The organism is Xanthomonas albilineans, assembly GCF_002939705.1.
In the GTDB taxonomy this organism is placed as follows: Bacteria; Pseudomonadota; Gammaproteobacteria; order Xanthomonadales; family Xanthomonadaceae; genus Xanthomonas_A; species Xanthomonas_A albilineans.
The window spans coordinates 1-85,774 of record NZ_MDCB01000015.1 but is presented as its reverse complement, the minus strand read 5'-3'; the positions used below and the strand labels follow the sequence as shown (position 1 = coordinate 85,774).

General features: G+C 61.7%; 62 protein-coding genes, 4 tRNA genes and 7 pseudogenes. 45 read left to right on the top strand and 28 right to left on the bottom strand.

Features of this window, described 5'->3' with window-relative positions; genetic code table 11:
* Positions 1–193, bottom strand: a 193-nt coding sequence (locus XalbCFBP2523_RS16860) for a hypothetical protein (RefSeq protein ID WP_211286565.1), incomplete at its 3' end; no start/stop codon positions are given.
* Between XalbCFBP2523_RS16860 and XalbCFBP2523_RS17210 the strand changes: the two genes are divergently transcribed.
* Positions 182–661 carry a hypothetical protein gene (locus tag XalbCFBP2523_RS17210; protein WP_249027731.1) on the top strand — a complete coding sequence of 160 codons (480 nt, stop codon included), beginning with the start codon at positions 182–184 and terminating at the stop codon, positions 659–661. The genes XalbCFBP2523_RS16860 and XalbCFBP2523_RS17210 overlap by 12 nt on opposite strands.
* Positions 662–977: 316 nt before the next feature.
* Positions 978–2,066: pseudogene (locus XalbCFBP2523_RS13220) on the top strand (IS3 family transposase).
* A gap of 160 nt (positions 2,067–2,226) precedes the next feature.
* Here the strand turns inward: XalbCFBP2523_RS13220 and XalbCFBP2523_RS13215 are convergent.
* The 3 genes and pseudogenes from XalbCFBP2523_RS13215 to XalbCFBP2523_RS13205 form a co-directional block, all read right to left on the bottom strand.
* Positions 2,227–3,468 carry a hypothetical protein gene (locus XalbCFBP2523_RS13215; protein WP_146084087.1) on the bottom strand — a complete coding sequence of 414 codons (1,242 nt, stop codon included), beginning with the start codon at positions 3,466–3,468 and terminating at the stop codon, positions 2,227–2,229.
* 70 nt (positions 3,469–3,538) lie between these two features.
* Complete coding sequence (locus XalbCFBP2523_RS16595) at positions 3,539–7,558, bottom strand: helix-turn-helix domain-containing protein (protein ID WP_045765791.1); 4,020 nt, start codon at positions 7,556–7,558, stop codon at positions 3,539–3,541.
* Between the two features lie 70 nt (positions 7,559–7,628).
* A pseudogene (locus XalbCFBP2523_RS13205) lies at positions 7,629–8,099 on the bottom strand (IS3 family transposase); the annotation flags it as partial.
* Positions 8,100–8,723: 624 nt separating this feature from the next.
* Between XalbCFBP2523_RS13205 and XalbCFBP2523_RS13200 the strand changes: the two are divergent.
* Positions 8,724–9,176, top strand: a complete 453-nt coding sequence (locus XalbCFBP2523_RS13200; protein ID WP_249027730.1) for a hypothetical protein — start codon at positions 8,724–8,726, stop codon at positions 9,174–9,176.
* Here the strand turns inward: XalbCFBP2523_RS13200 and XalbCFBP2523_RS13195 are convergent.
* Positions 9,160–10,701 (bottom strand): MASE1 domain-containing protein, encoded by a 1,542-nt coding sequence (locus XalbCFBP2523_RS13195; RefSeq protein ID WP_230599065.1) that lies wholly within the window; start codon positions 10,699–10,701, stop codon positions 9,160–9,162. The genes XalbCFBP2523_RS13200 and XalbCFBP2523_RS13195 overlap by 17 nt on opposite strands.
* Before the next feature lie 692 nt (positions 10,702–11,393).
* Here XalbCFBP2523_RS13195 and XalbCFBP2523_RS13190 point away from each other — a divergent pair.
* The 7 genes from XalbCFBP2523_RS13190 to XalbCFBP2523_RS13165 all read left to right on the top strand — a co-directional run bounded on the left by XalbCFBP2523_RS13190 (position 11,394) and on the right by XalbCFBP2523_RS13165 (position 18,100).
* Positions 11,394–12,551, top strand: coding sequence for a beta-barrel domain-containing protein (locus XalbCFBP2523_RS13190; RefSeq protein WP_146084086.1), 1,158 nt, complete (start codon positions 11,394–11,396; stop codon positions 12,549–12,551).
* On the top strand, positions 12,544–14,730 hold the full coding sequence (locus tag XalbCFBP2523_RS13185) for a peptidase domain-containing ABC transporter (protein WP_230599064.1): 2,187 nt from the start codon (positions 12,544–12,546) through the stop codon (positions 14,728–14,730). Before XalbCFBP2523_RS13190 ends, XalbCFBP2523_RS13185 begins: the two co-directional genes overlap by 8 nt.
* A gap of 68 nt (positions 14,731–14,798) precedes the next feature.
* Complete coding sequence (locus XalbCFBP2523_RS13180; protein ID WP_045765789.1) at positions 14,799–15,002, top strand: hypothetical protein; 204 nt, start codon at positions 14,799–14,801, stop codon at positions 15,000–15,002.
* A gap of 80 nt (positions 15,003–15,082) precedes the next feature.
* Positions 15,083–16,219 carry an MvdC/MvdD family ATP grasp protein gene (locus tag XalbCFBP2523_RS13175; RefSeq protein ID WP_146084085.1) on the top strand — a complete coding sequence of 379 codons (1,137 nt, stop codon included), beginning with the start codon at positions 15,083–15,085 and terminating at the stop codon, positions 16,217–16,219.
* Entirely contained in the window at positions 16,200–17,312 is a 1,113-nt protein-coding gene (locus XalbCFBP2523_RS13170) for a DUF6624 domain-containing protein (protein ID WP_146084084.1), read from the top strand. Before XalbCFBP2523_RS13175 ends, XalbCFBP2523_RS13170 begins: the two co-directional genes overlap by 20 nt.
* A gap of 83 nt (positions 17,313–17,395) precedes the next feature.
* Positions 17,396–17,731 carry a response regulator gene (locus XalbCFBP2523_RS17205; protein WP_230599063.1) on the top strand — a complete coding sequence of 112 codons (336 nt, stop codon included), beginning with the start codon at positions 17,396–17,398 and terminating at the stop codon, positions 17,729–17,731.
* A gap of 21 nt (positions 17,732–17,752) precedes the next feature.
* Entirely contained in the window at positions 17,753–18,100 is a 348-nt protein-coding gene (locus XalbCFBP2523_RS13165) for a LuxR C-terminal-related transcriptional regulator (protein WP_329955175.1), read from the top strand.
* Here XalbCFBP2523_RS13165 and XalbCFBP2523_RS17200 read toward each other — a convergent pair.
* The 3 genes and pseudogenes from XalbCFBP2523_RS17200 to XalbCFBP2523_RS13155 form a co-directional block, all read right to left on the bottom strand.
* Positions 18,060–18,185, bottom strand: a pseudogene (locus XalbCFBP2523_RS17200) (IS5-like element ISCARN85 family transposase); the annotation flags it as partial. The gene XalbCFBP2523_RS13165 and the pseudogene XalbCFBP2523_RS17200 overlap by 41 nt on opposite strands.
* Before the next feature lie 97 nt (positions 18,186–18,282).
* Positions 18,283–18,567, bottom strand: a pseudogene (locus XalbCFBP2523_RS13160) (type IV secretion system protein); the annotation flags it as partial.
* A gap of 822 nt (positions 18,568–19,389) precedes the next feature.
* Positions 19,390–19,812, bottom strand: coding sequence for a hypothetical protein (locus XalbCFBP2523_RS13155; RefSeq protein WP_146084083.1), 423 nt, complete (start codon positions 19,810–19,812; stop codon positions 19,390–19,392).
* Between the two features lie 579 nt (positions 19,813–20,391).
* On the opposite strand from XalbCFBP2523_RS13155, the gene XalbCFBP2523_RS13150 reads away from it, so the two are divergent.
* Positions 20,392–21,039 carry a response regulator gene (locus tag XalbCFBP2523_RS13150; RefSeq protein WP_012916119.1) on the top strand — a complete coding sequence of 216 codons (648 nt, stop codon included), beginning with the start codon at positions 20,392–20,394 and terminating at the stop codon, positions 21,037–21,039.
* Between the two features lie 327 nt (positions 21,040–21,366).
* On the opposite strand, the gene XalbCFBP2523_RS13145 is transcribed toward XalbCFBP2523_RS13150, so the two are convergent.
* Positions 21,367–24,708 carry a ribonuclease E/G gene (locus XalbCFBP2523_RS13145; protein ID WP_170064237.1) on the bottom strand — a complete coding sequence of 1,114 codons (3,342 nt, stop codon included), beginning with the start codon at positions 24,706–24,708 and terminating at the stop codon, positions 21,367–21,369.
* A 402-nt stretch (positions 24,709–25,110) separates the two neighbouring features.
* Between XalbCFBP2523_RS13145 and XalbCFBP2523_RS13140 the strand changes: the two genes are divergently transcribed.
* Positions 25,111–26,103, top strand: a complete 993-nt coding sequence (locus XalbCFBP2523_RS13140) for an RluA family pseudouridine synthase (RefSeq protein ID WP_012916117.1) — start codon at positions 25,111–25,113, stop codon at positions 26,101–26,103.
* A 44-nt stretch (positions 26,104–26,147) separates the two neighbouring features.
* On the opposite strand, the gene XalbCFBP2523_RS13135 is transcribed toward XalbCFBP2523_RS13140, so the two are convergent.
* The 3 genes from XalbCFBP2523_RS13135 to XalbCFBP2523_RS13125 form a co-directional block, all read right to left on the bottom strand.
* A complete protein-coding gene (locus XalbCFBP2523_RS13135; RefSeq protein WP_045765783.1) occupies positions 26,148–28,013 on the bottom strand; it encodes a DUF3300 domain-containing protein in 1,866 nt (621 codons plus the stop codon).
* A 271-nt stretch (positions 28,014–28,284) separates the two neighbouring features.
* Complete coding sequence (locus XalbCFBP2523_RS13130) at positions 28,285–28,677, bottom strand: energy transducer TonB (protein ID WP_230599062.1); 393 nt, start codon at positions 28,675–28,677, stop codon at positions 28,285–28,287.
* Positions 28,678–28,721: 44 nt separating this feature from the next.
* A complete protein-coding gene (locus XalbCFBP2523_RS13125) occupies positions 28,722–29,063 on the bottom strand; it encodes a 4a-hydroxytetrahydrobiopterin dehydratase (RefSeq protein WP_012916114.1) in 342 nt (113 codons plus the stop codon).
* 91 nt (positions 29,064–29,154) lie between these two features.
* Here XalbCFBP2523_RS13125 and XalbCFBP2523_RS13120 point away from each other — a divergent pair, with 91 nt between their 5' ends.
* Positions 29,155–29,751 (top strand): NfuA family Fe-S biogenesis protein, encoded by a 597-nt coding sequence (locus XalbCFBP2523_RS13120; protein ID WP_045765781.1) that lies wholly within the window; start codon positions 29,155–29,157, stop codon positions 29,749–29,751.
* Positions 29,752–29,764: 13 nt separating this feature from the next.
* Positions 29,765–31,441: a hypothetical protein gene (locus XalbCFBP2523_RS13115; protein WP_045766716.1), complete on the top strand. Its 1,677-nt coding sequence runs from the start codon at positions 29,765–29,767 to the stop codon at positions 31,439–31,441.
* Between the two features lie 34 nt (positions 31,442–31,475).
* On the opposite strand, the gene XalbCFBP2523_RS13110 is transcribed toward XalbCFBP2523_RS13115, so the two are convergent.
* The 7 genes from XalbCFBP2523_RS13110 to ykgO all read right to left on the bottom strand — a co-directional run bounded on the left by XalbCFBP2523_RS13110 (position 31,476) and on the right by ykgO (position 36,972).
* On the bottom strand, positions 31,476–31,937 hold the full coding sequence (locus XalbCFBP2523_RS13110; protein WP_045765780.1) for a c-type cytochrome: 462 nt from the start codon (positions 31,935–31,937) through the stop codon (positions 31,476–31,478).
* An 8-nt stretch (positions 31,938–31,945) separates the two neighbouring features.
* Positions 31,946–32,317, bottom strand: a complete 372-nt coding sequence (locus XalbCFBP2523_RS13105) for a c-type cytochrome (protein WP_045765779.1) — start codon at positions 32,315–32,317, stop codon at positions 31,946–31,948.
* Positions 32,318–32,652: 335 nt separating this feature from the next.
* Positions 32,653–33,888 carry a TraB/GumN family protein gene (locus XalbCFBP2523_RS13100; protein WP_045765778.1) on the bottom strand — a complete coding sequence of 412 codons (1,236 nt, stop codon included), beginning with the start codon at positions 33,886–33,888 and terminating at the stop codon, positions 32,653–32,655.
* 144 nt (positions 33,889–34,032) lie between these two features.
* A complete protein-coding gene (locus XalbCFBP2523_RS13095) occupies positions 34,033–34,917 on the bottom strand; it encodes a carbon-nitrogen hydrolase (protein WP_045765777.1) in 885 nt (294 codons plus the stop codon).
* 247 nt (positions 34,918–35,164) lie between these two features.
* Positions 35,165–36,202 carry an agmatine deiminase family protein gene (locus XalbCFBP2523_RS13090; RefSeq protein ID WP_045765776.1) on the bottom strand — a complete coding sequence of 346 codons (1,038 nt, stop codon included), beginning with the start codon at positions 36,200–36,202 and terminating at the stop codon, positions 35,165–35,167.
* A gap of 190 nt (positions 36,203–36,392) precedes the next feature.
* On the bottom strand, positions 36,393–36,722 hold the full coding sequence (locus XalbCFBP2523_RS13085; RefSeq protein ID WP_012916106.1) for a hypothetical protein: 330 nt from the start codon (positions 36,720–36,722) through the stop codon (positions 36,393–36,395).
* 124 nt (positions 36,723–36,846) lie between these two features.
* Positions 36,847–36,972, bottom strand: a complete 126-nt coding sequence (gene ykgO / locus XalbCFBP2523_RS13080) for a type B 50S ribosomal protein L36 (RefSeq protein WP_003468676.1) — start codon at positions 36,970–36,972, stop codon at positions 36,847–36,849.
* 172 nt (positions 36,973–37,144) lie between these two features.
* Between ykgO and cmk the strand changes: the two genes are divergently transcribed.
* From cmk to galU, 8 genes are all read left to right on the top strand, one after another.
* Positions 37,145–37,816 carry a (d)CMP kinase gene (gene cmk, locus XalbCFBP2523_RS13075; RefSeq protein ID WP_012916105.1) on the top strand — a complete coding sequence of 224 codons (672 nt, stop codon included), beginning with the start codon at positions 37,145–37,147 and terminating at the stop codon, positions 37,814–37,816.
* Between the two features lie 235 nt (positions 37,817–38,051).
* The gene (gene rpsA, locus XalbCFBP2523_RS13070) at positions 38,052–39,731 is read left to right on the top strand and encodes a 30S ribosomal protein S1 (protein ID WP_012916104.1); all 1,680 of its coding nucleotides are present in this window, start codon (positions 38,052–38,054) and stop codon (positions 39,729–39,731) included.
* 78 nt (positions 39,732–39,809) lie between these two features.
* Positions 39,810–40,115: an integration host factor subunit beta gene (locus tag XalbCFBP2523_RS13065; RefSeq protein ID WP_012916103.1), complete on the top strand. Its 306-nt coding sequence runs from the start codon at positions 39,810–39,812 to the stop codon at positions 40,113–40,115.
* Between the two features lie 73 nt (positions 40,116–40,188).
* Complete coding sequence (locus XalbCFBP2523_RS13060; protein ID WP_045765775.1) at positions 40,189–40,476, top strand: LapA family protein; 288 nt, start codon at positions 40,189–40,191, stop codon at positions 40,474–40,476.
* Between the two features lie 6 nt (positions 40,477–40,482).
* Complete coding sequence (lapB, locus tag XalbCFBP2523_RS13055) at positions 40,483–41,661, top strand: lipopolysaccharide assembly protein LapB (RefSeq protein WP_012916101.1); 1,179 nt, start codon at positions 40,483–40,485, stop codon at positions 41,659–41,661.
* The gene (locus XalbCFBP2523_RS13050; RefSeq protein WP_045765774.1) at positions 41,662–42,633 is read left to right on the top strand and encodes an MraY family glycosyltransferase; all 972 of its coding nucleotides are present in this window, start codon (positions 41,662–41,664) and stop codon (positions 42,631–42,633) included.
* Positions 42,634–42,653: 20 nt separating this feature from the next.
* Positions 42,654–44,564, top strand: a complete 1,911-nt coding sequence (locus XalbCFBP2523_RS13045; protein WP_012916099.1) for a polysaccharide biosynthesis protein — start codon at positions 42,654–42,656, stop codon at positions 44,562–44,564.
* Positions 44,564–45,445: a UTP--glucose-1-phosphate uridylyltransferase GalU gene (gene galU / locus XalbCFBP2523_RS13040; protein WP_012916098.1), complete on the top strand. Its 882-nt coding sequence runs from the start codon at positions 44,564–44,566 to the stop codon at positions 45,443–45,445. The genes XalbCFBP2523_RS13045 and galU overlap by 1 nt, the downstream gene beginning before the upstream one ends.
* A gap of 249 nt (positions 45,446–45,694) precedes the next feature.
* Here galU and XalbCFBP2523_RS13030 read toward each other — a convergent pair whose 3' ends face one another.
* Genes XalbCFBP2523_RS13030 through XalbCFBP2523_RS13020 form a run of 3 tightly spaced genes read right to left on the bottom strand, consistent with a single transcriptional unit; the run spans position 45,695 to position 50,014 of the window.
* Positions 45,695–46,900: an acetyl-CoA C-acyltransferase gene (locus XalbCFBP2523_RS13030; protein WP_045765772.1), complete on the bottom strand. Its 1,206-nt coding sequence runs from the start codon at positions 46,898–46,900 to the stop codon at positions 45,695–45,697.
* A gap of 58 nt (positions 46,901–46,958) precedes the next feature.
* Positions 46,959–49,346, bottom strand: coding sequence for a 3-hydroxyacyl-CoA dehydrogenase/enoyl-CoA hydratase family protein (locus XalbCFBP2523_RS13025; protein ID WP_045765771.1), 2,388 nt, complete (start codon positions 49,344–49,346; stop codon positions 46,959–46,961).
* A 35-nt stretch (positions 49,347–49,381) separates the two neighbouring features.
* Entirely contained in the window at positions 49,382–50,014 is a 633-nt protein-coding gene (locus XalbCFBP2523_RS13020; RefSeq protein WP_012916095.1) for a TetR/AcrR family transcriptional regulator, read from the bottom strand.
* Positions 50,015–50,231: 217 nt separating this feature from the next.
* Between XalbCFBP2523_RS13020 and ndk the strand changes: the two genes are divergently transcribed.
* The 10 genes from ndk (at position 50,232) to moeB (ending at position 60,039) form a co-directional block, all read left to right on the top strand.
* Positions 50,232–50,657 carry a nucleoside-diphosphate kinase gene (ndk, locus tag XalbCFBP2523_RS13015; RefSeq protein ID WP_012916094.1) on the top strand — a complete coding sequence of 142 codons (426 nt, stop codon included), beginning with the start codon at positions 50,232–50,234 and terminating at the stop codon, positions 50,655–50,657.
* 13 nt (positions 50,658–50,670) lie between these two features.
* The gene (gene rlmN, locus XalbCFBP2523_RS13010) at positions 50,671–51,876 is read left to right on the top strand and encodes a dual-specificity RNA methyltransferase RlmN (protein ID WP_045758043.1); all 1,206 of its coding nucleotides are present in this window, start codon (positions 50,671–50,673) and stop codon (positions 51,874–51,876) included.
* Complete coding sequence (gene pilW, locus XalbCFBP2523_RS13005) at positions 51,863–52,681, top strand: type IV pilus biogenesis/stability protein PilW (RefSeq protein ID WP_012916092.1); 819 nt, start codon at positions 51,863–51,865, stop codon at positions 52,679–52,681. Before rlmN ends, pilW begins: the two co-directional genes overlap by 14 nt.
* The gene (locus tag XalbCFBP2523_RS13000) at positions 52,678–53,547 is read left to right on the top strand and encodes a helix-turn-helix domain-containing protein (RefSeq protein WP_045765770.1); all 870 of its coding nucleotides are present in this window, start codon (positions 52,678–52,680) and stop codon (positions 53,545–53,547) included. Before pilW ends, XalbCFBP2523_RS13000 begins: the two co-directional genes overlap by 4 nt.
* 65 nt (positions 53,548–53,612) lie before the next feature.
* Entirely contained in the window at positions 53,613–54,251 is a 639-nt protein-coding gene (locus XalbCFBP2523_RS12995) for a YfgM family protein (RefSeq protein ID WP_012916090.1), read from the top strand.
* Positions 54,251–55,609, top strand: a complete 1,359-nt coding sequence (gene bamB / locus XalbCFBP2523_RS12990) for an outer membrane protein assembly factor BamB (protein ID WP_045756871.1) — start codon at positions 54,251–54,253, stop codon at positions 55,607–55,609. Before XalbCFBP2523_RS12995 ends, bamB begins: the two co-directional genes overlap by 1 nt.
* 18 nt (positions 55,610–55,627) lie before the next feature.
* Positions 55,628–57,025 carry a ribosome biogenesis GTPase Der gene (gene der, locus XalbCFBP2523_RS12985; RefSeq protein ID WP_012916088.1) on the top strand — a complete coding sequence of 466 codons (1,398 nt, stop codon included), beginning with the start codon at positions 55,628–55,630 and terminating at the stop codon, positions 57,023–57,025.
* A gap of 7 nt (positions 57,026–57,032) precedes the next feature.
* Positions 57,033–57,638 carry a molybdenum cofactor guanylyltransferase gene (gene mobA, locus XalbCFBP2523_RS12980; protein WP_045765769.1) on the top strand — a complete coding sequence of 202 codons (606 nt, stop codon included), beginning with the start codon at positions 57,033–57,035 and terminating at the stop codon, positions 57,636–57,638.
* Positions 57,635–58,852: a molybdopterin molybdotransferase MoeA gene (locus tag XalbCFBP2523_RS12975; protein ID WP_045765768.1), complete on the top strand. Its 1,218-nt coding sequence runs from the start codon at positions 57,635–57,637 to the stop codon at positions 58,850–58,852. Before mobA ends, XalbCFBP2523_RS12975 begins: the two co-directional genes overlap by 4 nt.
* Positions 58,853–58,902: 50 nt before the next feature.
* On the top strand, positions 58,903–60,039 hold the full coding sequence (gene moeB / locus XalbCFBP2523_RS12970; RefSeq protein WP_045765767.1) for a molybdopterin-synthase adenylyltransferase MoeB: 1,137 nt from the start codon (positions 58,903–58,905) through the stop codon (positions 60,037–60,039).
* Positions 60,040–60,090: 51 nt separating this feature from the next.
* Here moeB and XalbCFBP2523_RS12965 read toward each other — a convergent pair whose 3' ends face one another.
* Positions 60,091–60,387 carry a DUF1244 domain-containing protein gene (locus XalbCFBP2523_RS12965; protein WP_012916084.1) on the bottom strand — a complete coding sequence of 99 codons (297 nt, stop codon included), beginning with the start codon at positions 60,385–60,387 and terminating at the stop codon, positions 60,091–60,093.
* Between the two features lie 51 nt (positions 60,388–60,438).
* Between XalbCFBP2523_RS12965 and folD the strand changes: the two genes are divergently transcribed.
* From folD to XalbCFBP2523_RS12930, 7 genes are all read left to right on the top strand, one after another.
* The gene (gene folD, locus XalbCFBP2523_RS12960) at positions 60,439–61,329 is read left to right on the top strand and encodes a bifunctional methylenetetrahydrofolate dehydrogenase/methenyltetrahydrofolate cyclohydrolase FolD (RefSeq protein WP_012916083.1); all 891 of its coding nucleotides are present in this window, start codon (positions 60,439–60,441) and stop codon (positions 61,327–61,329) included.
* Positions 61,330–61,459: 130 nt separating this feature from the next.
* Positions 61,460–62,917: an IMP dehydrogenase gene (gene guaB, locus XalbCFBP2523_RS12955; RefSeq protein WP_012916082.1), complete on the top strand. Its 1,458-nt coding sequence runs from the start codon at positions 61,460–61,462 to the stop codon at positions 62,915–62,917.
* Positions 62,918–63,064: 147 nt separating this feature from the next.
* Entirely contained in the window at positions 63,065–64,630 is a 1,566-nt protein-coding gene (guaA, locus tag XalbCFBP2523_RS12950; protein ID WP_045765766.1) for a glutamine-hydrolyzing GMP synthase, read from the top strand.
* 240 nt (positions 64,631–64,870) lie between these two features.
* Positions 64,871–64,946, top strand: a tRNA-Ala gene (locus XalbCFBP2523_RS12945).
* 44 nt (positions 64,947–64,990) lie between these two features.
* Positions 64,991–65,066 (top strand) — tRNA-Glu (locus XalbCFBP2523_RS12940).
* A gap of 104 nt (positions 65,067–65,170) precedes the next feature.
* Positions 65,171–65,246 (top strand) — tRNA-Ala (locus tag XalbCFBP2523_RS12935).
* Positions 65,247–65,290: 44 nt separating this feature from the next.
* A tRNA-Glu gene (locus XalbCFBP2523_RS12930) sits at positions 65,291–65,366 on the top strand.
* A gap of 253 nt (positions 65,367–65,619) precedes the next feature.
* On the opposite strand, the gene XalbCFBP2523_RS12925 is transcribed toward XalbCFBP2523_RS12930, so the two are convergent.
* From XalbCFBP2523_RS12925 to XalbCFBP2523_RS12910, 4 genes are read right to left on the bottom strand one after another with little or no spacing between them, the layout of a single operon-like run.
* Positions 65,620–68,706, bottom strand: coding sequence for an efflux RND transporter permease subunit (locus XalbCFBP2523_RS12925; RefSeq protein ID WP_045765765.1), 3,087 nt, complete (start codon positions 68,704–68,706; stop codon positions 65,620–65,622).
* Positions 68,703–69,821: an efflux RND transporter periplasmic adaptor subunit gene (locus tag XalbCFBP2523_RS12920; RefSeq protein WP_045765764.1), complete on the bottom strand. Its 1,119-nt coding sequence runs from the start codon at positions 69,819–69,821 to the stop codon at positions 68,703–68,705. The genes XalbCFBP2523_RS12925 and XalbCFBP2523_RS12920 overlap by 4 nt, the downstream gene beginning before the upstream one ends.
* Before the next feature lie 23 nt (positions 69,822–69,844).
* Entirely contained in the window at positions 69,845–70,672 is an 828-nt protein-coding gene (locus XalbCFBP2523_RS12915) for a MipA/OmpV family protein (protein WP_045765763.1), read from the bottom strand.
* 31 nt (positions 70,673–70,703) lie between these two features.
* Positions 70,704–72,173 (bottom strand): efflux transporter outer membrane subunit, encoded by a 1,470-nt coding sequence (locus XalbCFBP2523_RS12910; RefSeq protein ID WP_045765762.1) that lies wholly within the window; start codon positions 72,171–72,173, stop codon positions 70,704–70,706.
* A 98-nt stretch (positions 72,174–72,271) separates the two neighbouring features.
* On the opposite strand from XalbCFBP2523_RS12910, the gene XalbCFBP2523_RS12905 reads away from it, so the two are divergent.
* On the top strand, positions 72,272–72,961 hold the full coding sequence (locus XalbCFBP2523_RS12905; RefSeq protein WP_045765761.1) for a response regulator: 690 nt from the start codon (positions 72,272–72,274) through the stop codon (positions 72,959–72,961).
* Complete coding sequence (locus tag XalbCFBP2523_RS12900) at positions 72,958–74,145, top strand: sensor histidine kinase (RefSeq protein ID WP_045765760.1); 1,188 nt, start codon at positions 72,958–72,960, stop codon at positions 74,143–74,145. The genes XalbCFBP2523_RS12905 and XalbCFBP2523_RS12900 overlap by 4 nt, the downstream gene beginning before the upstream one ends.
* A gap of 147 nt (positions 74,146–74,292) precedes the next feature.
* Here XalbCFBP2523_RS12900 and XalbCFBP2523_RS17435 read toward each other — a convergent pair.
* Positions 74,293–74,452: pseudogene (locus tag XalbCFBP2523_RS17435) on the bottom strand (Tn3 family transposase); the annotation flags it as partial.
* An 85-nt stretch (positions 74,453–74,537) separates the two neighbouring features.
* Here XalbCFBP2523_RS17435 and XalbCFBP2523_RS17430 point away from each other — a divergent pair.
* The 4 genes and pseudogenes from XalbCFBP2523_RS17430 to XalbCFBP2523_RS12880 form a co-directional block, all read left to right on the top strand.
* Positions 74,538–74,675: pseudogene (locus XalbCFBP2523_RS17430) on the top strand (IS1595 family transposase); the annotation flags it as partial.
* 229 nt (positions 74,676–74,904) lie between these two features.
* Positions 74,905–75,702 carry an IS5/IS1182 family transposase gene (locus XalbCFBP2523_RS12890; protein WP_045765759.1) on the top strand — a complete coding sequence of 266 codons (798 nt, stop codon included), beginning with the start codon at positions 74,905–74,907 and terminating at the stop codon, positions 75,700–75,702.
* Positions 75,703–76,076: 374 nt separating this feature from the next.
* Positions 76,077–79,351, top strand: a pseudogene (locus XalbCFBP2523_RS17425) (non-ribosomal peptide synthetase); the annotation flags it as partial.
* A gap of 1 nt (position 79,352) precedes the next feature.
* A partial coding sequence (locus XalbCFBP2523_RS12880; protein WP_211286564.1) for a non-ribosomal peptide synthetase occupies positions 79,353–85,774 on the top strand: 6,422 nt, incomplete at both ends.

The window sequence follows — 85,774 nt, the reverse complement described above, 5'->3', positions numbered from 1 at the left end:
GCAACGTCAGGCGGATGCGCAGCAGATGATCCAACAGCAAATGGCGCAGTCCCGACAGGGGCCATCGCAAGGACGTTAACTGAAATTGACAACAGGAATCAGCTGCATGCACGACAATGAAAAAATCGCGTTGACTGTCCAGATGACGGCGATAGTCGAGCGGTTCGAGGCACGCTGCGACATGATCGAACATCGTCTAGGCGCCTTGGCGGAGCAGGTGCCATCGCAGGTCCAGGAGCAGATGGCGCGCTGGTTGCAGAGCGCTTCGGGTCAACTGGAAAGCGTCACCCGCGCCGGACTGGAGCCGCCCCTGGCCGAGGCGCGAGGCAGTGTGCAGGGGATTGCCACGGCGGCGGATCAGACGGTGCGTGCATTGCAACTCACCCGGCGCGACATGATCTCCATCGTGCGTTGGGTGTGGATCGGGGTCGGCGTTTCGTTGCTGTGTGCGCTCGTCGCTTTGGTGGGAACGTATAAAATGCTTTACGGCGACTACGCGACCCGTTATGACGCACTGAGGGCGCAGTTGAATTACATGGAGGCGATCAACCGCTCGGACATCGTGCCCTGCGGCGATGGCCGGTTATGCGTCAATATCGATGAAAAGGCGCCAAAGCTCGGTGACAAGAAGCAGTATCGGCTGGTGAGGCCGAGACCATAGCAATGACACTCTCATGGCCTACTGCTGCTCCACCCAGAGGATTTGAGTCGCCGACGGCGCAACGACTGGCGGTGGCCTTCGGCCGCGAACGAGCCCCGCTTAAGGTGGGGTTGGTGCTGTTTCGGCATACCGATGGCGATGCGCCGCACATTGACGATGACGAGCCGAACTGACCGGCGTCTCGAGTTTTGTGTCCTGGTCTAATGTTGGTGGACACCTCGATAGGGGATGATCATCCCCAACGAGGACGTAGCACGCCATGACATCGCTTCGCCGTAGAACCTTCGATGCCGCCTTCAAACTGTAGGTGGTGCAGATGATCCGCACCCAACATCTGAGCGTTGGCCAGGTGTGCCGCGATCTGGACTTTGTCGATAGCGCCGTGCGCCGCTGGCTGGCCCAGTACGACGCCGAGCAGGCCGGCCAGGCCGGCATTGGCAAGGCGCTCACGCCCGATCAGCAACGCATCGGCGAGCTGGAGCGGGAGTGCCAACGCCTGCGCGAGGACGTCTGGCTCCTAAAAAAAGCATCGGCCTTCTTCGCCCGGGAACTAAAGTGATCCAACAGGTGATCGATCAGTGGCAGAAGAAGGCCGACACCGCCCGCCTGTGCCGGTTGCTGGGCGTGAGTCGCTCGGGCGTCTATGCCGCCGGCCGGCGACGGCGAGCGCCGCGCGCGTGCTCGCTTACAACGCCTCTGCAGGCTGCGTTTCAGGCCAGTGGCGGCAACTACGGAAGCCGTCGGCTCTGTGCGGCCTTGCAGGCTCAGGGAATGGCTGTGGGGCGTTACCGGGTCCGTCGCCTGATGAAACAACTGGGCCTGAAAGCGCGCTGGAAACGCAAATTCGTGCACACCACCGACAGCCGGCATGACCTGCCGGTGGCAGCCAACCTGTTGGATCGGCGCTTCAACCCCGGTGCTCCCGATCAAGCCTGGGTGGCCGACATCACCTACATCCGCACCGAACGCGGCTGGCTGTATCTGGCTGCCGTGTTGGATTTGTACTCGCGCAAGATCGTCGGCTGGGCGATGGCCCCGGCCATGCCCGCCGAGTTGGTCTGCACGGCGTTGCAAATGGCTATCGCTCTGCGCCAGCCAAAGCCCGGCATGATCGTGCATACCGATCGGCGGTAGCCAGTACGCCAGCCAGGCCCACCGCGATCTGCTGGCCAAGCACAAGCGCGTGGCCAGCATGAGCCGCAAAGGCAACTGCTGGGACAACGCGGTGATGGAGCGGTTCTTCCTGAATCTGAAAATGGAACGGGTCTGGCAGTGCCGTTATGCCAATCACAACGAGGCCATCGCCGACATCACCCACTACATCGTCGGCCTCTACAACACCCACCGGTTGCACTCGACCCTCGGCTACCGTTCACCAGCCGACTACGAGAAAGCCACGACCTGAAATCACCTATCGCGGTGTCCAACAAAACTTGACCACGACATTCTTCGCTGAAACGCTTCTTCATGTCCAATCTCCTGATGGCTGAGAATTGGACTCCAAACCTTGGCGCTACTCAAAATTGGGGGACGTCGCTTCATAGGACTGCATTGCGCTGCAGTTTTCACAATTTTCCATCCAGCCTCAGTAGATCCCGAACTTCTGGAAAGTTACTGACTTCACTCTTTGCCAAGTAAGCTCCTGTAGCGGAGTCGATGACGCCGTTCAACCGTGTGGGGGCAGCATCGCAACGCATGGCGATGGCGGCGACGTGGCGGTGCTCGTCGAACGTCCTGGCCAGCAAGCCGAGGAAAACGTCCGACTCGCTGAAGATCGATGGATCGTCGATTGTCTCCCACTCGAATACCAATACCGCGCCGCGCGCTCCGCTGCATTGACCGGCCGCCTTACTGAATTTCCTGTCCCAGAGATACTCCGCCAGGTCCATGCCATTGCGGCGCGGTCCCATCATCTGTAGGTCGATTGGGTCAACGGCGACTTGGCCGACCGCCCTTGCCTGGGAATACAGGCGCGCATCGTCCCGCTGACGATCCCTCAGCATGGCTTGCCATTCAACCGCGTTGGTCCCGCTTCCGTCGGCAGGGAACACTTCGCCCTCAAGACGCAGTCCTCCAGGCAACTCGACGTTCACCTCGCCGGGATCGCCGATGCTGGCCAAGCTTGCAGCCCACGCCCCGGCATCGTCCAAAGAGCTTCTTTGGAAGTCGTCGGGCACGTGGAGCAGCAAACTGCCGCGCAAGTGGGTCCCCGCCACGCGGTCAATGATCCGGTGTGCCAGATGATCGGCCTCTGCAAGCCCCAGGAGCTCGACGATCATGTGGGACTGTCGCTTGCACTCCACTTCGCACTCAAGCCCGTCCATGCGTGCGATGAACTCCGGGCCAGTCTGGTCGACGGGAAGCCAGGCGATCTCCGCATCGTAGGCGCGCGCGAAATGTGTTGCCGTCTTCCATTCCAGGAGTAGTGGCTTTAGCTGGCCGTTGAGGTCGATCAGCTTCTCGCGATGGTGTCGTTCGACAGTATCTAGGAGCGTCGAGGCCACGACGTGGCAGTGTGCCGCCACGTTCGTCAGATCGCCAAGCTGGCCATCAATCATGCGCAACGGTCGTTGGCGGTGACGGGTGGCCTTCTCGTACTCCTCAAAGGCCTCGATGAGCGGCTGGTTGTACCGCAGTCTGGCGACGACGATGCCGTTCTTCGTACGCGCCGTTGAGCGGTACTCGGCGGTTTGCTGAACCAATCTGTCATGACCGATGAATCGGCGGAGTTCCTCGATCAGCTCTCCTGCCTGGTGCGGGTAGACATCGCGGGTAGGAAAACGGCCGGGGCGTCGAAAGGTTAGCATCTGGGCGGTTCGCTCGGAGGGACGGGGTAGGGCGGAGGTGCACCGCCCGATGGTGTCGGAAAAGTGCTGGCTACTCATCCATCTCGGCCATCATCCGACCTTGTTCTTCCTGCATCTCGATCGACTGGATCGCGTGCCGATGCAGGTCGGAATACAGTTCGTACGCGGGATCCTGGCGAGTCAAGCCCAACAGGACCTCGGCGGCCCTGTCTCGCAGCTTGATGTCTTGCGGGAAGGGTTCGCCGGGAGTACCCGATCGTGAGCCGCTGACTGCGGCGCCATACAAGGCGTCGCCCAGTTTTCGCAGAACGTCAGCCCCGTGGTTCCTTGCCAACCGCAACATCCAGACGACGAACTCAAGCTGCTCGAAGACGAAAGACTGAGGTGTCTGGCGAGCGAGGCTCGTCGCGACGGCGAAGCCTTCACGCCCGGTGCTTGAGATCCATTGCCGGAGGAACTCGACGAAGTCCGAACTGTCGACGGTGCAGAGCGTCCTGACGAGGTCGCCGAACCAAGGCAGCACGCTTTCTCCCGCCTGTTCCTGGACCAGTGCCCAGTCGAATAGGCGACGGACCCACTGAAACGCGTCCGGCTGCTTCATCAGGCCCCAGTCGCCGCGCAAGCCTGAAGACCGGGGAACCGGGTTGTAGGACCAATCGCCGCGTTCCTGGGCGATCACCATCCTGGAGACCAGAAAGTCGACGACCAAGCCGGGATGATGGTGGAGCGATTTCTTGATGAATTCCTGGACCCAGTGGCAGTGGTCGTCGATTCGCGGCAGCGGAAGCAACTTCTGCAAGATCGTCTTGACGTTTGATTCGCCGATGCTGTCGAACGGGATATGCTTGTCTCCGGCGATCCACATCAGGTAGTCGTGGGCGAGCCGCTGGGAGTCGCCGAAATCCGCGGAAATCGTGAGCTCAATCGCGAGGTCGGCGTCGGTCTGTGCGACCTGGTGCACGATGTGGGGAGCCCACCTTCGCACCTCGGGCTGGGCGGAGGATATAACGCTATGTAGTACGCGCAGATCCAGCGGCCTGTACGGCGGTTGGGGTTTGTAGCCGGCGTAAGCCTCGGCGACGACGGGCAGAAGCCGAGCGTCTCCCGTGTCGACGGCATTTTCCACGATTCTCAGCGCCAGTTCGTGCTGGTCGCGCAACAGCCTACCCAAGGCCTTGCCGGCATATCGGCTCGAGGCAGTCGATTCCCCCTGAATCACCGGTTGCAACAGCTCCCTGGCGTACTCGGCGGAATGGAAGATGATGTGGTCAATCAATGCATGCGGCGCCGATTCGCTGTCCTGGAGCACGGCCGGGAGAAGCCTTTCCATGAGTCGATATGCTTCTCCGGGATCACCGGCAGCCGACAAGATTTCCTGCGCGAACGTGTCGAGTTCCTCCGTGTATCGTTCGAAACGCCCGCTTCCGATCTGGTCGGACAAGTATTCCAATCCACCCACGAGCAAGCGAGTCGCGCGAAGCGCGAGCGTCGTGTCTAGGCGGGACACGATTTGGCTTGCGAGCCTTTTCAGTTTTCCTGTTCCGTACTTGGAGTACCAGCCGGTCGAAACGGCGAGTTTGACGAGCACGACGGGCGCCACCTCAACGCGATCCAATTCCGCGTTGATGGCCTTGAACGTCTCGGCGAACTCGACCTTCCACGCCGCCGCCATGCTCTTCGGGACCGTGGCGCCCAGGAGACCGCAGGGCGCTCTCAGCGCGCTTCCAAGCGCCCTCGCTGCGGCAAGGGCACGGCAGGGATCCGTGTGCGACAGCAGGGCAATGCAGGCATCGATGATCTTCTTTCGGATCGACGCCACGTCGGGCTGCTGGACGATGAAGGGAGTCAGCATCACTGCCCGGTGCGTCGCCGATGAGGAATGGCCCTCCGTCTCAAGTGCGCCGCACAGGATTTCCAGCGGGTTGTGGATGCCCGTCCAACTATCGTCGTAGGGGATCAACGACAGGCCGAACTCGACGACCTGGTCCATGAAGTCGAACGGCTTGTAGAGTTCGGGCGACGCCAGTTTCGTCAGTACCCGGATGCCGTGCGATGGTTCCTGGTTCAGCGGCTTGTCGTCGTCGCGGCCAAGATCCCACAGTATTTGGCAGGCTTCCGGGAGATGCTCGTGGCTGTAAGCGATATGCCGCAGGATGTCGGCGAGCATTTTGTCCACGTGCCCTTCCCGCAGCATTCTGCGGACGAAGGACAGCGCCTGGCGGGGCTGGTAGTAGGCCGCTGCCGCGGCCGCCCGGATGTGCGGGTTGACGTACTTGTCCTGGTACTTGAGTCGGGACCAAAGTTCGTCCAGCAATCGGCTGTTGCGGGTATCGCCATTGGATTTTCGCCAGTCTAGGCGTCCGAAGTTGACGAGGATGTGCTCCGCATAGGCGTCTGGCGCTGCATCGAAGACAGCTGCCGCGAATCCGGTGGATTGACCGGTCGCCGAAATGCAGCGTTCCTCGACGATGAAATCCCCCAGGAGATCGGGAACGATCCGGCTGCTGGGTCCGCGCTTGTACAGCACGCCGGCTTCGCGCAGTCGCTTGAGAATCCTGGCGGCCTCATGGGTGGTGATGCAGGCGACCGCGGCGGTGGCGGCGTGCAGCTTCGGGTCGTCCTCCTTGATCGGCTGGAGAAGGGCGATCGCGGCGAGGGCCAGATTAACCGCCTCGGCATCCAGCTTTGAGCTGATGCCTTCGACGGTGCTCGCGACAAGACGACGGAGGAGCTCGGTGCGGAAGGTGTCCTCGTCGATCAGAAATTCCGGAAGCGATTTGTCGTTTGCGAGAATCTGGGCTGCGATCACCGTGGCCAGCGGGCAATCGCGCGTGTAGGAGGCCAAGCGGGATGAAAACTCCACTGGCGCGCCGAAATGCTCCAGCGCCTGCTTGGCCAATTGCTCGCTGTCGGCTTTCGGAAGCGTCTGCAGTTCGATCCTGGAAATCTCGGCAAGACCCAAAGCGCGTGTCTGCTGCAGGACGTGCTGGACGCCGTAGGTCCTGATCACAAGGATCAGGCGGCTACTGTTCCCCGGATTGGCGATGTAGTCCGCAAGGAGCGCGAGGTCTTCACGGTCATGCGCGTCGTCACAGACCAGCAGCTTGGGCTTGGAGCCGAGTGCTTCCAGATCCTTCATCTTGAGCGGTTCGCGGCTCAGGAAGTAGATCGACGGACGCGTGTGGTCGGCAGCCAGGTGATCGGCGAAGGCTTTCAGGAGGCGGGATTTCCCGGTGCCGCCGTTGCCGACGAGCATCACCACCGAGGGCGTGGCGCTGGTTGCGAACGTGACGAGGGCACCGAGTTCTTTCTGGCGGCCCTGCAACGTCCATCCATGCGAGAAGCCACGCGCGGGTTCCGTCTGTCCGGCAAAGAATTGCTCCGGCGTCTGCCAGGGCGAAAGCTCGGGCTCTCCGAGCAACGCCATTCGCTGGCCGACGAAGAACGTGTCCACGAGCTGGATTTGCTCGCGCTTGGCAAGCGCGAGCCTGGCCTGGCGGCTGATGTCTTCCCGATCCCAGAGCTGCCAGCCGGCATGCTTCTTGATTTCTTCCCGCGCTTGCGGGCTGGCGGAACTGCTTAACAGGATGACTTTCCTGTCGGCGGGCGTCGTCTGGGCCGCGACGGCGGCAGCTACCTTCTTGGGGCCAAACGAAGCATGCCGCTTGCACTGATACGTGGTTCGCGTGCCATCGGCGTGGACGACGTCGATGTCGATCCCGAGCTGAGTGTGTCCTTGGGTGCCGTAGGGGTGGACCTGCGCATCGTCGCCGTGAAGCAGCGTGACAAACTCTGTGCAGAACCGCTCGAACGTCTCCGGCGGGAGTGCGTCCACGGGCCACGGACGATCCAGGCTGAGTTGAGGGGGCGAGGGTGCCGCATAGCCTGCCGCGAGCCTCAAGGCGTCGGCATCGATGCCGAGCGCTGCGGCGATCTCGGGGACCTGCTCTGCGCGCGGCCGTGAGAGGCCGCGTTCCCAACGGCTGACGGTCTGCTGCTTCACGCTCAGTTCCGCGGCGAATTCAGCTTGCTGCGCGTAGCCGGCCGCCAACCTAGCCTGAGCGAGGAATGTACCGAGATTGGGGTCCATCTTCGTTTGAACCGTACCGGGAAGTTGGGAGGCTGTTCGGTTTGAGTCACGCCGCTTCGGCGTAACGGGCTTATTGTCGATAGTAAGCCTCTTCGGCTTCTGCTGGGGGGATGTTCCTGATCGACCTCAGCAAGCGTTTGTGGTTGTACCAGTCCACCCAATCGAGCGTGGCCAGCTCCACGTCCTGGGGATTGCGCCACGAGCGCCGGTGGATCACCTCGGTCTTGTATAACCCGTTGATCGTCTCGGCCAGCGCGTTGTCATAACTGTCGCCCACGCTGCCCACCGATGGCTCGATCCCGGCATCGGCCAGCCGCTCTGTATCGCGGATTGAGACGTATTGCATGCCGCGGTCGGAATGGTGAATCAGGCCACCTTCAGCGGGCCGCCGAGCGTGCAACGCCTGCTCCAGCGCGTCCAGCACAAAGTCCGTATGCGCCGTCTGCGACACCTGCCAGCCCACGATCCGCCGTGCGTACACGTCGATCACGAAGGCCACGTACACGAACCCAGCCCAGGTCGAGACGTACGTGAAGTCGCTGCCTCAGCATTGCTCATGCGTTCGAGTCTATGCCAATGTTTTTGGAGAACAGGTTGAAGTTGGGGGGCCGACTGCACCACCATTTACCCAGAACCCAACCGCTCTCGGTTGGTTTTTTTATGCCCGGAACCCCGGTGTTGGCGGGGCTTCCCGCATTGGCCTCTTGAGTATGCACATGCCGCAGATGCCGTTTTCGGTGCCCATCCAACCGTTTTTCTCTCTCCGTTCTCTACTGACCTCTTGAACATATCAAGAGGCAGCGTCGTGTGTTGATGCGGGTTTACGCGCCATTGGTTCGCTTCTTCGCATGCTATAGCAGAGGCGACTGAGAATGCGATGCAGTGGGGACAAAACCGTCATTTAGAGTCGCTAACAAAACTACCGCGTCGCCGCCGGACGGGCGCAGGCAGTGCCGAAATCCTCATGTGCCGCATGTAAACTGCGGTTGCTGCGCGCTGTCCGCGCCCGCCCGACTTTTAGTCGCTCTTAATGGTTACGCCGGTAGAAACGCCCGCAGTGGTCGTGCCGCTACTCACCGATTCGTTCCTTCGGTCTTGGTCCCAGCGTTTGTCGCCCGATTTTCCGTGCAGAAAACGTACCTTGGACGTGCCTGGAATGCAGGCGATGCTTCCCCAGAATGGGGAGAGGAATAACAAGATGCAAATGAAGGCGAAGTGCTTGGCATGGGTGGTGATCGCCGCAGGATGTGCCCTGTCCTTCCAGGCGTCGGCGCAGACGTGCTGCCCCGGGGGCGGACACGGCATATCGGCAGCGAACGGCCTGGGTGAGAGCACCCCGCAGGCCGTCACTCTGGCGCCGAACTCGGACTTGCGCATTTTCGAGGTACAACGCGACGGCGTCCGCTACTTGCAGGTCAAAGATGCCGGCGGCCGAGTCCGTGCTGCGGTTGGCCGAATCGGGGCAAAGTTGTGGGTACTCCCGATGGGCAGCGATGTTGCGCGGGTGTCGGTATCGTCGTCGGCGTCCGCCAGCGAGGTTTATCTGACCACTGACTTCGTGATCCGGCGTCGGTCGGGTGTCCACGGTGACGAGTGGGAGATCACGGCGCGAGATTGATTCCTGTACCCACGCGCTCTGAGACCAGGAAGCTCAGGCACAACGCATGGCGGCGCCGGCAAGTGCCGCCATGCGTTTGGAGCCGCGCAGCCAGTTCCTGGTCCGGCGCGCCTGGCCGCCGCCGGGTGGACGCCAGCATGGAGGCATCCGCTGTGATGCGGATAGCGACGCCTTGCACACCGCCTGCTCTCCAAACCCGCGCGTGGATCAGATGGCTCTGCGCCGTGGGCAGGATCTCGATGGCATTGAGCACACATCGGTAGGCTACAAGCTGCAGGCCGAGTGACAATGCCCTCGGATCGCCGCGCATCCGGCTTCCTAATGCCGTGCTGCTGCACAGATTGATGAAGGTCACGGAGCGTAGCGTTTCGTACAGTCCGTGCGTTTCAATGCCCAGCGGATAGAGCGCCGTGACGTACTCGTGGAGGAGCTGGGCCTGGATGACGCCCGTGCGCGTCATCTCCATGGCCGCGGCGTAATGCCCTCGGGATCGCAGGTACTCGATGACACCCTTGCGCATCCGGTTCATCCGGAAACTGACATCGCTGTAGTCCACGACCCGTTGGCGCAAGGTGCGCTCCGCGCACAAAAAGCCTGTCTGCGCGAACTGCAGTGCCTGCTCGCGCACGCGTCCGAACTCGCGCATGTGGCGATACGCGGAGGAAATACGCGATCCGAAGGCGAACAGGCAGGTAGCCGTCGCGGCAAGCAGGATCTGCACTACGAAGGCTTGGGCATCGTGGACGCCTGGTTCGACGACCTTCGGCATCGAGAGGGCGACAGCGACGTTCGCTAGCACCACGCCCAGCGCTGCACCACGCCAGCCATGGCGCAGCGTCAGCACGATCGCCGGCAGTACGAGCAACACCATGACCAATTGCCGCAGAAGCGGATCGCCAACGAAGGCAACCGCCCCCGAGAGCGCCGTGCCTGCGGCAATGGAGATGACACCGTCGCGCTGGAAGCAGGCGGAAGACTTCGGCATCTCGTCCCGACGCACCCACAGCAGCGCCGGCAACACGAACATCAGCGTGCCGAGATAGTCGCCCAGCCAGTACCGCACGAGGATGTCGAGCGGCGCTGCTTCGGCAGGACCGCCCAGAACGGCATTGATCGCCAGGTTGCACAAAGTGCTCCACAGCGCGGTCGCCAAAGCCAAGGGCAGCAGCAAAAGATCGCTGCGCGCCAGATGGGGCATCTGCAGGCGGGCAAATGTGGGCAGCAGCGATATCGCCGGCATCAGCAGGAAGGGGCTCAGGTAGGCCCAGCGCGCGCTCACTCCCCATGCATCGATATTCGGCACGCGCAGCACCATCAAGGCCGCGGCATCGCCGGCCAACAGCCATGGCCACCGCCGTGCAGGCAGGAACAGGAGGCCCGCGACGCGCAGCCCGGCTGGGAGATACCACTGGTCGGTTGAGCATCGCCATGCCGCCAGGAACACGGCGCAGTAGGCCACGCTCAGCAAGGCTCCCTTGGCAATGTCTTTTCCTGCGGCCATTTGACCGTCCGTGGCGATTTTCATGACTCTACAAGTGCAGCCCGTCACCACGGTAGACAGTTTCCTGTCCGCACCAGCCGGAGGAGATTTTGTCCGTGATGACCGGCGCGCGTAGTTGGCGGGGACCCAGCGGGAGAAAGGAGCCAGGGGCGTTGTGGCAATCGGTTGGTGCAACCAAATCGACAAATGCAACACGACAGTTGGTTGCGGCGTGGTGACCGAGGATCGATTAATTCGAGTTTCGAGGATGACACGGCTAGTAACAGCGCTGTGGCATCCACGCCACGGCAAAAGCCCGGTCCGCGCAATGCAACACGCCTACATCCGCGACGGCGTCGAGGTCGCCTCCACAACAAACCTGCTCAGGCGGTTTTTCCGAGTTCCTCCTCTTCGTCCTCGCGACGTTGGCGCCTTTCCTCTGCGAGTTTCAAATACAACGGCGTGTAGTACACGCGTATCGGGGGTGAGGGGACGTCGTCCGAGCAGTTCTTGGCCCTAATAATTTTCCCAATAGGAACGGCAGTAGCAGCCTGACATCATTGTCTGCAGATAGCTCTTCTGACGCATTGAGTGCTAACAGGTATCGCGAGGACGACGGTGTGAACTCTAGTTTGTTCCGCAAAGAGGTCTATGAGAACAGGCGTAGCCAGCTGGTCGGTTCTATATCCTTACGGGTTCCACGGATTGGATGGGTTTTCGTGGTCTTTAGTGCGTGCGTGGTTCTCGCGATCACGCTGCTGCTCGTCCTGGGCCATTATACCCGCCGTGAGCCGGTGAGCGGGACGTTGGTGCCGACCCACGGGCTGCTCACGGTGTCCGTTCCCTCGGCAGGTTCCATCACGCGTATCTTCGTGCGCGAGGGTGATCGCGTCAGAGCGGGTCAGCCGCTGCTGGAGGTGTCGGAAACGCAAAGCAGCGCATTGAAGGGTGACGTCGGGGTTGCGGTATCCGAGCAGTTGTCTTTCAAGCGCCAGCGGCTGCTGGATGATCTCACTGGCCAGGACCGTTTGGCAGGCATGCAGCGCAAGGATATCCGGCAGCGCATTGCGCTGCTTCAGGCGCAGATCCGGCAGGTGGATGACCAGATCACAGTGCAGGTCCAGCGGGCGAAGGCCGCCATGGCCCTCTACGAGCAATGGTCGAAGTATCAGGACTCGGGCGTCGTCAGCAAACAGCAGATATTGACCCAGCACGACCAGGCGCTTGAGCACCAGGCGCAGCTTATGGAGCTGCGTCGCCAGGGATTCCAGTTGCACCAGCAAATGAGCGAGCTGCAGGCACAGGCGGATCAGTTGCCGGACATCGTCGCCGGTCGTAACAACGAGACGGAGCGAGAGCTGTCCGATGTCGCCCAGTTGATCGCGAAGAACGCCGCCCAGCATGCGGGGCTTTTGAAATCTCCGGTTGACGGCATCGTGACCAGTGCTCCTATCTATGCAGGTCAGTCCGTGGTGGCCGATCAGCCGATGGTTGCCGTGCTGCCTGCTGCATCGACATTGCAGGCGGAGCTTTGGATACCGACGCAGGCCGTCGGCTTCATCCGGGCAGGAGAGCAGGTCGTCATCCGCTACCGTGCCTATCCCTATCAGAAGTTCGGCCAATACTTCGGTCGTGTGCAACAGGTGTCGCGCAGTTCGTTGTCGCCGTCCGAGGTCAATAAGGCAACCGGCAAGGACATCAAGGAGGCGAGCTACAGGGTGCTGGTTCGTCTGGAGAATCAGCACGTGCAGGTCTACGGAAGACCCGAGACTTTGCGGCCTGGCATGACCCTCGACGCGGACATCTTGCTCGACCGCCGCCGGCTGTTCGAGTGGCTTTTCGATCCAATTTACAGCCTCAATCGGCGCTTGATCGAGGGTCGCGAGCATGGCTGAAGAAGCATGGGTCAACACGCCATGGAGCTGGATGGACTGGCGCGCAGCAAGCCGTCTTCCCATGGTGATGCAGACGGAAGCCGCAGAGTGCGCGCTGGCGTGTCTGACGATGGTTGCGGGCTACCACGGCCATCACGCCGATCTTGCCGGCATGCGGCGGCGCTTCAGTACCTCGCTCAAGGGCGCGACGCTGTCCCGCGTGATTCATATCGCCCATTCGCTGGGCTTGGCGACGCGGGCGCTGCGTGCGGACATGCAGTATCTGCGTGATGCGGTCACTCCGTGCATCCTGCATTGGAATCTCAACCACTTCGTTGTGCTGAGCAAGGTGACGTCCAAGGGTGTGGAGATTCACGACCCAGCGCGCGGCAAGTTGCGTATGGGAATGGCAGAGGCAGGGAAACACTTCACCGGCATCCTGTTGGAGCTGATTCCAGGCGAGGACTTTGAGACGACGAAGCGCAAGGAGCCCGTGCCGCTACGACTTCTTACGGGTCGCGTCTCAGGCTGGAAGAGTGCGCTCGCTCAGGTCTTGGGTCTCGCCCTGGGCATCGAGGTGCTGGCTCTCACTCTTCCATTCCAGATGCAATGGGTACTGGACCAAGTGCTCGTGGGTTCCGATCACAATCTGCTCCTGGTGATGACTCTGGGTTTCATGCTGGTTATCGCGATCCAAGCCGGTCTGACGCTGGCGCGGGCATTGCTGCTGAGCTGGCTCGGCGCGTCCTTGAGCGCGCAGTGGACTAGCAACCTTTTCAGTCACCTCATGAAGTTGCCACTGGAGTATTTCGAGAAGCGCCACATAGGCGACGTCGTGTCCCGGTTCTCATCGATCCACTCCATCCAGGCCACCCTCACGGGCAGCTTTGTCGAAGCACTGCTGGACGGTGCGATGGGAATACTCGCGCTGGTGATTCTGTGTGTTTACAGCTTGCCGCTCACCGGCTTCGTCTTGGGAGTGTTCGCCGTCTACGTTCTGCTTCGCTGTGCGATGTACCGAACCCTCTGGCGCACGACCGAGGAGCAACTGGTGTATGGGGCGAAGCAGCAGACCGTGCTGATGGAGTCCGTCCGCGGGGTACAGGCCATCAAGCTTGCCAACAAGCAGGCCGACCGCAGCGCGCGTCTCGCAAATGCCACCCTAGAGATGGTGGGTTGCGACGTGGTGGTTCAACGCATTGCACTGTTGTTCGGTGTGGTGAACCAATGCCTTTTCGGCCTACTGCGTGCATCGCTGATCGCGCTCGGTGCACATCTGACGATGCAAGGGCGATTCAGCGCGGGAATGGTCGTAGCGTTTGTCGCATACGCCGACCAGTTTTCCGCAAAGATGGGCGGCTTGGTCGATAAGCTGGTCGAACTGAGGATGCTGCGCCTCCATGGCGAGCGGATCGCGGACATTGCCCTGGCGTTGCCGGAGCGGAGCACGGCTACAGCACGGAGTGGGGGAAGGATCGTCCGGCCGAACCTGTCGATCAGGGGAGTCTGTTTCCGCTATGCCGAGGGTGAGCCCCTGGTGCTGAACGAGGTAGAGCTGGAAGTCGAGGCCGGGGCTTCGCTGTGCATCGTCGGTGCCAGCGGCTGCGGTAAGAGCACCCTGGCAAAGGTGATGCTCGGGCTACTGGAGCCGAGCAGCGGACGGGTTGAGATCAATGGCGTGGACATTCGCCACCACGGATTGAATGCGTACCGCAATTTGATCGGGACCGTGATGCAAGACGACGCTCTTTTCGCGGGGTCGATAGCCGACAACATCTCTTTCTTCGAGGAGGCGGCGCACCTCGAAGACATCGTTGCCGCAGCCCGCCTGGCCCAGATCGACGAGGAAATCGAAGCCATGCCGATGGGCTACGAGTCGTTCGTGGGCGACATGGGGTCGTCGCTGTCCGGTGGCCAGAAGCAGAGAATCCTGCTCGCGAGAGCGCTCTACAAGAAGCCGCAGATTCTCGTTCTGGACGAGGCCACAAGCCATCTGGACATGGACTGCGAACGCCGGATCAACAGCGAGATCGCGCGTTTGGACATCACCAAAATCATCATCGCGCACAGGCCCGACACAATCGCCAGCGCGGATCGGGTGGTGGTCCTGCGTGGGGGCTGCGTCATCAGCGACCGCCTGGGCGAAGGCGGATTAAAGCTGGAGGCGGTACGTCACCGACCCACAGAGATTTCAGGGTGAGCCATCCTGGATGCCGACGGCAGCGCGGCCTTCGCTGCCACCATAGTTTGTTACTACGGAGCAGAAAAATGCAGAACGACGACAACAGCAAGCGGGTGATGGGCTACGTGCATGCGCGCGAACTGAGCAACCAAGAGATCTCGCAGGTCTCCGGTGGCGACGACGATGATGGCGGCGACAAGCAGAAGAAGAACGGCACCAAGATCACCGTGGGTACAGGTGGCAGTGGCGGGGGCAGCAATGGCACTGGCAGCCAACGCAGTGATCGATGATACATCGCTGACAGCATGATTGTCGGAGGGTCCAGTCTGCTGGGCCCTCCCTATAAGAGTAATGGCACATGGACATGGATATGAGCAAAGAAAGCGGCATCAATCTCCTCATCATCTCCTACGCAGATGACTCTCATGCGCTGGCTGTTGCGGCATCAATGGAGATGTGTGGGCACAATTGTGTCATTTGGAGCGAACCCAAATTGGCCGGCGAACGCGTGGGCAGCATTGAGCTTGGAGAGCACGAGATCAGGTGGAGTGTGTGCGGTAGGAGTTATGGGCCATCGGACTTCGACGTGGTTTGGTTGCGTCGCATCGGCAACATCGCCCTGCCAGAATGGATGCATGCCGATGACCGAAAGTTTGCCGCTGTGGACAACGCTGAATTTTTCGGGTTCTTCTGGTCACCATTGTCGTCCTCTGCCAGATGGATTCATTCGCCGGCTTCTCGCTTGAATGGTGAAAGCAAAATTCAGCAACTGCAGCACGCCTCTGGCTTGGGCTTCAAGATTCCCCCTACGTTGATCAGCAATGATCCCGATGAAATCGGGCAATTCATCGAGGCTTGCAAGGCAAAGGGCCAGGGGACTATCTTCAAGACCTTCGGGTCTATGACATGGTTCGAGAAGGGCCGTGTGCTGGAGAACTACACATCGGAGATCGTCGTTGGAGATATGATCGACATGGACGTCGTTCGCGCCGTCCCGGCCATCTACCAGTCCCACGTTAGAAAGAAGTATGAGGTGCGCTCCACCTTTCTTGGGGGGCGGGAGTATTCGGTTCGAATTGACTCTCAATCGACAGATGTCGGCGCTATCGACTGGCGCGCCATCAACGACTTGCAGGGTGTCTTGAGCCCAACCAAGCTACCCGCAGCAATCCACGATAAATGTGTCGCTCTTTTGGATGAGATGTCACTGGACATGGGGTGTTTTGACTTCATCGTGGATTGCGCAGGCGATTTCGTATTTGTCGAAGTGAATCAGCAAGGGCAATTTCTCTGGATTGAAGACTACCTGCCTGAGATGAGGGCGTTGGCTGGATTCTGCGAATTTGTCATCGGTCTGATGCCGGGCCAACCACGGCCCGGAGCCATTGACTTCAACAGTTTGGAGTTGCAGCTTATCTGCGACTCCAGCCGGTACAAACAACTGGCCCGGCAGCTTGCCGCGTCCGGAGCAGTCGATACGAAACATCTTGACAAGCACCTTGGGTGAGGCCGTGATGCGTAGACTGGTAAGAGTTTGGATCTGTTTGTTTCTAGGCGTCCTGGCGGCGTCCGCGCACGCTACAGGGATCGCTCAGCCGGATGTGCGGGAAAAACTTCTGGCCTTCCAAACCAAAGCGCGCGGTGGGCCTTTCAGGCCAGAAGATCTGCACGAAGTGGCAAAGGTGCTGGATGGCGGAGTGCCGACCGAAGGCCAAGTCGGATGCGAAGGGGTTAATGCCCTCGGGCCCATCGTTCTGGCGTCGCGTGGCGACAGTAAGTTACAGAGAATGCTCATGGACGCGCTGTACGAGCGTGTTGGTGATGACGTCGATCCACGGGGGTACGCATCGCTGGCCGACCGCGTGTCGCTCTCGCGCGGTAAAAAGCAGACGTATGGTGCGTTCCCCGAATTCAAGAATGGAGTGCTCAGATTGCCGCAGGGCTTGAATGCGATGGCCGTGAACCAGGAACGTGATGATCTGGGACTGGCTCCGATTGCGCTGGATCTTCGTGCCGCCAACGACCTGATCGCTGTCGGAATACCCTACGGCCAGGTGATCGGTGCGACCGCCTTGTGCCAGCGACCGCCACCCATCACGCATGCCGATCTGAGGCGGTCTTTGGATGAGCGGTACGCGAGAGACCAGAAGTTAAGAGAGGTGTGGGATCAGGCAGGAACAGGCGCAAATTCCGTGGAAGCGAAGGCCGCTGATGCGGACGACGCCAAGAACGCGGTGTTTGTGACACAGGTGCTCAAGGAGCATGGCTTCCCTGACGCGCAGATGGTCGGTCGCAAGGGGGTCATGGAGTTCTTCATCCTTGTGCAGCACTCCCACAGCCCTGAGTTGATCCGGGACGCACTCGCAAAGGCACGCCCGCTGATGCTACGTGGCGAGATGGTGCGCCATGACTACGCGCTGATGATCGATCGGCTGCGCATGTACCAAGGAAAGGATCAGATCTACGGCTCCCAGTTCAGCGAGGACGGTGGAAAGGTCGAGCCGTATCCGATTCAGGACAAGGCATCGCTGGATCAGAGGCGAGAGGTCATGGAGATGGAGCCGTTCGATTCCTACATGCGATCCATGCAAAGTAAGTGAAATGGGGCGTGCCGTGCGGAGCAGCAAAACTGCCGCAGGCCAGCGCGGATGGGAATGTTGGTTGAGCGATGGAACACGCAGTGATGGACTGGACGATCAATGGTGGACCTGCGGGCCACAAGGGAACAAGCCAAGTGGATGCGAGGCACCGCAAGTATTTCATCGCCGACGATCATCCGTCGACGACATTCGCTGTTTTGCAACTGCTTTCCACGGTCTTTGCCGTGCCGGACTCGCACTGCATCATCTTCCATGAGAGTGCGGTGTTGCTGGATGCCTGCGCGAATCATCCCGGCGATGAGACCCTGCTGGTGGTGCTTGACCTGGTGATGCCCGGCAAGCTCAAGCGGGCGCGTTTGGTGCATGCGGTAATGGCGGCAGATCCGACAGCACAGGTGCTTGTCTACACCGCAGAGTAAAGCGCATTTCTAGCGAATGCGGTGTTCCAAGTCGGCGCTTTGGGGTATGTGGCAAAGACGAGTGCTGCAACGGAACTCGCGCATGCCATCGAGGCGGTTGGCTCGGGTTGTCGCTATCTGGACAGCCGAATCGATCTGGACAGTATCAAGGCGCATCCTTGGACGTCGTTGACGGACGCCGAAAAATCGATCCTGCTCGCGTTCAGTCGTGGCGAGAAGGCTGCGGAGATTGGAGAGCGCACCGGGCGCAGTTACAGCACTGTGATGACACACAAGTACAGCGGATTGGCCAAGCTCGGGTTGCGTGATGGCAGCGACCTCCTCTCGTACCTCTACGCGCACGGTCTGCATTTTGAACTGGAAACGTGATGGCTGTTCGAGCATTTGCGGCAGCCATATGAATCTTGGTATTCCATTCGCAGTGGGACTTACCTGTAGTCTGTGGGCCGTTTTTTATGTGAGAGTTCCATCTGAGTTGCCCCCTTGAAGTTCGTCCAACTTCAGGGGGCAATTCACTTAAATCCTACTGATGCTCAGGGCGGGAGTACGTCGATGCCCAGGATCACCGACACCTTGCCGGCCTTGATCATGGTCGCCATGGCCGATTCGCGTAATTGTCCGCTGGCGATCCGATAGCCCAGCAACAGCACCCAGAAGGTGGTGGCGGTTAGCGCGATGACGCTTACCCATTGCATGGCGCGGGCCATCACTTCCATGCCGAAGGTGTCGATCTGGTTGCTGAGGTAGGTATTGATCAGCCGGAAGAAGACGTAATCCCCCAGGCTGGTGTCCGCCAAGGGGTGTAACCAGTTCATCGATACATCGAACATGCTCATGGCCTTGCGCCTTTATTTGAGAGTGATAAACGAAATCTAGTGAATGGGCGATCAGTGGGTCAGGGACGATGCCAGTGAGGCGTTGGCACGACCCGAACCAGATGCAGCGCGCGTGGCAGATGCCTGGCGCAATGGACGCGTCAGGCACGTAGATTGCCCACACATACATGCGCCCACGGCCGACGGGGGCTGGGGGCGTCCTGAAGATGATTCGGAGATGGGGTGCCTGCTCAAGCCATGGTCCTTATGCGCAGGTGATGCCGACGTGCAAGCCGTTATCCTATTGGATACGACATTGTGCCGGAGCTGTCAAACGCACGCCCATCTGGGGATGCCGCACGCGCTCCCAGCACTGGATCAACGTACCCACCGCCATGCTGACGCTGCTGGCCAATCAGCCGACACGGTTTGGACGTGCTGAGGCCGCCATTCAAAATCCGGAGGGAGGTTGCTCGATCAGCAGCCAGGGGCAGCGAGGTCCAGACCTTGCGCGGCTACCGACCGACCCTGCTGTACCGACTGGATATAGCCTTAGCAGACAATCCGCCGCAATCGCGCGCGCGAGGGATTCGTATTTGATTATTTTGGACATAAAAAATGCCCGGAGTCCGCCGTAATCGAGTGTGCTTATGACTCAGGTGCGCTGGCGCATCGCCAGAATAAGCAAGTACCTTCTGCCCCCACGATCTGTGGTGCTATGCACTACCGCGATGGCTAGTCATGCTAGGCACGATCCGAGTCGTGTAAAGTCGATGCCGTTTTCATGGAGGACGTAGCAAAGGCTAACGGACCCCGGAGGGGAAGGCCCGAGCGCTGGCGAACCTAAGCCAGAATCATGGCGATGGGCAGGTGCGTGGATGCGCCAGCGCCATCCACCTGGGGGCAATATTGGGGGCATCTTTTACTGTTTCCGCGCAGAAGCCTTGAAAATACAATGTTTTCGTTGCCCACCTTCGCACCAAAAATCATTGCAACAAAGTCCATGGCATCCCGCTTGGCGTCGTCTTTGTAGGGCGGTGTCTCTGTAAATGAAACTTTGGCATATCCTGCGGTTCCGGTCACGTCGATCCGAAAATCCCCCGCACCCAGTGCGCCGTTCGCCATAGTCGACAGTGGGGATATGTTTGGGCGATAGGCAAATGTTTTCGGTACTGCATGTGGCGATGTGGCCCGAGCCAAGCGATTGGCCGCTTCTTCAGCGCGGATGCTGGGTTGTTCGCATGGGACGTTCGATGCTTTGCTCATTGGAAGTTCTCCAATAGCAGCGACTGCGAATCGATGTTCCACCAAATGGTGTGCCGGTCGGACATTCATGGCTACTCAGTAGCCGCTCTGCGCGTCACGCCTTTCGAATGCTACCTGATTGGAGTGGATCATCACGTCAGGGGCCTGCCTGTGCCGGCAGACATTCACCACTAGCGCCCGCAGCACCAGAAGTGCGCGTGTCGGAAAAGTACGGCTGGTGATACCGCTCGTTTTTAGCGGAACGTTGTCGGGAATCCCCGCCGGAGAGTATCCGGAAATTCTGACTTGAGATCAGGGTCCTCCTGATAATATTTCCTCTTTACGACAGCCATACTAGGTTCACCTAACGTAGGGACCGTCGCGTTTTCCCCGGAAAACGAGTAGGCAGGTCACTCGCCCCTGCGGGCCGAGCCTTGAGTAAGCTCGGCAAGGTACCTTTGATGACAAGATGATGTCTTTTCGCGGCGCATGGATAAATGTGCTGCGCGTCTGTTTTTTTGTCTACAAATGTGTATTGCTCTGAATAATTCACCCGGATAGTCTGCCACCGCGGCATTCGCTGCGATGGAGTTACATGATATGACCATCAGGATTTTTCTGGTCGATGATCACACTCTTGTTCGGACGGGAATGCGCCTGATTCTTTCGAATCAGGCCGACATGAAGATCGTTGGTGAGGCCGAAAGTGGAGAGGCGGCGATCCCGCAGATCCGTCAGTTGAAGCCTCACATCGTACTGTGTGATATGCATATGCCGGGCGTCAGCGGGCTCGAAGTCACCGAACGCATCGTTAAGGGTGACTACGGCACCAAGGTCATCATTGTCTCGGTGCTGGAGGACGGTCCATTGCCCAGGCGCCTGTTGGAAGCTGGTGCATACGGTTACGTTGGTAAGGCCAGCGATGCGCAGGAACTGCTGCGTGCAGTGCGCGATGTGGCGATGGGTAAGCGTTATCTCGGTGCGAACATCGCGCAGAATCTGGCACTGGCGAACCTTGAAGGTGGTGGTTCGCCGTTCGATGCACTGTCCCCACGTGAACTTGAAGTTGCTCTGCTTTTGACTCGTGGCTTGCGTCAGGAGGACATCGCAAAACGCCTGAGTCTCAGTGCCAAGACAGTGAATACGCACAAGGCGCGCTTGTTCGAGAAAGTCGGTATCCAAGACAATATCGCATTGGCACGTTTAGCCGCGCAGTACGGATTATTGGACCCGACGCATCCGCTATAGTGTGGGTGTATGGTTCCAATATAGATCGGAAGTGGCCTGCGTCCGTTTTCTCTTTCGCCATCTTCCGTGTATAGCCATGTTGTCTGGAGCCCGTGCAGGCGGCTTGCATGTTCTCCATCAGCGTCTTGGCCGGTCTGCGTGTGCGGCATGTGTACGATGCTCGTTGGCATCGACAGCAGTTCGCCCTGCTGTCGACATGGCGAGATGATGAACGCAAGTCAGTTCCGCGGCGCCAGCGTCAGCACGACAAGATGTTGCCTGTTTTGCACTGGGAGAGGGGAGAACAAAAAAGCGGCCCGAAGGTCGCTTTTTTGTGTTGGGGTGGGATCAGCTGCGATCCTGCTGCTCCTTGTTTTCGTCATCTTCGCCTTCTGTTTTGCGGGTGGGCTGGACGACAACAGGCGTGGTACCAGCAACCGGCGTCGACGTCGTGCCGACGTTGTGCCTAGGGACCGTTTCATGCGTGTTGGGCTTGAGTACGTCTAACAGCGTCGTTTGCACTGGGGCGTAGGTCGGCTTGACAGGCGCGGGGTCATCGTGACGCTGCGAGGCATTAGTGGCGGTTTCACGCGTTGCCGCGCTTGCCGGCGCAGTCATGCCGAACGGATCCGCGCCTCTCATCGGCGTCGCCACGACGCCGGCTGCTGGAGCTGGCGTGTCTGCCGCTTTGGGCTGCTCTATCATCTTGACTGGCGCCGTAGGCGCAGCGTCTGATGCGGTGGTGGGCGCGATTGCGGGCAGCTGCTCGGCTGCGCTTTCCATACGCATGGTAGGCGTGGTCTTGTCGACGATGAGCGTTGCCGATGCCGCGTCGGTATGGGCGCCAGACGCGTCGCTTGCCGCGTGGTCAGCAGTGCCCATTGCGGTTGTTAGTTGTGCTATTCCCTCGGCGGTTTCGTGGGTTGGAGGGGGAGCGGCCACTATTGCCTGAGTGAGTGTGACGCCCTGGGGTGGGGCGTTGTCCACGAAAGCTGATGACGCCGTGGCGGTCTGGTGTGTGGCTGCCTGCGTGTCGATGGCAGGCCGTTCGCGCCGGGGCTGCGGCTCGCGCTTTTCCTGCGGCGCAGGGGTTTCCTTGAAGGGTGACTGCGGCTTGACGTTGGTGCTATCGACGGTTACGTCGTCGTCGAAGTCGAATTCCGGCTGACTCCGGTTCGGTGCCGGTGTAGTCTCGCCATCGTTGTCTGCAGCATTCAAATCGATATCGTCTAGACCAGCAACCTCGCCCTCGCCGATAACGCCTGTTTCACCGTTGCCGCGTCGACGGCGGCGTCCGCCGCGGCGTCCGCGTCGGCGGCGGCCACCGGCCTCGCCGTTCACGTCGTCCCCATCGCTGTTCTCGCTTGCCAGCACGGACTGCCCGGTTTCCAGAACGCTTTCGTGCTCGTCGCCGTTGGCGTGCGGGGTGGCAGCGACGAGTGGGGCCAGGCTGGTTACGGCCTGAGCCTCTTGGCGCTGCGGTATATCACCGACCGCGACAGGAGGGGCGAAGGTGGCGGCATCCTGTGCCAGCGCGACAGGCGCCACGGGGACCGGCGCAACCTGCTTAGCGTTTTCGTCGGTACGCGCTTGACGCTGCGACTTTTCGTTCTGCACCGCAGCCTGGGACGCTTCCTGTTGTGGTTTAGGCTGGCGTGGTGGGTTCTGCTGTTGCTGTTTCGGCGGCTTTGGAGTCTGCTGTTGCTTGGCTTGCTGCGACGTCTGCTCGTTGCGTGGGAGCTTGGGCGACGGATTCTGCTGGCCACCGCTCTGTACCGCGCCGTTGTTGCCAGTCCGGCGCTCGTCGCGGCGGCCGTTGCCGCCGCCGTTGCCACGTCCCGCGTTGCCGCCTTGGCCACCGTTGCGCCGTGCATTGCGGTCATGACGGTCGCCGTTGCGGTTACGGTTTCCATCCTGCGGACGTTGGCGCTGTGCTGGTTCGGGTGCAGTTGGTGCCTGCGCCTGGTTTTCGCTGGCGCCGAAGATACGCTTCAGCCAGCTGACGATACCGATCGCTGGCGTGACAGTTACCGAAGGGGGGGGCGGCATCAGTGCTGGTGCGGCGGTCGTCGCCTCGGCCGTTTCGCGTAATGGGGCAGGCTGCGAGTGCTGCACATGGGTTACCGCGGGCGCGGGCGGAATGTTGAGCTGTGCCTTGGTCAGGGCATGCACCGGTAGCTTGCGTGGGGTGCCGCGCTGGTAACTTGGCTTGGTGCTTTCCTCGCTCAGTTCGTTCTCGCGCAGGCGAGTCACTTCGTAGTGCGGGGTTTGTAATTGCTCGTCTGCGACGATGACGATCGGTGCGTCGTGGCGCTTCTCGATCTCGCTGAGTGCGCGGCGCTTTTCGTTGAGCAGGTAGTTGGCGATCTCCACCGGGGCCTGCACCAGCACTTGCCCGGTGTTTTCCTTCATCGCGTGCTCTTCGGCGACGCGAATGATCGACAGCGACAACGACTCGACGCTGCGCATGCGGCCATGGCCGTCGCAGCGCGGGCATATGATCTGGCTGGACTCGCCCAGCGACGGACGCAGTCGCTGGCGGCTCATCTCCAACAGGCCAAAGCGCGAGATGCGGCCAATCTGTACGCGCGCGCGGTCGTACTTGAGCGCGTTCTGTAGGCGATTTTCGACCTCGCGTTGATGCTTGTTGGAGGCCATGTCGATGAAGTCGATCACCACCAGACCGCCAAGGTCGCGCAGGCGCAGTTGCCGCGCGACCTCTTCGGCCGCCTCCAGGTTGGTCTGGAACGCGGTGTCTTCGATGTCGCTGCCCTTGGTCGCGCGCGAGGAATTGACGTCCACCGCAGTCAGTGCCTCGGTCTGGTCGACGACGATCGAGCCGCCGGAAGGCAGGCGCACACTGCGCTCGTAGGCGGCCTCGATCTGCGACTCGATCTGGAAGCGGTTGAACAGCGGGATGTCATCGGTGTAGTGCTTGAGCTTGCGCAGGCTCTGCGGCATCACCTGCTGCATGAACTCCTTGGCATCGCCATACATTTCCACGGTATCGACGAGGATCTCGCCGATATCGGCACGCAGGTAATCGCGCAGGGCGCGAATGATCAGCCGTGATTCCTGGTAGATCAGGAAGGGAGCCGGCTTGGCCAGTGCGGCCTCGGCGATCGATTTCCACACCTGCAGCAGGTATTCCAGGTCCCACTGCAGTTCTTCGGCGTCGCGGCCGACACCGGCTGTGCGGATAATCACTCCCATGTCATCGGGGATGGTCAGCTTGTCCAGTGCTTCCTTCAGCGCAGCGCGGTCTTCGCCCTCGATGCGTCGGGAGACGCCGCCGGCACTGGGTGAATTGGGCATCAGCACCATGTAGCGGCCGGCCAGCGAGATGAAGGTCGTCAGAGCAGCGCCCTTGTTGCCGCGCTCTTCCTTGTCCACCTGCACGACGACTTCCTGGCCTTCGCGCAACAGTTCGCGGATCGTCGCCTTATTGTGGTCGACGCCGGCCTGGAAGTAGTCGCGGGAGATTTCTTTCAGCGGCAGGAAACCGTGACGCTCGCCGCCGTACTCGACGAAGGCTGCTTCCAGCGAGGGTTCGAGCCGGGTGATGCGGCCCTTGTAGATGTTGGATTTCTTCTGTTCCTTGGACGGCTGTTCGATGTCGATGTCGTACAGGGTCTGGCCGTCCACGATAGCCACACGCAGTTCTTCTGCCTGCGTGGCGTTGATCAGCATACGTTTCATTGATTGCGTTCCTCGCGCTGCTACCGCGCGGAACACCATGGGGTTTCGCTTCTGGTCACGCTTCGCCGCCCATCGCGCAGGCGCGGGGAGGGCGGCTTGAGCTTCCAGCGCTACGACACCACGGCGAGCCGCGGGAGCGCTTCTTTTGGGTGGTTCAGGGCCGGTGGCGAACTCCAGCCAGGCTGGGGCGCCGCACGGGGCATGTTCAGCGCGGACGTTGGGGGCGTCCGGCGATGGCGGGGCAGGCCGGTGAGCCGCTAACATGGCCGCCCCGAGGGCGGTGGTCGCGCACTGTGCCGGAATCGTCGCAAGCCGGGCTTCTGGCCCTTAGCTAACTTCGAACGAAATCAAACCCTTATCTCGCCCCCCGAGTGTAACAGAATAAACCGCCCAATGACTTCTCCTCCGGTTCCTCCAAAGTTGCGCGACGTCGCGACCAGTGCGGTGCGCATTCTCAAGGTTCCCGAGGATCGGGCTGGACAGCGGGTGGACAATTTTTTGCTCGGCCAACTCAAGGGCGCGCCGCGTAGCCTGATCTACAAGCTGATGCGCAGCGGTCAGGTGCGGGTCAACGGTGGCCGTACCAAGGCCGAGCGTAAGCTGGAGGTAGGCGACGAGGTGCGCATTCCGCCAGTGCGGTTGCAGGAGGAAGGTGAAAAAACTGCGCCGCCGGCGGCATTCATGGAGCGGTTGGAAGCAGCGATTGTCTATGAGGACGCGCGGCTGCTGGCGCTGAACAAGCCCTCGGGGGTGGCCAGTCACGGCGGCAGCGGGATCAGCTTCGGTGCCATCGAGACCCTGCGCGCCCTACGTCCGAATCAGACGCTGGAACTGGTCCACCGGCTCGATCGCGACACCTCCGGCCTGTTGATCGTGGCCAAGAAGCGCTCGGCATTGACTGAATTACAGGCCTTGATGCGCGAAGACGACCAGGTGCAGGGTCGCGGCATCGGCAAGCGCTACCTGACCTTGTTGGTCGGGCGCTTGCCCGACGGGACGATGACGGTCGAAGTGCCGCTGCATATCGGTCTGCGCCAGGGGGGCGAACGTCATGTGCAGGTGCATGCGGCGGGCAAGCCCTCGTTGAGTCATTTCCGTATGCTGGAACGACGCGGAGGGCATTCTTATTGCGAAGTGCGGATCGAAACCGGCCGAACCCATCAGATCCGCGTTCATGCCCAGCATCTCGGTTACCCGGTTGCTGGTGACGACAAGTATGGCGATCCCGAGGTCAACAAGCGATTGCGCGAGCACATTGGACTCAAACGCCTGTTCTTGCACGCGGCGTCTTTGGAGTTCACTCTGGATGGCGGCAAGGCCCCCTACCTGTTGAATGCGCCGTTGGCTGACGAACTGAGCGAGGCACTGAGCCGATTGGGGGGCTGATCTTGCCGTGCCGGGCGGCGTTGTCGCCGCCCGGCACCGAACATTCAGCCGTTGTGGTGGTCGTGATGCTCGTGGCGCTCGCCGTTATGCGACGGCATCGGTCGCATCGCCTGTTGCGGCTGTTCAGCAGAGCGTGGCATGGCCATCTGCGGCGGCGGGGCGAAGCGAACGACCCGTTGCTCCTGCATCCGCTGTTCTTGCATCCGCTGTTCCTGCATGTGTTGTTCTTGCAGGTGTTGTTCGGGCATGCGCTGTTGCGGCATGATCGGCCGCATGGCCTCGCGCGGCATTTCTTGCGCACGTGCTTGATATGCAGGTGCTGCGGGTTCGTGCCAGGTTTGTACGTGCTGAGGCTGCGCCACTGTTGCTTGTCGCAGTGGTTGCGTGTGCGCCATATCGCGCGCGAACGTCTCGCGGGCGAAATCCGGCTGCATGCCTGGATTGCCGTGACGGGGAGGCTCGACGATCCGCGAGGAAGGCATGCCGGGGTTTTCGGCGAATGTGCCTGCCTGCCTCGCTTGCGGCATGGGTTGGCCGCGGAAATTCGGCAGCGGCATCGGTTGGGAAGTCCGTAACCCGTTCGGCTGTGCCATCGCCAGAGTGTGCAGGGGCATGCGTGGATCGCGTGCCGCCTGTGCGGTGAATAGTGGGCCTGACGGCTGTAGCCGTTGCGACGGTGGCATCGCCGCTACTGGACGTCCCGCCTGCAGCATCTGCGCGGTGAAGTGCGGCATGGTTTGCGGCATCGATCCGGGCATGATACGGGCATGCGTCGGGGCAAATGTGCTCGTCGGCATGCCCATACGCGTCCCCATCGCCGCTGCGGTGGTCAGCGCAGCAGCCGTTGGCCGCGCCACAGGGCCGGACTGCGACGCGGTGGTGATGCCCACGCCCATCGGAATCGGAGCCGCGTTGTTATGTACGAAGGTGCGTGCGTCGATACGGTTGTTGATGATGGTCGTGCGCGGGGCGTAGACGCTGTTGTTGTACACCACGTAGTTCGGTACCGATGGTGGCGCGTTCCAGTTCACTCCCCAGTTGTTCCAGCCCCAGCTGTGCCAGGCGGGCTCCGGTTCGAACCAGCCGAACATGCGGTGGTGATGGTGTTCGAGCGCCTCGCCGATCAGCACGCCGACCCCGAAGGAAATGATGCCTGTGGTCACCAGGTCGCCGGTATCGTAGTAAGGGCGTGGCGGACGGTAGCGGTACTCGCGGTACACGCCGATCGGTTCGCCGTAGACCACCTCGGGATCGTAGCGCGGCACGTAGACCACGTCCGGTTGCGCCGGTTCGATCACGATGGTGCGGCTCGGTGGCGGCACTGCGTCGGGATAGGGGGCCGGTTCCACGAAGGTACGCTGCACCACGTGTACGCGCTGTTGCGGCGTGTTGCGCAGGTGCCCTTGCGCTTGCGCGCGCTCACGCATGACCTGGACCGCGTCTAGAACCTGGTTGGGATCGTGCGCATAGGCATCGCCAAGTGAGCGGGTCCAGTCGCCGTTGCTTGCCAATTGGTCGACAACATCGGGGAAGGCGGTCAGGGCCTTGACGCTGGGATCCCAGGGTTGCATGGCCGAGGCTTGCAGGCGGTCGGCTGCTCTCATGCTACGGTTGTTGCGTAGCCAGTCCTGTGCCGCCATGACCTGGTCCGGATAGACCGAAGCGGCGAGCGTCTGCGCCAGCAACTTGTCGGGGAACAAGGCGATTGGCGCCACCAACTGGTACAACTGATCTGCCGTTGGCGGGACGTAGGTTGCAGGTGCCGGAGCGGGGGCGCTCTGTGCTGGTACTGGAGCGATGGCGCTCTGTTCTGGTGTCGCAGCGGGTTGCCGCTGGCATGCGCCGAGCGCAAACACGCTCAGGGCAGTGACCAATGCGACTTTGGTGGGAGGCAGTGAGCGGATCTCCATGCGGTACCTCATCAAGCAGGATTGGGGGGCTTGTGCGCGCAGCATGCCTTGCGTCAGGTGTCTGCCAGCTTGCTGAAAACGCACTCTGCGACAACATGCTGGCTTACGTTCAGGTGGTGTCAGCGCACCCTTTCAGGCAGACGCTTACAGCACGTGCTCATGGTGGCGAGGCCTTGGATGTTGCTCGGATTGGACGCACGTCGATGGCGGATTCGGCACGCAGGCGTGCATCGCCGCAGCCCCCTGCGGCGACCCCATTGACTTGATCGAATCAGCCGCTGTGTTTGGACTGTGCGTCGAGAGCGAAGCAGCGGTCCGGGCGCGGTTGCGGTGGGGTGAAGTTGACCGGCACCTGGATCGTCCACGGTACCGCTTGGCCGTTGCGGGTGGCAGAGTTGAACATCCATCCGCGCACGGCTTGTTGCGCCGCTGCGTCCAATGCGGGCTGTCCGCTGCTGTCGACCACGTTGACGTCGGTGGGTTTGCCCTGCACACCGACCACCACCTTCAGCACGACTTTGCCGCCGAGTCCGGCGCAGGCCAGTTTGATTGGGTAATCCGGCGGTGGCGTTCGCACCGCCGCGACCTCGGTCGGCGCCTGCGTCGCGGCCTGACGCTGGGATTGCGACGATTGACCGCAGCCGCTCAGCAGCAAGGCGCTCATGCAGGCGAGGGGAACAAGAGGGCGGGAAACGGCTGGCATACGGTTCACTCCGAAAGGGCTGACGCTTTGGCGGCGCAGATGAAGTCGTTCTCGCTGAGGCCCCCGACGTCGTGGGTGGAATAGCGCACCACCACGCGGTCGTAGTGCACGCCAAGGTCGGGATGGTGGTCTTCGCGATGCGCGATCCAGGCTAGCGCGTTCACGAACGCGAGTGTGCGGTAGTAATCCGGGAAGCGGAACGTGCGACTGATCGCTATGCCGCTCTCGACCAATTCCCAACCGGGCACCTGCGGTAGCAATTCCGCCAGGCGTGCCTGGGTGAGTTTGTATTCGCTCCCCTTGCGGGGCGAACAATGGGCCTGCGCGAGCGTGATCAGGTCGTTCATGATGGAGTTTTTACGGCGAAGTGGCTGAATATGCCGGAAAAGGACAGTGCTGATGATGAGCCAATGACATGCGAAAGGCTAGAATAGCCCCATGATCCAGATCTCAGACAGCGCCCAGGCCCATTTTCGTAAACTGCTCGAACGCGAGGCGGTGCCTGGCATGGGCGTACGCCTGAGCGCGGTCGATCCGGGAACTGCACGTGCCGACGCGCGACTGGAGTTCGCAGAACCGGCCGACTTGGCCGGCGACGAATGGGCGATTGATTGCGCTGGTTTTACCTTGTATGTGGCCGCCGACAGTGTTGTCTGGCTGGACGGAGCCGAGATCGACTATGTCGCCCAGGGAACCGGCCAGCAATTGACGATCAAGGCGCCCAGGATCAAGGGCGAGGCGCCGGGCGAGGCGGCCTCGCTGGTTGAACGGGTGCGCTGGGTCGTGGAAAACGAGGTCAATCCGCAATTGGCTGAGCATGGCGGCCGTGTCGCGGTGCAGGAAGTGTCTGGTGATGGTGTGGTGGTGTTGCGTTTTGGTGGCGGATGCCACGGTTGCGGTATGGCGGATGTGACGCTGAAACAGGGCATCGAGAAGACCCTGATGGGGCGCGTGTCCGGCGTAACCGCCGTGCGCGACGCGACTGACCACGACAGCGGCAGCGCACCGTACATTCCGCGCGATACGGTTGCCTGACCCTGGGCGCTTGGTGACACGCGCCGCCGACATTCTCGACGCGCTGTTGGCGCGTATGCCGGGTGAGTTGCCGTGCGACCCTCTTACCGGGTTGCCGTACAGTTGGGCGCGTTGGTTCGCATCGCAACCGGTCGCGACACGGACGTTCGTGGCGTCCGAGCTGATCGCGGCATTGCCGCAGCCGTTGCCGGCGGTCCCGATGCGCCTGCCTGCACTGAGTCCATGGCAGGCATTCCGCCGGCTATGGTGGCAACACTGGGATCCGGCACCGCACGACCAGCGTTGGTGGCGATGCACTGCGGTGTTACTCAGCCTGTTGTTGCATCTACTGTTCGCCGTGTTCTTGTTGTGGGTTGCGTTCGTGCGCTGGTTGCCGTTGCATACCGACAATGGCGAGGCAAGCCGCGTGCAGGTGGAGTTCGTCGGTCGCGGTACGCTCGCCGAGACGGGGGGCGGTGCGTCGGCACCGGTGACGACACCGCAAAAGAATGTAGCGCCCGTTAGCGCCACGCGTGTTCCACATCCCGTCGTCAAGCGCGCACGCAGCACAGCCAAGACCTCGACATCGCCTGCTGCCGTGGCGACCGACAGCGCCAACGCGCCGGTCGCGGCCAACAGTCCGCCGCCGCCAGAGCAGTCGTTGCAGGTCACCGAAACGTCTGTGCCTACCAGCGATTTCGTATTGCCGCCGCCGCCCCGCTTGCGCACACCGGTGCCGACGCCGCGATCGATCGTACCGCCCGAGATTCAGGTGCCGGAACGCGATGTTCAGGTGGTCACCGAAGTACCCGCCTTGGCGCAGATCCGCCCGCGCGAGGTCGTCGTGCCGCGACCGGCCGCGCCGACGCCGCAGGTGCGCGAACGCGAAGTGCCCGCACCACTACCGCAGGTGCAGGTCCAATCACCGCAGATGCCGACCCAGATGCCGATGCCGGAACTGCCTGAACCGCAGACACCGCAGGTGCGGCAGATCGAGGTCCCGACACCTGCGACAGTCAGCGTACCGGTGTCCGCGTTGCCCGCTGCCACGACAGTTAAGGAATCAAGTGCGCCTGCTGTGGCGACGGCGTCGGCGACACAAGCCAGCACTCCAAACACGCAGCAGGCTACACCCGCACCGGCATCCGCGACAGCGCCACCTGGTCAGCGTACCGCTACGCCAGGCAGTGGTCCGGCGACCACCGCTCGCGACGGCGGTTGGGCCACGCCGCAGCGTAGCGACGACTGGGGTGCGGCGGCGCGCAACCGGGCCGGCGATGCCGGCGGCGGCGCGCGTAACGGCTTGTTTAATGGCGACGGCAGTGTCCGCTTGGCTGACGGAGCTGGCGCGAACAAGACAGCCGAGCGCGGCGCGCCGGGGGCCGACACCGATACTTGGACGCGCGAGCGCATCGCCAACGCCGGCCAATGGCTCAAACGCCCGCCATACGACTACACGCCGACGTCCTTCGACAAGTATTGGCTGCCGAATGCGACCTTGCTGGAGGAGTGGGTGCGACGCGGGATTCAGTCTGTCAGCATCCCTATCCCGGGCACCGGAAGCAGCATCAAGTGTGTGATCTCGATTTTGCAGGTCGGTGGCGGATGCAGCATCACTGATCCCAATCTCAACGATCAGCCGGCGGGTGCGCGGCCGCCGCCAAAAGTACCGTTCAAGCCAGCATTGCAAGAAGACAACGGCAGCCGCTGAGCATGGCCGTCGCGCATGCGCGACGGTCTCGCGCTCAGTTCACACCATGCAGATCGCGCAACTTGGTGGTGCGCGAACCAAAGTAGGCCGCTAGATCGGCGATGTCCTGGTCGCTCAGTTGCGCCGCTTGTTGACTCATCAAGGGGTGCTGGCGGTCGCCGCTGCGGTAGGCCTGCAGCGCATGGGCGAGATAATCGCCGTATTGGCCGCCGAGCTTGGGGTAGGTCGGGTCGATTGGCGCGTTGCCCTCGGTGCCGTGGCAGTTGATGCAGTTCTGCCCTGTGGCCTTGCCCTTGGCCTGGGCGAGTTTTTCGCCGATGGCGATGCGTCCGCCGGGGAGTCCAGCGGAGGAGCCGGCCCCATGCTCGCCACTGGCGTGGCCAGGATCGCCGGCCGAGGTGCTGGAGGATTCCACCTGCGATTGCGAACATGCCCCCAACCACAGGGTTGCAAGCAGGACGATGGCGGGACGCAGAGCGTGCGCGGCGTTCGACATGGGAAAGCCTACTTGAGAGTGGACAGGAAAGCGGCGATGTCGGCGATATCCTGCTCCGAGAAGCTTTCCGCCTGCGCCTGCATGGTTGGGTGCTTGCGCTTGCCGAGCCGGTATTCGGTCAGTGCCTGTGTCAGGTATTGCGTCGATTGCCCGCCGATCTTGGGGATGCGGTAGCTGGGATAGGCATTTTTGTAGCCGGTAACCCCGTGGCAACCCTGGCAGGTGTAGGTCAGCAATCGGCCATTGGCGGCATTGCCTTGCACAGGTGCGGAGGTGGCAGGAGCGGTGGGCGTTGGCGCGCTTTGCGCCATGGCCGGGACGACCCCGATAGAAACAAGGATGGCCAGAGCAAGACAAGCGGCTAGCGGCTGCGTGCGCATGGTTTCGTGGTCCGGAAGGACGGGACGGGTGTACGGCGTGAGGGAATACGGAACGACCCGAGTATAGCCTTACCTTTCGTGGCTCCGAAACTGGCCACGAGCGATATGTGTGGACAGGGCAATTTGCCGCATGTGATGCTAATCAATATCGCATGCGTGGTTCGCTCGCTCGACAATTGCGACTCCACAGCTGCCGCCAGCCATCCAGTGGCTAGATTGGTTTGGGACACGGCTTCAGCCCCGAAGCGCTGCACTGCCGTTGCTTATAGCGCAGCCATGACACAAGGCGTTGGCGCCGTAGGCCATGAGGGCAAAGCCCGGTTGCCATGGCGGACTCAACTGGCCAGTTTGCTCAAGATGCGAAATCCGGCCAGCCATACGCCCAGCATGCTGCCCAGATTGGTCAGCAGGAAGGTCAGCACCACCCGCGAGACCCGGTTGCGGTACCAGCCGCGCAGGCTCTGCGCATCGTCGCGCAGTGCCAGAAAGTCGCCGTAGGCAGGCTTGCGCATGTGTACTTCCACCAGCGCGCTGAATGCACCAGCAGGAACCCCGGGCCGAAATGGTTTCAGCGGTGCGGCGATGGCGCCGGCGATCACACTCAGTGGATGGCCGCCGGCCAGCAGGCAGCCCAGCCCGGCCAGCCCGCCAGTGAACAGTACCCACTGCTGGAGCAAATCGGTGCCCAGCGCGAAGCCGCCATGCCAGTATCCCCAGGCCACGCCACCGAGCACCAGCGTGGTCAGGGTCAGGGTGATCCAGGGAACTTTCTTTTGGGTCGGTGCGTCTTCCAGCGTCTTGCGCAGCGTTGCCGGGTCGTCTTGATCGTTCTGCAGGTGTTTGGCCATACCGGCCAGATGGCCGGCGCCGACGACCGCCAGGACTTCGCGCACGCTGTGGCGATGCGCCTCGCCGTGCGCGTGTTCTTCGCGTAGGCGTGTGGCCATGTAACGGTCGCGCTCGGCGATGATGGTCGCGTATAGCTCTGGGCTTTCGCTGGCGAAATCGCCGAAGCTGGCTTCGAGCATGTCGCCTTGTTTGAGCTTCTCGATCTCTGCTTCGCCGACTTCCTCTGAAGCGAACAGGCCGCCGAGCAGGCCGCTGGCAAGTTTGAGCTTGCCGAACAAGCCGAGTCGGCTGGAAGCACGCTTGAAGGTCAGCCCGACCTCGCGATCCACCAGATATACCGGCAACTGTCGTTCGCGTGCCAGCAGCACCGCGCGTTTGAGTTCGGCGCCAGGTTCGATGCCGAGCTGTTCGGCCAAGCGGCGTTGATAGGCGGCCAGCGCAAGGTTGGCCGCGAACAGGGCCACGCGTCCTTTGCGGATCACCTGCACCAGATCCAGCTTGGTCAGCACGTCCGGATCGGTGAGCGCCTGCAAGCGCTGCGGATCCAGTTCCACCGCTACCGCGTCGAAGCGGCCGCTCTCGATGGCACGCTCGACAACCGCGACGCTGGCCAGGGAGACATGCGCAGTCCCGAGCAAGGTGTAGCGGACCCCGTCGCGTTCGACGATGCGGTACGGTTGGTCGGCGAATAGTGCGTCGTCGGCCTGGGGGAGTGCGTTCATGCCATTACTCGTCGGAAGGGCCTGGTCGGCGCCATGGCGCAACAGGCGTTGTGGTGTTGTGTTGAGGTCGGCAGGTACTTAAGACCTAGTGACCGGCTCGGTGTGCTGTACGCGGGAGCATCCCGTTCAATGCGCTCGGCGGGTTCAGTCGATATAACGCTTGAGCAGGTCGCCATACGCGTCGATGCGACGGTCGCGCAGGAACGGCCAGATCCGCCGGACATGTTCGCTGCGCTGCAAGTCCACCTCGCAGACCAGCACCGTCGGGTCGGTTCCGGCCTCGGCGATGAATTCGCCCTGTGGACCCAGCACGTGGCTGTTGCCCCAGAACTGGATGCCCGATGCCCCGAGCGGCGATGGTTCGTGGCCGACCCGATTGCAGCTCAGCACCGGGATGCCATTGGCGACGGCATGGCCGCGGTGACTGAGTACCCAGGCATCGCGCTGGCGTTCCTGTTCGGCCTGCGCGTCGTCGGGGTCCCAACCGATCGCGGTGGGGTAGAGCAGCAGCTCGGCACCGGCAAGCGCCATCAAGCGTGCCGCCTCCGGATACCATTGGTCCCAGCACACCAGCACGCCGAGACGACCGACCGAAGTCTGGATCGGGGTGAAGCCCAGATCGCCCGGGGTGAAGTAGAACTTCTCGTAGAAGCCCGGATCGTCGGGAATGTGCATCTTGCGGTATTTGCCGAGCAGGTTGCCGTCCTTCTCGAACACCACGGCAGTATTGTGGTAAAGGCCCGCAGCGCGGCGCTCGAACAACGAACCGACCAGGACCACGCCGTGGCGCTTGGCCAGCGCGCTCAGGCGCTGGCTGCTGGGACCGGGAATCGGCTCGGCAAGATCGAATGCTTCGACCGACTCGTGCTGGCAAAAATAGGCGCCATTGTGCAATTCCTGCAGCAACACCAGATGCGCGCCCTGTGCGGCTGCTTCGGCGACACGCGATTCGATCGCGCTCAGGTTCGCTGCGGCATCGCCATGGTTGCGCTCCTGGATCAGCGCAACGGAAAGAGAATGTCGGGTCATTACGGAGATGAGGGAGATCGGCGAAAGCATGCATGGTAGCGCGGATGGCTGCGCGGCAGCGCCTGGGCAGATGAACTGTGATGCAGGCGCAGAGGCCGGATCGCGGTGTCTCGGTCTGGTATTTGCGTTATGCGCACCCAGACGAATCAAGATGCATTGCCATTGGGCGGTACTTGCTGGTCGATGCAGGCTGTGAGCCATGCTCCGCTCTTCCGCACGCGGCCAAGCCGGCCATGCGAACGCACATTCAGTGCGCAAGTGCCCCAGCTGGCAGTTGCATGGTGATGCAGTGCAGGCTGCCGTTCTGCCAGATCAATGCCCGGCATGGGATCGGCACGATCTCATGCTGCGGGAACGCCTGCGCCATCACCGCTTGCGCCTGTGCATCGGCGGCGTCGCCGTAGGCCGGCATTAGCACTGCGCCATTGACGATCAGAAAATTGGCATAGGACGCGGCCAGGCGCCGGCCTTGGTCGATCACCGGCTGCGCCCAGGGGAGCGGGAACAGTCTGTAAGGACGTCCATCGATGGTGCGTAATGCCGCCAGTTCGGCCCCCATCGCCTGCAGTTCGGCGTAATGCGAATCGTCGGTGTCGTCGCAGGCTTGGTAGACGATCGCATCCTCACTGGCGAAGCGGGCGAGGGTGTCGATATGCGCATCGGTGTCGTCGCCTTCCAGATAGCCGTGCTCCAACCACAGTACCCGCTGTTGTGCCAGCCAGTCGGCTAGATCGTGGTTAAGCGATGCGCGCGTGCGCTGCGGATGCCGCTCGTGCAGGCATTGCCAGGTGGTCAGCAAGGTGCCGGCGCCGTCGCAATCGATGGCCCCGCCTTCCAGCGCGAAATCGATACGGCGCACTGTGTTGTCGGCGAACAGGCCTTGCGCGGCGAGTAGGCTCACCAGTTGGTCGTCCAGGCTCGCCTGGAATTTCCCGCCCCAGCCGGTGAAGCGGAAATCCAGCAACTGGAAGCCACCGTCCGCACGTGTCAGGGTAATCGGGCCTGAATCGCGCAGCCAAGTGTCATCGTATTGAGCCTCCACGAATCGCACCCGCTGCATGTTTACCCGTGCCGAGCGCAGTCGTGCCTCGGCATAGATCTGCAAATCTGCGTCGGCGACGCAGATCGCGATGTGCTGAAAACGCACGATCGCCGCGACCAGCGCGATGTACGTCTCCTCGACCTCAGCCAGACGCGCGGCCCAGTCGGTGCCGGCATGCGGCCAGGCGATCAAAATAGCGGATTGGGGCTCCCATTCTGCTGGAAGACGCAGGTTGTCGCTCATGGTGGATCGTCGCTTAGGTACTGCCCGGGCGAAGCCGGGGGAGGGATCAATTTCTCGTATAGCGCCACGCTGGGGCTTGCACGGGGCCGCTCGTCGCGAGAGGCATAGGATTGGCCGCTCCAGCCAGTGGTGTGCCCTGGCTGGCTTGGCTACGCTGGCCGTTGTTGCGAAAGTTGGCTGCTGCTGCGCGTCAACGGATCGCCGGTTTTGGGCCGATCTCGTTGGGGTCCACCTTATTGGCGACCACGTCGACGACCTTTTGCTTCTCGAAGTACACGGTGAAAGCGGGGTAGACCCAGCGGTTGATGGTCGGCCATTGCCGCTTCTGGCCGCCGCGTGGTTCCAGCGTCTGTTGCGGGGTGCCGTAGCGCGCCTGCACCTGGCTCATGCTCAGCCCACGCGTTGGCATCGACGCGACAGGTTCCTGTCTGACCCGGTCCACAAGAAGCGTCTCGGCGTGGGCGCCGCCGGCTAGGCCTAGGGCGGTCAGCAGCGGCAAGATGAACAGACGGTGCTTCATCACGTGTACTCCCCAGATGACGGAAGAACGATTACAGCAAACTTCGGCAACAAAAAACCGCCCGAAGGCGGTTTTCATCGAACGCCAGCCATCGCTACGCACGGCGCGGCGAGCAGTCTTGCAATCAGCGCTGGCGCGCCTTGAAGCGGGGGTTCGTCTTGTTGATCACGAAGACCTTGCCGCGGCGGCGGACCACCTTGCAGTCGCGGTGACGGGCCTTCGCCGACTTCAGGGAGGAAAGGACTTTCATGGCACACCTCGGCGTAAACGTGTGGATTCGAAGGGAGGCGGCACGGACAAAGCCGTGGCGCTAGATGAGTGATCCAGCAATCATAGCCTGTTTTTCTTCATTGTTTCAACTGCTTGCGCCAAGCGGGTGGACGTCGGCGCTACAATGCACCGCCAACGCTCCGAGGAACCGCATGAACGAACCCTCTCCCGTCCTGACCCTCGATGGCCCATCCGGAGCCGGTAAAGGCACCGTCAGTCGCATCGTCGCGGCGCGACTTGGGTGGCATTACTTGGATTCGGGTGCGCTGTATCGGGCGGTCGGAGTCGCGGCTAGTTGGGCCCACCTGGACATCTCCGATGCTGCCGCGCTGGTGCGCTGTACCTTCGATACCCGTGTGGACTTCGAGGAAGTTGCCGACCGTGGTTTGCGGGTTTTGGTCAATGGCGTTGATGCCACCGATGAGCTGCGTTTGGAAACCGCTGGCGGGGTAGCCTCTGCGATCGCCGCCATCCCGGAGGTGCGCTCGGCGCTAAAGCAGCGCCAGCGCGCATTTCGCTGCCCGCCGGGGCTGGTCGCCGATGGTCGTGATATGGGGACAGTGATTTTCCCCGATGCGCCGTACAAGGTCTTCCTGACCGCCAGTGCCGAGGAGCGCGCCCAGCGCCGGCATAAGCAGTTGAAGGAAAAAGGGGTTTCCGTTATATTCGGTGACCTGCTGCGCGAGATCATGGCCCGCGACGCACGCGATGCCCAGCGCGCAGTGGCGCCGCTGAGGCCGGCAGACGATGCCGTCCTCCTGGATACCACTGGCATGGACATCGACCAGGTGGTGGGCCGCGTCATGCAGTTGTTGCACGTTTGAGCGGTGCGGAGGGTGGTGCGGTGGCGAAGCGGGCCATTGTCCGCCTTGCCAGTCGTTCCCAAGACACGCAAGCGTCATGAGTTCTAAACCGTAGTTCCAAGGCTCCGCCGCGCAATCCTGCGTTGCGGTTTTTTCACTCCACACCCGGCTGCGGTTTGGGCCGACTAACCAGGGTGGGCAGTTGCCGTTTCAATCAAGAAACGCCCTGTCCGTGTGTCCACTAGAGTAATTTCAAATGACCGAATCTTTTGCCGAACTGTTCGAAGCCAGCCAAGCCAATCTGGCCAAGCTAAAGCCCGGCGCCATCGTCACCGGCACCGTCGTGGAAGTTCGCGGCGATGTGGTGGTGATCAACGCCGGACTGAAGTCCGAAGGTATTGTGCCGATCGAGCAGTTCCGTAACGAGGCTGGCGAGATCGATGTCGCCGAGGGCGACCTGGTTAAAGTCGTACTCGACTCGCTGGAGAACGGCTTCGGCGAAACCGTGCTGTCGCGCGATAAGGCCAGGCGCGCCATGGTGTGGGACGAGCTGGAAGAGGCGTTGGAGAAGAACGAGACCATCGTCGGCCGCATCAGCGGCAAGGTCAAAGGTGGTTTCACCGTGGATATCAAGGATGTCCGCGCGTTCCTGCCCGGTTCGCTGGTGGATGTGCGCCCTGTGCGCGACCCGTCCTGCCTCGATGGTAAGGAATTGGAATTCAAGCTCATCAAGCTGGATCGCAAGCGCAACAACGTGGTGGTTTCGCGCCGTGCGGTTGTCGAGAGCGAGCACTCGGAAGAGCGCGAGCAGCTGATGGATAAGTTGAATGAGGGTACGATCCTGAAGGGTGTGGTCAAGAATCTGACCGACTACGGCGCGTTCGTGGATTTGGGCGGTATCGACGGCCTGCTGCACATCACCGACATGGCCTGGAAACGTGTGCGCCATCCGTCCGAAGTGGTCAATGTCGGCGACGAGCTGGACGTGCGCGTACTCAAGTTCGATCGTGAGCGTAACCGCGTGAGCCTTGGTTTGAAGCAACTGGGCGAGGATCCGTGGGACAACATCGCCCGTCGTTACCCGGCCAATAGCCGCGTGTTCGGTAAGGTTTCCAACGTCACCGATTACGGCGCGTTCGTGGAGATCGAACCTGGTGTGGAAGGCTTGGTGCACGTGTCGGAAATGGATTGGACCAACAAGAACGTCAACCCGTCCAAGGTCGTGCAGGTCGGCGACGAGGTCGAAGTGATGGTCCTGGACGTGGACGAAGAGCGTCGCCGCATTTCGCTGGGCATGAAGCAGGTCGCCGCCAATCCGTGGGAAACCTTCGCGGCCACCCACAAGAAGAACGACAAGGTGTCTGGCCAGATCAAGTCGATCACCGATTTCGGTATCTTCATCGGCCTGGATGGCGGCATCGACGGCCTTGTGCACTTGTCCGACATCAGCTGGAACACCACCGGCGAAGACATCGTGCGCAACTTCAAAAAGGGCGACACGCTGGAAGCGGTGGTGTTGGCGGTGGACCCGGAGCGCGAGCGCATCAGCCTGGGCGTCAAGCAGCTGGAGCAAGATCCGTTCGGCCAGTACATGGCAGCCAACCCGAAGGGGTCGAAGGTCGAGGGCGTTGTGCGCGAAGTGGATGCCAAGGGCGCCACGATCGATCTGGCCGATGGCATCGAAGGCTACGTCGCTGCACGCGATATTGCCAACGAGCGCGTCGACGATGCTAGCCAGCACCTGAAGGTCGGCGACAAGATCGAAGCCAAGTTCGTGGGCATGGACCGCAAGGGCCGCACCTTGCAACTGTCGATCAAGGCCAAGGACGATGCCGAAATGCGCGAAGTGCTGGAGGAATACCAGTCCGCGTCTGGCGGCACCACACAGCTGGGCGCGCTGTTGCGTGCACAGTTGAACGGCAACAAGTCCGAGTAATCCGTCAGACACAACGTCACTGGGACGGCCCGGTCATTCCGGGCCGTACTAGGTTTCGCCTCCACTGCACGAATCCGTATGACCAAATCCGAGCTGATCGAAATCCTGGCGCGCAAGCAGGTGCATTTGAAGTCGGATGACGTCGATCTGGCGGTGAAGTCGTTGTTGGAAATGATGGGCGGTGCCTTGTCAGGTGGCGAGCGCATCGAAATACGTGGTTTCGGCAGTTTTTCCCTGCATTACCGGCCGCCGCGCCTAGGCCGCAATCCCAAAACTGGCGAATCCGTTGCGCTTCCGGGCAAGCACGTGCCGCATTTCAAGCCCGGCAAGGAGTTGCGCGAGCGTGTCAGTGCTGTTGTCCCGATTGAGTCGGACGCACTCTAAACCTGCCATCCTGCGTTTGCTGCAATCCACGCACGTTGGGCTAATCTGCTGTCTCCCGGCGCTGGAGTTCCTCATGAAAATCGTCCGACTGCTGATATTGCTGGTGTTTCTACTTGCCGGCCTGGTCATCGGCTCGCTCAATTCGCAGCCGATCGTCATCAATTTCGGTGTCAGTGCCCTTGCCACCACCTCCGGCATCGCCATCATCGTGTCGCTGTTCGCGGGCGTGGTGATCGGTGCGGCCTTGGTGCTGACCCTGGTCGCGATCCCGCTGTACGCCAGGCTGCGCCGCGCCAACAAGGCTGCCAATGCCGTTGGTGTGCCGGTTTCCTCTCATCTCCAGGCGATGGATGGGCGCTGATCTTCGATGGACTTTCTGACCGAATGGTTCTGGTTCTTCCTGTTCTTGCCGTTAGCGGCGCTGAGTGGCTGGGTCATTGGTCGTCGTGGCGGCCAGCGCCATGGGGATTCCCAGGTCAGCCGCCTGTCCAGCACGTATTTCCGTGGCCTGAACTACCTACTCAACGAGCAGCCCGACAAAGCGATCGAGCTGTTTTTGCATATCGCCGAACTGGACAAGGAAACTTTCGAGACGCAAGTAGCGCTCGGACATCTGTTCCGTCGCCGGGGTGAAGTGGACCGTGCGATCCGTCTGCATCAGGGGTTGGTACAGCGTACTGACCTCAGTGACGCGCAACGCGTACAGGCGTTGCTGGCCTTGGGCGAGGACTACATGAAGTCCGGCCTGTTGGACCGGGCCGAAACCGTGTTCACAGAACTCGCGCAGATCGACCAGCGCGCCCCACAGGCGCTCAAGCACCTGATCAGCATCTACCAGGCCGAGCGCGACTGGGAAAAAGCCATCGACAATGCTACCCGCTACGAAGAAGTGACTGGCGAGCCGATGGGCAAGCTGATTGCGCAGTTCGAATGCGAGCTGGCCGACCGCTATCGCGCCTCCGGCAAGCCGGATCTGGCGCGCGCGGCGATTGCGCGGGCCTACCAGGCGGACGCAAAGTCGGTGCGTGCCGGGATTCTGGAAGGGCGCATCGATGTCGATGATGGCAATAACGACGGTGCGATCCGCGCTTTCGAGCGCGCGGCCCGCCACGATCCGGATTATTTGCCCGAGATCATGCCGGCATTGATGGAGTGCTATCGCCGTGGCAACGATCTTAGCGGCGCGCGTGCGTTCCTGTCGGAGATGACCGAACACTATCGCGGTATCGCTCCGGTGTTGGCGCTGACCCGCTTGATGGAATCGCAGGAGGGCGCCTCGGCTGCACGGACCTATCTCGGCCGTCAGCTCAAGGATCGGCCGTCGGTGCGTGGCGAGTCGGCCCTGATCGAGCTGACCTTGGCCGAGGGCGCGGACTCCACCGCCACCCTGCAGGATCTCAAGCACATCACCGATCAGTTGCTGGTGCGCAATCCCAGCTACCGCTGCACCCGCTGCGGGTTCGGTGCGCGTACCCATCACTGGCAATGCCCCAGTTGCAAGGAATGGGGGACGGTCAAGCCCCTGCTCAACTACGCGGTGGTGTAAGTGCCGGTCGCATTAGGGACAATGCTTCTCGCGCTGGCGCCGCTTAGTGCTGTCGGTACTTGGTTGTCGTGCCACTACGCGATCAAACGCAAACTGATGGACGCACCTGGCGAGCGTCGTAGCCATGCCGTGGCGACGCCGCGCGGCGGTGGGATAGCGATCGTAGTGGCGGTATTGGTCGCCTGTGGCTGGGCGGGGGTGCATTGGCCGGACCATGCCTGTGACATTACTGTCTTTACGACCGGCCTGCTCCTTGTCGCGGGAGTCGGTTGGTGGGACGACCACCGCCCCCTGTCGGCCGCTTGGCGTTTGTTGGTGCATGTGCTGGCGGCGAGCCTGCTTGCCGCACTTGTCTATAAATCGAACCAGTCGCTGTGGCTGACAGGATTGATCTGGTTAGCAACGGTTTCGTTGATAAATATCTGGAATTTCATGGATGGCATCAATGGCTTGGCGACCAGCCAAGCGATGCTGGTGGCGTTGGGGTTTGCTTGGCTGCTGCCTGCATGGTCTCGTTGGCCCTGTTGGGTGCTATTGGTGACCTGCGCCGGCTTTTTGCCTTTCAACTATCCGCGAGCACGGATTTTCCTCGGGGATGTCGGCAGCGGCGCAATCGGCTACCTGATCGCCGGACTATTCGCGTGGGGCAGCCTAGTCTCCGAGCGCATACCCTGGTTGTTCGCGATACCGCTCTCGGCGTTCGCTATTGATGCAGGTTTCACACTCTTTTCGCGCATGCTGGCGGGCGAGCGCTGGTGGCAGCCGCATGCGCAACATTTTTATCAGCGTTGGGTACATACCGGGAGTAGCCACACCACCGTCACTCTTGCCTATGCTCTGTTCAGCATATCCTCTATTACAATCGCTGGAATAGGTTTAACCCTGGAAACGGTGGGGCAGGCGAGTTTGGCGATCGCCTGGTTTTTTTCGGCAGCTGTGCTTTGGCTGGCTTTGCGCAAGGGAATACGCTGAACTCTCACGACGGATCACTGATGCTTTCTACCCGCGACCGAATCACCAAGCTGTTGCCCAAGATTTCCGTGGTTGTCCACGATCTTGTCATTGTCTGGATTTGCTGGCAGTTGCTGCATGCTTTGCGCTACACGATGCTGCCTGGCGAGCATCCGCTGCCGCTGTGGAATCTCAATACCGCAATTGTCCTGTTGGCGCAGGGCTTGGTGCTGTGGAAAGTGGGCCTATACCGTGGTCTGTGGCGCTTCGCGAGCGTTCCCGATCTGCTGAATATCTTCAAGGCCAGCTTTTATGGTCTGATCGCGATTGTCCTGGGACTGGCGTACAGCCGTTTCGACGCAATTCCACTATCGGTGCTGATGGTCTACCCGTTCGCGCTCTCGGCGTTGTTGGGCGCGCCGCGCCTGCTGTACCGCGCGTGGAAGGATTACCAGATTGCGCACTCGGACGATACGGCGCGACGTGTGCTGATCGTGGGCGCCGGGCGCGCTGCCGAGGCGTTGGTACGCGATTTGCGCCGTTCCGGTGCCTACTATCCGGTCGGCTTCGTGGACGACGCCGGGCATCTGCATGGAGCCAAGCTGCAGGGCTTGCCGATCCTTGGCCGTATCGACGAGGCTGGGGAGATCGCTAAGGAAACCGCGGCCAAGCTGTTGGTGATCGCAATCCCGTCGTTGGACGCCGTGGGGATGCAGCGGGTGGTTGCGCTCTGCGAAAGCACCGGTCTGCCGTTCCGGACGGTGCCACGGTTGGTCGATGTGCTCGAGGGCCACTACCTGCCTGGCGAACTGAAGGAAGTCGCGATCGAGGACTTGCTCGGTCGCAAGCCGGTGAAGCCCGACTGGAAATTGATCAAAGGCTGGCTCTCAGGGCGAACCGTACTGGTCACTGGTGCCGGCGGTTCGATCGGCTCGGAACTGTGTCGGCAGTGCGCGCGTCATGGTGCCCGCAAGGTGCTGCTGCTGGAGATCGACGAATTGGCCTTGATCACCATCCATGCCGATTTGCGTCGCACCTTCCCCGATCTGGAGATCGACTGCGTCCTCGGCGACTGCGGCGACCCGGCGGTGATCCGTCATGCGATGCGTGTGGCCGAACCGGATGCGGTGTTCCATGCCGCCGCCTACAAGCAGGTTCCGTTGCTGGAGGGGCAGTTCCGCGAAGCGGTCCGCAACAACGTGCTGGCTACCGAGAATGTGGCGCGCGCTTGCGTCGCTGCCAATGTCTCGACCTTCGTGTTCATTTCCACCGACAAGGCTGTCAACCCGGTCAATGTGCTTGGCGCCTCCAAGCGCTATGCGGAGATGGTGTGCCAGTCACTGGACGATCAAGCGGTGGGCACGCGTTTCGTGACCGTGCGTTTCGGCAATGTGCTCGACTCGGCTGGCAGTGTGGTGCCGCTATTCCGAGAGCAGATCCGCCAGGGCGGCCCGGTCACGGTGACCGATCCGCAGGTGACGCGTTATTTCATGACCATTCCCGAGGCATGTCAGTTGATCGTGCAGGCGGCTGCGTCGGCCTCGCGGGGCGCGATCTACACCCTGGACATGGGCGAGCCGGTGCCGATTCGCTTGCTTGCCGAACAGATGATTCGTTTGGCTGGCAAACAGCCCGGGCGCGATATCGCTATCCTCTACACTGGTCTACGTCCGGGCGAAAAGCTGCACGAGACGCTCTTCTATTCCGACGAGGACTATCGGCCCACCTCGCATCCGAAGATTCTCGAGGCCGGTGTGCGCAGTTTTTCCCGTGAAGACGTATTACGGGGTGTACAGCAGTTGCGTGCGGCGGTCGCCGACTACGATAGCGAAACCATCGAACAGGTGCTGCGCACGACCATGCCCGAATTCGCGCCCTTGCGTCAGCAAGGCGCTCACGATGGCTCGGCTACGATTGTTCCATTCCCCGCACGCGAGGCCAGAAGGCTCTGATGAGCAAGAGAATCCGCAAGGCAGTATTCCCGGTCGCAGGTCTGGGTACCCGTTTTCTTCCCGCCACCAAGACCGTACCCAAAGAAATGCTGCCGATCATCGATCGGCCGTTGATCCAGTATGCCGTGGACGAGGCGATCGAGGCCGGGTGCGATACCTTGATCTTCGTGACCAATCGCTACAAGCATGCGGTCGCGGATTATTTCGACAAGGCCTACGAACTAGAGCAAAAGCTAGAGCGGGCTGGCAAGCACGAACAATTGGAGATGATCCGTCATGTGCTGCCCGATGGCGTGCGCGCGATCTTCGTTACCCAGGCGGAAGCCTTGGGCCTGGGGCATGCGGTACTGTGCGCCAAGTCGGTGGTTGGCGACGAGCCATTCGCGGTGCTGCTGCCGGACGATCTGATCTGGAACCGAGGCGATGGCGCCCTCAAGCAGATGGCCGATCTCAACGCCGCTAGCGGCGCCAGCGTGATTGCCGTGGAGGACGTGCCGCATGAGAACACCGCCAGCTATGGCATCGTGGCTACGGATGCTTTCGATGGCCGCAATGGCCGCATCAAACAGATCGTGGAAAAGCCGAAACCGGCAGACGCGCCGAGCGATCTGGCCGTGGTGGGGCGTTACGTACTCAGCCCGAAGATCTTCGAACTGTTGGAAGGTACCGGGACTGGCGCCGGTGGCGAGATCCAGCTCACCGACGCGATCGCGACGCTGTTGAAGAGCGAACGAGTCGACGCCTATCGTTTCGAAGGGACCCGTTTCGATTGTGGTACTCACCTGGGTCTGGTCGAAGCGACCATTCGTTTCGCGTTGGAAAACAAGAAACTTGCCAAGCCGGCGCGCGAGAAGCTCACCCAGATGCTTGCGGAAGATTAAGCCTAGTTCGGTGCTGCTTCCGGCTTACGTATCATGCATGTCGTCGAGTGGGCGATGGATATAAAAAGCAGCCGCTAGGCTGCTTTTTACCTTCTGCAACTGCTTCCTGCTGGCCCCGTGAGCGAACCTGTCGTGCGTATTGCAAAGAACCTGCACGCACGTACTGACCTGGCCTGCCATCGATACCGCAAACTGGCCTGGATACGTCTTCCAGTCCACGATGCCGATGGTTCCCGCCGTGCTGAGGGATCATAGTGCCTCGATGATGCCTGCGGCGCCCATGCCGGTGCCGATACACATAGTGACCATGCCGTACTTTTTCTGATGCCGGCGCAGGCCATGTACCAAGGTCGCGGTGCGAATGGCCCCGGTGGCACCGAGCGGATGGCCCAACGCAATCGCGCCGCCCAGCGGATTGACCTTGGATGGGTCAAGGTTGCTGTCGCGTATCACTGCCAGCGCTTGGGCGGCGAAGGCTTCGTTGAGTTCGATCCAGTCCAGTTGCTCCTTGCGCAGGCCAGCCTGCTTGAGGGCTTTTGGGATCGCTTCGATCGGTCCAATGCCCATCACCTCCGGACGCACGCCAGCGACCGAGAAGCTCACGAAGCGCGCCAGCGGCGTTAGTCCGTAATCCTTGAGCGCCTGTTCCGAGGCCAGTAGCAGCGCACCGGCGCCATCGCTCATCTGCGAGGAATTACCGGCCGTGACGCTACCGCCGAATTGGCCGTTGCGGAATACTGGGCGCAGCTTGGCCAGCCCGTCCAGGGAGCTATCCGGGCGCGGACCTTCGTCGGTGTCGACACGCATGTTGCGCAGCGCGATGACGTTGCCGGCCAGATCGGGTTGATGCGAGACGATGTCGTAGGGCGTGATCTCCTCGCCGAACGCGCCCGCGGCGATCGCAGCGATGGCCTTCTGGTGCGAGGCGAGGGCGAAGGCGTCCTGGTCCTCACGCGACACCTTCCATTCCTCTGCCACCTTCTCGGCGGTAATGCCCATGCCGTAGGCGATGGCGACGTGGTCGTCTGCGAATACACGCGGCGACAGGGCGACCTTGTTGCCCATCATCGGCACCATCGACATCGATTCGGTGCCGCCGGCCAGCATCAGGTCGGCGTTGCCCAAGCGAATCTGGTCGGCGGCCAGCGCCACCGCTTGGAGGCCAGAGGAACAAAAACGGTTGATGGTCTGTCCGGCGACCGAGCTGGGCAGCCCGGCCAGTAGTACGCCGATGCGCGCCACGTTCATGCCTTGCTCGCCTTCGGGCATCGCGCAGCCGATGATTGCGTCGTCGATGCGTGCAGGATCGATACCCGGCGCCTGTGCGACCACCGCGCGTAGCACGTGCGCCAGCATGTCGTCCGGACGCGTGTTGCGGAACATGCCCTTGGGCGCTTTGCCGACCGGGGTACGGGTGGCGGCGACGATATAGGCGTCTTGAATTTGTCTGGTCATTTGCTGAGTTCTCGAATGACGGGGAGTGTGGGCGTCTGAATCCGCGGCCCGGCTTCAATCAGTTCCTCAACGGCTTGCCCGTCTTGAGCATGTGGCCGATGCGTGCCTGGGTTTTCTCCTGTTGCGCCAGTTCGACGAAGTGCTTGCGCTCGAGCTTGAGCAGCCATTGCTCGTCCACCAGCGCACCGCGATCGACCTCGCCGCCGCACAACACGGTGGCGATGCGGGTTGCGATCTCATCGTCGTATTCGCTGATGAAGCGGCCTTCCAGCATGTTGACCAGCAACATCTTGAAGGTGGCGATGCCGACGTCGCCGGCGACCTGAATGCGCCGCGCCGGCAACGGCGGACGGTAGCCGCCCTCGGCCAGGGCGCGGGCCTCGGCCTTGGCGATGTACAGCAATTCGTCGCTGTTGAACACGACCTTGTCGGTGCTGCGCAGCAGTCCCAGTTCTTTCGCGTTGACGGCCGAGGTCGAGACCTTGGCCATGGCGACGGTCTCGAAGGTCTTCTTCAATTCGGCGAATACGTCGCCACCGGCTCCGCTGGCATTGGCCACGGCCGCTTGCGAGGCGCGCAGCGCGATCTCTTTCAGGCCACCGCCGGCCGGCAGCAGGCCCACGCCGGCCTCGACCAGGCCGATGTAGCTTTCCAGTGTGGCCACGGTCTTGGCGCTGTGCATCTGGAACTCGCATCCGCCGCCCAGGGCCAGCCCGCGCACCGCCGCGACCACGGGTACCAGCGCGTACTTGAGGCACTGACTGGTGGTCTGGAAATTGGCCACCATCGCTTCGAACGCATCGAGCTTCCCGGCTTGCAGCAGGCCCAGGGCGCCCGCCAGGTCGGCACCGGCGGAGAAGGGCTCCTTGTGCTGCCAGAGGACCAGGGCCTTGAAGTCTTTCTCTGCGCGACGGACGGCCTCCTGCAGGCCATCCAGTACTTGGTCGGAGACGGTGTTCATCTTGGTCTTGAAACTGACCACGGCGATGTCGTCGCCGTCGTGCCACAGGTGCAGTCCGTCGTTCTCGAACACGGTTTCGCCTTGCGGGAACGTCTCGCACAGCAGCGCATCCGGGAAACGCTGGCGCTTGTACACCGGCAGTGCCGAGCGCGGTAGCTTGGTATCGTGCCCGGGACTGTAGGAGCCCTCGGCGGCATGCACGCCGTCGCGGCCATCGAACACCCAGTTCGGCAGCGGCGCGCTGCTCATGCTCTTGCCGGTGGCGATGTCGTCGGCGATCCACTGCGCGACCTGCTTCCAGCCGGCCGCCTGCCAGGTCTCGAAGGGCCCCAACGCCCAGCCGTAGCCCCAGCGCATTGCCAGATCCACGTCGCGCGCGGTCTGCGCGATGTCGGCCAGATGATAGGCGCTGTAGTGGAACAGGTCGCGAAAGGTGGCCCACAGAAACTGCGCCTGCGCATGTGGACTCTCGCGCAGCTTGGCGAACTTTTCCGCCGGATGCTTGATCTTCAAAATCTCGACCACGTCCGCCGTGGCGCTGCGCTCAGCCGGGCGATAGTCCTGTTTTTGCAGGTCCAGCACCACGATGTCCTTGCCGAGCTTACGGAAGAAGCCGGCGCCGCTCTTCTGGCCAAGCGCGCCTTTGCCGATCAGGGCTTCCAGCCACTTCGGCGTTTTGAAGAACGCATGCCAAGGATCCTGCGGCAAGGTGTCCGCCATGGTCTTGACGACGTGCGCAATGGTGTCCAGGCCGACCACGTCGCAGGTGCGGTAGGTGGCCGACTTGGGACGACCGATCAGCGGACCGGTCAAGCCGTCCACCTCGTCCAAGCCCAGGCCGAACTGCTCGGTGTGGTGGATCGTGGACAGGATCGAGAACACGCCGATGCGGTTGCCGATGAAATTCGGGGTGTCCTTGGCGTAGATCACCCCCTTGCCCAGGGTGGTGGTCAGGAAGGTTTCCAGGCCCTTCAGCAACGCCGTGTCGGTGTGCTTGGTCGCAATCAGCTCGGCCAGGTGCATGTAACGTGGCGGATTGAAGAAGTGCACACCGCAGAAGCGCGGGCGCAACGGTGCCGGCAACACCTCCGATAGCGCGTTGATGCCAAGGCCGGACGTATTGGAGGCGAGCACCGCATGCGCGGCCACGAACGGTGCGATCTTTTTGTACAGATCCTGCTTCCAGTCCATGCGCTCGGCGATGGCTTCGATGAGCAGGTCGCAGCCGCGCAGCTGTTCCAGGTCCGCATCGTAGTTGGCCGCTAGGATGGATTCGGCCAGGGTAGGGCTAGCCAGCGGCGCAGGGCTCAACTTGGTCAGGTTGGCGATGGCCTTGAGGACGATGCTATTGGGGTTGCCGTCCTTGGCGGCAAGGTCGAACAGCACGGTGTCGATGCCGGCGTTGGTCAGGTGCGCAGCGATCTGTGCGCCCATCACGCCTGCGCCGAGGACGGCGGCGCGGCGGACTAGCAGGGGATTGGACATAGCGATCAGCCTCTGTGGGTCAATGTGTGCGGGAGCTAATGTGCGCAGTGGGCAAGAAAGCCCGCTTCGGCGAAACGGATGAGCTCGCCTGCGGCGTGGGCGCGGTGTGCGCTTTCGCTGACACCGGCGGGGCGCTTGATCAGGCCGAAATCGGCCATGGCGTAGGTCAGGGCGCCGGCCAGGAAGTCCAGGCGCCAGTAGAGTTCCTGTTTGCTCAGTCCGGGCACGCAGGCCGCGATCGCCTTGGCGAATTCGCGCAATACGTGGCCGTAGTGGTCGGACAGGAACTGGCGCAGGCTGTCGTTGTTCTCGGCATAGGCGCGGGCGATCACCCGAACGAAGGCGCCGCCACTCTGGCTTTCCTGCGCCATTGCAAGTGCCGGTTCCACGAAGGCGGCAAGCACCTGGCCGAGGTCGCCTGGATGCTGCCGCTGGGCGGTTTCCAGTTGGGTCAGGCGCGCTGAGGTCATCTCGTCCATCCGCCTCCGGAATACCTCGTTGACTAGGTTCTCCTTCGAGCCGAAGTGGTAATTCACCGCAGCGATATTAACGTCGGCTTGACTGGTGACTTGGCGTAGCGAGGTACCGGAGAAGCCATGCTGGGCGAACAGTTCCTCGGCCGCGCTGAGGATGCGAGCCTTGGTCGAGAAATGCACCTGCTTTGTCATGTGATCGCCAAAATCAATCAAACGATTGTTTGATTGTAGGCTCGGTCGTGGGGGGAGTCATGCTGCCTTGCAGCACAATTCAGCGGCAGCCGTGCAAAGCACGTTGCGATTCGATAGAATCGTCCATCTGAATTCTGGCTAAGCCCGCGTTTTGGCACGGGTTTTTTAATCTTAACTTTTTCGGGTCGCGAGTGGCCCGCCCAACGGAGAACGTCCCATGGCGCTGGAGCGCACCCTGTCTATCATCAAGCCCGACGCCGTCGCCAAGAATGTCATCGGCGAGATTTACTCCCGCTTCGAGAAGGCTGGCTTGAAAGTCGTTGCCGCCAAGTACAAGCAACTGTCGCGCCGCGAGGCCGAAGGCTTCTACGCGGTGCACCGCGAGCGTCCGTTCTTCAATGCGTTGGTCGAGTTCATGATTTCCGGTCCGGTGATGATCCAGGTGTTGGAGGGCGAAAACGCTGTGGCTGCACATCGCGAATTGCTTGGCGCCACTAATCCGAAAGACGCGGCGCCAGGGACCATCCGTGCCGACTTCGCCGATTCGATCGACGCCAATGCGGCGCACGGTTCAGATTCGGTCGAAAACGCCGTCAATGAAGTGTCTTATTTCTTTGCCGCCACCGAAGTGGTGTCGCGCTGATCCGAGGTCCGTCGTGAACGAGGTCGTCCATCCTCCGTTGGTGCTTGCCGATCCGCTTCGCAGCGGTGTCGCAGCCAGACAGAATCTGCTCGACCTCGATCGCGAGGGCCTGGAGCGTTTCTTCGCCGAAACTCTCGGCGAAGCGCGCTATCGCGCCCACCAAGTGATGAAGTGGATCCACCACCGCTACGTCACCGATTTCGAGCAAATGACCGACCTCGGCAAGGCGCTGCGGGCCAAGCTGCAACAACATGCCGAGGTCGTCGTCCCCAACATCGTATTCGACAAGCCTTCCGCCGACGGTACCCACAAATGGCTGTTGGCCATGGGCGTGGATGGTAAGAATGCGATCGAGACCGTGTACATCCCGGACAAGGGCCGTGGCACCTTGTGCGTGTCCTCGCAGGTCGGTTGCGGGTTGAATTGCAGTTTCTGTTCCACCGCGACCCAGGGCTTCAATCGCAACCTCTCCACTGCCGAGATCGTCGGGCAGGTGTGGGTGGCGGCGCGGCATCTGGGTAACGTGCCGCACCAGCAGCGCCGTCTCACCAACGTGGTGATGATGGGCATGGGCGAGCCGCTGATGAATTTCGACAATGTCGTGCGCGCGATGAGCGTCATGCGCGACGACTTGGGTTACGGCCTGGCCAACAAGCGCGTGACCCTGTCCACCTCGGGCCTGGTGCCGCAAATCGATCGTTTATCCGGCGAGAGCGATGTCTCCTTGGCCGTCTCGCTGCATGCGCCGAACGACACGTTGCGCGAAACCCTGGTGCCGCTCAACAAGAAGTATCCGATCGCCGAATTGATGGCAGCTTGCGCGCGCTATCTGCGTGCCAACAAACGCCGTGAATCGGTGACCTTCGAGTACACCCTGATGAAGGGGATCAATGACCAACCCGAGCACGCGCGGCAATTGGCGCGGCTGATGCGTCAGTTCGATAACGCGGTGCAGGCCGCCAATGCCGGCAAGGTCAATCTGATCCCGTTCAATCCGTTTCCGGGTACACGCTACGCGCGCTCCGGCGAAACAGAGATTCGCGCGTTCCAGAAGATCTTGCTGGATGCCCAGGTGTTGACCATGGTGCGGCGCACGCGCGGCGACGATATCGATGCGGCGTGCGGGCAACTCAAGGGACAGGTCATGGACCGGACCCGTCGTCAGGCCGAGTTCCAGCGCGAACTGCAAACGCGGGTGGAGCAGGATGCGACAACCTAGCTGCCATTTGACCTTCGCCGTGACCTTGACGGCGCTGCTGGCGCTGCCAGGTTGCAACTGGCTTGCCGCCAAGTCTGGCAAATTACGTACCGTTGAGCAGGTGCAGCCGGACTACCGCATCCACGACAGCCACACAGTCAAATCGCGTTTTGCGCTGCAGGAGCAACTTGGGTTGGCTGTGAACCGGCTCGGTTCCGGCGATCTGGACGGCGCCGAGAGGTATGCGAACAAAGCGCTGACGTTGGATGCCAATTCTGTGCAGGCGCACACATTGCTAGCGTTGATCGCGGATCGGCGCGGCGCATACGCCGTTGCCGGCGAGCATTACCGTAAGGCTGCCGAACTGGCCCCTGATAGCGGCGAGACCTTGAATAATTACGGTGCTTGGCTATGCGCGAACGGCGCTGCGGCTGAATCGCTGTCGTGGTTCGACCGCGCACTTGCGTTGCCGGATTACGCCACGCCGGCATCGGCGCTGGCCAATGCCGGCGGCTGCGCGTTGCAGGTCGGGCAGCGCGAACGCGGCCTGCACGACCTGCGCAAAGCGCTGGCAATGGAACCGAATAATCCTTATGCCTTGGAGGCGATGGCGCGAGAGGAAGTTGCACAAGGGCACTTTTTTGAGGCGCGCGCGTTTGCAGAACGGCGTCTTGCCTCTGCGCCTGCTAATTCTTCCGTGCTACAACTCGCCGTGAAAATTGAGCAGAGGCTGGGTGACAAGGTTGCCGCCAGTCGTTACCAACAGAGGTTGCGTAAGGAGTTTCCCAATGCCGCGACCACGATATCTGGGAATAATCCATCGTGAGCAGTGATTCAAATCCTAACGTTTTTGGTTGTGCCAAAGGCTGCGGGCAACAACTCCGCGACGCACGCGAAGCGGCGGGGCTGAGCATCGACGACGTCGGCAGCACTCTGCGTATGCCGATGCATGTCATACAGACGCTCGAATCGGAACAGTGGGAGCGCCTCGGTGCCCCTGTCTTCGTGCGAGGGCAGTTGCGTAGTTATGCGCGTCTGCTCGGCGTGGATCTCGAGCCGCTGTTGCAGGCCGCACAGATTGCGCCCGTGCAACCGGTCGATTTGATTAGCCATACGCATACGCGTCCGCTGCGGCGTATCTTCGAGAGCGCTACCCGGCGAATGGTTTACGTGGTGATCACCGCTGGATTGGCGATACCTGTCTGGTATGCCACACACAGCCATTTCGCGGAGGACGGTCCGAATACCGCTTCGCTCGATGTGGTCCCCAGCGAATCAATTGCCACGCAGACGCCTGGGTTGTCACCTGTCGCGAGGGAGCGCTCGGCTCCGGCGGCGGGGGCCGAAACGATCAGTCATTCGGCGCCGAGCGCGGCCCCTTACATTGCTTCATTGACCCCACTCCCGCATGAGCAGGAAACCCAAAAGGCCGGGCTGACCTTATCGTTTCAGGGTGACAGTTGGGTGCAGGTCAGTGCGCCTGACGGCAGGTTGGTCGAGAAGGCCATGCTGAAGTCTGGTGAGACCCGTTCTTACGCGCCAGGTCAAGTCGGGCGTGTCGTGCTGGGTAATGCCTCTGTGGTTCAGGTTCAGCAATCCGGTAGTACGGTGGACCTGGCTCCCTACAGACGCGCGAATGTGGCGCGCTTTGCGGTATCCTCTGAGGGTTCCGTGGTGCCTGCCTCCGAGTGACGGCGGCGCGGTTTCCTCATCTTCCACATTCCATGTCCTGTCGTAGCGGCGGGGCGAGAGTACGCATGGCGATCGACGACCTGCTCGACGAGCACGAACAAAGCGAACGCGTTCGCACCTGGCTCAGGAAAAATGGCGCTGGCCTGATCGGTGGCATCGCACTGGGCCTTGGCGCAATCCTTGGCTGGCAGTGGTGGGCCAAGCAGCGGTCCGAAAATCTTGCCCAGGCCAATTCCCGTTACGAAGCAGTGCTCAAGAGCATTGAGGCGAAGCAACTCGACAAGGCAGGCAAGGACCTGACGCAGTTGCAGCAGGGTTCGTCCGATATCTATGTCGTACTGGCTGGGCTACGTCTGGCCAAGGCGCAGGCCGACGCGGGCAAGAGCGATGCGGCGCTGGCAACGCTACGCGCACTCAAAGCCGATGGCGAGATCAAGCGACTGGTGGATCAGCGTATGGCCTTCCTGTTGCTTCAGGCCGGTAAGCCCGAGGATGCGCTGAAGTTGCTCGCCTCTGCCGACGATACACGTAGCCTCGAAATTCGCGGCGATGCTTTGATTGCGCAAGGCAAGCGCGATGCGGCGCGCGATGTGTACGTCAAGTCGCTGGCTGGGCTGGATATCGCGGCGCCGCAGCGGCGTTTGCTGGAAATGAAATTGATGGATGCGGGCGGCACCGTGCCGAATGCCGCGGAGCCGATCTGATGAAGGTAGTTATGTTCAAGCGCGTCGCGACCGTTGTTCTGCTGGGGTTGACGCTATCGGGTTGCAGTACGGTCAAAGGCTGGTTCGCCGGCAAGGATGCTGCCGCTAAGAAAGCCGCCGAGCCGGCCGAACTGGTCGATTTCAAACCGACTGTCAAAGTCGTCAAACTTTGGTCTACCGATGCCGGGAAAGGCGAACGTCGGATCGGCGTGCGCCAGCATCCGGTGGTGGCCGATGGCAAGGTGTATGTCGCCGCCGCTTCTGGCACGGTGTACGCGCTGGAACTGCAGACAGGCAAGGCGCTGTGGGAATACGACGCCAAGAAGGCGCGCAAGGAGCATCTGTCGCAGGTCGTCGAGCAGCAGCCGAAGAGCCAGGTAGAGAGCGAATCCGGCAAAAACCTGTCCAAGCAGGAGCGCGCGGCCTACAAACAGCGTTTGCGCAATGAGAAGCAACAGGCCAAGGAACGCAAGCGGCTGGAGAAGCACCGTCCGCTGCCGCGCTTCGCTGGCGGTCCGGGTGTGGGTGAGGGGCTGGTGGTCGTCGGTGGCTTGAACGGGGAGGTGCTCGCACTCGATGCCACGAACGGTACCGAGAAGTGGCACGCCAAGGTACACAATGAAGTGATCGCCGCACCGGTGATTGCGCAGAATACGGTGTTCGTGCGCAGCAACGACGGCCGCACCACCGCCTTCGATGCCGCGACTGGCCAGCAGCGTTGGTTCAACGCGCAGGAACTGCCGAGTCTGACCGTACGTGGCAATGCACCGGTGGTCGCCGGCCCCGGTGTGCTGTTCATCGGTAACGACGACGGCACCCTGAGTGCCTTGGCGATGCAGGATGGCCGCGTGCTGTGGCAACAGACCATCGGCGTGCCGGAAGGCCGGACCGAACTCGAGCGCATGGCCGACGTGGATGGTGCGCCGGTGATCGATGGCACAACGCTCTATGCGACCAGCTTCAAGAACCAGACGGTGGCCCTCGACGGCCCGACTGGTCGACCGCTGTGGGACCGCGATCATGGAGGTGCCGGCGGGGTAGGTGTCAGCTCTGGCAGCGTGGTGGTAGCCGATAATGCCGGCACCGTCTGGGCGCTGGACAAGGCATCCGGGTCGGCGATGTGGTCGCAACCGGCGCTGGCACGCCGCTCGCTCACCGGCGTGGCGATCCAGGGAAATTATGCGGTCGTCGGCGACTACAAGGGCTATCTGCATTGGCTCAAGCTCGACAACGGCGAGTTCGCCGCGCGCGAGCGGGTGGGGCGCAAGCCGCTGGTGGCGCAACCGGTGGTCGCCGATGGCATCTTGCTCATAGAAAACACGAAAGGCGACCTGACCGCATTCCGGTTAGGTCAATAAGAAGGGAAGGACGTCGCCATGCTGCCGCTGGTCGCCCTGGTTGGACGGCCGAATGTCGGCAAGTCCACATTGTTCAATGCGCTGACGCGCAGCCGCGACGCGCTGGTTCATGACCAGCCGGGCGTGACCCGCGACCGTCATTACGGTGTGTGCCGGCTGCAGCCGGAGACGCCGTTCGTGATCGTCGATACCGGTGGTATTTCCGGCGAAGAAGAGGGGCTGGCTGGGGCCACGGCCAGTCAGGCGCGTGCCGCCGCTGGCGAGGCCGATCTGGTGCTGTTCGTGGTCGATGGCCGCGAAGGCGCGTCCTCGCTGGACGACGAGATCCTGTCCTGGCTACGCAAGCTGGCGCGGCCGACTATATTGCTCATCAACAAGATCGATGGCACCGATGAAGATCAGGTCCGTGCCGAGTTCGCACGTTACGGCCTGGGCGAGGCGATCGCGGTGTCCGCCGCGCACCGCCAGGGCATCGACGACCTGCTCGACCACGTATTGGCACGGTTGCCGGAAGAGGGCGCTGGCGAAACCCTGGACACCGACCCTGGGCGCATGCGTATCGCCTTCGTCGGTCGCCCCAACGTTGGCAAATCGACTCTAGTCAATCGGTTGCTGGGCGAGGAACGCATGATCGCTTCCGACGTGCCCGGCACCACCCGCGATTCGATCGCGGTGGATCTGGAGCGCGATGATCGTCCGTACCGCTTGATCGACACCGCCGGCCTGCGCCGCCGCGGCCGGGTAGAAGAAGCCGTGGAAAAGTTCAGCGTGTTCAAGACGCTGCAAGCGATCGAGCAATGCGAGGTGGCAGTGCTGCTGCTCGACGCCAGCGAAGGCGTCACCGATCAGGATGCTAGCGTGCTTGGGGCGATTCTGGATGCCGGCCGTGCCCTGGTGGTGGCGGTGAATAAGTGGGACGGACTGACCGACTACCAGCGCGAGCAGGCCGAGGCGTTGCTGTCGCGCAAGCTGGGCTTTGTGCCTTGGGCCGAAGCGGTGCGTATTTCTGCCAAGCACGGGTCGGGCTTACGCGAACTATTTCGCGCCATTCATAACGCGCATGCCTCCGCAGTGCGCGAGTTCAGCACCAGCGAAGTCAATCAGGCGCTGGAAGTGGCCTATGAGAGCAATCCGCCGCCAAGCATTCGTGGCCATGTCTCCAAGCTGCGCTACGTCCATCCCGGCGGTAGCAATCCTCCCACCTTTATCGTGCACGGCACCCGCTTGAAGGTTCTGCCGGAGTCGTACAAACGCTATCTGGAGAACTTTTTCCGCAAGCGTTTCAAGTTGGTTGGCACACCGGTGCGCTTCATGTTCCGCGAGGGCGCCAACCCATACGAAGGCAAGAAAAACGTACTGACCGAGCGCCAAATCGCCAAAAAGCGGCGTTTGATGAAGCACGTGCGCGGCAAGTAATCGCGCGATGGACCCACGGCGTGCGATCACCCTCGGCATCTTGGCCGGTGGCCGCGCGCAACGCCTGGGCGGCCTCGATAAAGCCTGGCTACAGCACGACGGTCAGCCGTTAGTACAGCGTCTTGCACAGACACTAGCGCCGACAGTGGCGGCGGTGCTGGTCAGTGCCAATCGCGATCTGTCGCGTTACGCCGCCATCGGTTTGCGGGCGGTGCCGGACCGAATCCAGGCACCTGCCCAGGCACCGCGTTCGCTGGGGCCGATCGCCGGCGTGGATGCCTTGGCGGCCGCCTGTTTCACGCCCTGGCTGCTGACCGTGCCGGTGGATGCGTGCCAGCTACCACCGGCATTGCCGGCGCTGTTGGCCGCGGTGGGCGTGGCCGGTGATGGTGCTTGGCTTGAGGATGCGGCCGGCGTGCAGCCGCTGGTGGCGTTGTACCGACTCGCCGCGTTGCGACCCGCACTGGACGCGGTGCTGGCGGCGGCGGTCTATGCGCCGTGGCGGCTACAACAATGCCTGGATATGGTTCCGCTGCGGTTGCCTGATCTTGTTCTGGGCAATCTGAACACGCCCCAGGATTTGTCCGCAGCGGGTATCCTGCCGACGTCATGACCGACTATCCCACCCGAATCACCTACGCGGATGCGCTGGCCATCGTCGTTGCCGCCGCGCGCACGCGCCCGGTCAAGGCCGAACGCCTGGCGCTGCAACGTACCGACGGTCGCATCCTGCTGCAACCGCTGGAAGCGTCGATCGATCTGCCGCCGTTCGCCAACAGCGCGATGGACGGGTTCGCGTTGCGTCATTGTGACTTGACACCTGACGCGCCCAGTGCCTTGCGTCTGGTCGGCGAGCAGTTCGCCGGCGCGGACCGGCAACAGGCGATCACTTCCGGCCAATGCCTGCGGGTGACCACCGGCGCACCGCTGCCGGTGGGGGCGGACACGGTGGTCATCAAGGAAAACGCGGTCGAGCACGATGGTCTGGTGGAGTTCACGGGGATGCCTGCCCGTGGCGCGCACGTGCGGGCCCAGGGCGAGGACGTGCGTGCCGGCGAGCGCGTCCTTGAGCCCGGCATGCTGTTGACGCCCTCGCGCATCGGTCTGGCAGCGGCGCTGGGGGTGTCCCAGCTTACCGTCGCGGCACGACCGACCGTGGCGGTGTTTGCGACTGGCGACGAACTGGTCGAGCCAGGCATGCCGTTGCAGCCCGGACAGATCTATAACAGCAACCGGGATCTGTTGATGGCGCAATTGCGCTTGCTCGGCCTGGCGCCCACAGCCTGGCCGACTTTGCCGGACGATCCGCTATGTATCCAGGCCATGCTGGCCGACGCGGCGTCAGCATTCGACGTGGTGCTGACCTGCGGTGGCGTGTCCGCCGGCGAGAAGGACTATTTGCCCCGGTTACTGGCCGAGCGCGGTCGCGTCCATTTCTGGAAGGTGCGCATGCGCCCGGGCATGCCGGTGCTGTTCGGCGAATGGGATCATGCCTTGTTCCTGGGCTTGCCCGGCAATCCGGTCTCGGTGCTGGCAACGTTTTTGGCGATTGGGCGACCATTGCTGGACGCGTTGCAGCGGCGGGCCGAGCCACACCGCGCTTGGCGCGCGCGACTTGCAGCCGCGTGGGACAAGCGTCACGATCGACTGGAGTTCCTGCGTGGGCGCATGCGCTGTGACGCATACGGACAACTGTGGGTGGAGCCGAATCCGGCCGATGGCTCGCATCGGTTGCGGGGTGCGGCCGACAGCGATGTGCTGCTGCGACTGGAAGAAGGCGCGCGTCGTTTCGAGGCTGGCGAGGTGGTCGAGGTGGTGCCTTACTGAGCACTCCAGACCGCTGCATCGGCGATACGGTTTACGCCGATAATAGGCTCATGAGCATTCGAGAACTGACGCCGCTACAGGCCCATGCGCGCGTTGCGCAGGGCGCACGGCTGATCGATATCCGCGAGGAACACGAGCATGCCTCGGGCATGGCCGAGGGTGCGCTTGGTGTGAACCGTGCGCAGTTGCAAGCCGATCCGGCCGCCTATATCGACATGGGCACCGAGATCCTGCTGATCTGTCAAAGCGGCAAACGTTCGCAGGAAACCGCTGCGTTCTTGCAACAGCTCGGCTATTCCCAGGTCGCCTCGGTCCTGGGCGGCACCACCGGCTGGCAGCGCGAGGGCTTGCCGCTGCAACGTCCCACGCTGCCGCCGGAGCAGCAGGACTTCCTGGAGCGCTATGCGCGCCACCTGCGTCTGCCCGAGGTTGGCATCGAAGGTCAGCGTCGGCTACAGGCCGCACGCGTGCTACTGGTCGGTGCCGGTGGGTTGGGCTCCCCGGCCGGTGTCTATCTGGCGGCGGCCGGCGTCGGACACCTGCGCATCGCCGACGATGACCTGGTCGAGCGCAGTAATCTGCAACGGCAGATCCTGCACAGCGACGCGCGGATCGGGCAGCCCAAAGTGGACTCGGCGGCAACGGCGTTGGCCGCGCTGAACCCCGGCGTGCAGGTGGAAGCGGTGCGCGAGCGGGTCACGGCGGACAACGTCGAACGCCTGTTGCAGGATGTGGACGTGGTGCTGGATGGCTCGGACAATTTCCCTGCGCGCTACCTGCTCAACGACGCTTGCGTGAAGTTGGGCAAGCCGCTGGTGTATGGCGCGGTGCAGCGCTTCGAGGGGCAGGTTAGCGTGTTCGATGCTGGCCGCCAGCGCGGCCTAGCGCCTTGCTACCGTTGTCTGTTCCCGGAACCGCCACCGGCGGAATTCGCGCCCAACTGCGCCGAGGCCGGCGTGCTCGGCGTGCTGCCCGGTATCGTTGGCCTGTTGCAGGCCAACGAGGTGCTGAAATTGTTGCTTGGCATCGGCGAGCCGCTGAGTGGGCGCCTGCTGCATGTCGACGCGCTGGCGATGCGCTTCCGCGAGACCCGCCTGGCGGCCGATCCGCATTGTGCGCTATGCGCGCCGGGACGGCCCTTCCCCGGATACATCGATTACGCGCGGTTCTGCGGCGCGTCGCACTGACGTCGCCACCGCACTTGGCGACGGTTTCTCGCTGTGCCCCGGATTGACCTGTCAGCCGTGCCGACGCTGCGCTTCGGCGAAGGCGGCCAGTTGTTCCGGTGTCGCCTCGGCCTGATACTGCGCTTTCCAATCGGTGAACGGCATACCGTAAACGCGCTCGCGTGCCTGCTCCTTGCTCAGGATCTGGCCTTCGGTCGCTGCCGCTTCGCGGTACCAGTCGGCCAGACAGTTGCGGCAGAAGCCGGCCAGGATCATCAGGTCGATATTCTGCACGTCGGTGCGGTCTTGATTCAGGTGCTGCAACAAGCGACGGAATGCGGCGGCCTCGATGCGGGTGGTGTCGGTCATGATGGAATCGGGGACAATGGGCGTCCCCCGACTCTACACCCGCTCGCCCCGATGACCGACTCTGCGCCTGTCTCCCCCGTTCCGGCCCGCATTCTCGATGGGCGGCGCATCGCCGAAGATTTGCTCGATGAACTGAAGACGCGGGTCGACGCCCGGTTGGCTGCTGGGCAGCCCAGGCCCGGTTTGGCGGTGGTGTTGGTCGGCGGCGATCCGGCTTCCACCGTGTACGTGCGCAACAAGCGGCGCGCAGCAGAGAAGGTCGGCATCGAGGCGTTCGATTACGACCTGCCGGCCGGCACTGGCGAGGCCGAGTTGCTTTCGTTGATCGATCAGCTCAACGCCGATCCCAAGATCCACGGCATTTTGGTGCAGCTGCCGCTCCCCGGCATTGCCGATGCGAGTCGGCTGATCCACCGTATCGACCCGCGCAAGGATGTGGACGGTTTCCATCCGCAGAACGTTGGCCACCTGGCACTGCGCGAATTCGGCCTGCGACCCTGCACCCCCCGCGGCATCGTCACCTTGCTGGCGCACACCGATCAACCGGTGCGCGGCCGCAACGCCACCATCGTCGGGGTCAGCAACCACGTTGGCCGGCCGATGGCGCTGGAACTGCTGATCGCCGGTTGCACGGTCAGTTGCTGCCACAAGTTCACCCCGGCCGACGTGCTGCAGACACACGTCCGCGACGCCGACATCCTGGTGGTGGCGGTGGGCCGGCCGGGGCTGATCCCGGGCGACTGGGTCAAGCCTGGTGCGGTGGTGATCGATGTGGGCATCAACCGCCTGGACGATGGTCGCCTGGTCGGCGATGTCGGCTTCGAAGCGGCGGCGCAGCGCGCCAGTTGGATCACCCCGGTCCCTGGCGGAGTGGGGCCGATGACGGTGGCGACGCTGATGCAGAACACCATCGAGGCGGCGGACGCGGCCTTGCGCCGCTGAGCCGCCGTGCATGCCAATGGCAAGGGCGCGCGCGGTGAAACGCCGCGTCTCGGATCCTGTTGGATGCGCGCATAGCTTCACATCATCTTTCGGGCTAAAATATCCCGCTTCCCCACATTCGGGTCCGCCGATGCTGCGCATCCAGGCTGAAGCTCTCACCTACGACGACGTTTCGCTCGTCCCTTCTCATTCGACCGTCCTGCCCAAGGATGTCAGCCTGGAAACCCGGCTGACACGCGAGTTGCGCCTGAAACTGCCGATCCTATCGGCTGCGATGGATACAGTGACCGAGCACCGTCTTGCGGTGGCCATGGCGCAGCTCGGCGGCATCGGCATCATCCACAAGAACCTGACCCCGGCGCAGCAGGCGGCCGAAGTGGTCAAGGTCAAGAAGTTCGAAGCTGGCGTGATCACCGAACCGTTCACCGTCGGCCCGGAAACTACCATCGGTGAAGTGCTGAAACTGACCCGCGCGCGCAACATCTCCGGCGTGCCGGTGGTGGACGGCAGCGGCCTGGTCGGCATTGTCACCAGCCGCGACATGCGCTTTGAGAAGAAGCTCGACGATCCGGTCCGCCACATCATGACCAAGAAGGATCGCCTGATCACTGTGCGCGAAGGCGCCAGCGACGAGGAAGTGCTGCAATTGCTGCACCGCCACCGCATCGAGAAGATTCTGGTGGTCAACGACAGCTTCGAACTGCGCGGTCTGATCACGGTCAAGGACATCCAGAAGAAGACCGACAACCCCAATGCCGCCAAGGATGCGTCCACGCGCCTGCTGGTCGGCGCCGCTGTGGGCGTTGGTGGCGACACCGAACAACGCGTGGAACTGCTCGCCGCGGCGGGCGTGGATGTGATCATCGTCGATACCGCGCACGGCCACGCGCAGGGCGTGATCGACCGCGTGGCCTGGGTCAAGAAAACCTACCCGCAATTGCAGGTGATCGGCGGCAACATCGTCACCGGCGACGCCGCGCTGGCGTTGATGGACGTCGGCGCCGACGCGGTCAAGGTCGGTGTTGGGCCGGGGTCGATCTGCACCACGCGCGTGGTCGCTGGTGTCGGCGTGCCGCAGATCACCGCGATCGACATGGTCGCCGAGGCGTTGCAAGACCGCATTCCGCTGATCGCCGACGGTGGCATCCGTTATTCCGGCGACATCGGCAAGGCGCTGGTGGCAGGCGCCTCCACGGTCATGGTCGGTGGCCTGTTCGCTGGCACCGAAGAAGCGCCGGGCGAAGTTGAACTATTCCAGGGCCGCAGCTACAAGAGCTACCGCGGCATGGGCAGCCTGGGCGCGATGGAGAAGGGTAGTAAGGACCGCTACTTCCAGGACGCTTCCGATGCCGACAAGCTGGTGCCGGAAGGCATCGAAGGGCGCGTGCCGTACCGCGGCCCGCTCAGCGGCATCATCCACCAACTGGTCGGCGGCCTGCGCGCGACCATGGGATATGTGGGTTGTGCGACCATCGAGGACATGCGTGCCAAGCCCCAGTTCGTCACCATCACCGGTGCCGGCCAGCGCGAGAGTCATGTCCATGACGTGCAGATCACCAAGGAACCGCCGAACTACCGCATGGGCTAAGTGTCGCGACTCGGGACTCGGAACTCGAGACGTGGCATAGCCGTCGAACGGCGAGGCAGGAAGCGATTTCTCCTCGCCGTTTTTTCATCGTCACAGTGCTAGCGGATCGCAGGAGCCCGAGTCCCGCATCCTACATCCCGAGTCCCGATGACCAACATCCACAGCGACAAGATCCTTATCCTCGATTTCGGCGCGCAGTACACGCAACTGATCGCACGACGCATCCGCGAACTCGGCGTGTATTGCGAGATCTGGGCCTGGGATCACGACCCCGCCGAAATCGTCGGCTTCGGTGCCAAGGGCATCATCCTTTCAGGTGGCCCTGAGTCGACCACCTTGCCGGGCGCACCGGCTGCGCCGCAGGAGGTGTTCGACAGCGGCTTGCCGCTGCTGGGCATCTGCTATGGTATGCAGACAATGGCCGCGCAACTTGGTGGTGCCACCGAAGCCGCCGATCAGCGCGAGTTCGGTCATGCAGAAGTGGACGTAGTCGCGCCCGACGCCTTGTTTTCCGGCCTGACCGATCACCCAGGTAGCGCGCGTCTGAACGTCTGGATGAGCCACGGCGACCACGTCGCCAAGGTGCCGCCAGGCTTCACCATCACCGCCGTGACCGACCGCATCCCGGTCGCGGCCATGACCAACGAAGCCAAACGCTGGTACGGCGTGCAGTTCCATCCGGAGGTCACTCACACCCTGCAGGGCCAAACCCTGCTGCGCCGCTTCGCTGTGGACGTGTGCGGCTGCGCGACGCTGTGGACGGCGGCCAATATCATCGACGATCAGATCGCGCGAGTGCGTGCGCAAGTCGGCGACGACGAGGTGATCCTCGGCCTGTCCGGTGGCGTCGATTCCTCCGTGGTCGCCGCACTGTTGCACAAGGCCATCGGCGAAAAATTGACCTGCGTCTTCGTCGATACCGGCCTGCTGCGTTGGCAGGAAGGCGACCAGGTGATGGCCATGTTCGCCGAGCACATGGGCGTCAAAGTGATTCGCGTCAATGCCGCCGAGCGTTACTTCAACGCATTGGCTGGCATCAGTGATCCGGAAGCCAAACGCAAGGTCATCGGCAACCTGTTCGTGGACATATTCGATGAAGAATCGAACAAGCTGCACAACGCCAAGTGGCTGGCACAGGGCACCATCTACCCGGATGTGATCGAGTCGGCCGGCAGCAAGACCGGCAAGGCTCACGTCATCAAGAGCCACCACAACGTCGGTGGTTTACCCGAGCATATGAAGCTGGGCCTGGTCGAGCCGCTGCGCGAACTGTTCAAAGACGAAGTGCGGCGTCTGGGCGTCGAGCTCGGTTTGCCGCACACCATGGTCTACCGCCATCCGTTTCCCGGCCCTGGCCTGGGCGTGCGCATCCTTGGCGAAGTGAAGCCGGAATACGCCGAACTGCTGGCCAAGGCCGACGCCATTTTCATCGACGAACTACGCAAAGCCGATCTATACGACAAGACCAGCCAGGCTTTCGCGGTCTTTTTGCCGGTGAAATCGGTGGGCGTCGTCGGCGACGCCCGCGCCTACGAATGGGTGATTGCGCTGCGTGCGGTGGAGACCATCGACTTCATGACCGCGCACTGGGCGCACTTGCCGTACGACTTCCTGGGTACGGTGAGCAACCGCATCATCAACGAATTACGTGGTGTCTCGCGAGTGGTCTACGACATCTCTGGAAAGCCTCCGGCAACAATCGAGTGGGAGTGACTCGGCGTGTTGAAGAAGTCGCAGGCCAAGGAAAAATGTGCGGGCCCCATGTCTTGCGTCAAGGATGCTGGGACATTCGAGCTTGGTCGGAAAAGTGGCTGTTAAGTCTGCCCTGTCCAAGTGCACGTAGATCCCAACATACAATCGATTGCGACAGCCTATTCGGCCGTGCGGGAAATTCTGCAAAAAAGCTTGCGTGGGGCAGGGACGGTCGTTAATATTCCGCTCCTCGCAGCATGTGGGGCCATAGCTCAGCTGGGAGAGCGCTTGCATGGCATGCAAGAGGTCGCCGGTTCGATCCCGGCTGGCTCCACCAACTTTTCGGACATAGGCCGTCCGTAAAGCGACATCGTTATCAGCGTCCCCATCGTCTAGAGGCCTAGGACATCACCCTTTCACGGTGGCGACCGGGGTTCGAATCCCCGTGGGGACGCCATTTTTAAGTCATACCTCAAACGCGTGCAGGCCCGATATCATCAGTGTGCATGTTTTGTACATCAGCGAAAAGTCGGGTATGATTTCGCTTCTGCCAGTCCCAATGGGGCCATAGCTCAGCTGGGAGAGCGCTTGCATGGCATGCAAGAGGTCGCCGGTTCGATCCCGGCTGGCTCCACCAACTTTTCGGACATAGGCCGTCCGCAAAGCAACATCGTTATCAGCGTCCCCATCGTCTAGAGGCCTAGGACATCACCCTTTCACGGTGGCGACCGGGGTTCGAATCCCCGTGGGGACGCCACTTTTCAATACACACCCGGCAACGCCGGGTGTATTTTTGTGCATGGCGCAGTGAGTGCGCAAAGCGATAACTCCGTATACGCCGCTCGCTGCTGGAGTCTGTCCCCAGCATGTGCATGGCACTCGTCCGATACGGCGTTGCCGGATTGCAGGTCCGGCCGCGAAGCGCTGCAAAGTGGGCTTCGTGTAGTTGCGCGTGCTTCGCATCAGCCAGAACACGTCAGCATTGACACGGTCAGCCTGCCGTAGTTTGTTCACGCCGATGTCCTGACGGCAGTCACGTCGCGTTGAGCATGCCGCGAGAACAGCAGGTCGTACAGCACCGGGATCACTCCCAGGGTCACCAGTGTCCCCAGCGCCAGACCGCCGATCATGGTGATGGCCATGCCGGTCCACAATGGCCCAGCGAACAGCATCAGCGGAATCAGACCGACAATGCAGGTGAGTTTGGTCATGACGATCGGGCGCAGGCGTTTGAGTGCCGCCGCGATCACCGCCTCGTGCCGGCTGAGGCCATCAGCCAGTTCTGCCTCGATACGTTCGAGCAACAGCACCGCGTTGTTGACGATGATGCCGGCCAGCGCGAGCAGGCCGAAGGTGGCCATGAAGCCGAACGGATAGCCGGTCACCAGCAGGGCGAGTGTGGCGCCGATCAGTACGAACGGAATGCTGGCGATGACGATGAACAGCTTGCGGAACGAATTGAATTGCCAGATGAACAACAGCAGGATCGCGCCCAACGCATGTGGCATGTACTGCAACAGGGCCTGGTTGGCTTCGGCGGCGTCCTCCAGTTCGCCGCCCATTTCGATGCGGTAGCCTGGCGGCAGCTTCAGTGCCGCTACCTTGTCGGCCAATGCGGTGACGATCTGGTCGGTGGTGAGTTGCGGATTGTGTCCGGTGACGGTGATCGCGCGGCTCAGGTTACGACGCATGATCGTCGAAGGTTCAGCGCTCAGGCGGATATCGGCGATCGATGCCAAGGGCAGCGGCGCGCCACCGGACTGCGGGTAGATCAGAGTCGTGCCGGGATCGCGCCCGCGTTCGCGCTCTTCGAAACCTCCGCGCAGGACGATCGGCACATTGGTCCCGTCGTCGCGGATCAACGAGGCGTCCATGCCGCTGTAGCGCAACTGCAGTGCCTGGGCGATGTCGTCGCTGCTGATGCCGGCGCGCCGCGCCTTGGCCTGGTCCACGCGCACATCGTAGCGCGGGATGCGGCTTTCCCAGTCATCGCTCACGTCAACGGTTCCCGGTAGCGAGCGCAACGCCTCCGCGATGCCGGCGGCGAGCCGACGCAACTGCGCTTCGTCCGGGCCGATCACGCGATAGATGGCCACACCCGATTCGGTCGACCCAAGCGAGAACCGCTTGGGGTTGGCGCGTACCGTTGGATATTGCTGGCGCAGATGCCGCTGGACCTTGGCGATCAGCGCATCGACATCGGTGCCAGGCACCACGCTGATGGTGAAGTAGGCGATGTTGGCCGCCGGCAACGGTGGGTTCAGTCCAAGCACGATGCGCGGCCCGCCGTCGGCGACGTAACCGATGCTGTCCACGATTTGCGGGTTCTGTTTGCGATCGGCCAGCCATTGGCTGATCGATTGCACGGTGCGCAGCGTCTGGCGCGCATCGCTGCCTGGTTGCAGGGTCACCGGCATCTGGAACTGGAGGCGGTCGGACTTGGGCAGAAAGCTATAGGGAATCGATAGCAACACCGTCACCGCCAGCGTCAGCAACGCCAGCATGCTGCCGAGGAACAGCGTCTTGTGCGCCAGCAGCCCCTCGATGATGCGCCGATACAGACGGTACGGTTTCGAATCGTAGGTTTCGCCATGGTCCTCGCCATGGGCGGACACATGCGGTCGCGCGAAATACATGCACAACAGCGGCGTGATGGTGATGCTGAGCAACCACGAGCCAAGCAACGTCACCGCCAGCACGATCGCCAGGGAACGCATGTATTCGTTGGTGCTGGTCTGGCCGAAGAAGAACGGCGAGAATGCCAGCACGATCACCAGCGAGGACGTCAGCAACGGAATCGCCAGGGTTCGTCCGGCTGCCTCGCAAGCTTCGCGACGGGGTTCGCCTGCGGTCAGGCGCCGTTCGATGTCCTCGGCGATGACGATGCCGTTATCCACCAGCAGGCCAAGCGCCAGGATGATCGCGGCGATGGACACGGTTTGCAGTTCCACATCCAGCGCACGCATCACGATCAGGGCGCCGAGGATGGTCAGCGGCACGATCGCGCCGACGATCAGGCCGGTACGCCAGCCCAGGAACAGCATCACCACGGCCATCACGATGACGATGGTTTCGCCCATGACGTGGTGCATCTTGCTCATTTCGCGCTCGACCACGTCGGCCTGGAAGGTGACGACATGCTGGGAAAATCCCACCGGCAGCAGTTTGGCGGTCTCGGTCAGCTTGAGCCGCAAGGCCTTGCCCACCTCGGCGACGTTATTGCCGGGCGCCATCGATACCGCCACTACCACCGCCGGCTGGCCTTGATAGATCGCGCCAGCTTCGGGCGGATCTACCGGCATCAACGCGATCTTCGCCAACTGCGCCAGCGGGATCTGTCGCGGGCCGTCGGCGCCTTGCGTGGCGATCAGGGTCTTGCGCAGGTCGTCGAGGTCGCGCACCTCACCGGAGGTGGTGACGGTCATGGCCAATCCGGATGCGGCGACCAGGCCACCGCCGGTGACCACGTTCTGCGCACGCAACTGCTGCGCCACTGCGGCGGGGGTGAGGCCGGCTTCGCCGAGCCGAGTACGGTCGAACGCGACGTAGACGCGTTCGTCCCGCAGACCGTGGAAGGTGACGCGATCCACGCCAGGCACAGTGTACAGTTGCGCACGCAGCTGTCGCAGCGGCCCGAGCATCTCGGCGCTACTGAAGCCCGGTGCCGTGACTGCGATCGAGGCGATGGCGACGCGGCCAAAGTCGTCGTCCACCATCGGCCCCTGCGTGCCTTGCGGTAACTGCGCGCCAGCCTCGGCCGCTTTGCTGCGCACGCGTTGCCACAGCGCCGCAAGATCTTTGACGCTGTCCTGCGCGGTCACCTGCACGATCGCGCTGCCGGGGTGGATGGTGGTGACGATCTTTTTCAGCCCGCTGATCTCGCGTAGCCGTTCCTCGATCGGTCGCGCCAGCAGGTTTTCCACGCGCTCGCTGGACATGCCGGGGAAACCGACTTGCACGATCGCATCGCGCACGGTCACGCTGGGCTCTTCCTGCGAGGGGAAACCGAGAAAGGTGATGATGCCGCCGATCAGGATCAGTGCAGCGCTGAACAGCGCGAGGCGGTGCGAATGGAGGGTGGCGCGGGTCAGGTTCATGGCGTGGTGCTGCTGCTGAGACGGGTCGCGGGATGGAACGGGACGACGGCCTGGCCGTCGTGAAGAAAGGCGGCGCCAGTGGCGACGATGTATTCGCCTGTGCGCAGGCCGCCGAGGATTTGCACGCGTTCGCCTTCGATGCGCCCAGTATCGACTTGACGCCGACGCACAGTCCGGCTGTCCTGACGGTACACGAAGAGCATCATCTTCTGGTTGCCCATGCTTGGGATCAGTGCACTGAGCGGGACGCTTGGCGGTTGCACGGAGCCGGCGGTCGGCAGTGCCAGCAACAGGGTTTCGCCAGCGTGCAATTGTGCAACAGCGGAGGCGCTGTCGAACAGCGCTTGCACGGTGGCGCCGCCCTCCACGCGTGTGGAGACGCTGCGTAGCCGCAGCGGCAACCCGTGTTCGGGTGCGGTGCTGCGGTAAGCGGCGATCTCCTGACCTGGCTGCAGGGTCGCCGCGCGCGCCGCCGGCAACGTGGCGACGACCTGCGCATGGTCCTGGCCATCCACTTGCAGCACGGCCTGGCCGGCACCGACAAGCGCGTCCGGCTGCTGCAAGCGGGCCACCACGCTACCGTCAAACGGTGCGCGCAACTCCGATTGGCGCACAGCGCGGCGCGCCAGGGCCAATTCCGACTGCGCGCTGCGCACCCGCGCCTGAGACGCGGCGAAGCTGCTTTTAGCGGCGGTCAGGGTGGCTGCCGACGTGGCGCCGTCGTCGAACATCGCTTGCTGTTGAGCGAGCTGAGTCTGCTGCTGTTGCAGATCGGCGCTGGCGATGCCGACGTTGGCCTCGGCCTGTTGCAGGCGCAGCCGGTTCGGTTCCGGATCCAGGCGTGCCAGGACCTGACCCGCATGCACCCGGTCGCCGATATCCACGGCGATGTCGGCGATGCGCCCGCCGCCCTCGAAACCGAGTTCGGCACGCTGCTGCTGACGCACCTGTGCCACGAAGCGTTCGCTGTCCTGGTCAGCACCACTGGCGACGATTTCCAGTTTGACCGCGCGTGGCGCATCGGCCACCGGCGTTGTGTCCTGGCTGCAGCCTGACAGCGACAGCATGGCCAGCGACAGGAACAGGGTGAGAAGAAGGATGTGACGTGATGTCATGGTCGGCGGTGTCCTGGTCACGATCAGCGGGTATAGGTCATGGTGGCGCCGATGCTGGCGAAGGCGTGGCGCTGCACAACGGGGCTGCCATCGGTCGCGCCAACATAGCGCGTGGCGTTGAGCAGCAGCGAGACGGTCCAGTGCGGGGAGAGCGTGTGATCCCAGTCGGCGCCGACCGAATAGGCATACATTCCCGCATCAGCACGGTATGGTCGGAAGTTGCTGGCGGCGCTCTGCGCGGCATCGACGCCGAAATAGGACTGGTTGAAACGGCGGTCGCCCCAATGGGCATTCAGGTCCATGGTGACGTTGTCGGTGGGGGTATGCAGCAGAGTGAACTGGGCACCGGCGCGGTAGCGGTTGCGCCGGGCGCTTTCCTTGAGCGCGAATTCGGCTTCCGCCTGCAACGCCACGGAAGGTGTGAGTTGCTGCATGACAAAACTGCGCGCGGTGATCGTGCCGGGGACGTCGCCCATGCCGGCCAACCGAGCCGAGCCAGGACGCCAAGCGCTATTGCGTTGCAGCCGCCCTAGATCGTAGTAAAACGATTGGCTGGCGGAGAAACCATGTGCATTCTGAAATTGCACGCCAGCACCGCGGACACTATCCACGAACACAATGCCGCGCTGCAGGGAAAACACCGGCACGCCCTGGAGGCGGTCGTCGGCGGAGCCGGCATAGCGCGGTGTCAACATGGCGCCGGCACCGATGCTGAGTTCGGTCTTGTCGCCAAAGAGACCGGCATTTGCAGCGTGCGACGGGATGTCGGCATCGGTGGCATGCACACATATGGGCAGTGCCAGCATGGCCACGGCCAGCGCCGAAGACAGGGCGGAACAGACAGGGTTCATGAGTAACCTCGTGAGGGGGGAGAGGGCGAAATCAGGACGCGTGTGGCAGTTGCACGCCGTAGAACGCGTGGAACAGGGCGATGCGATTGAGCAGCAAGGCCTGGCGTGCCTGCAGTTGCTCCAGTTCGGCCTGTTCGGCCTGGAGGTTGCCGGCGAGCAGGTCGGTGCGATCTTGCAGTCCTTGCGCCACGCGCTGTTGCAGGCGCGCCACCCGTTGGTGTTCGCGCTCGGCGTTGGCACGCTCGCGTTGTTCGCGCTGTTGCAAGGCGGGCAGGGCATCGAGCGCGTCGGCGACCTCGCGGAAGGCCGCTTCCACGGCTTTCTCATAATCGGCCACCGCGCCATCCTTGCGCAGTTGCGCGATGTCCAGATTGGCGCGGTTGCGGCCAGCATCGAAAATCGGCATGAACAGTTGCGGAATGAAGCTCCAACTGCGGCTGCCAGGCATGAACAGGCCGTTGAGACTGTCGCTGGCCGTACCCAGCGATGTACTCAGCTGAATCGATGGAAAGAAGGCGGCGCGTGCCGCGCCGATGTCGGCATTGCGCGCGCGCAGCTCGGCCTCGGCTTGCTGAATATCCGGTCGTTGCAGCAGCAACTGTGAATCCAGTTCGCGCCATGCCGCAGTGTTGGCACTGTCCGCGTCCGGCAGTAGCGATTGCAGCGTGCCGGCGTTGTCGGGCGTGTTATAGCCAGTCAGCAGTTGTAGCGCGCGTCTGGCCGCGGCGTGGTCGCTGCTGGCCTGCAAGGCACGGACCTGGGCTTGATCGCACTGATGGCGTTGGCTGTTCAGCGCGTCGGTGGAGAGCAGCCCCACCTCGTGCTGTCGGTTGGCAATCGCCTGCAGCGCGCTCGTGTGCTCGGCGATGGCCTGTAGCCGCTGCTCAGCCTGCGCGGCGGCGCGCTCGACGGTGTAGGCCCGCAGCACTTCGGCGATCAGCGCGCCGCGCGCGGCTTGTTGACCATAGCGCGAGGCCAGATAACGTTGCTGTGCGGCAGCCGACAACGAAGCCAGCTTACCGAACAGATCCAGTTCGAAGCCATCCACGCCCACCGCAGCGGTGTACAGCTTCTGTCCGTAACGTGCTTGGGTTGCCGGGTTGTCGTAGCTCTGCCGTACCCCTTGTGCGTTGATGCCAAGTTGCGGCAGTTGCTGCGCGCGTTCGATGCGGTACTGCGCCCGCGCCTGCTGGACCAGCAGCACGGTGTTGCGGAAGTCTGGGGCGTGCGCCAAGGCTTGGGTCACCAACGCAGTTAAATCCTGCTGTGGAGAGAAGGCATGCACGAACCGCTGTTCCTCTGGGTTCAGTGTGACCACGGTGGTCGTGGCGGTATCATGTGCGGTTGCGGCCACCGCCGTGGCCGCTCCCAGCGTAGGCGGCAGTGCTGTCTGCGGACGCTGGTAGACCGGCGCCAGGGAGCAGCCTCCCAACGCGATCGCGAGCAGGCAGAGCAGTGGGCGGGCGTGACGGCGAGGGCGGGAGCAGGACGTTAGAATCATGACGGGTGGTCCGGTATCCAATCTAGGCCGTCAGTATCGGCGGGCATGTTCAAGCCGCTTTTTAGGAATTTTCAAGATTCCATGAAGGGTTCCATTTCATGCATGCAAAGAAGATCTTGCTGGTCGAAGACGATGCGGACAGCGCCAGCATCCTTGAGGCCTACCTGCGCCGCGATGGCTTTGAGGTTGCGGTGGCCGAGGATGGCCAAAAGGCGGTGAGGCTGCATGCGCAATGGAAGCCCGACCTGGTACTGCTGGATATCATGTTGCCCATGCTCAGCGGTACCGAGGTGCTGTCCACGATCCGCCGCAGCGGCGATACGCCGGTGATTATGGTCACCGCGATGGGCGATGAGCCGGAAAAACTCGGCGCACTGCGTTACGGCGCCGACGACTATGTGGTCAAGCCGTACAGCCCCAAGGAGGTGGTGGCGCGGGTCTACGCGGTGTTGCGCCGTACCGGACCGGCACGAGGAAGCGAAGAGCCATTGCGCCACGAACGGCTAAGTGTCGATACTGCCGCGGTGCGGGCCACGGTGCGCGATGACCAGGGCCGCGAATTGCCGCTGGAACTCACGCCGACCGAGTTCAATCTCCTGGCGACGCTGATGAAGACCCCGTTCAAAGCTTTCACCCGCAACGAACTGCTGGAAATCTGCCTGCCCGATAGCGATGCGCTGGAGCGTGTCGTGGACGCGCACGTGCATAACCTGCGCAAGAAGCTGGAGCAGGAGGGGATCCATGGTCTGCTGGTGACAGTCCGCGCAATCGGTTATCGCTTCCGATGAGATGGCCATTGTGCCGTCGCAACGCGCACGCGCCGCTGTGGCAATGGGTAGGGCTGCGCATGAGCGCGCTGGCGGTGTTGACCATCGTGGTGATCGCGCTGGGGATGGTGCTACGCTTCGCCATCTGGGATTTCTCCACCCTGCGTCGGTTACCGCCGCAGGCGCGACAGGAGATGCTGCAATTGCGCGAGGAACCGCACAGCAACGCGCAACGCCTATGGCAACTGTTCGAAACCTATTACGACGTGGCCGATCTCCTGCCTGGACTGGCCAGCCGCGACTGGTGGCTGCTGGCGGAGATGGTGCTGGCGTCGATTCCGGTGATCGTGATCTGTGGGCTGATTGCATCGCGCCCATTATCGCGACAGTTCTCCAACGTGGCCGAGGCCGCGCGACGGATCCGCGACGGCGATTTCGCCGCCCGCGCCAGCGTGGTGCCGGGTGCGCCTGACGAACTAGCCGGCTTGGCCATCGACTTCAACAGCATGACTGCACAGTTGCAGCAATACGAACGCGAAGTGCGCGAATCCAGTGCGATGCTGGCGCATGAGCTACGCACCCCGCTCAACGCGGCAATGGGGCGGATACAGGGCATGCTCGATGACGTCTTCCCGAGCAGTGCGGAACAGTTGTCGATGGTGCAGCGCCAATTGGAGCAGATCAACCGCCTGGTCGGTGATCTGCACTTGCTATCGATGGCCAGAGCCAACCAGTTGCTGTTGGAGCCGCAGCACTTCCCGATCGGTGCGCTGGTGAGCGAACGCATCGCCTGGGTGGCGCAGTCGCTGAAGGAAGCCGGGATGGAGGTGCAACTGCGTATCCCCGAACAGCTGAGCATTCATGCTGATCGCGACCGTCTTGGCCAGGTTCTGTCGGTGCTGATCGACAACGTGCTGCGTTATGCCGCTGCCGGCAAGCAGCTGTCGATCGAGGGACGGTTTGAGAATGGCCATGTACTGATCTGTATCGCCGACCGTGGCCCTGGCGTCGCGCCGGAGGTACTGCCGCGCATGCTCGACCGCTTCTGGCGTGCCGACGATTCGCGTGCTCGCCACTCGGGCGGTAGCGGCCTGGGCCTGTCCATCGCCGCGGCGATCTGTCAGGCCCACGGCGGCACCCTCGAATTCGCCAACCACGATGGTGGTGGGTTATGCGCACTGGTGCGCTTGCCACGGGTGCCGTAAGGATAGTCCAGCCGTTGGGTCATGGACTTCTTGGATTTTAAACCCACACTCTACTCAGAGCAGGGGGACGTCGGTCGAAATCGAGGGAGAGTAGTAATTCGACTAGAGGGTCGGCAGGGATTCGTGTAAAAAACAGTCAATTTTATCCTAACTCACTGTCGCCGCGAGAATTTTTCGCGAAAAATCGATCGGCGCGATCTCCCGATTGAGATCCAGTGTGTAGTCGCCGAACCGGTTGATGTGCGATGTCCGGTATGGCGACAGCCTTGCCAGGACTTCAGGGCTTGATGGTTCGGCCTTCGTCCCGCCGTAAGCTCCCCGTCATCTAGGCACGCCTGCTGGGGCGTCGAACCTTTGCCATGTAAAGCGATACGGAGTTTTTCAGGGCTGACTATCTGGCCGAGGCCGCCTACCGCTTCAATCGCCGGTTCCGCCTGCGTGAGATGCTGCCACGACTCGCCACGGCGATGATGCGTTGCAAGCCCTGTCCAGAGCCGGTTCTGCGCACGGAGAGCAATTTTCATGGCTGAGAGTCAGGGATAATCAAGTGAAAATTAATGGAAATGGTACAATTTATGTAATAATTTATTTGCACAATAAACTTTGTGATTTTTAACTAATTAAAAATAAAAATATAGTTAACGTCGGCGCGCGCCATGTGTTATTTATTTTATGTTTTGATATAAATTATGGGGGCTCTAAAAACCACAGAAATCTGCGATCATTGATCTGACATCCTGCCAGTGTAGAACGACACACATGCTCAACTTTTTTGCCGGTGAAGAACGGGATGCCAAGCGCCAGGAGTTGAATGATCCGCTGGAGTTGCTGTCAGGTCATATCGACTTTGCCGGGATTGCCTGTGCGGTAGATGCGAAGCTATCGCTGGGGCCGGAGGCCAAGGGCAGGCGGCCAGCGTGGCCAACCGAAGTGATGGTCCGGGTGCTGCTGTTGCACCGGTTGTGCAACCTTTCCGACGAATCGTTGGAATATCAGTTGCTGGATCGGCGCAGTTTTGTGCGGTTTTTTGGTCTGGACGACAGCGGCAAGGTGCCGGATGCGAAGACGATCTGGGTGTGGTGCGAACGGCTGAAGGACAAGGACGTGATGGGGGACATCAGCGCGGCGATCAGCGGCCAGTTGGCGCGTGCCGGATACATCGCCCGCGGTGGGAAGATCATCGACGCCAGTATCGTCAATGTACCGATCCAGCACAACACGTGCGAGGAGAATGCGCAGATCAAGCGAGAGGAGATTCCGCGCCAGTGGAATGAGGCCAAGCGCACACAGAAGGATGTGGATTCATGCTGGACGAGCAAGCACGGCAGCGCGTACTACGGCTACAAATTGCACGCCAATGTCGATCGTCGCTGGGGTCGCATCGCCAAAGATTGGGTGTTTGACGAGTATGCGTTCGCACGCTTGGCGCAACAAGGCGGCAAATCTCTACGCACGCTCGGCCTAGCACGTGCAAAGGTGGTGATTGGGTTGAAGTTGGCCAGCCACAATCTGATGCGTCTGGCACGGTTGCAGGAAGCTGGCCTTGTACCTGTATGAACGCGTGGCATCCACGCATCGCGGTTGCCGCCGCCAATCAAGGCGACGATGGCTACCGAACGTTCCGTACTGCGGCGAATCAACACGCATTGCCAGCCGAACATTCATCGAAACGCAACATTCATCGAAACGCATCAAAGTTAGGAGTTGTTCGAGGTCCTCATTAGTTAATTTATTTTCGCGGATTTTGCTTCGATAAATCGCTTGATTGCTTATTTGGACGCCGAGTGGTTTGTGATGAATATTTCATATTATGGAATTGAATTTATTTTTATTCTTTTAGTTCTTAAATTAATAACATTTGGAGAGATCTTTTGTTTCCTGATATCGAATTTCGCAAATCTGAAGTCGGTGGAATCCAAGAGGTGGTTGCGATGAATGAAGGTTACGACATTTGCAAGTACGCGAATTGTGAAACCTGGTTTTCATTATCTAAAAATCAGCGTGCATTGTGGTTTTTATACAAGCTTCAGCCAGATTTGCAGGGAACTTACAATGTGAACTTCTTTGCACGTCTTCTTGGTGAGGTTGATCTTCATCAATTAGAAAAGGCGATTGCAGTGCTGGCAAGTCGTCATGCGGCGCTGCGTACTCGTTTCCGTGAGTTCAACTCAGAGCCTCAGCAAAGAATCGAGCGCTTTGTAAAGACGCAACTTCGAGTAGTTGATGTGTCTGGATTCGAACCCTCATTTCTTGAGACGCTAATCAAGAATGATAGTAAAAGGGCTTTCGATGTTACGGTGGCCTCGTTATTCAGGGTCGATCTTTATAAAATTAGTGCGCAAGAGAGTGTTATTTTGGTGACATTCGATCATCTTGTGGTGGATGGTTGGTCATTTTGGCGTTTGATCGAGGAGCTGGGAAAAATTTTGGATGTAAATGGCGATATTATGCCATCGAAACCATGTGTTTCCTGCGGCGGCGAACTGAAGCCGACTTATTCATGTTATGTAAATTGGCAGCGTGAATGGCTCAATGATAGTGGAGGTATCAAGCAATTTTCATATTGGCAGAAGATGCTTGCCGATCAGTGTCCATCCTTGGATTTGCCGGTGCTTGCGCCGTCTGCTGTGTTGCCCGCCAAGTGCCGAGATTTTATCTCCTTCAATCTTGATGCAGAGTTGTCCATGAGATTGAGCGGGCTGGCAGTTCGCAGTCATGTATCGCTTTATGTGGTTCTTCTAACCGCTTATTTTATTCTTCTTCGTCGGCTTACTGGGCAAGATGCTTTTCATGTTGGCTCTCCGATGCCTGCCAGGAAGGGGCGAAAATGGTCTGAAGTTACCGGAAATTTCTTTAATCAGGTCGTCTTACGCGCTGATTTTTATCCTGACCTTACCGTCGGGGAATTGCTGGGCATCGTGCGTAATCGTGTCAGGCGAGCAATGGAGAACCAAGATTTTCCATTTTCCGAGCTTGTGGCTAGACTCAATCCTCCTCGCGAGAAAAGTCGTTCGCCATTTTTTCAAACCATGTTTGTGTTTCAGGATGCGCGCGGCTCTTCTGATGCGCTGAATATTCTGGTGGATGATGACGATCTTGCACCTGTATCTTGGGGTGGTTTGCATCTTGCTCATTTCTGTCGTCCTCCGATTGCTGGTGCGGCAGCGCTTGATCTTGTCATGGAAACGGTTAAATGCGAAAATAAGATAGTTTTTGCTTTGGATTTTGATTCTTCGCTTTTCGAGCGTTCGACCATGGAGCGATGGATGGGGCATTGGCGTCGTCTGTTGGCGACGATGGTGGCCGAGGGTGCCGAAGATATGGCGGTGGATCGTCTGCCGTTGCTGAGCGAGGCAGAGCGCCAACAGGTATTGACGGAGTGGAATGCAACGGCAGCGGATTATCCGCGCGATGCCTGTGTGCACGAGTTGTTCGAGGCGCAGGTCGCGCGTGATCCCTCGGCCATCGCGGTGGTGCAGGGTGAGGTGTCGCTGACGTATGCCGAGTTGAATGCGCGAGCCAATCGGTTGGCACATTACCTGCGCGGATTGGGTGTGCGCCCGGACGATCGCGTGGCGATCTGTGTGCAGCGTAGTGTGGAGATGGTGGTGGCGGTGCTGGCGGTGCTCAAGGCCGGTGGTGCTTATGTTCCGCTGGACCCGGCCTATCCGCCGGAGCGGCTGGCCTATATGCAATCCGATTGCGGCGCGGTGGCGGTGCTGACGGATGCCGCCAGTCGTCGCCTGGTTGAATGCAGTGCCACTGCGGCGGTGATCGTCGATCTGCAAGCCGACAGTGAACATTGGACGCATCTGCCAGACAGTAATCCCGACCGCCACGCCAATGGCCTGACCGCACGCCATTTGGCGTATGTGATCTACACCTCCGGATCAACCGGTGCGCCCAAGGGCGTCATGATCGAACACAGGAATCTGTGCAACTACGCGTTGGATGCGGTGACGTTGTTTGGAGTGAAGAACTCCGATTTCGTCTTGCAACAGAATTCGATGAGTTTCGATCTTTCGGTGGAAGAAATCTTTCCTGCCTTGCTCGGTGGCGCTGCACTTGTTCTCGCACCAACGATATTCGGTGCTGTCGATGAGGCGTCTGGAAATATATCGTCGCACCCACGGGTGGCGGTCGTGCATTTGACGATGGCGCATTGGCATAGCCTTGTCGGTGCATGGAAGCAATCGCCGGAACTGGCGCGTGCGCAACTGCAAGGCGTGCGACTTCTCAATGTGACAGGGGATGCCATATCTCCGCAGAAGCTAAGGGAGTGGTATGCGCTACGGCCTCACGGCATCGAGGTTGTCAATACTTATGGTCCGACAGAGACCACCGTTTCCTGTACTGCAGAACATCTGAGGGAAGATACCGAATACGATTCGGTTGTCACCATCGGCAAGCCCCTGGCCAATACGCGCATCTACATCCTTGATACACACGGTGCGCCGGTGCCGATCGGGGTGGTGGGCGAGTTGTATATCGGTGGTGACGGTGTGGGACGTGGGTATTTGAACCGCGACGATTTGACCGCCGCGCGCTTCCTCATCGATCCATTCAGCGCCGATCCAACGGCGCGGATGTACCGCACTGGCGATCTGGGGCGTTGGTGTGCCGACGGGACGATCGAGTTTGTCGGACGCAACGATCATCAGGTCAAGATCCGCGGTTTCCGCATCGAGTTGGGCGAGATCGAGGCGCGGTTGAGCGCACATGCGGATGTGCGCGAGTGCGTGGTGGTGACGCTGGAGGATGGGGCGGGCAGCGACAAGGGATTGGTGGCGTATTGGGTCGGCGCCGAGGATGTGACGTCGGAGCATCTGTGCGCTGAAACTTTGCGTAGTTGGCTATCGGATGTGCTGCCGGATTACATGGTGCCGGCAGCCTATGTGCAGTTGGATCGTCTGCCACTGACTCCGAACGGCAAGCTGGATCGCAAGGCATTGCCTGCACCGGACGGATCGGCTTATGCCGCGCATGCGTATGAAGCGCCGCAGGGCGCAATCGAACAGGCCATTGCCGCGATCTGGAGTGACTTGCTGGGTCTGGAGACGATTGGTCGGCACGACAACTTCTTCGCCCTTGGCGGGCATTCGTTGTTGGCGGTGCGGGTCGCCTCGCGCTTGCGTCAGGAGCTGGGCGCCGAAATTGGCGTGGCTGAGTTATTCGCGCATGCGACGCCGCAACGTCTTGCCGCGTGNATCTTGCCGCTTGAGCCGGATGCGCCGCGGGTGCTGTCGTTTGCGCAGCAACGTCTTTGGTTTCTGTCGCAGTTCGAGGGCGTCAGTCAGGCGTATCACATCAGCGGCGGCCTGCGCTTGCGCGGAGCGCTGGATACGCAGGCGCTGCAACGCGCTCTGAATCGCATCGTGGCCCGGCATGCATCGCTGCGCACGACCTTCGTGCAGGTTGATGGGCAGACATTGCAACAGATTGCCGCCGAAAACAATGGCTTCCAGTTGATCGCTCACGATCTGCGCGATGTGCCCGATCGCGAGGCGAAGCTGAAGCGACTGTTGGCCGAGGAGGCACAGGCACCATTTTCTTTGGAACACGGCCCGCTGATTCGTGGCGTACTGGTACAGCTCGCCCACGACGAATACGTTCTCTTCGTGACCATGCACCACATCGTCTCGGATGGGTGGTCGATGGGGATCTTGATCAACGAGCTGAGCATGCTGTACCGCGCTTTTGCAAATGGCGAAGCCGATCCGTTACCACCGTTGCCAATTCAGTATGCCGATTATGCGAGTTGGCAGCGACAATGGCTGGAAGGCGATGTGTTGCAGCAACAAGCCACATACTGGTGCGAGACGCTATCCGGTGCGCCGGTACTGCTGGAACTGCCGACGGATCGTCCGCGTCCGGCGCGGCAGGAGCATGCCGGCGCAACGCTGGAGGTGGTCGTGGGGCCACAGCATGCGCAGGCGCTGAAGGCGCTGAGCCAGCGGCATGGGTTGACGCTGTATATGACGCTCTTGGCGAGTTGGGCGCTGCTGCTGTCGCGTCTTTCTGGGCAGGACGATGTGGTAATCGGTAGCCCGGTGGCCAATCGTGGCCGCTCGGAGACCGAGGGGTTGATCGGGTTCTTCGTCAATACGCTGGCGTTGCGGGTGGAGCTGTCGGGTTCACCGACGCTGGCGCAGTTGCTGGCATCGGTGAAGGAGCGTGCGCTACAGGCGCAGGCGCATCAGGACATTCCGTTCGAACAGGTGGTGGAACTGGTCCAGCCGCCGCGCAGCCTGTCCCATGCACCGTTGTTCCAAGTGATGTTCGCTTGGCAGAACACACCGGAAGGCGACCTGGACCTAGGCGAACTCGATGCCAGTGGGCTGGGCGTTGCGCAAACAAGCGCGCAGTTCGACCTGTCGTTGTCGTTGGCCGAAAGCGAAGAAGGGATCGTCGGCACTCTGATCTATGCCACAGCGCTGTTCGAGCATGCGACGCTGGAGCGGTGGATGGGGCATTGGCGGTATCTGTTGGCGGCGATGGTGGCCGAGGGCGCCGAAGATATGGCGGTGGATCGTCTGCCGTTGCTGGACGAGGCCGAGCGCCATCAAGTGTTGATGGAGTGGAATGCAACGGCGGTCGATTATCCACGCGATGCATGTGTGCACGAGTTGTTCGAGGCGCAGGTTGCGCGTGATCCCTCGGCCATCGCGGTGGTGCAGGGTGAGGTGTCGCTGACGTATGGCGAATTGAACACAGGTTCCAACCGGTTGGCGCATTACCTGCGCGAGTTGGGCGTGGTCCCGGACGATCGGGTGGCGATCTGCGTGCAGCGCAGTGTCGAGATGGTGGTGGCGGTGCTGGCGGTGCTGAAGGCGGGCGGTGCGTATGTGCCGCTGGATCCTGCCTATCCGCCGGAGCGGCTGGCCTATATGCACGCCGATTGCGGCGCGGTGGCGGTGCTGACGGATGCCGCCAGTCGTAGCCTGGTCGAATGCAGTGCCACTTCGGCGTTGATTGTCGACCTGCAAGCCGATAGTGAGCATTGGGAGCATTTGCCAGACAGCAATCCCGTCCGCCACGCCAATGGTCTGACTGCGCGCCATCTGGTGTATGTGATCTACACGTCTGGATCGACCGGTGCGCCCAAGGGCGTGATGGTCTCCCACCACGCATTGACCACGTGCCTGCACGCGCTGATCGACCTCTACCGGCTAGGACCACAGGACCGCATACTGCAATTTGCCGCACTGGCCTTCGATGCCTCGGTCGAAGAACTCTTCGGTGCCCTGTGCAGCGGCGCCACCTTGGTCCTACGCGACGACACCTGGCTGGACACCGAGCGCTTCTGGCCGCAGTGCGCGCACGCCGGCATCAGCGTGGTCGACCTGCCCACCCGCTTCTGGGCGCAACTATGCGCGCAGTCGCTGGAGATTCCCGCCTGCGTGCGTCAACTCATCATCGGCGGCGAAGCGCTGACGCCGGCCATGCGCCAGCACTGGGTACAAGGCACCCGCATGCCGCTGCTGGATACCTACGGCCCGACCGAAGCCGTCGTGGTCGCCACCGCCCAGGCCGTCGCCATCGACACGCCGAGCGGTATCGGCCGTCCGCTCGCCGCGACCCGGGCGTATGTGCTGGATCGTGCCGGTCAGCCGCTGCCGATCGGCGCGCGCGGCGAACTGCATCTGGCCGGCGCGGCGATGGCGCGCGGCTACCTCGGCCGACCCGATCTGACCGCCGAACGCTTCGTGCCCGACCCGTTCGCCGCACACCCCGGCGCACGCATGTACCGCACTGGCGATCTGGGGCGTTGGCGTGCCGACGGCACGATCGAGTTCTTGGGGCGCAACGATCACCAGGTCAAGATTCGCGGCTTCCGTATCGAGCTGGGCGAGATCGAGGCACGGCTGAGCGCGCATGCGGATGTGCGCGAGTGTGTGGTGGTGACGTTGGAGGAGGCCGGGAGTAACGAAAAGCGGCTGGTGGCGTATTGGGTTGGAGCCGAGGGTGTGACGTCCGAGCATCTGGGCGCGGAGGATTTGCGCAGTTTGCTATCGGATGTGCTGCCGGATTACATGGTCCCAGCCGCCTATGTGCAATTGGATCGCCTGCCATTGACTCCGAACGGCAAGCTGGATCGCAAGGCATTGCCTGCACCGGATGGTGCGGCTTATGCGGCGCGTGCGTATGAAGCACCGCAGGGCGCAATCGAACAGGCCATTGCCACGATCTGGAGTGACTTGCTGGGTCTGGAGACGATTGGGCGGCACGATAACTTCTTTGCCCTTGGTGGGCATTCATTGCTGGCGGTGCGGGTTGCCTCGCGCTTGCGTCAGGAGTTGGGGGCCGAGATCGGCGTGGCCGAGTTGTTTGCACATGCGACGCTCCAGCAACTTGCCGCGTGTGTGGCGTCCTCGTCCGCTGCCGTGTTGCCGCCGATTCTGCCGCTGGCATCAGATGCACCGCGCGTGCTGTCCTTCGCGCAGCAGCGGCTCTGGTTCCTGTCGCAGTTCGAGGGCGTCAGTCAGGCGTATCACATCAGCGGCGGCCTGCGCTTGCGTGGGGCGTTGGACACCCAGGCACTACAACGCACCCTGGATCGCATCGTGGCCCGGCACGCGTCGCTGCGCACGACTTTTGCGCTGGTCGATGGGCAGGCATTGCAACAGGTCGCCGCCGAAGACAGCGGCTTCCAGTTGATTGCCCACGATCTGCGCGATGTGCCCGAGCGCGAGGCAGCGCTGGAGCAGTTATTGGCGGAGGAGGCGCAGGCACCCTTCGCGTTGGAACACGGCCCGCTGATCCGTGGCGTACTGGTACAGCTCGCCCACGACGAATACGTTCTCTTCGTGACCATGCACCACATCGTCTCGGATGGGTGGTCGATGGGGATTTTGATCAACGAGCTGAGTGTGCTGTATCGGGCCTTCGCACGTGGCGAAGCCGATCCGCTAGTGCCGTTGCCGATCCAGTACGCTGATTATGCGAGCTGGCAGCGGCGATGGCTGGAAGGCGAGGTGTTGCAGCGGCAGGTCGCTTATTGGCGCGAGGCGCTGTCTGGTGCGCCGGTGCTGCTGGAACTACCGACGGATCGTCCGCGTCCGCCCAGGCAGGACCATGCTGGAGCAACGCTGGAAATGGTCGTGGAGCCACAGCAGTTGCAGGCGCTGAAGGAACTCAGCCAGCGGCACGGCCTGACGATGTATATGACGCTCTTGGCGAGTTGGGCGTTGCTGCTATCGCGCTTGTCTGGACAGGACGATGTGGTGATCGGCAGCCCGGTGGCCAATCGCGGCCGCTCGGAGACCGAAGGGATGATTGGGTTCTTCGTGAACACGCTGGCGTTGCGCGTGGAGTTGTCCGGTTCGCCGACGCTGGCGCAGTTGCTGGCATCGGTGAAAGAACGTGCGTTACAGGCGCAGGCGCATCAGGACATCCCGTTCGAGCAGGTGGTGGAACTGGTGCAGCCGCCGCGCAGTCTTGCACATGCGCCGCTGTTTCAGGTGATGTTCGCGTGGCAGAACACGCCGCAGGGTGAGCTGGATCTTGGCGAACTCGAGGCCAGTGGTTTGGGTACGACGCAGACGAGCGCGAAGTTCGACCTGTCGCTGTCGTTGGCCGAAAGCGAAGAGGGGATCGTGGGCAGTCTGACCTATGCCACGGCGTTGTTCGAGCATGCGACGCTGGAGCGGTGGATGGGCCATTGGCGGCATCTGTTGGCGGCGATGGTGGCCGAGGGCGCCGAGGATATGGCGGTGGATCGTCTGCCGTTGCTGGGCGAGGCAGAGCGCCAACAGGTATTGATGGAGTGGAATGCAACGGAGACGGATTATCCGCGCGATGCGTGTGTGCAAGAGTTGTTCGAGGCGCAGGTCACGCGTGATCCATCGGCCATCGCGGTGGTGCAAGGCGAGGTGTCGCTGACGTATGGCGAGTTGAATGCGCGAGCCAATCGGTTGGCGCATTACCTGCGCGAGTTGGGCGTGCGCCCGGCCGACCGTATGGCAATTTGCGTGCAGCGCAGTGTCGAGATGGTGGTGGCGCTGCTGGCGGTGCTGAAGGCGGGAGGCGCGTACGTGCCGCTGGATCCTGCCTATCCACCGGAGCGGCTGACCTACATTCTCGCCGATTGCGACGCCATTAGGGTGTTGGCGGTTAAGGATACCATCTTGCCAGAGCGGCTCGAGGTCTTACGGGTCAACATCGACGATGCCGCAGTGAATGTTGCGGAATCTGACAATCCGCGCTTGTACTCACATGGCAGTACAAGCGCCTATGTCATGTACACCTCTGGTTCGACAGGGTTGCCGAAGGGGGTCGAAATACCGCATCGTGGTATCAATCGTCTGGTATTGAACAACGGATATCTGCCGTTCCATCCGAGCGACCGTGTCGCTTTTGCCGCCAATCCGAGTTTCGATGCGACCACGTTGGAGGTCTGGGGCGCGTTGCTCAATGGCGCGCGCATGATCGTCATCGAAGCCGATGTTTTACTGAGCCAAGTACGGTTGGCAGAGACGATCAAATGCGAAGGTATCACCATATTGCTTTTAGCGGCAGGGCTGTTCCATCAGTACGCGGATAGCATGAAAGAGGCCTTTGGCCACTTGCGTTATCTGCTTGCCGGTGGTGATGCGATTGATCCGAGCGTTGTGGCGAAGGTTTTGGATGGCGACAGCCCGCAGCATTTCTTGAATTGTTACGGCCCCACAGAAATCACGACCATCGCCACCACTTATGAGGTCGTGGAGATCGATGATGGTTTGAGAAGTCTTCCGATCGGACGTCCGATCGCGAACACGCAGATCTACATTCTCGATGGGTACGGTACGCCAGTTCCGATCGGAGTGGTGGGCGAGTTGTATATCGGTGGCGATGGTGTGGCGCGTGGATATCTGAATCGCGAGGAATTGACCGCAGAACGTTTCCTCACGGATTCATTCAGCGCCGATCCGACGGCACGGATGTATCGCAGCGGCGATCTGGGGCGTTGGTGTGCCGACGGCACGATCGAGTTTGTCGGACGTAACGATCACCAGGTCAAGATTCGTGGCTTCCGCATCGAGTTGGGCGAGATCGAGGCACGGCTGAGCGCGCATGCGCAGGTGCGCGAGTGCGTGGTGGTGGCGCTGGATGCGGACGCAGGCAACGACAAGCGGCTGGTTGCATATTGGGTCGGAGCCGAGGACGTGACGTCCGAGCATCTGTGCGCTGAAACTTTACGTAGTTGGCTATCGGATGTGCTGCCGGATTACATGGTGCCGGCGGCCTATGTGCAGTTGGATCGTCTGCCACTGACTCCGAACGGCAAGCTGGATCGCAAGGCATTGCCGGCACCGGATGGTGCGGCTTATGCGGCGCGTGCGTATGAAGCACCGCAGGGCGCAATCGAACAGGCCATTGCCAAGATCTGGAGTGACTTGCTGGGTCTGGAGACGATTGGGCGGCACGATAACTTCTTTGCCCTTGGTGGGCATTCATTGCTGGCGGTGCGGGTTGCCTCGCGCTTGCGTCAGGAGTTGGGGGCCGAGATCGGCGTGGCCGAGTTGTTTGCACATGCGACGCTCCAGCAACTTGCCGCGTGTGTGGCGTCCTCGTCCGCTGCCGTTTTGTCGCCGATCTTGCCGCTTGAGCCGGATGCGCCGCGGGTGCTGTCGTTTGCGCAGCAACG

Excerpts from the sequence above, each read along its gene's own strand:
- lapB (WP_012916101.1), top strand. The coding sequence starts at position 40,483 with ATGGACTTTCTGACCGAATGGTTCTGGTTCTTCCTGTTCTTGCCGTTA.
- galU (WP_012916098.1), top strand. The coding sequence starts at position 44,564 with ATGAGCAAGAGAATCCGCAAGGCAGTATTCCCGGTCGCAGGTCTGGGT.
- XalbCFBP2523_RS13095 (WP_045765777.1), bottom strand. The coding sequence starts at position 34,917 with ATGACCCGACATTCTCTTTCCGTTGCGCTGATCCAGGAGCGCAACCAT.
- XalbCFBP2523_RS12975 (WP_045765768.1), top strand. The coding sequence starts at position 57,635 with ATGACCGACTATCCCACCCGAATCACCTACGCGGATGCGCTGGCCATC.
- folD (WP_012916083.1), top strand. The coding sequence starts at position 60,439 with ATGACCGACTCTGCGCCTGTCTCCCCCGTTCCGGCCCGCATTCTCGAT.
- XalbCFBP2523_RS12925 (WP_045765765.1), bottom strand. The coding sequence starts at position 68,706 with ATGAACCTGACCCGCGCCACCCTCCATTCGCACCGCCTCGCGCTGTTC.
- guaA (WP_045765766.1), top strand. The coding sequence starts at position 63,065 with ATGACCAACATCCACAGCGACAAGATCCTTATCCTCGATTTCGGCGCG.
- XalbCFBP2523_RS16595 (WP_045765791.1), bottom strand. The coding sequence starts at position 7,558 with ATGGACCCCAATCTCGGTACATTCCTCGCTCAGGCTAGGTTGGCGGCC.
- XalbCFBP2523_RS13130 (WP_230599062.1), bottom strand. The coding sequence starts at position 28,677 with ATGAGCGCCTTGCTGCTGAGCGGCTGCGGTCAATCGTCGCAATCCCAG.
- pilW (WP_012916092.1), top strand. The coding sequence starts at position 51,863 with ATGCGACAACCTAGCTGCCATTTGACCTTCGCCGTGACCTTGACGGCG.
- XalbCFBP2523_RS13045 (WP_012916099.1), top strand. The coding sequence starts at position 42,654 with ATGCTTTCTACCCGCGACCGAATCACCAAGCTGTTGCCCAAGATTTCC.
- XalbCFBP2523_RS12915 (WP_045765763.1), bottom strand. The coding sequence starts at position 70,672 with ATGAACCCTGTCTGTTCCGCCCTGTCTTCGGCGCTGGCCGTGGCCATG.
- XalbCFBP2523_RS13140 (WP_012916117.1), top strand. The coding sequence starts at position 25,111 with ATGACTTCTCCTCCGGTTCCTCCAAAGTTGCGCGACGTCGCGACCAGT.
- XalbCFBP2523_RS13110 (WP_045765780.1), bottom strand. The coding sequence starts at position 31,937 with ATGTCGAACGCCGCGCACGCTCTGCGTCCCGCCATCGTCCTGCTTGCA.
- XalbCFBP2523_RS17205 (WP_230599063.1), top strand. The coding sequence starts at position 17,396 with ATGGACTGGACGATCAATGGTGGACCTGCGGGCCACAAGGGAACAAGC.
- XalbCFBP2523_RS12890 (WP_045765759.1), top strand. The coding sequence starts at position 74,905 with ATGCTCAACTTTTTTGCCGGTGAAGAACGGGATGCCAAGCGCCAGGAG.
- XalbCFBP2523_RS12995 (WP_012916090.1), top strand. The coding sequence starts at position 53,613 with ATGGCGATCGACGACCTGCTCGACGAGCACGAACAAAGCGAACGCGTT.
- der (WP_012916088.1), top strand. The coding sequence starts at position 55,628 with ATGCTGCCGCTGGTCGCCCTGGTTGGACGGCCGAATGTCGGCAAGTCC.
- XalbCFBP2523_RS13090 (WP_045765776.1), bottom strand. The coding sequence starts at position 36,202 with ATGAGCGACAACCTGCGTCTTCCAGCAGAATGGGAGCCCCAATCCGCT.
- ndk (WP_012916094.1), top strand. The coding sequence starts at position 50,232 with ATGGCGCTGGAGCGCACCCTGTCTATCATCAAGCCCGACGCCGTCGCC.
- XalbCFBP2523_RS13175 (WP_146084085.1), top strand. The coding sequence starts at position 15,083 with ATGAGCAAAGAAAGCGGCATCAATCTCCTCATCATCTCCTACGCAGAT.
- XalbCFBP2523_RS13145 (WP_170064237.1), bottom strand. The coding sequence starts at position 24,708 with ATGCTGATCAACGCCACGCAGGCAGAAGAACTGCGTGTGGCTATCGTG.
- mobA (WP_045765769.1), top strand. The coding sequence starts at position 57,033 with ATGGACCCACGGCGTGCGATCACCCTCGGCATCTTGGCCGGTGGCCGC.
- bamB (WP_045756871.1), top strand. The coding sequence starts at position 54,251 with ATGAAGGTAGTTATGTTCAAGCGCGTCGCGACCGTTGTTCTGCTGGGG.
- XalbCFBP2523_RS12965 (WP_012916084.1), bottom strand. The coding sequence starts at position 60,387 with ATGACCGACACCACCCGCATCGAGGCCGCCGCATTCCGTCGCTTGTTG.
- XalbCFBP2523_RS13085 (WP_012916106.1), bottom strand. The coding sequence starts at position 36,722 with ATGAAGCACCGTCTGTTCATCTTGCCGCTGCTGACCGCCCTAGGCCTA.
- XalbCFBP2523_RS13065 (WP_012916103.1), top strand. The coding sequence starts at position 39,810 with ATGACCAAATCCGAGCTGATCGAAATCCTGGCGCGCAAGCAGGTGCAT.
- XalbCFBP2523_RS13060 (WP_045765775.1), top strand. The coding sequence starts at position 40,189 with ATGAAAATCGTCCGACTGCTGATATTGCTGGTGTTTCTACTTGCCGGC.
- XalbCFBP2523_RS13185 (WP_230599064.1), top strand. The coding sequence starts at position 12,544 with ATGGCTGAAGAAGCATGGGTCAACACGCCATGGAGCTGGATGGACTGG.
- XalbCFBP2523_RS12910 (WP_045765762.1), bottom strand. The coding sequence starts at position 72,173 with ATGATTCTAACGTCCTGCTCCCGCCCTCGCCGTCACGCCCGCCCACTG.
- XalbCFBP2523_RS13030 (WP_045765772.1), bottom strand. The coding sequence starts at position 46,900 with ATGACCAGACAAATTCAAGACGCCTATATCGTCGCCGCCACCCGTACC.
- XalbCFBP2523_RS13120 (WP_045765781.1), top strand. The coding sequence starts at position 29,155 with ATGATCCAGATCTCAGACAGCGCCCAGGCCCATTTTCGTAAACTGCTC.
- XalbCFBP2523_RS13200 (WP_249027730.1), top strand. The coding sequence starts at position 8,724 with ATGCTTCCCCAGAATGGGGAGAGGAATAACAAGATGCAAATGAAGGCG.
- XalbCFBP2523_RS13135 (WP_045765783.1), bottom strand. The coding sequence starts at position 28,013 with ATGGAGATCCGCTCACTGCCTCCCACCAAAGTCGCATTGGTCACTGCC.
- rpsA (WP_012916104.1), top strand. The coding sequence starts at position 38,052 with ATGACCGAATCTTTTGCCGAACTGTTCGAAGCCAGCCAAGCCAATCTG.
- XalbCFBP2523_RS13180 (WP_045765789.1), top strand. The coding sequence starts at position 14,799 with ATGCAGAACGACGACAACAGCAAGCGGGTGATGGGCTACGTGCATGCG.
- XalbCFBP2523_RS13105 (WP_045765779.1), bottom strand. The coding sequence starts at position 32,317 with ATGCGCACGCAGCCGCTAGCCGCTTGTCTTGCTCTGGCCATCCTTGTT.
- XalbCFBP2523_RS12920 (WP_045765764.1), bottom strand. The coding sequence starts at position 69,821 with ATGACATCACGTCACATCCTTCTTCTCACCCTGTTCCTGTCGCTGGCC.
- XalbCFBP2523_RS13215 (WP_146084087.1), bottom strand. The coding sequence starts at position 3,468 with ATGCTAACCTTTCGACGCCCCGGCCGTTTTCCTACCCGCGATGTCTAC.
- XalbCFBP2523_RS13100 (WP_045765778.1), bottom strand. The coding sequence starts at position 33,888 with ATGAACGCACTCCCCCAGGCCGACGACGCACTATTCGCCGACCAACCG.
- XalbCFBP2523_RS13125 (WP_012916114.1), bottom strand. The coding sequence starts at position 29,063 with ATGAACGACCTGATCACGCTCGCGCAGGCCCATTGTTCGCCCCGCAAG.
- XalbCFBP2523_RS17210 (WP_249027731.1), top strand. The coding sequence starts at position 182 with ATGATCGAACATCGTCTAGGCGCCTTGGCGGAGCAGGTGCCATCGCAG.
- XalbCFBP2523_RS13150 (WP_012916119.1), top strand. The coding sequence starts at position 20,392 with ATGACCATCAGGATTTTTCTGGTCGATGATCACACTCTTGTTCGGACG.
- XalbCFBP2523_RS13155 (WP_146084083.1), bottom strand. The coding sequence starts at position 19,812 with ATGAGCAAAGCATCGAACGTCCCATGCGAACAACCCAGCATCCGCGCT.
- cmk (WP_012916105.1), top strand. The coding sequence starts at position 37,145 with ATGAACGAACCCTCTCCCGTCCTGACCCTCGATGGCCCATCCGGAGCC.
- XalbCFBP2523_RS13020 (WP_012916095.1), bottom strand. The coding sequence starts at position 50,014 with ATGACAAAGCAGGTGCATTTCTCGACCAAGGCTCGCATCCTCAGCGCG.
- XalbCFBP2523_RS12900 (WP_045765760.1), top strand. The coding sequence starts at position 72,958 with ATGAGATGGCCATTGTGCCGTCGCAACGCGCACGCGCCGCTGTGGCAA.
- XalbCFBP2523_RS13195 (WP_230599065.1), bottom strand. The coding sequence starts at position 10,701 with ATGAAAATCGCCACGGACGGTCAAATGGCCGCAGGAAAAGACATTGCC.
- XalbCFBP2523_RS13025 (WP_045765771.1), bottom strand. The coding sequence starts at position 49,346 with ATGTCCAATCCCCTGCTAGTCCGCCGCGCCGCCGTCCTCGGCGCAGGC.
- guaB (WP_012916082.1), top strand. The coding sequence starts at position 61,460 with ATGCTGCGCATCCAGGCTGAAGCTCTCACCTACGACGACGTTTCGCTC.
- moeB (WP_045765767.1), top strand. The coding sequence starts at position 58,903 with ATGAGCATTCGAGAACTGACGCCGCTACAGGCCCATGCGCGCGTTGCG.
- XalbCFBP2523_RS12905 (WP_045765761.1), top strand. The coding sequence starts at position 72,272 with ATGCATGCAAAGAAGATCTTGCTGGTCGAAGACGATGCGGACAGCGCC.
- ykgO (WP_003468676.1), bottom strand. The coding sequence starts at position 36,972 with ATGAAAGTCCTTTCCTCCCTGAAGTCGGCGAAGGCCCGTCACCGCGAC.